Annotated in this window: 95 protein-coding genes, 2 tRNA genes and 10 pseudogenes (1 of these 107 running past the window's edge); 35 read left to right on the plus strand and 72 right to left on the minus strand. The window is 33.2% G+C overall.

What is annotated here, in order from left to right; genetic code table 11:
• The coding region (locus HGO49_RS00005; RefSeq protein WP_202132370.1) for a hypothetical protein at positions 1-523 on the minus strand (523 nt) is incomplete at its 3' end.
• A 671-nt stretch (positions 524-1,194) separates the two neighbouring features.
• Here HGO49_RS00005 and HGO49_RS00010 point away from each other — a divergent pair.
• Positions 1,195-3,243 (plus strand): hypothetical protein, encoded by a 2,049-nt coding sequence (locus tag HGO49_RS00010; RefSeq protein WP_172758501.1) that lies wholly within the window; start codon positions 1,195-1,197, stop codon positions 3,241-3,243.
• A 59-nt stretch (positions 3,244-3,302) separates the two neighbouring features.
• On the opposite strand, the pseudogene HGO49_RS00015 reads toward HGO49_RS00010, so the two are convergent.
• Positions 3,303-3,524, minus strand: a pseudogene (locus HGO49_RS00015) (DDE-type integrase/transposase/recombinase); the annotation flags it as partial.
• 105 nt (positions 3,525-3,629) lie between these two features.
• On the opposite strand from HGO49_RS00015, the gene HGO49_RS00020 reads away from it, so the two are divergent.
• Positions 3,630-4,337 carry an IS6 family transposase gene (locus HGO49_RS00020; RefSeq protein WP_172758351.1) on the plus strand — a complete coding sequence of 236 codons (708 nt, stop codon included), beginning with the start codon at positions 3,630-3,632 and terminating at the stop codon, positions 4,335-4,337.
• A 144-nt stretch (positions 4,338-4,481) separates the two neighbouring features.
• On the opposite strand, the gene miaA is transcribed toward HGO49_RS00020, so the two are convergent.
• Positions 4,482-5,366, minus strand: coding sequence for a tRNA (adenosine(37)-N6)-dimethylallyltransferase MiaA (miaA, locus tag HGO49_RS00025; protein ID WP_017531681.1), 885 nt, complete (start codon positions 5,364-5,366; stop codon positions 4,482-4,484).
• Positions 5,367-5,441: 75 nt separating this feature from the next.
• Between miaA and HGO49_RS00030 the strand changes: the two genes are divergently transcribed.
• From HGO49_RS00030 to HGO49_RS00050, 5 genes are all read left to right on the plus strand, one after another.
• Entirely contained in the window at positions 5,442-5,912 is a 471-nt protein-coding gene (locus HGO49_RS00030; RefSeq protein ID WP_017531680.1) for a hypothetical protein, read from the plus strand.
• A 139-nt stretch (positions 5,913-6,051) separates the two neighbouring features.
• Positions 6,052-6,639: an L-threonylcarbamoyladenylate synthase gene (locus HGO49_RS00035; protein ID WP_006013379.1), complete on the plus strand. Its 588-nt coding sequence runs from the start codon at positions 6,052-6,054 to the stop codon at positions 6,637-6,639.
• A gap of 17 nt (positions 6,640-6,656) precedes the next feature.
• Entirely contained in the window at positions 6,657-7,508 is an 852-nt protein-coding gene (locus HGO49_RS00040; RefSeq protein WP_017531679.1) for a DNA polymerase III subunit delta', read from the plus strand.
• 36 nt (positions 7,509-7,544) lie between these two features.
• Positions 7,545-8,339 (plus strand): hypothetical protein, encoded by a 795-nt coding sequence (locus HGO49_RS00045; RefSeq protein ID WP_017531678.1) that lies wholly within the window; start codon positions 7,545-7,547, stop codon positions 8,337-8,339.
• Positions 8,340-8,368: 29 nt separating this feature from the next.
• Complete coding sequence (locus HGO49_RS00050) at positions 8,369-9,019, plus strand: VirB8 family type IV secretion system protein (RefSeq protein ID WP_017531677.1); 651 nt, start codon at positions 8,369-8,371, stop codon at positions 9,017-9,019.
• Between the two features lie 9 nt (positions 9,020-9,028).
• On the opposite strand, the gene HGO49_RS00055 is transcribed toward HGO49_RS00050, so the two are convergent.
• Complete coding sequence (locus tag HGO49_RS00055) at positions 9,029-10,522, minus strand: proton-conducting transporter transmembrane domain-containing protein (protein WP_026092584.1); 1,494 nt, start codon at positions 10,520-10,522, stop codon at positions 9,029-9,031.
• A gap of 339 nt (positions 10,523-10,861) precedes the next feature.
• On the opposite strand from HGO49_RS00055, the gene HGO49_RS00060 reads away from it, so the two are divergent.
• Positions 10,862-11,950, plus strand: coding sequence for an IS481 family transposase (locus HGO49_RS00060; RefSeq protein WP_096616077.1), 1,089 nt, complete (start codon positions 10,862-10,864; stop codon positions 11,948-11,950).
• A 40-nt stretch (positions 11,951-11,990) separates the two neighbouring features.
• Here the strand turns inward: HGO49_RS00060 and HGO49_RS00065 are convergent.
• Together HGO49_RS00065 and HGO49_RS00070 are read right to left on the minus strand one after the other, a co-directional pair.
• Positions 11,991-12,914: pseudogene (locus HGO49_RS00065) on the minus strand (IS256 family transposase); the annotation flags it as partial.
• A gap of 3 nt (positions 12,915-12,917) precedes the next feature.
• Entirely contained in the window at positions 12,918-13,304 is a 387-nt protein-coding gene (locus HGO49_RS00070) for a hypothetical protein (protein ID WP_172758500.1), read from the minus strand.
• A gap of 187 nt (positions 13,305-13,491) precedes the next feature.
• Between HGO49_RS00070 and HGO49_RS00075 the strand changes: the two genes are divergently transcribed.
• On the plus strand, positions 13,492-14,457 hold the full coding sequence (locus HGO49_RS00075; RefSeq protein ID WP_172758499.1) for a hypothetical protein: 966 nt from the start codon (positions 13,492-13,494) through the stop codon (positions 14,455-14,457).
• Between the two features lie 237 nt (positions 14,458-14,694).
• On the opposite strand, the gene HGO49_RS00080 is transcribed toward HGO49_RS00075, so the two are convergent.
• From HGO49_RS00080 to HGO49_RS00090, 3 genes are all read right to left on the minus strand, one after another.
• Positions 14,695-15,402, minus strand: coding sequence for an IS6 family transposase (locus tag HGO49_RS00080; RefSeq protein WP_172758351.1), 708 nt, complete (start codon positions 15,400-15,402; stop codon positions 14,695-14,697).
• A 155-nt stretch (positions 15,403-15,557) separates the two neighbouring features.
• The gene (locus HGO49_RS00085) at positions 15,558-16,646 is read right to left on the minus strand and encodes an IS481 family transposase (RefSeq protein WP_096616077.1); all 1,089 of its coding nucleotides are present in this window, start codon (positions 16,644-16,646) and stop codon (positions 15,558-15,560) included.
• Positions 16,647-17,022: 376 nt separating this feature from the next.
• Positions 17,023-17,973: a hypothetical protein gene (locus tag HGO49_RS00090; protein ID WP_017531767.1), complete on the minus strand. Its 951-nt coding sequence runs from the start codon at positions 17,971-17,973 to the stop codon at positions 17,023-17,025.
• Between the two features lie 144 nt (positions 17,974-18,117).
• Between HGO49_RS00090 and HGO49_RS00095 the strand changes: the two genes are divergently transcribed.
• Both HGO49_RS00095 and HGO49_RS00100 read left to right on the plus strand, forming a co-directional pair.
• Entirely contained in the window at positions 18,118-20,157 is a 2,040-nt protein-coding gene (locus HGO49_RS00095; protein WP_017531766.1) for an ATP-dependent DNA helicase RecG, read from the plus strand.
• A 333-nt stretch (positions 20,158-20,490) separates the two neighbouring features.
• A complete protein-coding gene (locus tag HGO49_RS00100; protein WP_017531765.1) occupies positions 20,491-20,685 on the plus strand; it encodes a hypothetical protein in 195 nt (64 codons plus the stop codon).
• A 94-nt stretch (positions 20,686-20,779) separates the two neighbouring features.
• Here HGO49_RS00100 and lepA read toward each other — a convergent pair whose 3' ends face one another.
• Positions 20,780-22,576, minus strand: a complete 1,797-nt coding sequence (lepA, locus tag HGO49_RS00105; protein ID WP_017531764.1) for a translation elongation factor 4 — start codon at positions 22,574-22,576, stop codon at positions 20,780-20,782.
• Positions 22,577-22,651: 75 nt separating this feature from the next.
• Positions 22,652-24,028: a malonyl-CoA decarboxylase gene (locus HGO49_RS00110; RefSeq protein ID WP_017531763.1), complete on the minus strand. Its 1,377-nt coding sequence runs from the start codon at positions 24,026-24,028 to the stop codon at positions 22,652-22,654.
• A gap of 281 nt (positions 24,029-24,309) precedes the next feature.
• Here HGO49_RS00110 and HGO49_RS00115 point away from each other — a divergent pair, with 281 nt between their 5' ends.
• Positions 24,310-25,002: a TerC family protein gene (locus tag HGO49_RS00115; RefSeq protein WP_026092596.1), complete on the plus strand. Its 693-nt coding sequence runs from the start codon at positions 24,310-24,312 to the stop codon at positions 25,000-25,002.
• 220 nt (positions 25,003-25,222) lie between these two features.
• On the opposite strand, the gene guaA is transcribed toward HGO49_RS00115, so the two are convergent.
• From guaA to ccmC, 4 genes are all read right to left on the minus strand, one after another.
• Positions 25,223-26,785 carry a glutamine-hydrolyzing GMP synthase gene (gene guaA / locus HGO49_RS00120; protein ID WP_017531761.1) on the minus strand — a complete coding sequence of 521 codons (1,563 nt, stop codon included), beginning with the start codon at positions 26,783-26,785 and terminating at the stop codon, positions 25,223-25,225.
• Between the two features lie 227 nt (positions 26,786-27,012).
• Positions 27,013-28,473 (minus strand): type II secretion system protein GspD, encoded by a 1,461-nt coding sequence (locus HGO49_RS00125; protein ID WP_017531760.1) that lies wholly within the window; start codon positions 28,471-28,473, stop codon positions 27,013-27,015.
• Positions 28,474-29,052: 579 nt separating this feature from the next.
• Positions 29,053-30,096 carry a hypothetical protein gene (locus tag HGO49_RS00130; RefSeq protein ID WP_017531759.1) on the minus strand — a complete coding sequence of 348 codons (1,044 nt, stop codon included), beginning with the start codon at positions 30,094-30,096 and terminating at the stop codon, positions 29,053-29,055.
• Between the two features lie 387 nt (positions 30,097-30,483).
• Positions 30,484-31,194 carry a heme ABC transporter permease CcmC gene (ccmC, locus tag HGO49_RS00135; protein ID WP_026092595.1) on the minus strand — a complete coding sequence of 237 codons (711 nt, stop codon included), beginning with the start codon at positions 31,192-31,194 and terminating at the stop codon, positions 30,484-30,486.
• A 142-nt stretch (positions 31,195-31,336) separates the two neighbouring features.
• On the opposite strand from ccmC, the gene HGO49_RS00140 reads away from it, so the two are divergent.
• Both HGO49_RS00140 and ykgO read left to right on the plus strand, forming a co-directional pair.
• Positions 31,337-32,152, plus strand: coding sequence for a pyruvate, water dikinase regulatory protein (locus HGO49_RS00140; protein ID WP_017531757.1), 816 nt, complete (start codon positions 31,337-31,339; stop codon positions 32,150-32,152).
• A 69-nt stretch (positions 32,153-32,221) separates the two neighbouring features.
• On the plus strand, positions 32,222-32,350 hold the full coding sequence (ykgO, locus tag HGO49_RS00145; protein ID WP_006015378.1) for a type B 50S ribosomal protein L36: 129 nt from the start codon (positions 32,222-32,224) through the stop codon (positions 32,348-32,350).
• Between the two features lie 306 nt (positions 32,351-32,656).
• On the opposite strand, the gene HGO49_RS00150 is transcribed toward ykgO, so the two are convergent.
• Positions 32,657-32,899, minus strand: a complete 243-nt coding sequence (locus HGO49_RS00150; RefSeq protein ID WP_157072266.1) for a hypothetical protein — start codon at positions 32,897-32,899, stop codon at positions 32,657-32,659.
• 198 nt (positions 32,900-33,097) lie between these two features.
• Between HGO49_RS00150 and HGO49_RS00155 the strand changes: the two genes are divergently transcribed.
• Positions 33,098-34,465, plus strand: coding sequence for a hypothetical protein (locus HGO49_RS00155; protein WP_017531797.1), 1,368 nt, complete (start codon positions 33,098-33,100; stop codon positions 34,463-34,465).
• Positions 34,466-34,472: 7 nt separating this feature from the next.
• On the opposite strand, the gene trpS is transcribed toward HGO49_RS00155, so the two are convergent.
• From trpS to HGO49_RS00180, 5 genes are all read right to left on the minus strand, one after another.
• Complete coding sequence (trpS, locus tag HGO49_RS00160; RefSeq protein ID WP_017531798.1) at positions 34,473-35,471, minus strand: tryptophan--tRNA ligase; 999 nt, start codon at positions 35,469-35,471, stop codon at positions 34,473-34,475.
• A gap of 15 nt (positions 35,472-35,486) precedes the next feature.
• Positions 35,487-36,047, minus strand: a complete 561-nt coding sequence (locus HGO49_RS00165; protein WP_017531799.1) for a nucleotide exchange factor GrpE — start codon at positions 36,045-36,047, stop codon at positions 35,487-35,489.
• 62 nt (positions 36,048-36,109) lie between these two features.
• A complete protein-coding gene (locus tag HGO49_RS00170; protein ID WP_017531800.1) occupies positions 36,110-37,096 on the minus strand; it encodes a polyprenyl synthetase family protein in 987 nt (328 codons plus the stop codon).
• A 10-nt stretch (positions 37,097-37,106) separates the two neighbouring features.
• Complete coding sequence (rpsP, locus tag HGO49_RS00175) at positions 37,107-37,421, minus strand: 30S ribosomal protein S16 (protein ID WP_017531801.1); 315 nt, start codon at positions 37,419-37,421, stop codon at positions 37,107-37,109.
• 134 nt (positions 37,422-37,555) lie between these two features.
• Positions 37,556-39,355: a peptidylprolyl isomerase gene (locus HGO49_RS00180; RefSeq protein WP_026092602.1), complete on the minus strand. Its 1,800-nt coding sequence runs from the start codon at positions 39,353-39,355 to the stop codon at positions 37,556-37,558.
• 233 nt (positions 39,356-39,588) lie between these two features.
• Between HGO49_RS00180 and HGO49_RS00185 the strand changes: the two genes are divergently transcribed.
• Positions 39,589-40,191 carry a cell cycle transcriptional regulator TrcR gene (locus HGO49_RS00185; protein WP_017531803.1) on the plus strand — a complete coding sequence of 201 codons (603 nt, stop codon included), beginning with the start codon at positions 39,589-39,591 and terminating at the stop codon, positions 40,189-40,191.
• A 194-nt stretch (positions 40,192-40,385) separates the two neighbouring features.
• Positions 40,386-41,804 carry a transcription termination factor Rho gene (gene rho, locus HGO49_RS00190; RefSeq protein WP_017531804.1) on the plus strand — a complete coding sequence of 473 codons (1,419 nt, stop codon included), beginning with the start codon at positions 40,386-40,388 and terminating at the stop codon, positions 41,802-41,804.
• A 265-nt stretch (positions 41,805-42,069) separates the two neighbouring features.
• On the opposite strand, the gene guaB is transcribed toward rho, so the two are convergent.
• Entirely contained in the window at positions 42,070-43,557 is a 1,488-nt protein-coding gene (gene guaB, locus HGO49_RS00195) for an IMP dehydrogenase (RefSeq protein ID WP_017531805.1), read from the minus strand.
• Between the two features lie 123 nt (positions 43,558-43,680).
• Positions 43,681-44,475, minus strand: coding sequence for a 16S rRNA (adenine(1518)-N(6)/adenine(1519)-N(6))-dimethyltransferase RsmA (gene rsmA, locus HGO49_RS00200; RefSeq protein ID WP_017531806.1), 795 nt, complete (start codon positions 44,473-44,475; stop codon positions 43,681-43,683).
• 77 nt (positions 44,476-44,552) lie between these two features.
• Here rsmA and HGO49_RS00205 point away from each other — a divergent pair.
• Both HGO49_RS00205 and HGO49_RS00210 read left to right on the plus strand, forming a co-directional pair.
• Positions 44,553-44,625 (plus strand) — tRNA-Thr (locus HGO49_RS00205).
• 24 nt (positions 44,626-44,649) lie between these two features.
• A complete protein-coding gene (locus HGO49_RS00210; RefSeq protein WP_017531807.1) occupies positions 44,650-45,378 on the plus strand; it encodes a triosephosphate isomerase in 729 nt (242 codons plus the stop codon).
• Between the two features lie 207 nt (positions 45,379-45,585).
• Here the strand turns inward: HGO49_RS00210 and HGO49_RS00215 are convergent, their stop codons facing one another.
• Together HGO49_RS00215 and dprA are read right to left on the minus strand one after the other, a co-directional pair.
• A complete protein-coding gene (locus tag HGO49_RS00215; protein WP_063630598.1) occupies positions 45,586-46,338 on the minus strand; it encodes a hypothetical protein in 753 nt (250 codons plus the stop codon).
• A gap of 116 nt (positions 46,339-46,454) precedes the next feature.
• Positions 46,455-47,531, minus strand: coding sequence for a DNA-processing protein DprA (gene dprA, locus HGO49_RS00220; RefSeq protein WP_017531809.1), 1,077 nt, complete (start codon positions 47,529-47,531; stop codon positions 46,455-46,457).
• 61 nt (positions 47,532-47,592) lie between these two features.
• On the opposite strand from dprA, the gene HGO49_RS00225 reads away from it, so the two are divergent.
• Positions 47,593-47,964, plus strand: a complete 372-nt coding sequence (locus tag HGO49_RS00225) for a ferredoxin family protein (protein ID WP_026092603.1) — start codon at positions 47,593-47,595, stop codon at positions 47,962-47,964.
• 51 nt (positions 47,965-48,015) lie between these two features.
• On the opposite strand, the gene HGO49_RS00230 is transcribed toward HGO49_RS00225, so the two are convergent.
• Positions 48,016-48,426: a hypothetical protein gene (locus HGO49_RS00230; protein ID WP_017531811.1), complete on the minus strand. Its 411-nt coding sequence runs from the start codon at positions 48,424-48,426 to the stop codon at positions 48,016-48,018.
• Positions 48,427-48,994: 568 nt separating this feature from the next.
• Here HGO49_RS00230 and HGO49_RS00240 point away from each other — a divergent pair.
• Both HGO49_RS00240 and HGO49_RS00245 read left to right on the plus strand, forming a co-directional pair.
• Positions 48,995-49,948, plus strand: a complete 954-nt coding sequence (locus HGO49_RS00240; RefSeq protein WP_040754567.1) for a D-alanine--D-alanine ligase — start codon at positions 48,995-48,997, stop codon at positions 49,946-49,948.
• Positions 49,929-50,687, plus strand: coding sequence for a cell division protein FtsQ/DivIB (locus tag HGO49_RS00245; protein ID WP_017531815.1), 759 nt, complete (start codon positions 49,929-49,931; stop codon positions 50,685-50,687). The genes HGO49_RS00240 and HGO49_RS00245 overlap by 20 nt, the downstream gene beginning before the upstream one ends.
• A gap of 457 nt (positions 50,688-51,144) precedes the next feature.
• Here HGO49_RS00245 and HGO49_RS00250 read toward each other — a convergent pair whose 3' ends face one another.
• The 6 genes and pseudogenes from HGO49_RS00250 to HGO49_RS00275 all read right to left on the minus strand — a co-directional run bounded on the left by HGO49_RS00250 (position 51,145) and on the right by HGO49_RS00275 (position 60,527).
• Complete coding sequence (locus tag HGO49_RS00250) at positions 51,145-51,504, minus strand: hypothetical protein (RefSeq protein ID WP_017531816.1); 360 nt, start codon at positions 51,502-51,504, stop codon at positions 51,145-51,147.
• 154 nt (positions 51,505-51,658) lie between these two features.
• Complete coding sequence (locus HGO49_RS00255; protein ID WP_172758498.1) at positions 51,659-52,045, minus strand: hypothetical protein; 387 nt, start codon at positions 52,043-52,045, stop codon at positions 51,659-51,661.
• 116 nt (positions 52,046-52,161) lie between these two features.
• A pseudogene (locus HGO49_RS00260) lies at positions 52,162-53,176 on the minus strand (integrase core domain-containing protein).
• Positions 53,177-53,229: 53 nt separating this feature from the next.
• The gene (locus HGO49_RS00265; RefSeq protein ID WP_180807987.1) at positions 53,230-53,991 is read right to left on the minus strand and encodes a reverse transcriptase domain-containing protein; all 762 of its coding nucleotides are present in this window, start codon (positions 53,989-53,991) and stop codon (positions 53,230-53,232) included.
• Positions 53,992-54,065: 74 nt separating this feature from the next.
• Positions 54,066-54,464, minus strand: coding sequence for a reverse transcriptase N-terminal domain-containing protein (locus HGO49_RS00270; RefSeq protein ID WP_180807986.1), 399 nt, complete (start codon positions 54,462-54,464; stop codon positions 54,066-54,068).
• Between the two features lie 681 nt (positions 54,465-55,145).
• The gene (locus HGO49_RS00275) at positions 55,146-60,527 is read right to left on the minus strand and encodes an ankyrin repeat domain-containing protein (RefSeq protein WP_172758497.1); all 5,382 of its coding nucleotides are present in this window, start codon (positions 60,525-60,527) and stop codon (positions 55,146-55,148) included.
• Between the two features lie 504 nt (positions 60,528-61,031).
• Here HGO49_RS00275 and HGO49_RS00280 point away from each other — a divergent pair.
• Positions 61,032-61,996 (plus strand): annotated as a pseudogene (locus tag HGO49_RS00280) (IS110 family RNA-guided transposase).
• A gap of 432 nt (positions 61,997-62,428) precedes the next feature.
• Here HGO49_RS00280 and argB read toward each other — a convergent pair.
• Both argB and yihA read right to left on the minus strand, forming a co-directional pair.
• Positions 62,429-63,367, minus strand: coding sequence for an acetylglutamate kinase (argB, locus tag HGO49_RS00285; protein WP_017531630.1), 939 nt, complete (start codon positions 63,365-63,367; stop codon positions 62,429-62,431).
• Complete coding sequence (gene yihA / locus HGO49_RS00290; RefSeq protein ID WP_410543218.1) at positions 63,342-63,938, minus strand: ribosome biogenesis GTP-binding protein YihA/YsxC; 597 nt, start codon at positions 63,936-63,938, stop codon at positions 63,342-63,344. Before yihA ends, argB begins: the two co-directional genes overlap by 26 nt.
• 110 nt (positions 63,939-64,048) lie before the next feature.
• Here yihA and prfA point away from each other — a divergent pair, with 110 nt between their 5' ends.
• Together prfA and HGO49_RS00300 are read left to right on the plus strand one after the other, a co-directional pair.
• Positions 64,049-65,140 carry a peptide chain release factor 1 gene (prfA, locus tag HGO49_RS00295; protein WP_017531632.1) on the plus strand — a complete coding sequence of 364 codons (1,092 nt, stop codon included), beginning with the start codon at positions 64,049-64,051 and terminating at the stop codon, positions 65,138-65,140.
• A gap of 232 nt (positions 65,141-65,372) precedes the next feature.
• Positions 65,373-65,804 (plus strand): leucine-rich repeat domain-containing protein, encoded by a 432-nt coding sequence (locus HGO49_RS00300; RefSeq protein ID WP_017531633.1) that lies wholly within the window; start codon positions 65,373-65,375, stop codon positions 65,802-65,804.
• Positions 65,805-66,065: 261 nt separating this feature from the next.
• Here HGO49_RS00300 and HGO49_RS00305 read toward each other — a convergent pair whose 3' ends face one another.
• Together HGO49_RS00305 and HGO49_RS00310 are read right to left on the minus strand one after the other, a co-directional pair.
• Entirely contained in the window at positions 66,066-66,995 is a 930-nt protein-coding gene (locus HGO49_RS00305; RefSeq protein WP_017531634.1) for an AEC family transporter, read from the minus strand.
• Between the two features lie 290 nt (positions 66,996-67,285).
• Entirely contained in the window at positions 67,286-67,804 is a 519-nt protein-coding gene (locus tag HGO49_RS00310; RefSeq protein WP_017531635.1) for a GNAT family N-acetyltransferase, read from the minus strand.
• Between the two features lie 16 nt (positions 67,805-67,820).
• On the opposite strand from HGO49_RS00310, the gene HGO49_RS00315 reads away from it, so the two are divergent.
• Positions 67,821-69,002: a multidrug effflux MFS transporter gene (locus HGO49_RS00315; protein WP_017531636.1), complete on the plus strand. Its 1,182-nt coding sequence runs from the start codon at positions 67,821-67,823 to the stop codon at positions 69,000-69,002.
• 651 nt (positions 69,003-69,653) lie between these two features.
• On the opposite strand, the pseudogene HGO49_RS00320 reads toward HGO49_RS00315, so the two are convergent.
• Positions 69,654-70,469: pseudogene (locus tag HGO49_RS00320) on the minus strand (Mur ligase domain-containing protein); the annotation flags it as partial.
• Positions 70,470-70,495: 26 nt separating this feature from the next.
• Between HGO49_RS00320 and HGO49_RS00325 the strand changes: the two are divergent.
• Positions 70,496-71,164 (plus strand): septal ring lytic transglycosylase RlpA family protein, encoded by a 669-nt coding sequence (locus HGO49_RS00325; protein WP_026092577.1) that lies wholly within the window; start codon positions 70,496-70,498, stop codon positions 71,162-71,164.
• A gap of 224 nt (positions 71,165-71,388) precedes the next feature.
• On the opposite strand, the gene HGO49_RS07425 is transcribed toward HGO49_RS00325, so the two are convergent.
• Both HGO49_RS07425 and HGO49_RS07145 read right to left on the minus strand, forming a co-directional pair.
• Entirely contained in the window at positions 71,389-71,520 is a 132-nt protein-coding gene (locus HGO49_RS07425) for a hypothetical protein (protein WP_017531639.1), read from the minus strand.
• Positions 71,521-71,526: 6 nt separating this feature from the next.
• The gene (locus tag HGO49_RS07145; protein WP_017531640.1) at positions 71,527-71,745 is read right to left on the minus strand and encodes a hypothetical protein; all 219 of its coding nucleotides are present in this window, start codon (positions 71,743-71,745) and stop codon (positions 71,527-71,529) included.
• A 421-nt stretch (positions 71,746-72,166) separates the two neighbouring features.
• On the opposite strand from HGO49_RS07145, the gene ubiH reads away from it, so the two are divergent.
• The gene (ubiH, locus tag HGO49_RS00335) at positions 72,167-73,324 is read left to right on the plus strand and encodes a 2-octaprenyl-6-methoxyphenyl hydroxylase (protein ID WP_017531641.1); all 1,158 of its coding nucleotides are present in this window, start codon (positions 72,167-72,169) and stop codon (positions 73,322-73,324) included.
• Between the two features lie 312 nt (positions 73,325-73,636).
• Here the strand turns inward: ubiH and HGO49_RS00340 are convergent, their stop codons facing one another.
• Entirely contained in the window at positions 73,637-74,566 is a 930-nt protein-coding gene (locus tag HGO49_RS00340; protein ID WP_017531642.1) for a gamma-glutamyl-gamma-aminobutyrate hydrolase family protein, read from the minus strand.
• A gap of 60 nt (positions 74,567-74,626) precedes the next feature.
• A tRNA-Phe gene (locus tag HGO49_RS00345) sits at positions 74,627-74,699 on the minus strand.
• Positions 74,700-74,773: 74 nt separating this feature from the next.
• Between HGO49_RS00345 and coaD the strand changes: the two genes are divergently transcribed.
• A complete protein-coding gene (gene coaD, locus HGO49_RS00350) occupies positions 74,774-75,280 on the plus strand; it encodes a pantetheine-phosphate adenylyltransferase (protein WP_017531643.1) in 507 nt (168 codons plus the stop codon).
• Positions 75,281-75,573: 293 nt separating this feature from the next.
• Here coaD and HGO49_RS00360 read toward each other — a convergent pair whose 3' ends face one another.
• The 3 genes from HGO49_RS00360 to HGO49_RS00370 form a co-directional block, all read right to left on the minus strand.
• Complete coding sequence (locus HGO49_RS00360; protein WP_017531644.1) at positions 75,574-76,200, minus strand: phosphatidate cytidylyltransferase; 627 nt, start codon at positions 76,198-76,200, stop codon at positions 75,574-75,576.
• The gene (gene uppS, locus HGO49_RS00365) at positions 76,190-76,888 is read right to left on the minus strand and encodes a polyprenyl diphosphate synthase (protein WP_017531645.1); all 699 of its coding nucleotides are present in this window, start codon (positions 76,886-76,888) and stop codon (positions 76,190-76,192) included. Before uppS ends, HGO49_RS00360 begins: the two co-directional genes overlap by 11 nt.
• Before the next feature lie 305 nt (positions 76,889-77,193).
• Entirely contained in the window at positions 77,194-78,303 is a 1,110-nt protein-coding gene (locus HGO49_RS00370) for a hypothetical protein (RefSeq protein ID WP_017531646.1), read from the minus strand.
• Positions 78,304-78,454: 151 nt separating this feature from the next.
• Here HGO49_RS00370 and odhB point away from each other — a divergent pair, with 151 nt between their 5' ends.
• The gene (gene odhB / locus HGO49_RS00375) at positions 78,455-79,615 is read left to right on the plus strand and encodes a 2-oxoglutarate dehydrogenase complex dihydrolipoyllysine-residue succinyltransferase (protein WP_017531647.1); all 1,161 of its coding nucleotides are present in this window, start codon (positions 78,455-78,457) and stop codon (positions 79,613-79,615) included.
• A gap of 273 nt (positions 79,616-79,888) precedes the next feature.
• Positions 79,889-80,748 (plus strand): annotated as a pseudogene (locus tag HGO49_RS00380) (IS982 family transposase).
• On the opposite strand, the gene HGO49_RS00385 reads toward HGO49_RS00380, so the two are convergent.
• The 3 genes from HGO49_RS00385 to HGO49_RS00390 all read right to left on the minus strand — a co-directional run bounded on the left by HGO49_RS00385 (position 80,745) and on the right by HGO49_RS00390 (position 87,458).
• A complete protein-coding gene (locus HGO49_RS00385) occupies positions 80,745-81,245 on the minus strand; it encodes an ankyrin repeat domain-containing protein (protein ID WP_172758496.1) in 501 nt (166 codons plus the stop codon). The pseudogene HGO49_RS00380 and the gene HGO49_RS00385 sit on opposite strands and share 4 nt — an antisense overlap.
• Positions 81,246-81,588: 343 nt before the next feature.
• Entirely contained in the window at positions 81,589-83,574 is a 1,986-nt protein-coding gene (locus HGO49_RS07155) for an ankyrin repeat domain-containing protein (RefSeq protein WP_237398565.1), read from the minus strand.
• Positions 83,550-87,458: an ankyrin repeat domain-containing protein gene (locus HGO49_RS00390; protein WP_237398566.1), complete on the minus strand. Its 3,909-nt coding sequence runs from the start codon at positions 87,456-87,458 to the stop codon at positions 83,550-83,552. Before HGO49_RS00390 ends, HGO49_RS07155 begins: the two co-directional genes overlap by 25 nt.
• An 885-nt stretch (positions 87,459-88,343) precedes the next feature.
• On the opposite strand from HGO49_RS00390, the gene HGO49_RS00395 reads away from it, so the two are divergent.
• Positions 88,344-89,861: an ankyrin repeat domain-containing protein gene (locus HGO49_RS00395; protein WP_172758495.1), complete on the plus strand. Its 1,518-nt coding sequence runs from the start codon at positions 88,344-88,346 to the stop codon at positions 89,859-89,861.
• Positions 89,862-90,755: 894 nt separating this feature from the next.
• Here HGO49_RS00395 and HGO49_RS00400 read toward each other — a convergent pair.
• The 7 genes and pseudogenes from HGO49_RS00400 to HGO49_RS00430 form a co-directional block, all read right to left on the minus strand.
• Positions 90,756-92,018, minus strand: a pseudogene (locus HGO49_RS00400) (recombinase family protein); the annotation flags it as partial.
• A gap of 104 nt (positions 92,019-92,122) precedes the next feature.
• Complete coding sequence (locus HGO49_RS00405; protein WP_237398622.1) at positions 92,123-92,371, minus strand: outer membrane protein assembly factor BamE; 249 nt, start codon at positions 92,369-92,371, stop codon at positions 92,123-92,125.
• 132 nt (positions 92,372-92,503) lie between these two features.
• Positions 92,504-93,601, minus strand: coding sequence for an ATP-binding protein (locus HGO49_RS00410; RefSeq protein WP_172758494.1), 1,098 nt, complete (start codon positions 93,599-93,601; stop codon positions 92,504-92,506).
• Between the two features lie 709 nt (positions 93,602-94,310).
• Positions 94,311-94,745: pseudogene (locus HGO49_RS00415) on the minus strand (recombinase family protein); the annotation flags it as partial.
• Between the two features lie 33 nt (positions 94,746-94,778).
• Positions 94,779-95,851: pseudogene (locus HGO49_RS00420) on the minus strand (IS481 family transposase).
• 224 nt (positions 95,852-96,075) lie between these two features.
• On the minus strand, positions 96,076-96,396 hold the full coding sequence (locus tag HGO49_RS07430; protein ID WP_172758443.1) for a transposase: 321 nt from the start codon (positions 96,394-96,396) through the stop codon (positions 96,076-96,078).
• A 194-nt stretch (positions 96,397-96,590) separates the two neighbouring features.
• Entirely contained in the window at positions 96,591-97,253 is a 663-nt protein-coding gene (locus tag HGO49_RS00430; protein WP_172758493.1) for an exopolysaccharide biosynthesis protein, read from the minus strand.
• Positions 97,254-97,569: 316 nt separating this feature from the next.
• On the opposite strand from HGO49_RS00430, the gene HGO49_RS00435 reads away from it, so the two are divergent.
• The 3 genes from HGO49_RS00435 to HGO49_RS00445 all read left to right on the plus strand — a co-directional run bounded on the left by HGO49_RS00435 (position 97,570) and on the right by HGO49_RS00445 (position 100,835).
• Entirely contained in the window at positions 97,570-97,791 is a 222-nt protein-coding gene (locus tag HGO49_RS00435) for a hypothetical protein (RefSeq protein ID WP_172758492.1), read from the plus strand.
• A 184-nt stretch (positions 97,792-97,975) separates the two neighbouring features.
• Positions 97,976-99,073 (plus strand): hypothetical protein, encoded by a 1,098-nt coding sequence (locus HGO49_RS00440; RefSeq protein ID WP_172758491.1) that lies wholly within the window; start codon positions 97,976-97,978, stop codon positions 99,071-99,073.
• A gap of 415 nt (positions 99,074-99,488) precedes the next feature.
• Positions 99,489-100,835 carry a leucine-rich repeat domain-containing protein gene (locus tag HGO49_RS00445; RefSeq protein WP_172758490.1) on the plus strand — a complete coding sequence of 449 codons (1,347 nt, stop codon included), beginning with the start codon at positions 99,489-99,491 and terminating at the stop codon, positions 100,833-100,835.
• A 308-nt stretch (positions 100,836-101,143) separates the two neighbouring features.
• Here HGO49_RS00445 and HGO49_RS00450 read toward each other — a convergent pair whose 3' ends face one another.
• The 18 genes and pseudogenes from HGO49_RS00450 to HGO49_RS00535 all read right to left on the minus strand — a co-directional run.
• Positions 101,144-102,664 (minus strand): ankyrin repeat domain-containing protein, encoded by a 1,521-nt coding sequence (locus tag HGO49_RS00450; RefSeq protein ID WP_172758489.1) that lies wholly within the window; start codon positions 102,662-102,664, stop codon positions 101,144-101,146.
• A gap of 156 nt (positions 102,665-102,820) precedes the next feature.
• A complete protein-coding gene (locus HGO49_RS00455) occupies positions 102,821-104,329 on the minus strand; it encodes a recombinase family protein (RefSeq protein WP_172758488.1) in 1,509 nt (502 codons plus the stop codon).
• A gap of 2 nt (positions 104,330-104,331) precedes the next feature.
• On the minus strand, positions 104,332-104,763 hold the full coding sequence (locus HGO49_RS00460; RefSeq protein ID WP_172758487.1) for a DUF2924 domain-containing protein: 432 nt from the start codon (positions 104,761-104,763) through the stop codon (positions 104,332-104,334).
• Between the two features lie 4 nt (positions 104,764-104,767).
• On the minus strand, positions 104,768-105,265 hold the full coding sequence (locus tag HGO49_RS00465) for an ankyrin repeat domain-containing protein (protein WP_172758486.1): 498 nt from the start codon (positions 105,263-105,265) through the stop codon (positions 104,768-104,770).
• Between the two features lie 38 nt (positions 105,266-105,303).
• Entirely contained in the window at positions 105,304-106,017 is a 714-nt protein-coding gene (locus HGO49_RS00470) for an ankyrin repeat domain-containing protein (protein ID WP_172758485.1), read from the minus strand.
• Between the two features lie 167 nt (positions 106,018-106,184).
• The gene (locus HGO49_RS00475; protein WP_172758484.1) at positions 106,185-107,333 is read right to left on the minus strand and encodes a phage tail protein; all 1,149 of its coding nucleotides are present in this window, start codon (positions 107,331-107,333) and stop codon (positions 106,185-106,187) included.
• Between the two features lie 30 nt (positions 107,334-107,363).
• Positions 107,364-108,707, minus strand: a complete 1,344-nt coding sequence (locus tag HGO49_RS00480) for an ankyrin repeat domain-containing protein (protein WP_237398568.1) — start codon at positions 108,705-108,707, stop codon at positions 107,364-107,366.
• A gap of 105 nt (positions 108,708-108,812) precedes the next feature.
• Positions 108,813-109,619, minus strand: a complete 807-nt coding sequence (locus tag HGO49_RS00485) for a baseplate assembly protein (RefSeq protein ID WP_172758483.1) — start codon at positions 109,617-109,619, stop codon at positions 108,813-108,815.
• A 2-nt stretch (positions 109,620-109,621) separates the two neighbouring features.
• A complete protein-coding gene (locus HGO49_RS00490) occupies positions 109,622-109,957 on the minus strand; it encodes a GPW/gp25 family protein (protein ID WP_019078516.1) in 336 nt (111 codons plus the stop codon).
• Positions 109,954-110,214, minus strand: coding sequence for a PAAR domain-containing protein (locus HGO49_RS00495; protein ID WP_172758482.1), 261 nt, complete (start codon positions 110,212-110,214; stop codon positions 109,954-109,956). Before HGO49_RS00495 ends, HGO49_RS00490 begins: the two co-directional genes overlap by 4 nt.
• Positions 110,211-110,675 (minus strand): phage baseplate assembly protein V, encoded by a 465-nt coding sequence (locus tag HGO49_RS00500; RefSeq protein WP_172758481.1) that lies wholly within the window; start codon positions 110,673-110,675, stop codon positions 110,211-110,213. The genes HGO49_RS00495 and HGO49_RS00500 overlap by 4 nt, the downstream gene beginning before the upstream one ends.
• Complete coding sequence (locus HGO49_RS00505; RefSeq protein ID WP_172758480.1) at positions 110,662-111,138, minus strand: hypothetical protein; 477 nt, start codon at positions 111,136-111,138, stop codon at positions 110,662-110,664. The genes HGO49_RS00500 and HGO49_RS00505 overlap by 14 nt, the downstream gene beginning before the upstream one ends.
• Positions 111,135-111,635 (minus strand): phage tail protein, encoded by a 501-nt coding sequence (locus HGO49_RS00510; protein WP_172758479.1) that lies wholly within the window; start codon positions 111,633-111,635, stop codon positions 111,135-111,137. Before HGO49_RS00510 ends, HGO49_RS00505 begins: the two co-directional genes overlap by 4 nt.
• Before the next feature lies 1 nt (position 111,636).
• Entirely contained in the window at positions 111,637-111,942 is a 306-nt protein-coding gene (locus tag HGO49_RS00515; protein WP_172758478.1) for a head-tail joining protein, read from the minus strand.
• A 95-nt stretch (positions 111,943-112,037) separates the two neighbouring features.
• The gene (locus HGO49_RS00520; RefSeq protein ID WP_172758477.1) at positions 112,038-113,042 is read right to left on the minus strand and encodes a major capsid protein; all 1,005 of its coding nucleotides are present in this window, start codon (positions 113,040-113,042) and stop codon (positions 112,038-112,040) included.
• A 36-nt stretch (positions 113,043-113,078) separates the two neighbouring features.
• Positions 113,079-113,450 (minus strand): head decoration protein, encoded by a 372-nt coding sequence (locus HGO49_RS00525; protein ID WP_010405448.1) that lies wholly within the window; start codon positions 113,448-113,450, stop codon positions 113,079-113,081.
• 75 nt (positions 113,451-113,525) lie between these two features.
• A pseudogene (locus HGO49_RS00530) lies at positions 113,526-114,557 on the minus strand (S49 family peptidase).
• A 13-nt stretch (positions 114,558-114,570) separates the two neighbouring features.
• Positions 114,571-115,343, minus strand: the 3' portion of a protein-coding gene (locus HGO49_RS00535) for a phage portal protein (RefSeq protein WP_172758476.1). The gene runs 640 nt beyond the window's last position; only the last 773 of its 1,413 coding nucleotides appear in the window; its start codon lies off the right edge, out of view; the stop codon is at positions 114,571-114,573.

Here is a 115,343-nt window from a genome sequence, read left to right on the forward strand (position 1 = left end):
GCTTTTCTAGCATCGCACATTTAAAAGCGTAAACATATGGATGCTCATTATTTAATTCCAACTGATGTTCTTGGTTATTCATAGCATGTGACCAATAGATCATTAAAGCCCCTTTATCACATCCCTTAACTAAACTCTCTACTGGTTTACTACCTAATGTTAATTTAAATTCTTCAAAAATGGCTCTTATCTCGTCTTCAAAACAACACCAGCAGGCAATTCTGTAGCGATCAAAGGGTCTAATAAGACTTCTTTGCCCATCTAAAGTTTTCAAGGCTAACAATTTTTCCCCGAAAGTATACCTATTGAGTCTAATTTGTCCTGAAGCATCTTCTATCTTCCAACAAGTTTCATCTTCTAAAACTTTCTTAAAAAGGGGTGGTATTATTGTGCTATCCCATTTATTCAGCAATGTCTGATATGCAATACACCATCTTTTAATCTCTAACTCTTTAAGCCCTTTATGAGGATCATCCTCTTTAATGGAAGTTAGTAATACCTTTTGTACATTTTCGTAACCCATACTTACCCCTTAACAAGATTTAATATATTTTAGACATGTTGCTCTACCTTTAAAACTTTGTCAATTACCATTATGTATAGAAAAATTTTCTAACCCAAAGTAGTTTTAGGCAAAAGACCCTTAATAGACTCAATACATGACATTTTATTTATTTTGAATTTTGTTTCGTCATGAGCTTGTCTTCATTATTCTTCCGCAAGTAAATCAATATTAATTTAGCAAAATATATTATTAAGACTCTCAAGTAAAATATCATTTCCAGCGCTCAAAATCAAGGACCGTGAGAACGAGTTTGTCTTGGGATGTGCTGGTCTACCATGTGTACCATACGAACTTTTTAATATAGTGATTTCATTATACGCTAAAACTAGCCATATTAGCCCATTTCATCCATATCTACATAGGAACTGTTTTGCCTAAGCTTATGAAAATAATTTAAATCTTCTATTTTTGTAATCATGTTTTTATACAACGCGTTCTCGCAAATATACGATGTTTTTATGTTTTTGAAAAAGTAAACATTCAAGATTTTTATGGTGCTAATTTATAGTATATTTCTGAAGCTGAAGGAAATTAAATTAATTGTTAGTAACTTTCTGTAAAATATAAAAAATAAATAAATCTTGACTTTATCTATTAAAAATTAAAATTAAGTAAATTGAAATAAGATTATGGATTTTGATAAGGCAGGCAATGCAGAAGACTTATATAACGAAAAACTTCAACTGATACGTAAGACTTACGACAGAGAATTACTATCAAATCAAAGAGTTGTTGATGGCATTAATTCAATGGATTACAGTAAGCTTAAAATCTTATGCAAGTATCATAATAAGTTTAGTCACAAAGGTATTGAAGAATTACTATCAGATAAAGAAATTGTTGATAACATCAACGATTTCGATGATGAAATGTTTAGTTCCATGCTAAATGATGCACCTCCGGAACACAATATTCTAGAAATACTAAAAGGTGGGGAGGTTTGCAATATCAACAATGAATTTGAAAGTAGTGATAGTGAGGAGAATGAAGGAGATTATGGATATTATGATAATTCTGATTACGAGGAAGATGAAAAAAATGATCTGAATAACTTTGCTAAAGAAGCACTAGGAAATAAAGGAACTGTTGACGATGGTCAGTTTTATATTAATGAAGAAATACTTAAATGCATATTTGAAAGTGGTAAGCTTAGTGATGAAGATGTTACAAAGTTATTAAAAAATAAGGAAATTCTTGAATGCATCAATTCGGCTGATCCTGAAAAATTTCAACTCATACTTGGTAGTCGTAAGTTTGATGATATCAATATTATTGTAGAATTACTAAAAAATCAAAATACTGCTAGGAACATCAATCTTATTGATAAAGAAAAGTTGGAATATATAATTAAGAGTGATAAATTTAGTAATAAAGGTATTATAAAATTACTAGAAAATCAGGAAGTTGTTGAATGCATCAATTTGATTGCTCCTGAAAGATTTCAACTCATACTTGGTAGTCGTAAGTTTGATGATATCAATATTATTGTAGAATTACTAAAAAATCAAAATACTGCTAGGAACATCGATCTTATTGATGAAGAAGCACTTAAATACATAGTTGAGAATAATTATTTTAGTAATAAAGGTATTATAAAATTACTAGAAAATAAGAAAATTCTTGAACGTATCAATTCGATTGATCCTAAAAAATTTAAAATCATACTTAATACTGATAAGTTTAATGATACCAGTATTATTGTAGAATTACTAAAAAATCCAAACACTATTGAGAATATCAACCTTATTAGTGAAGAACTACTTAAATACATATTTGAGAATGATAAGTTTACTAGTGAACATATTATAAGAATACTAGAAGATCGAGAATTTATTAAGCTTACCAATTTGATTGATCCTGGAAAATCTAAATTCGTATTGAGGCAATTTTATCATACCAGTACTATTATAGAATTACTAGAAAATCAGGAAGTTGTTGAACGTATCAATTCGATGAATTGTAAAATATTTGACTTGATATTTAAGTATTCTGATCAAGGATATATTATGAATTTACTAAAAGATCAGAGTTTGTTTGATCAAATCAATTCTCTTGATGATAGTAAAGTTAGTATCATGAAAAGTGATTATTTTTTTACAGATAAAGAGATTGCAGAAATACTAAAGACTTCATTACCTCAACTCCATTCTATTGATGGTAATAGATTAAAAATTATATGCAAAAGCATTAAGTTTGATTCTACAGATGTTAGAGAAATACTAGAAGATCAGAGTCTATTCGTTCGAGTCAATTCTATCGATCTTGAAAAACTTGAACTTATATCTAGTAGTAGTAAGTTTGATCGCTCCATGGTTATGGATTTACTAAAAAGTCGGAATTTTATCGATTCTATTAATACTGAAAAATTTCGACTTCTACTTGATAGTGCAAGCTTAAATGACAAAAGGATTATAACACTACTAAAAGATCAAAATGCTGTTAAGAAGATCAATTCTGTTACCACTAAAGAGCTAAAAGCAATAACAGATAATGTTACTGGTAAGGTATTTGTCAGTATATTTAAAAATTTTAAACCTAGCGTAAAGTCGACTTTGAGGCTTGCTATACTCCTTCGTAAAGCTGGTAAAATTACAGATATTAATATCGATTACTTGAACAACAAGGAACGTATTTACGAAGATATAATTAAATATGTTCCCCAAGAGCTGAGCATATAGGTTCTGTCGCATCTATAAATTGTAGTACAAGAAGATTGTAAAAACTGGAATTATGAGAGTTATAGAGCCATTAACATAGCAAAATTTTCAAAAGTAGAACCATTATCATTAGCTTTAATAATTTGTCTTTTTTGAATCATACGAATATTTTCTATGCCTGTGATGGTAATCTTTGCAGAATGGAAGCTTTTAAACCCAAGCATTGGTTTTATTAATTTTTTGATAAATCTATGATCTTGTTCAACAATATTATTTAGATATCTTACTTGAAAAACCGTGATTCTATAAGGTTCAGGAATTGGTTCTGTCGCATCTATAGAGCGAAGTCAGTTTCATTTGTAGGAAAATAGAAAAGAAGTAATATAATCATCTTTAAAAAAGCAAAGATGTTGCGTATTAGTCCAAAATTATTGCCCTATTTCAAAGGATTTAGCTTTTCAGCAGAGATAATAATGTTATCAGTATACATGAAGTGTCGATTTTCTTTGAGCTATCGAGATTTGGAAGAAATGATGAGTATAAGAGGAGCGAAAATTGATCATGCTACGCTACAAAGGTGGATTATCAGATTTGTGCCACTGATAGATGAAGAGGTGAGGAAAAGGAAGAAGCAGGTTGGCAGTAGCTGGAGAATGGACGAGACCTACATAAAATTAAACGGTAAATGGGTTTATCTATACAGAGCACTAGATAGTCTCGGCAATACTGTAGACTTTCTGATGTGTACTCGTAGAGACAAGTCTGCAGCACTTGCATTCTTTCGTAAAGCCTTTAGAAGGAATAATCTTCCTGAGAAAGTAGTAATTGATAAAAGCGGCAGTAATATTGCTGCTCTTGATGACTTGAATACGGAAATTCCTGAACCTTATAGAATCACGGTTTTTCAAGTAAGATATCTAAATAATATTGTTGAACAAGATCATAGATTTATCAAAAAATTAATAAAACCAATGCTTGGGTTTAAAAGCTTCCATTCTGCAAAGATTACCATCACAGGCATAGAAAATATTCGTATGATTCAAAAAAGACAAATTATTAAAGCTAATGATAATGGTTCTACTTTTGAAAATTTTGCTATGTTAATGGCTCTATAACTCTCATAATTCCAGTTTTTACAATCTTCTTGTACTACAATTTATAGATGCGACAGAACCGTTTTAACTACCTCAATTCTTCTGTCAGTTAATTCATCCCTGTCAGATTAAGTTGTGTCTAGTACACATTAATAATCAAAATATCTAAAATTCTGTCAATTTATTTGCAAAGTCAATCACTTGAGAATTCGGAAATTGATTTTTAAACCAAGTGTACTGGCGTTTTGCATAATGCCTTGTGTTTGTTTGAGCAATCTGTATTGCTTCGTCTAAAGTAATCTCCCCTTTTAAGTATCTTATAATTTCTGGCACTCCATGTGCTTTCATAGCTGGCAAATGTGGAGATGGGTTCATGCTAAGTAGGTTTTTTACTTCATCAATTGCTCCATTTTCAACCATTTCAATAAAACGAGAATTTATTTTTCGGTATATATCCTCACGTTTAGGTAGAATTGTATATACCTTAAAATTATTGAACAAAGGAGGCTGTCTATTTTCTTGCCATACAAAGATTGTCTTGCCAGTTTCAGTGATAACTTCAAGTGCTCTTGAGAGGCGATGCGAGTCATTAATAAATATTTTACCTTGAATCCTTGGATCTTTGCTTAGCACTAATTTGTAGAATTCCTCTTTACTTAAATTTTTTCTAAGTTCATTTACGTTTTCTCTCACTTCCTGGCTTATTTGTGGAATCGATGATAATCCCTTGATTAAGCTGCTAATGTAAAGCCCACTTCCTCCAGTGATGATGGGTATTCGTGAATTTTTCAGCGCGTTGTTAACTTCCCTCTTTAAATCCTCTAGCCATAAACCTACGGAATAATTTTCTCTTGCTGAAACATAACCGTATAGCCTATAAAATTCTTTCTGCTTTGGTGGTTGAGCAGTAATTACGGGAATCTCTTTGTATACCTGCTTTGAGTCACAGTTTATTATGCTAATGTTTTTATGCTTTTTTATCAAGTTATCGCATAATTCTGATTTACCTGAGGCTGTAATTCCTGTAATAATTACTATATTATCGTCCATTTATATTAATTTAACTAACCTATGATAGGGTGTAGTAAAAATTTGGATTCTACAATCTAAAATTTGGAGACTTTTATGGCAGGAAATGATAACGATAACTCATTTACTAAGCGTTTTACAAATAGGACTTCTAATGAGACAAGAGGAGGTTTTTCCAGTAAGTATTCATCTCAAAACACCAAAGAACATGCACTAGGAGCAAAAGGAAAAATTTCTGAATTGGCAAACAAAAAAGCTGAAGCCAAGGAAGCTTTTTCTGAAAGTGGCGGCATAAAGAGTAAAAGCAGGACTATCAATGAAAGATCCTTTGCTGATGCAACAAGAAGAAGTAGATCAGATCTCATATACTTAGTCCGTGGTAAAGATCGAGGAAGATCAGCTTGGCACTATGTATTAGTTGATAAAGATAAAAGAGAAATGTTTCTGGCAAAAAGTAGAACTGGCTCTATAGATGTTGCAGATTATGGAGAGATTTTATATTCAGGATGGGGAGATGATCCACCACAGACGATAGTCGATAAAATCAATGAGGAGTTCGGATTGTAGCGGATTTGTTGTAAAAACGAGCAGTTGCTGATAAAATTGACTGTAAGTATACAACAGTAGCCATTTCGGTATCTTAATTGCTACCATATAGGGAGATAACGGTAAACCCAGAGCTATTGTAGACATAAGTTTTAGCTATATGGTATTTGAAGTAATAAATGCAATAAAAAATAATTTGTTAGCATGCTTTCCAACAGAGACAGTATATGCTCTTTCTTGTAATGCGCTAGGTAACGAATCTATAGAAAAAATATATCGAATAAAAAAGCGTTCTCAAAACAAGCCGCTCTCTGTATTTGTTAGTAATATTGATAGTTTGATAAATATAGCAAAGGTAAAGGAAGAGTATATCGATTTAATAAACTATTTTTCTCCTGGACCAATGACCTATATTTTACCACTTCAAGATAACAGTATATTACCAAATGAGTTCTTTAAAGATAGTATAGGCATAAGAATTCCTGATCATCCTATTGCGATTTCAATATTAAATGAACTGAAAACTCCAGTAGTTGCAACTAGTATTAACATTTCAGGAGAAAAAAGTATATGCAAAGCAAGAGATATACCTCAGTCTATTAAGCAACACTTATCTGCAGTAATTGAAGATGATGAATTAGTTTCTGGTATAGAATCTACTATTATTGACTTAACTGGAGACAAGATTAAGGTTTTAAGAAAAGGTAAAATTTCATTACAAACAATAAATAACGAATTTTCAAACTAAGATCTATAGGAGAGAGAATGAAAAAGGTGATAGGCCACAACCAAGCAAAAAAAAAGATAATGAACAACTTGTCTGTTCAATCTTGGCTGATCTGTGGTAAAAAAGGTATAGGAAAAGCAACATTCGCAAAATCCTTTTCTAATTGGTTTCTTATAAAAAATTACGATGAAGTAGCATTAGACTTACACATTGTTGAAGGTGATACAATAGGAGTGGAAAAGGTGAGAGAAATGAAAAACTTTTTGCACTTAAGCCCCATTCAATCAGAATATAAAATAGCTATAATAGATAGCTTAGAGTCAATGACTAATAATGCTAAAAATGCAATATTAAAAATATTAGAGGAGCCGCCACAAAATTCTAAAATATTTGTAATTAGCCATAAGCCATATGATGTACAAACCACCATCCGGTGTAGGTGTTTTCAGCTGAATTTACTTCCATTGACTTACGATAAAACAAAGCAGGTTGTTTCATCTCAGTGTAAATTCGACGATAAAATATTTAGTGAGATCATTACTTTGTTTCCTGGAACTCCGGGAGTAATAATAAATGCAATAAACAGTGGTGCTTATGAGTCACATAAGCATTTTTATACATTTTTCCGTAATCTAAATAATTCTGATATAGTTAATAAAATAATTAATAGTGAAATTGAGCTAGAACTAGCATCACATATCATTCAAACCTCCATTTTAGAAAGTATAAAGAAAGAAGTAAATAATGTTGAAATTTTGCTAAGTCAATGGAAAGAAATAGATGAACTTTTCGTTGCTGCAAAGCAATTTCGCTTAGATAAAAAGCATGTTTTAGCTAATGTAGTTAACATCATGACACAAAAATATAATACTTTTAACATAAATTCATGATAAAATCCTGATAGTTTAATACTTAAAGTATATAGTTTGACTGATAATAAATTAACTTTATGGCAATCAATAGAAATTTTAACAAAAACCATATTGAACATGCAGAAAGAATTGAGTTTACTCAAGAATACAGCTTTAGACCAAGACGTCACTTTAGAAAAAGGGAAGGAGCTATCAAGTGGTATCTATGAAGCAAATTTTAAGCTCAATAAGGCAATCAATATAGCTACTTTGCCAAAAATTGGCTATTATATGCTCAGTAGTGAGCTTGTTGTACGTAATCATATTACGAAAGAGGAAGTAAAGATTCCTAGAGATTTTCATTATCTTAAAGTTATTAAATCCAATCATGATGACTATAAACTAACGTTTTGTAATTTCTTGGGTAATGAGTTTTTTGAATATAAAAAGTATGATCCACAATATTCTGATCTTTCAGATGAATATAAATTCGTGGATTTTGGTAGTGTAAAAAAGACTAATAATCTAAAATTTAAGGAGTATGTTGGTCATGCACCTAAATTTTTTGCTGTAGAAGGTCTTATTGAGCCTGGATCTGAAAACCATGTAATTGATCTATTTGAGCTAGTCAGAGACGGTAAAGGCAGAAAAGTGGGAACCCTTGCTGATGAATTTGGTTATTTTGATGATCAAAATAAATTACACTACTATAATTATCACAAAAGTGCAGAAAGTAATACTTATGATCCTGAAAGCTTCAGTATAAAAATGATAAATTTAGATGTGAAGAAAATTGATAAATTTCACCTTATTGCAGAACAAGGTGATATAATCATTCATCCTATTTTGGAAAATTTAGACATATTTTAAAGTTTTTATAGAGTTATTATAATTAGGTTATGGAAGTTGAATCAGTAAAAAACAAAAGTTATTTCAGGAAAGCAGTAGAATGGTATTGCCACAGATACCTGTTCTGCGTTGTAGAAAGATCTTGGATGGCGTTAATAGCGTTACTTCTCTTAGTATGTTTATTTTTATTACTACTAAACATATACCTATTACTTCCTATTAAAAAAGATTTAAATTTTGTGAAGTACACGAACCACACAGAAGATGAGTTCTCTGCAATACATAAACTTAGCTTTAGTGAAAAAAAAGATGAATACACTTCCATAGCAAGGTACTTGGTAAGTCAATACATTGAAGCATATGAGTCCTTTCAGACTGTTGAGCCAAAGTATCAAGAAAATTTTATAAAAAACAATTCTGTATACAAAATTTACCAAAACTTTCAGGAAAAAGTGAACAACACATCTATTTCATCTACAAGAAAAATTACCAACATAAACATAACAACACTATCTATTGACCGATCGGCCAAGAACTTAGTTACATTTGCTGGAAACGCTACTGTAGTTTTTACAGCAGAGCAAAATAAGAAGATGAAAGACTCCACTGTGGAAGTTAATTTCACTTTGTCAAACATAAAAGCAACTTTGGATGATATAGTGCCATTTAAGTTTATTGTTAATAGTTATAAGTACGGATGATTATGTTTATCACATTATTTGGTAGCTAAAAAAAATAACTAAAGTGCATGCAGCAGTAACAACTGGAGGTAAAATTAGAAGAATTGGTGTCTTTTTAATAAAATAGTTTCTAGAAGGTTTTAAGAAAAAGGAGTTGTAAATTATCGGTAAGAAGTATAGGGCGTTGAGTATAGTACTAAAAATTAACACCAGAGCTACAAATACAGAAAGTGTTACATTACTAGAGTTATAAACAGCTTGAAAGATGAGAAATTTGCTCCAAAAGGTCGGAGCAGGAGGTACTCCTATCATGGATAATGCACCTATGGTAAATGCTGTTATGCTAATTGGCATACTACGTCCTATACCGTGAATTCTATCTATATATTTTTCACCTGTTTTTGTTATTATGATACCTGCAACAAAAAATAAAGTAATTTTTGCAAATGCATGGCAAACTAATTGAAAAATTGCAATCTTCATGCTGAATTCACTAAAAATTGAAGCGAACAATATAATATACGACAATTGGGAGATGGTAGAGTAAGCAAGCAATTTCTTTAATTCCTTTTGCTTTAATGCAATCAACGATGCAGTAATGATAGTAAATCCAGCAGCGTATGGAAGCCAACCTCCAGCAAACCAATTTTGCTGCACAAAACGTTGCATGGTATCGACGCCGAAGGTGTATAATATGACTTTTATGATGATGAAAACTCCGGATTTCACAACAGCAACGGCATGTAATAGTGCGCTTACAGGAGTTGGTGCAACCATTGCTTTTGGTAACCAAAAATGTATTGGCATTAATGCAGCTTTTCCTATTCCATAAATCAGCATAGCAAAACACACTGCAATGAAAGTGATGAGTGAAGTATCAAATTTGAATATTCCACCACTTACAAAATCTAAAGTATGAAATTCATTATATAAGAGGCCTATTGCGGGAAAAAATAATACCAAAGAAGAGAAAAATAGCACGCCAAAGTAATAGCGTCCTGCAACTACTGACTTATTTGTTGAGTTGTAAGTAACCAGAGGGTATGTACTAATAGTTAGAAGCTCATAAAAGACAAATGTAGTGAGCAAATCTCCAGAAAAAGCAATAAACATTGCACAGCTAATTGATATTGAAAAAAAGCATAGAAAACTTGAGTGATTGCTATCAGCATAGTTATTCTGCATATAACATATTGTATATATACTGGTCAGCACCCATAAAAATGATATTAATAAACTGAATATTAATCCGGTAGACTCTAGCTTTAAACTGATGTGCAAATTATTACCAAAATCCATGAGAATAAATTGAGAATGATCACCATATACCCAATATAAAGTGCACAGACACGTATATGTAAACAGAAGTACAGAAGAAATGACAGTAATACTATTGTTCACTCCTGGCCATTTACCAGTAAAAAAGATAACAAAAGCACTTAAAAGCGGAATCAACGCAGTAATTAATAAGTAATTCTCAGTAATTGAGAATGGTAAGGAAAGATACATTAAGATATAGTCCATTAAATTTTCTGTTTAGGTAAAGCTAGAATTATATTCAAGTTATAGAGAATTTGCTATTTTTTAGTTGTATATCGGAAGTGTTAAATAAACCATACGCATCAAGTTAAGAAGAAGTGGCGTAAGGAAGAAAGGAAATAAGAAAAAACTATTTTATATATTAATTAATAAAGGAGAATGTTCAAAAAAGTGTGTCAAAGCGAATTTTTAGTTCAACTCAATTTTCAATCTGTGGGGAAAGAAAATGTCAAGCTGAGATATAGTTATTATGTATTAAACAAGACTTGATCTGACACTTTAAAAAAGTAAGTTATAAAATAATAAAAGAAAGGAGTGTTAGAAATGAGTACGATACAAACAAAAATACTAAAGCCGAAACTAGGATTGCTAGAGCTAGCAAAACAGCTTGGAAATGTGTCTCAAGCATGCAAGGTTATGGGATATTCAAGGGATACATTTTATAGATTCAAAGAACTATATGAAAATGGAGGAGAAGAAGCGCTGCATGAGATAAGCAAGAAAAAACCACTTATGGCAAACAGAGTCTCTGAAGACATGGAAAGAGCTGTAGTTAATATTGCAACAGAATTTCCTGCATATGGACAACAAAGAGCTGCAAATGAACTGAGAAAAAGGGGCATAATAATCTCTGAAGGTGGAGTGAGATCTGTATGGCTGAGAAATGACCTTGAGACCTTCAAAAAAAGACTGAGGGCTCTTGAGGCAAAAGTTATGCAAGATGGAATAATTCTAACAGAGGAGCAACTTGCGGCTTTAGAAAAAGTTAAAGAACAAAGGGAAGCACATGGTGAAATTGAAACAGAGCATCCAGGTTATTTAGGTTCTCAAGATACTTATTATGTAGGCAACATCAAGGGTATAGGAAGAATCTATCAGCAAACTTTTATTGATACTTATTCGAGAGTGGCTTTTGCTAAGCTTTATACAGATAAAACTGCTATTACCGCTGCTGACTTGCTGAATGATAGAGTAATACCATTTTTTGATGTACAAAGCGTGCCATTATTGCGCATTTTGACCGATAGAGGTACAGAATATTGTGGCAAACCAGAGAATCACGCTTATCAGTTATACTTAGGAATCGAAAATATTGATCACTCAAGAACTAAAGCCAATTCTCCGCAAACTAATGGCATATGCGAGAGATTCCATAAGACTATGCAAGATGAGTGTTACAATATTATTTTTCGCAAGAAAATCTACAATTCTTTGGAAGATCTGCAGATAGATGTTGATCATTGGTTGCGTTCTTATAATGAGACAAGGCCTCATTCAGGCAAATATTGCTATGGCAAAACGCCTACTCAGACTTTTCTTAATAGCAAACACATTGCTTTTCAGAAAAATATTAGTAGCATGAAACAAGAGACTGATATTAGTTTTAACTACCTCAATTCTTCTGTCAGTTAATTCATCCCTGTCAGATTAAGTTGTGTCTAGTACAGTTAATATGTACAGGCATTGTCCACTTTTCCTCCACCTTCCTTATAGCACAATATACCAACTTGTACAAGGCATTTATGCTAGTGAATGCTCCCTTGGTCTTGGTAAATTTCCTGATTTGCCTATGCAATCCCTCAATTGGATTGGTGGTATAAATTAGCTTTCTAACAGGACCAGAATACTTAAAATAAATTTTCCCAATTGTTTTGCCACGATTTTATGACCAAAGGATATTTTTCGCTCCATCAGCTCAAGTAAATAATTTTCAGCAATTTCTCTGCTTGAAGCCTGATATACTTTCTTCAGATCACTCATGAAAGTTTTTGCTGGATACATATTTCAGTAAATTTTTTATCTGATACACTATACATTTCTGCTTTAGCTATTTATAGCTGCAGGAAAACTTTTTAATACATCCATCCTCTACTCCTCTTTCTTTTAGGTCGTTTAACACTCCTAACCAGAACCTCACTTTCGGCTAAATAAAAGCCTAGTACTTCTTTTCTGCCATTTTGCTAACATATTATACATGCATTTACTTACGCAATCTCCTTGACTTTGAAAAACCATGAATACTATTGAGATTGTAATGGACGACTGCGTCATTCATTGATTAACGGCAGGGTAATATGGGATATTTCTGCTGCAGATATTTTGTATCTCCTCTACATGCGATGCTATGTCCCTATACCCCATGCCACTAGCTTATGTGCTTAAAACCTTTGCTTCAAGTTCTGTTATTTGCCTTTTTTTCACTATCTGTGGTTCAAAACTTCCATCCCTATCCCTTGGCGTTAATAACTCAAATTACCTTCCACTTGTCCGCAAAGTTTCTTCCGTTTCTGCGATTCTTTTCTTCTCTTTCAGTGGATACTATTTTACCTTCCAGACTCGCTTCCAGTAGCCTTTTTACAAACGGTACCCTCTCTCCCCATCAATGGTCTTGTGGAGTATCTATTTCATCTGCATTATAAGAAATTTCCTTATCGCTTTGATTTACTATGTGTATGTTTTTTATTTTTTCTTTGTTTGTTAAAAATTTAGATTTTTGGTAATCATGATTTAGAATTACTTCTAAAATAACAAAAGCATCTTTGTCATTATGCTTTATACTCGTAAATAGTAAACTGTCGCTGTCACTTAATTTAGCTCGAAAATATTTAACATCTCCATCGCCTTTTATTAATTTTATACCTCCCAGGTTTGTATATTTATTTTCCTCTAAATCTTTAATGATTTCATTGAACTTTTTTCCTAAAGGATTTTCATCATCACCTAAATCATGGTCATTAAACTCTTTGTAATAAAATACACCACTCATACTTCTAGCCTCACTTTAATCTTAATAGTTAAATTTCATTCTGAGTTTATTATAACGTCTGTGATATGTCAATTCTATCAATAATTTAACTGTTTCTGTTACCATTTCATATGTGAATTTTATAGCATTAATGTATTGTTAGCATTGTAATGCCAATATAGATGTAGGTTATACTTTTGGTAACAATATGCCTACTTTTAAAGAATGCTTAAAAGGTATAGTAAGTGATGAAAAACTGGAAAATGCTATTACTTTTTTTCAAGGACCCTTGATTGACTTTGTTAATAAGCATAAGAGTCATTATTTTAAACTTCACGTTCTAGAAGGAAAACCTAGGGAATTTTATAATTTTGACCCGTTATGGTGGATTATACCTAATTGGATAAAAAGTAATTATTCATTAAGTAGCCCGTATTTACGTATGTTTGTGGAAGTGTTATCAGACTTTAGTATGTCGAAAGAAAAGGGATATATAAGAGGACTATGTGAGATATTGTGTGACTGGGTGATAAAAAATGATTATTTGCGGAATAGCGTGGCTTTTAGCAAAGTTTTTGCTAATCAACAAAAAAAACTTACAAATGATGAGAAAAAAAAGTTATTAGATATGATTTCTTCTGATGCATCATTTTTTCGACGAGGGAGATGGTATAGAGAAAGGTTATTTTATGAGCGTCATGGTTGCTACCCTAATGATTATGTTTCATGTGAAGACCATAAATGTATTATGGTTCAAGATAGAACGACAGGAAAATATAAAATAAACAGCGCAATACTTAGCAAAAATCTAGATAAAGTAAAACCTGGATACTATGCAACTCTATATTTTACTCGTCTAAATGGTAGTGGACATGCAATGTTAGTAAGGCGAAATAGTGACATTAAAGAAAGCTTTTCACTTTTTGACCCTAATTGTATAGCACTTTTTGATATTACAAAGGAAGAAGTATCTAACTCTGCTGCAGAAATTTTAGAACTACTTTATTTTGATGTTAACTTTGAAGATTTAGGCATTATCGAAAGGAGAAAAGGTATTTCTGAAAGTTTAGCTACGAAAAACAAATCAGTTGCAAAATTTACTGAGAAAGAAGTTCAGGAATTATTGGAAGATTCAAATATTTCTATGCTTACATATAGGAAACTAGAAGGTTAATTTAGAATCCCTCGTTTCATGTAAAGAAAATTCAAAATCAATATAATAATAAATTAAAAAGTTGTATTGTTAAAATTGATTGACTGATAAAAAGAAATAGGATCTTTGCTACTGCCAAAAGTTTTACTTTTAATAACATCCAAAATAAACAAAATCATACTCAAATTGTCTACAATCGGTTCTGTCGCATCTATAAATTGTAGTACAAGAAGATTGTAAAAACTGGAATTATGAGAGTTATAGAGCCATTAACATAGCAAAATTTTCAAAAGTAGAACCATTATCATTAGCTTTAATAATTTGTCTTTTTTGAATCATACGAATATTTTCTATGCCTGTGATGGTAATCTTTGCAGAATGGAAGCTTTTAAACCCAAGCATTGGTTTTATTAATTTTTTGATAAATCTATGATCTTGTTCAACAATATTATTTAGATATCTTACTTGAAAAACCGTGATTCTATAAGGTTCAGGAATTTCCGTATTCAAGTCATCAAGAGCAGCAATATTACTGCCGCTTTTATCAATTACTACTTTCTCAGGAAGATTATTCCTTCTAAAGGCTTTACGAAAGAATGCAAGTGCTGCAGACTTGTCTCTACGAGTACACATCAGAAAGTCTACAGTATTGCCGAGACTATCTAGTGCTCTGTATAGATAAACCCATTTACCGTTTAATTTTATGTAGGTCTCGTCCATTCTCCAGCTACTGCCAACCTGCTTCTTCCTTTTCCTCACCTCTTCATCTATCAGTGGCACAAATCTGATAATCCACCTTTGTAGCGTAGCATGATCAATTTTCGCTCCTCTTATACTCATCATTTCTTCCAAATCTCGATAGCTCAAAGAAAATCGACACTTCATGTATACTGATAACATTATTATCTCTGCTGAAAAGCTAAATCCTTTGAAATAGGGCAATAATTTTGGACTAATACGCAACATCTTTGCTTTTTTAAAGATGATTATATTACTTCTTTTCTATTTTCCTACAAATGAAACTGACTTCGCTCTATAGATGCGACAGAACCCTTGATGTGTATGCTTTGTTTAACACTCCCTTTAGTGTACTAGACACAACTTAATCTGACAGGGATGAATTAACTGACAGAAGAATTGAGGTAGTTAAAACTAATATCAGTCTCTTGTTTCATGCTACTAATATTTTTCTGAAAAGCAATGTGTTTGCTATTAAGAAAAGTCTGAGTAGGCGTTTTGCCATAGCAATATTTGCCTGAATGAGGCCTTGTCTCATTATAAGAACGCAACCAATGATCAACATCTATCTGCAGATCTTCCAAAGAATTGTAGATTTTCTTGCGAAAAATAATATTGTAACACTCATCTTGCATAGTCTTATGGAATCTCTCGCATATGCCATTAGTTTGCGGAGAATTGGCTTTAGTTCTTGAGTGATCAATATTTTCGATTCCTAAGTATAACTGATAAGCGTGATTCTCTGGTTTGCCACAATATTCTGTACCTCTATCGGTCAAAATGCGCAATAATGGCACGCTTTGTACATCAAAAAATGGTATTACTCTATCATTCAGCAAGTCAGCAGCGGTAATAGCAGTTTTATCTGTATAAAGCTTAGCAAAAGCCACTCTCGAATAAGTATCAATAAAAGTTTGCTGATAGATTCTTCCTATACCCTTGATGTTGCCTACATAATAAGTATCTTGAGAACCTAAATAACCTGGATGCTCTGTTTCAATTTCACCATGTGCTTCCCTTTGTTCTTTAACTTTTTCTAAAGCCGCAAGTTGCTCCTCTGTTAGAATTATTCCATCTTGCATAACTTTTGCCTCAAGAGCCCTCAGTCTTTTTTTGAAGGTCTCAAGGTCATTTCTCAGCCATACAGATCTCACTCCACCTTCAGAGATTATTATGCCCCTTTTTCTCAGTTCATTTGCAGCTCTTTGTTGTCCATATGCAGGAAATTCTGTTGCAATATTAACTACAGCTCTTTCCATGTCTTCAGAGACTCTGTTTGCCATAAGTGGTTTTTTCTTGCTTATCTCATGCAGCGCTTCTTCTCCTCCATTTTCATATAGTTCTTTGAATCTATAAAATGTATCCCTTGAATATCCCATAACCTTGCATGCTTGAGACACATTTCCAAGCTGTTTTGCTAGCTCTAGCAATCCTAGTTTCGGCTTTAGTATTTTTGTTTGTATCGTACTCATTTCTAACACTCCTTTCTTTTATTATTTTATAACTTACTTTTTTAAAGTGTCAGATCAAGTCTTGTTTAATACAAATACTGCCGCTAATCTTTTTAATATATCTTTCTTTGATGGTGCTATTATCGCACATTTTGACTGATATGGGCTATGATAAACCAGAAAATCACAGCTATATTTAGGAATTGAGACAAGGCCTCATTTAGGTAAATATTGCTATGCAGACTTTTCTTGATAGCAAGCATATTGCTTTTTAGAAAAATATTAGTAGCATCAAACATAGAGATTGACATTAGTTTTTCTGTCAGATTAAGTTGCGTCTAGTACAACTGACTATGCAAATAAGCTAACAGAACTTGAAATATTTTAATTGTTAGTTTTAGGGTGTATTTTCGTGTTCATTGCTATGAATGGGCAGATCTACCTCGAAGAGGTAGCTCATCGGATCACCTAAATCATGCTCTATTTCTACTTCAAACTTGAATCCTAACTTCTCGCAGAATTTGTAGAAATATTCTTTAATGGTATCAAATAGATTTCTGCCATCAATTTTGTAATCTCTCAATTTTCTAGGCACAGTAAGTGACAATTTGCCATCTTTATATATCACATCATCTTTCCCATCTTGAGATTCAAGTGTAAATTCTAGTGAGCTGGATAGATCGCATACCTTGTCACCTAATTGAACATCACTCTCTTGGGAGAGTATTGGTAATGTCATATCAGATCTAACACTCACATTATTTTGGTCAACATAATAGATATTTATAACTTTTTTAGGTGAGAGTATTTGCAATGAATGTTGGCTAAGTGCAAATTGAGATTCTATAAATACACCAGCTTCATACCCTGCCTGATTACAATTGGTAACCAATTCCTCTAAGATAGAGTCACTTGGAACCTGAGCGTTGGCATATTCAAATATTTCCTTAAAAACTTCTTTTGCAAATGCACGATAACTCTTGTTTTTATCTCCTTCTTTCGGTAATAGATGCGTGTGTTCTTTGCCTAAATCGTAAAATCTTTTAATCTCTTCTTTATATTGATCAGTTTTTTTATCACTAGGGATTTCCGGATCTTCACAATATTCTTCCCAAATCTTATCAAATCCTTCCTTATTTCTGTTTACCAGCGCTTTAATTAAGATTTTGTCTATATTTCTGTCTTTAATAACAAAGTCCATTCTGTCAAAATCTTTATATATAGCTTCACCAGAATTTGCTGCTTTATTATCTCTTGAAGCTCTTAATTTACTAAAATCGAACTTTTCTGACTGAGCTTTGAGTGTAGCTACTGGATTTCCCTTTTTTTCCTGTATAGAGTTGTTCATTGTTAATACTTTGGTATGAATTGCTGATAGTATAATAATACATAAAAATAGTTAATATGTCAATAATATACTTAACATAGACAGTCATAATAGGGTGACAGGATTTTAGTAAGGCTCTATTATGAATAAACGGTTTTACACAGTATGAATGTTGATGAGCAGTCAAGTGTGCTGACTTTTCTAAATAGTAAAATTGAGAATATACCAAGGTTTCATTCCGCAATATTGCCTAAACTTTGCGGTGGAGACAGAGTAATGGACTTGCTGTTTTATAGGCCGCTCAGTTATGTGGATAGAAGTAAATCACTACCTGATGCTCAAGTGGGAGAATTTACAACTTTTGTGGCAAAAGTGTATGAGCACCAGCGCCCCACTGTTAGAGGTAGGCCATATAAAATAATCGTTGAAAGTGAAAGTCAGTATTTATTTATAGTTTTTTTTAATTACTCAATTAAATATTTGTATAAATTATTTCCAGTTGGAACAGATATAGTAATCAGTGGTAAACTTGAAAAGTTTGCCGAACATTGGCAAATTACTCACCCAGATTATATGTTATCTGATATCAATCAACTTAAAGAAATAGCCTGCATAGAGCCAATTTACCAATTATGTCGTGGTATTACTAACAAGAGCATTAGAAAAATAATAAGTTCTAATCTAAAAGATTTGCCTGATTTGCCAGAGTGGATAGATGAAACATTAATCAAGCAAAAGAAATGGCTGAATTGGAAAGAAAGCATCATAAGATTACACAGACCGAGCTCACTCGTAGAAGCAGAAGTTTGCAGAGAAAGACTTGCTTATGATGAGCTATTTGCGTACCAGTTGGCACTAAAGCTTGCAAGGGAAAATCATGTAAAAAAAGGAGGAAGGGAATTTGTAATATTGAATAAATACAAAGAGCAGGTCTTAAATGAATTACTGTTCCAATTAACAAATGATCAAATTCGAGCGATAGTTGAAATTTCAGAGAGACAAAAATCCAAATACCGTATGGTAAGTCTGCTGCAAGGTGACGTTGGGAGTGGCAAAACTGTAGTTGCACTCTTTACGATGCTGAATGTGGTAGAAAATAACATGCAAGCAGCTTTAATGGCACCAACCACTATCTTAGCGGAGCAACATTATAATTGGATCGAAGAAGCTCTATCTTGTACTGATATAAAAGTTGCTTTGCTTACCGGTAAAACTGCGCGCAAGGAAAGAAAGATTATTATGAACGAACTTGCAAGTGGTATTTTAAATATAGTAATTGGTACTCATGCATTATTTCAAGCTAACGTTACATTTAAAAATTTAGGACTCGCAGTCATAGACGAACAACAGCGATTTGGAGTGATACAGAGGAATCGGTTGGTAGGAAAAGGAGAAAATACCGATATACTTTTTGTTACTGCAACTCCCATTCCAAGAACCTTGCAGCAAGCTATGTATGGTGATGTTGAATGTTCTATTTTAAGGGAAAAACCAAAATCTAGATTGCCAATAAAAACCGTTATTATGAACGTTAAAAAAGTATCAGACATTATTCAAAAACTGAAAGATGCTATAAATAGAGGCGAAAAAGCATATTGGATTTGTCCATATATAGAAGAGAACGAAGAACTCAATGTTGCCGCAGCAGAAATACGCTTTCAGGAGTTACAAAAGACATTTTGTGATAGAGTTGGGATAATACATGGAAAACTAACTCAAGATCAGAAAGATCAAGTCATGTTTTCCTTCAAGAGAAATGAATTCTCTCTCCTAGTTGCAACTACTGTGATAGAAGTTGGTATAGATGTACCAGATGCAACTATTATGATTATAGAGAATGCAGAACAGTTTGGGTTATCGCAATTACATCAATTGAGAGGTAGAGTAGGACGAGGCAATAAGCCTTCTTTTTGTGTGCTCTTATACGACAATCTAAGTAAAAGTTCGTCTGCAAAATTAAAGACTATGTGTGAGTCACAAGATGGATTTTATATTGCTGAAAAGGATATGGTGCTAAGAGGTAGTGGAGATATTTTAGGCACAAAACAGTCAGGATGTATGGAGTTTAAATTTACTGATTTATATAAAGATAAAGAGCTGCTCAATCTTGCTTATAATAATGCACAGGGTACAACAGATAATTTCGAATTACTGCTTGATATATTTGAATACAGAAGTAGATTACATTTTTCAAAATTTCAGTAATCTTCTAAGCCATAACCTTCATCAATGGAAATTCCTTGACAGACGGGAGTACTTAATAAACCATACTCGTCAAGTTAAGGAAAAATAAGAGTGAAGAAGAAGTTTTTACCATAAGAATAAATTGTGCAGAGTTAATAGCAGGCTCTGTAAACAAAATGTTAGCAGGTCAAATTAATCAAGGGCAGGAAGTATAAAAATGGAAAAAAAGCGGTAACTTAGCCTAATGACAATAAATATATATATATATAGAAGATACCGTTTTAAAGAGCACAAAAGGAATACACAGTAAAAGCGAGGAGAAGTTGATAATATGTATGGAAGCAGTGTGGAGAAGTGGCTGCCAATGATCAAAAATTTACCACAATTACAGAAGTATACATAAGAGGTTTAAAAGGTGGTGCAAAAAGGGAATTTTGGCAAAATGACTTAAGTATGCACAACAAGATCCAGATTTGCATAATTGATGATCAGATGTCATTCATGTTCAGCCTATATATAGAAAAAATTCTCAAGCTCAAGAGGTCTTAGGGGAGGAATGTTCAAATTTATCCATATCAATGTCAGTAAATTTATTGAGAAAATATCACTTAGTTCTTTAAACTTATGTTTTTGGATATATATATTAATCATTTATTTTCAAAGCCTCAATAAAAGCATTCTGTGGGATGTTTATGTTTCCCACAGAATGCAATCTTTTCTTACCTTTCTTCTGCTTTTCAAGCAGCTTCATCCTTCGTGTGACGTCTCCACCATAGAGCTTGGCTGTTACATCTTTTCTATACGGGTTAATCGTTTCTCTAGCAATAATTTTTCCGCCTACTGCCGCTTGAATCGCGATTTTATATTGCTGGCGTGGTATCAAGTCTTTCAAACGTGCACATATTTCACGGCCTCTTTTTTCTGCCCTGCTTTTATGAACAATGCAGGCTAACGCATCCACAGGTTCTCCATTAACTAAAAAACTTAATTTATCTATCTGACTTTCCTGGTAATCGGATATTTCCCAATCTAAACTTGCATATCCCTTGGAAATTGATTTTAGTCTATCGTAAAAATCAAAAACAACCTCAGACAGCGGTAATTTATACTTCAGTAGTGCTGTTGTCGTATTACCAACATAAGATAAATCCTGCTGTTCTCCTCTCCTCTCTTCACACAGAGATAGAATCTCTCCTAAATATTGATCAGGTACCATTATAGTTGCAGTGATCCACGGTTCTTCCACTATTTCAATTTTTGTAGGGTCTGGCATATCGCTTGGGTTATGGATATTTAAAACTTTACCATTTTGTATTGCAACTTTATATATAACACTCGGTGCAGTTGCTGTTAGATCTAAATCAAATTCTCTCTCGAGTCTTTCTTGAATGACTTCAAGATGTAGCATTCCTAAGAAACCGCAACGAAATCCATAACCTAGGGCATTTGACGTTTCAGCATCAAATGTAAAACTAGCATCATTTAAATGTAATTTTTCTAGTGCTTCCCTTAAATATTTAAAATCATCTGTGTTATTGGGAAAAATACTGCAAAATACTACAGGATGTACTTCTTTAAAGCCAGGTAATGCCTTACTGCACGGCCTTTTCTCTTCAGTAATAGTGTCTCCTACTTTGCAGTCTGCTACTTCTTTCATTGAAGCAGTTATAAAACCAACTTCACCTGCTGAAAGTTCACCAGTCATAACTTTTTTAGGAGTGAAAATACCGATATTATCGACCTGATATGTAGCATTATTAGACATCATAACGATTCTCATGCCTTTTTTTAGTACTCCATTTTTAACTCGCACTAAAATTACTACTCCTAGGTAAGGATCATACCAACTATCAACTAAAATTGCTTGCAGTGGAGCATTTGTATCACCTTGAGGAGCGGGAAGTTTTGTCACTATAGCTTCAAGTACATCCTTTATCCCAAGCCCAGTTTTTGCCGATATCAAAATTGACTCAGTTGCATCAATTCCGATTACCTCTTCAATCTGAAGCTTTATCCTTTCTGGATCTGCAGCAGGAAGATCGACTTTATTAAGTACAACTATTATTTCATGGTTGTTGTCAATAGCTTTATATACATTTGCAAGGGTTTGTGCTTCAACGCCCTGGCTACTATCTACCACTAAAAGTGAACCTTCACATGCGGCTAAGCTTCGGCTGACTTCATATGAAAAGTCAACATGACCTGGTGTATCCATTAGGTTGAGGCAATATTGATTACCATCATTTGCAGTATAATTGAGCCTTACCGTTTGTGCTTTGATTGTTATTCCACGTTCACGTTCTATATCCATTGAATCAAGTACCTGATTGGTCATTTCCCTTGTCTCAAGACCGTTACATTCCTCTATTAAACGGTCAGCAAGCGTTGACTTACCGTGGTCTATATGCGCTATTATTGCAAAATTTCTTATGTTGTTCATTTATGGCTATTTTATTTAAGTAGAACCATTTTACATTTTAAGTGTTGTGAGAGCAATCCTTTATTAAGAGACTATTTACTCCTTCAACATAGACGACACTTTTTTCGAGCAGGAAATCACTTTATTAATCATGTAATTTTCATGATTGTTATCTATTTTAGGCAATTCGTACAAATAATTCACCATTATTCCGACTGACTGACTAATGCCTTTTTCAGAAGTATCAGCCATCCAGTTGATTTGTTTGATTGATGCACCATTGCTTAAATGAAAGTGTGCTACTGGATCATAAGCACCCCCACCACTGCTTTTAACCTTTAGCAAATAATGTGCACAAAGTTTCAGTAGGGACTGTTTTTCGCATTCAATGTTAGTTTTTATGCTTTCTAAAATTTCTGTACCTGATTGTTTTATATTAAGCTTACCTAATAAAGCTACGTCTTGATTTTTTAGCCATTTTGTAAATCCAGGAACTGGAGAAAGAGTTGCATACACTTTTACGCTTTTAAATTCTTGCGATAGTTTTTCTACGACTCTCTTTATTAAAAAGTTACCGAGGCTAATTCCAGATAAACCAGTTTGAGTGTTTGATATTGAATAGAATATAGCAGTACTTGCACTGCTTGGGTCACTTGAAGGAACTGACTCGTCCAAAACGTGTTGAATACTATCTGCAATCTCATTCATCAGTGCAACCTCTACGAAAATTAAAGGTTCATTTGGTATTTTGTAATGAAAGAAAGCAAAACAGAGATGATCAGAATCTAGTCTGTTTTTTAAGTCACCCCAAGAGGAAATTTTATGTACAGCTTCATATTTTATAAGTTTTTCCAACAATGATGCAGGTGAATCCCAGGTGATTTGATGAAGATCAAGTAGATCAACATCAACCAAAGTACAAAGTATACTTTTTAATTCGTTTTCTAGTGGACTTAGACTTTTATATTGATTCTTCAGCTTGAGTACATCAGAACGCATATCAACAATAAACTTAAGGCCCTCCGGTAAGGAGATAAACTGCTTCAATATTTTAGAGCGTGGAGATTCAAGGACTTTTATTAAGTCTTGTTCAAACTTATAGCTTGACTCAGAATCTTGATTTTTCTTATATACTTTTATTTCTTCATCTATTTTCGTTTTATCCGGATTGAACTTTTCTGCGAGGGTTTGTAAAAATTTTATTTGACCTGCCTCTGATAAACTCAAGTACAAATTACCAAGAGATACGGTGTTCTTACGTGCTGAGACTTCACCCCCCTTTGGGTTTAAGCATTCGTTCATCTTCAAGACTAAACTATCGACATCGCGACTACTACTTAAATCAGGGCCAATATTGCCAACCCATGACCTTACAGCATCTGCTACTTCACCTAATATTTTAAAAAAGCCCTTTGTTGTTTTCTTATCTTCAACTTTTATTATATCAGTTTTTGCTAATGATTCTTTTATCATATTTCCTTTTATCGTGTATCTATCTTAATTTAAAGAAAAATCTTAGTCTACAAAGAAGGCATATACTTTCATGGTACAACTATTTTATAATCTATTTAAAATTTTCGTAAAGAGAGTTAGATTTTTAATTTCATTATTTCTCTTACAAAAGTACTTTTATTATAAAAATGCCCTTTTGCCTCTTTCTTTTCCGGGTAAGGCTGATTTTTTAATTACCTAGTCGAAGTTACTTAATTTTTACACATCTATTGTAAAGTACAAAATCTGACTTTGGAATGAAAATGCTAGCTGATGCTTGGACTTTATTGATACTTACGCTACTTGAAACTATACTTGGTATAGACAATTTAATCTTTATTTCTCTAGCAATAGATAAGGTGCCAAATCTGCTGAGAGAAAGAGCCCGCCTTATAGGTTTTGGCTTGGCACTATTGATGCGTTTTGTAATACTATTTTTTACATCGCATATATTATCAATGCAAAAGCCTATATTTCACTCTGTATCACTAGATATTTCAGTAAAAGATTTACTTATGATTGCAGGAGGGTTATTCCTTATTGTTAAAAGTTCTATAGAGTTGTGGAGCGAAATTTTTGTACATAAGGAGAACAAAACAAAGGCAAACGTTAAATCACAATGTTTTTTAGTTGTGCTACAAATTATATTAATAGATTTAGTTTTTTCTGTTGATTCAATATTAACTGCTATAGCATTAACTCATAATATGATAATTATTGCTATAGCATTTACATTTTCCATATTAGCAATGCTATTTTCATCAAGTTATACCGCTCAGTTAATAAAATCCAGCCCAAGCTTAAAAGTAATTGCCATTCTATTTATTTTACTCATTGGTATATATCTAATACTTGAAGGACTTCACATAGAACTACCAAAAGCATGTTTGTATTCTTCATTCATGTTTGCATTGCTTGTGGAAGCTATAAGCAAAATAAAGACAATGCGGCCTTGAAATTATTTTGCACAAGGCAAAAGTCTAATTTTTATTTCGGTGTGTGACGAACATCTGTACGAACATTTCAATGTCATCCGAGTAGCTGACACTGGTTCTTTTTTTCTGGATTCCAGCGTCACGCGCTGGAATGACATTAAATAGTTTTCCTTAAAATTTGAGTTATGCAAGCAGCCTCTTTGCTGTGATTCGAGTAGCTGAAACTGGAATGAAATTATTGCTACTCCCACTCAATAGTTGCTGGTGGCTTGGAAGTTAAATCATACACAACTCGATTTACTCCGGAAACTTTGTTAACAACTATACTACTGACGTCTTGCAAAAACCTCCAAAATACTAACGAATGTTGATCTTTATTTTCAAATGGAAATGCATCAGCTGTCATGCCATCAGATGAAGTCACAGCCCTTAAAGCGCAAACATATCCGTATGTACGATTATCTCCCATAACTCCCACAGTTTTTACTGGTAACAGTACAGCAAAAGCCTGCCATATTTTATCATACAGATCATAATTTTTCATTGTGTTGATATATATTTCATCTACTTCTTGCAATATTCGTACCTTTTCTTCATCAACCTCACCTATGATCCTCACTGCAAGTCCAGGTCCAGGAAATGGATGTTGAAATATTATCCCATCTGAAAGCCCAATTTCTTTGCCAAGCAGCCTTACTTCATCTTTAAAGAGATAGCGTAAAGGTTCTACTAGTTTCAGATTCATTTTTTCTGGCAACCCACCAACATTGTGATGAGATTTAATTGTACTAGTGTTTCCTGAAGCGTGACCTGATTCAACTACATCAGAGTAAATGGTGCCTTGCATTAAAAAATCCACATCACCTATTTTTTTTGCCTCTTCTTCAAATACTTCGATAAAAGTATTGCCGATAATTTTTCGCTTTTCTTCCGGATCAGTTATTCCCTTTAACCTACTTAAAAACAAGTTTGATTTATCAACGTAATTTATTGGAATTTCTTTTAACATAGCAGTGGTCTGGCTCTTACGCAATAACCCAGTATCGATAAAAATACAGTTTAATTGTTTTCCTATAGCTTTGTGTGTAAGAACTGCTGCAACACTTGAATCAACCCCCCCACTTACTGCAGCAATTACTTTTTTCTCCCCTACTAAGTTTTGAATTTTTTCCTTCTGTTTTTCAATGAATGACTTCATTGTCCAATCTCTCTCACAATTTGCAATATCTAAGAAATTAGAGAGAAGTTTACTACCATTTGTCGTAGGCTTAACTTCAGGATGGAACTGAGTACAGTAAATCTTCCGCTGTTCGTTGGCAATTATTGCGATTGTTTGATTTATTATACCTGAGGCAATAGCAGTAAATCCTTGCGGTATAGTTTCGACACTGTCTGCATGGTTCATTAGCACATCGACTTCGGAATTAACGTCCCAAGTATCCTTTATAATTGGGGATTCTTTTAGTATCTTGATTTTAGTTTTGCCAAATTCCTGATTGAATTCTTTTCTTACCTTTGCCCCGAAATAATGACAAATGAGTTGCTGTCCATAACATATTCCAAGTATAGGAGTGTTTATTGTTTCGTTAAGTTTTATAATTTTATGTGCTACTTCACTTACTTCAGAGCAATTGTCATTTACAGATTGCGGTCCTCCAGAAAAAATAAATCCATTGAATTTTGATACTGTTTCGAAATCGATATTGCTTGGAAATATTTCACAGTAAACGCCCATTTCCCTGATTTGTCTTGCAATAAGCTGTGTAAACTGTGAACCAAAATCAATAACGGCAATTGCTGACAATGTGCTCCTCCATATTATTTAAAGCAATATTTGATAATAAAGAAAACAATAAAGTAAGTAAACTAAGACCTGTTTAAAAACTTTAATGCATGACTAAAGTAACTTAAATTTACCGCAACAGATTTATGATTAAGCTGTCTTAATTATCATTCTGATACTCTCTTCTTATCATAATAGCAACCCCAACATCTTTCCTTAAGTTGATACCATTGCCTGAACGGATACGTTTAATATATATATAAATTCCTATCTTTTATATCTAATAAACCAAGTGTTGGTACGATTGTTGCTTTCAGGAAGATGACGGTTTCTACTGTCTTAGCCAGTTTTTTTGACTTTTGATGCAATAAGTTTTGGTTATCTTTTCTATGCTCTATAAGCCCACCAATTACCATAACTTCGCCGCTCTTAATTTTTAACGTAGAGTGCATTTCTCTGGTTTCAATAATTGGAATGTCACTATTTAATTTCATTTTATTCTGCTGTGCGACATATTCTATATTTGGGTCTTTAGTGTAATCGTTAATTCTTGATAAGGTTGGGTGTATATCCATGAATATTTCATTAGTATCAATGTTAATGCTTGGGTGGATTATTAACACCACACCTATTGGAGTGCTATTCATCTTGGTAATTAATGCATGATTAGAATTTTTGGTATTTTTCTGTATATCGGAAGTAAAATAGATATGGTTTTTAGTAAATGAAATCATTGCTTGCTGATTATTTATAGCATGTACTCTAGGGCTTGAAATTACGGTTGAAGTGCCAAATTTGCCTAAATTTTTTACTAAATCTCCTAAATCACTCACACTAGAGTTAATTGCTAGGTCAATAATAGAGTTACCTTGATTTGTTATAGATTTGGTTTCATTATGCAAATCATTTAAGTTGATACCAGAAAGGTATTTATCGTCTAATAAAACTTCAACTATTTTGGCCTCGATCATTACTTGAGAAGACACCAATTTCTTAACTTTATTAATATATTCTTCAACAGCTTTGTGAATATCTTTTCTAGCATTTAGAATAATGACACCAGCTTCTCTGTTGGATGAAAGAAACTCACCATCATCTACTCCGTTAACATCCATTATTGCATTTAAGCCTTTTTCTAATGAATTCCATAAATCACTACTATATTGAGATTTCATATAGTTTCTATCACCATCACTGTCGGTAATATTGTTACCAATGATAAAACTCCTTTGCGCAGAGTGTTGAATATTGATGAAGTCTACGTAATAATTTTGTGCATATGGCAAATCTTGTTCAATTCTAATTACACCATTATTCATTGAGTAACGCAATTTGGCGCTGTTGGCTATATTCTGAATTACTTCGTTTATGTTCTTATCTTTTAGCTTTAAAGTAATATTACCTGATATTTTGGGATCTATGTCTAAGTTAACGTCAGAAAGTTTTCCTATCTCAATCAGTAAATCCTTTACTGGTACTTTTTCATCAACATTAATCGAAAGAAACTGATTACTGGTTGTAAGATCGGGAAACTCTACCGGTAAAGGTATCATTTCTGGTATTGCTGGTTCGTTATTCTTCAAAGGAGTATTATATTGTTGCAACGAATAATCGTGCTTATAATTGTCTATATTAACAGAATGTTGCTTGTTAGGTAGATGTGTACAAGAAATAATGAAAAGGAGTATTAAACATTTTAAAATAGCCATGAGGGCAGCATATAAATCTATACTAATAGTTTTCTATAAAAATGTTAAAAATGTATTTAATTGTATCCGTTCAGGGGAGTGGTTTAAGAAATGATAGATAGGGGATTGTGAAAAGGGTTTAGCCGCATGGAAGTGGGATGAAAAGAAGCACTGGTTTCACATGCATCTGAACAGACACCATTTTACAGCATTTTAAATTTGTCCTGTGCAATGTTTGTACAGTTGCGATAAAAATTACTTGACAAATTTTGACAGCTTTGTTATTTTGATAGTGAAGATATTCTAGAGCTCCAAATCTATCTTTGTCTGCAGATTTTTCAACTTCATTAATTTATAATCTCTAGTTAAAGTATATTGTATTTATGTATAGATAACTTCTATCATAGCTATATACATTTTTCTGAGTTTTTTTGTATTACTTAGGAGGATCATCATGTTTAAAATCATGGATTACGCATATCATTGACATAAATGCCTTAAAAGGACAGATGGTACCTACGTCCTCTTTATATAGGTTATGTATTTGTTCAGATACGACTAAATTGTGTCTAGTGTAGAAAAAATTAGACAAATTCAGCCTTATATAGAACCAAATTCAACGGAAGTAGAATTATCCTCATTTCCATAATAGTAACGATTTGCTTCTTGCGTATTATTAACAGCAGTTTTTAATAGTACTTCCTTATCACTATTCCATGCAACTTTCTCCATAATTGGAATATAATCCTTACACTTTTGATTGTCTCCACAATCCTTGATTTTACCATCATCATTTAGATAACGCTTCAATGCATCATAGTATACTTTAGTGTTATTACCTTCTTTATCTATCATTTGTCCTAAGGTATTAACAAGTATCAATGGTGCAACTTGTTTTGCTTTTACAACACTTGTTTCACTGGACTCTTTAAAGAGATTAGGACATGCTCCTCTGGAAAAAAAGCTCTTGTTGAATTCTGGATTACTACGGTAAACGTTCGGGTAGCAGAAACTCTTAATCTCTTCTTCTTGACACGCTGACTCTCTTTGATCATCCACACATTTTTCACATTCTATATTACCAAGCCAGGATATTGAATTAAGATCCTCTGTAAAGGCAAATTTAAAATTTACTGCACCATAATTACCATTTGCTCCCTCTTCTATATATTTTGCAATTTTAGAATTGCTGTACATCTCAGGATATAATTCCTTTAGTAAATCAGATGCACTAAAACCTTGACAACCTATCTTATTATCAACTTTATAAAAATGAGAATACGGCCCACAATTTTCATACTTGGAACAATCTGAGGTTACTTTTCGAGATGTAATTTCTCCATTTTCATTCTCTCCTTCATCGGTAACAGGTTCGCCCGTACCACTTTCTTTTTTACATTCTTCAGCTATTTTTTTATACCACTCAGTCTCTGCTTTTGCTCGCTTAACCTCCTCTGCGCATTTCGTAAGTTCCTTTTCTGCGAGTTCAAAAGCTTCTATTACTATTGGAACTGGATTTGTAAATCGCTTCTCAGTCGTAGTTTCACCCTCAGTCATCTCATCTATATCCTCTTTACCATAAAAATGTTTGTTGTTATATAAATAACTATTATTAATTTGGTCACTATAGGTGTTTTTTGACATAGGAACCTCCTCTACAGTCAAAACTGGAATTACATAAAAGTATAAGTATCTACCTGAATATAAAGAAACCACAGTTCAAGAAATCTCAGGTTAACTCAGAAATTATTATAAGCTAAAGTAATTAAAAATTTAATAACTTGCATTACAAATATAGCATAATAACCAATAATTAGATTTTCTTTCAATTTCTATCTTATCTTCACTAGCTTTACATAGAGCACATCTTTATTCACTAGAGAATCATGATTTTTCTACTTGCATGTGATTAATCACTATAATCTTGAAGTGTGGTTTATACGTAATTAGTTCTGGAACTTGCTAATGGATGATTGCTCTACATTTTAATTTCCGTCGCTGTTCACAACATTACACTCTGGAACTATATACCTAATATCGCATGCTGATTTCTCTCTTTATCTTCTGCAAATTAATTAAATGAAGGGCATTAAGTATCCACACTACTAAAAAAAGTGTGGTACAAAATATAAACATTGCAATGAGTGGCAGCAGTAAAGAACCTTCTATTGCTACTCCACCTTTTCTAAAAATACTTGCTGGCTGATGAAGAGTAGACCATAAATTCACAGAAAATTTTACTATGGGAATATTTATAGCACTAAAAATGGCAAATACTGCTGATGATTTCTCTGCTCTTGCTTGATTATCAAAAGCGCTCCACAATGAAAAATAACCAACATACAGAAAAAACAAAATCAGCATTGAAGTAAGCCTTGCATCCCATACCCACCAAGTACCCCATGTTCCTTTTCCCCAGATGCTACCTGTGATTAAACATATTGCCGAAAAGACTGTCCCTGCAGGAGCAGCGGCATGTGCTAAGACACTAGCAACACTATTGTTCCATACCAACGAAATGAAACTGAGTGATGCAATGAGTCCGTATATTCCAAGAGCAAGCCATGCAGAAGGCACATGAAGATACATAATTCGTACGATTTCTCCTTGTTTATAATCTCCTGGGGAGAAGAATAATGCCAAGAACATTCCAATTAAAAAACATGCGAAACAAATAACCCCAAGCCAAGGTAGAGCTTTTTTAGTAAAAGAAGTGAAATTTGTAGGCTTTAATAAAAACATTTGTTTTGAGAATAATTGTGTTAAGAATTTATCAATTAGTTTGAGTTTTATCAACAAGATAGTTTTTCTATATTTACGTAGTATAATAAATTAGCACAATTTCAGTAGCAGATTGCTTGCTATTATTTTTAGTATAACGTTGATGACCCTTAAAAAGCTTAACCTACACTTAGTGTCAGATTCAAGTGGTGAAACTGTTATATCAGTTGCAAAATCAGCTCTAAAACACTTTCGTTCTGTAGAAACGATCGAATATGTTTGGTCTTTTGTAAAAGGAGAAGAGCAGATCGATAAAATTCTGGAGGAAATTGAGAGAAAAAGTGATGAGCATAACTTTGTTATATGCACTATTACTGATGATGGGCTCAGAAAATATCTAAAAGATAATTGTATCAAGTTAAAAATTCCATATCGAGCAATACTATCACATATTATTAGAGAAATCTCATCCTATCTTGAAATTGAAAAGGATGAAAAACTTGACCTGTATACTGAAATAAATAACGAGTATTTTCAGCGTATTGAGGCAATAAACTATACCATCAATCACGATGATGGACAAGGTATTCAAATCGATAAAGCAGATATAATTTTGGTTGGAGTTTCACGCACATCAAAATCTCCCACTAGTATGTATTTAGCTTATAGAGGCTACAAGGTTGCGAATGTTCCTTTTATTAGTGAGGTACCCTTTTATATCGACTTAGCAAAATTAAAAAATAAACTGACTATAGGAGTAACAATCAACCCAAGTAGACTAGTAGAAATACGCAAAAACAGACTTACTTCAATTAATAACAAAGATAATAATATATATGCTGATTCTGAAAAAGTAGAAAAGGAAATTAAAGAAGCAGAGGAGTTCTTTAAGCAAAATAACTGGCCAATTATTGATGTTACGCAAAGGTCGATCGAAGAAGTATCAGCAACAATTATACAATGTTTTAATAAAATGTGAAAAATTTATCAATTGACTAACTCTCTGTCAGTGATCATAATGTAAGGTAATTCTATTCTTACTATAGATATGAAAGTTAAAGGGTCACTAAAATCTCATCGTAACAGAGATAAAAATTGTAAAGTTGTGAAAAGGGGTGGTAAAGTTTATATTATAAATAAGGTGAAGCCAAGATGTAAAGCGCGTCAAGGTTCTTAGCTTTTTGCTTGCCTTTTTATTTCATATGTTTTTCATATGGGATCATGGTTAGAAAGAAATAAAAATTGTTGTATTTAACCATAGCCCTGCTCATTTCTTCTCTTACATTATATTTTGGTATTAACATGATTACAGGCAGACGTGGCTTGTTAACATTAATTAACTTAAAAAAAGAAATTAATTACGTGCGTCAACAAGTGCATGAATTTTAGTAGCTTTATTCCTTCCTAAGAGCTTTGGAATCCTTTTTGTATCAGGCAGAGCAAGCATGAGCTCGAACTATCGTTCCATCGATTACCGCAACTTCTAAATCTGGATTTTGTTGCATATATTTTGCCAAAACTTCCTTTTCACACCACTTTTTAAACCTCCTATGTATACTCCTCTAATTGCTGTAAATTTCTGGCAAAAGACGCCACTGACAGCCACTCCGCAAACCGCTTCCATAAATATTCTCAACTTCTTCTCATTTTTGCTGTGTATTCCTTTGACTCCCTTTAAGAATTCAAAAGTTTGTTCCCATTTTCTTTTTTCTATGTAATATTCCATTGGGAGTTTCTCTATATTATTCACGGTCTCTTTTTTCTTATTTCTCCTACTTTTTCTTTACTTTATTTTCTCACAGCACATTTTGTTTACAGAACCTAGGAGTGCAAGCGTTTATGAGTCAGAGGATAAGTCATATAATATTTACTCGGTCTTAATACTTTGAATTTATATTTAAGTAAACGATAAACAGTAATTGGTATGAGTGATCTATTTAAAAGTGACAATTATGATAAAAATCTCAATTCTTTGATAAGAGTCATAAAGCTGAAGGATACAAAAAAAATTAATGAACAATATGATGAAACACTGAAAGATTTATCTCAAGCTCTTAAGGCTTTTACAAGCAAGGCAAAAGATATAGCCAAGTTTGTTATATATACTGACTTGAATAATTATGTGGAACCGTTGAATACAAAGCCACTAGGTTTTGTTGGAACATTAAAAGGGATATTAGATAGAGTCTTGGGAAAAGATATTCCAACTAAGGATAATGACATAAAAAATTTTGTTGGTGATGAATTATCAGGTTTCACTATAGAAAAAGCAGCCGAATATACAATCATTTTGAAAGGAATTAATGTATTAGGCTATGAAAAACTTAATACTTTGAAAAAATTTTTAGACTCAAAGCAGAGCAAAAAAAGCCAGGAGGAACATAAACCGCATGAAGTAAACTTGGAAAGCAGAACAACACCAAAGCAAAAGAAAGAAGAGCAGCCAAAAAAAGAATCTGCTAGTAATCGCATAAAGCAAATAAAACGGCCAACAACAGCACCTCCGCCACCTCCTACTGCCTCAAAAAAGGTACACTTTAAACCAGAAATAGAGAATGTATCTCCTGAAGATTCAGGCTATGAAAGTTCATTAAGTGAAGAGTCTGGACATGAGGAACTATCAAATTATCAAGAGAAAAGTAGTAAATCTTCAACAAAAGATTCGGAAGACTCAAAGTTAGCTAAAAAGGAGTCAACTCACAAAACGAAACCTAAGAAAAATGCAGGAACAAGAAGAGGATATAAAAAGAGACAAGCTCCAGAGCCACCAGCGCTAAACGCTACCAATCAAGAAATTAGGCAAGAAACTAAAGAAGATAAATCTGAAATACTGTCAAATTCTAAAAGGCTAGATATTGTTGATCAACAAGTGAGCACGAAACCAATAATAGTAGAAGTGACTTCGCAAAAATCAGCTGAAAATAAACCAATCCTGAAAAAATCTGCTGATAAAGCAGCATCAGAAGTAAAAGCGGTTATTATAAAAGAAAAAGTAAATAGCAAGAAGGACGGTAGAGTAAAGTCAATAGTAGGAAAATTTGAGCAAAATCAAGTTGCTAAGAGCAAAGCCACCCCTGCAACACAAGCAGATATCGGTATGAAGAAAGATCCTGCACCATCGCAAGAAACTGCCTCCCAATCTCACTCATTTCCGGTAGGAAATAAAAGATCTAAAATGAACCCCATAACAGCAAAGTCCGATTCTAAACTTCCGGTTAGTAAAAAACCTCTTCTCACTCATGTTAGTGTAAAGAAAATAGCTGCACGATTTGAAAGCCATGGGAAGAAATAGTTGTAACCTATTGAACAAACCCTATAATATCCTTGATCTTTTTTATATTGTTATTTGCAATCTCTGCTGCTTTTTCTGTACCTTCTTTTAATATTTTATGTAAATGGAGCTGATCCTTCAAAAGACCGTTCAACTTCTCACGTATGGGTGATATAACACTGATGATTAAGCCAGCTAACTCTTTTTTAAAGTGTTTCATATCATGTTTATTCACTTCTTCACACACTTTTTCCACATTTAAATCACTAAGCACTGAATAAATGTTTACCAAATTGTTTACTTCTGGACGGCACTTTAAAGTAGCAAAATCAAAGCCTAGAATTGAATCTGTTTTTGCTTTTTCTATTTTCTTGACAATCAAGTCATCTGTATCGTCAAGGTTAATGCATGAGTATTCTGAAGAATCAGATTTGCTCATCTTGCTTGCTCCATCTCTTAAGCTCATTATTCTTGATGTACAATCCAAAGTTAAGATTTCCGGTATGATGAAATGACTACATTTATAATGATTGTTAAAAGCTGATGCAATATCACGTGCAAGTTCTAAATGCTGTTTTTGATCATCGCCAACAGGAACATATTTAGTTTGATACAGCAATATATCCGCAGCCATAAGTACCGGGTAGCTATATAACCCAAGAGAAGCTTTTTGTTTATCGCTGCCAGCCTTATCTTTAAATTGAGTCATACGATTAAGCCAACCAATTGGTGTATAGCACCCCAGCAGCCAGCCCAATTCTGCATGACCACTAACTGCGGATTGATTGAAAATAATGGACTTTTCTGGATCTACTCCACATGCAATATAAGTTGCTGCTGCTTTGAAAATATTATTTTTTAATTCATTTGCGGGAAGCTTATTTGCTGTGATTGCATGCAGATCAACAACACAAAAAAGAGATTTATATTTATCTTGCAAGCCTATCCACTGCTTAATTGCACCAAGATAATTGCCCAAATGTAATACTCCACTTGGCTGAATACCTGAGAAGACAACTTCTGCCATACCTTGAGTGTTTTATTAGTTACTTTCGCAATCAGCAGATTTTTTAGAAAGAATAACCATTGCAGGACGAAGCAACCTATTTTTAATGGTATAACCAGTTTGTAGTACTTCTACAATAGTGCCAGGCTCTTTTTCATTATCTTCTCTTTCCACAACAGCTTGATGTAAATTGCTGTCAAAAGAGTTACCAATTGGATCTATTTCTTCTATTCCATGTTTTTTTAGATCACTCACAATCTTTTGGTGCGCCACTTTTATTCCTTCATGAATAGGATCATCATCTTTCAAGTTTTCCATTGCTTTTTTTAAATTATCACAAGAGTCGATCATATCACGTGCAAATTTTGTGACTGCATAATCACTTGCATCGCTAATTTGCTTTTGCATTATACGTTTAACGTTTTCATTATCCGCAACAGCGCGACGTAAATGATCTTCAAGCTGAACTGCACGTTCTTTTAATATATTAAGCTCTTCACTTAAATCACCTATTTGCTGATCTTCTTGGTCATCCCCTTTTCGTTTACTGACCATATCTGCAAATTTCTTTTTTTTCTCTTTATTACTATCTGACATATCATTCACCCTTACAAACTTAATAAATATATAACAATCAATCTAAAAATATCAAGCGTTAGCTATCCTTGTCTTTCTATGCTTGCATTTAAAAAGTCAATCAAAGCAGTTTTATAAAGAGAATCAGAAAAAGTATCAATATTACTTTGCGCCATATTAATATAGTGTTTAGCTTCTTCCATAGAAACATGAATGGCATTATGATGATTAATATGTTGTAATGCTTGGTCAAAATTGTGTCTAGCTGAAGAAAAAGATTTCTCCCAGAATTTTTGTTCTGATGGGCTGCCTTTTTCATATGCTATAATAGAAGGTAAAGTAACTTTACCTTCAAAGAAATCTTTTCCAAGTTGCTTTCCTAAAGTGCCTTGATTAGCAGTATAATCTAGCACGTCATCAATTATTTGGAATGCCATACCAAAATTAAACCCGAAATTCCTTAGCCTCTCTGTTTCGTCACTTGTGGCTCCAGATACTACTGATGCAGCCTCGCAGCATGCAGAAAATAAAGATGCTGTCTTTTCTCCAATGATATTAAAATAATTTTTCCTAATTGTGTTAGGGTCAAAACGCGTTGTCATCTGCTTTATCTCACCCTTGACAAGCAAATTAGATGCCTTAGATAAAATAGAGAGAACACTTAAATTCCCACATTCTATAAGCCATTTAAATGCTAAGGTCAATAATAGATCACCAACTAAAATGCTTGATTTATTTCCCCAAATTTTATTTGCTGTTGCAACTCCATGGCGTGCCTTACTTTCATCAAGCACATCATCATGAAGTAAAGTAGCGTTGTGTATAAATTCTACCGATGCAGCAATGTTGACTCTACTCTCTCCAGAGTAATTCAGCATTTTACACATAATAAAAATGAGCTTAGGCCTTATCTTTTTTCCTCCTGAATTAATAAGATGAGATGTAATATCGGTAGCAAGCTTAGTACCTTCATCATTGACATTTTTGAAGATAAAGTCATTCATAGCCAATAAATCAGAGGATACAATATCATCTAATTTACTACTTTTTGTTAAATCAATGTTTAGCATTTAAGAGGACTTATGCTTCTTGCCCTTGTACTTTCTCAACTTTTTTCTTTTCTATTTTTTTCGATTCTGTTTCTAAATCTACTATGCTTTTTTTAATGAACCACATTACCCTTTCAGTTGCTTGCGCTCCTACACTTAGCCAATGTTTTAATCTATCAGCTTTTACCACAACACGATTTTTATTGTCTTTTGGCAACATTGGATCATATTGTCCTATTCTCTCAATAAAGCGCCCATCTCTTGGTGCTCGTGAGTCGGCTACAACTATCCTATAAAAAGGACGCTTCTTTGCCCCAAACCTTGCTAACCTTATTTTAACTGCCATGTCAACCTTTATTCATATATTAATTACAATTTAAATACAATAAACAGCTCAAGTCAAACTAATTGTACCTCTTTTACCTAAAAATACAATATAGCCCCCTCCAATCACTCATAAAAGGAAGATAATAAACTTTTTTATATATCATCAATCATAGCATGATTAACTTCTACTCTATACTTTGATTTTAGATAGCTAATTAACTGTTCCTTTAGCGATATCATCACACGTTTTCCGGTGTCAAGCATGTTTAATTTACCATTTGATGAATGCATTTGTTTTAGAACGCCTATTATAATTTCATTATTGTATTGAATAGGATCTGTTACCGAATTAGTTGTTTTCATATTGAAAATCTCTTCTATGAAAGAAAAAGGGTAGTTTTGTTCATTGCGTTGTATTTGCTGGCCTTTAACCAATTTTATACCTTGCATTTCTTCCAAATCTGTCTTTTCTCTTAGTTGAACTGCTACTTCTTGTCCCATTTTAAACATTCTTTCTTTTATAAATTTACTACGCCAAAGCTTTATGGCTGATTCCCTACTTTCTTCAAAACTTTGTAATTTAGGAGGAACGATATCACTGATTTTTACACCAACAACAGTATCTCCAACACCCTTAAAATAATTCTTCTGATCTTTCTCGCGTGAAAAAATGAAAGAAATGAAATCGCTGGAATTTCCTACTTCATTACCACTTTGGTCTTTTCCACTAGCATCTACTGGACCAATGGTTTGTATAGGTAAATTGTAATTATTGGAGATTTCTTCAATCGTTGCACCATTGTATATCTTATAATTCACTTGATTTATGAAATCATTGACTTTTTCAAAAGACTTTTGATTGGTTAAAACTGACCTTATGTCTTTTTTTAAATCAACCAAGTCTTCATCAGAGATTTGATGTATGCTTTCTACCTTTATTACGTGCCATCCAAAATTGCTTGTTAAAACTTCACTTACTTCACCTGTTTTGAGAGCAAATACCTTTTCTCTCATATTTTCAGGTAAGAAATCCTTAGTTATATTATTTACTCTGGTTTCATCGAGTTTCACTTTATTAAACTCTTCTATTATTTGTTCAAATCTTGCTTTACTTTCTTCAAGTTCTCTTCTTGCTATTTCAGCTTTTTCTTTGGTAGGAAATATCACATTGAATATGTCTCTTTGATTTTTAAGTTCCTGATGTTCTATTATACTATCAACCTCTTCATCTGAAATTCTGATTTGATCTTCAAAATATTTTTGATCCAGAGAAATGTATTGCGCAGTTCGATACTCAGGGTAATAAAAATTGGACTTATTTCTTTCATACAAATCAAGTAAGGCTTGATCATCTGGTTCAGGAACGTCTGTAATTGCATCCTCAGTTATTTTAACAATATCAATTACTCTAGTTTGGTAGCGATTTTTGTATATCTGCTCATCAACACTCTCACCAAAAGTTACCGGATAATTATCTTTAAATAACGAAGTCATGAACATCATTGCAGGCAGGATTTCCTCTAGCTTTTCTATATATTCCTTTTCTGTTATATGCAGGCTATTTAGAGTTTGATTGAATTTATTATGGTCAAATTCTCCTTTATCGTCCTGAAAGTACTTGGTATTTTTTATATGGCTTTTGATAGATTCTTCTCCAACTTTTAATCCAAGTTCGCTAATTAGGTTAAACAATAGTTTTTGCTCTATAAGTGCGTTAAGTAAATCATATTTCAGCTTTTTTACTTGTTCTTTACTTACATCAGATCCAGAAATTTGCTTTTCATAATTTTGATATAGTAATTTATATTCATCTGATGTTATAACTTCCTTTCCTACTTTAGCTAATTCTTTCCTTTCATCATCATTTGATAAAAGATTGCCAATCCCCATAAAGATTAATAAGCAAACTAAAAGAAGAACGATTGCCTTGGTAAAAAAATTTCTAATACTCATTGTAAACTCAGTTAACTAACACTTAAATTTAGAATAGCAATAATTTAATCTTTGTAAATCTATTAACAAATTAGCTAATGTATGTAATATTGTAGTGTATTAAATTGAATGGAAGCTTATATTAACCTAAGAGATAAGAAATATAAACCAAAAAGCCATTGGATGACAAAGTTAATGCTTTTTTAGTTTTAATGGTTTATATTTTATCTCTATAGCAGTAAAGGAATATTAAAATGGGAGATACTTTTTTGATGTCAATGGAATCTTCTAAAGACAATAAGGATAAAAATCAACAATTTCTCATGCAAGTAGCTGCTTGGTTGGTTGATAACACTAGCTTAACTTTTAATCAAATAGCACAATGTTGCAAGTTATCCCTTGAAAAAGTACAAGACATAGCTGATGGGGAAATAGAAGTTGAAAAGTATGACCCTATTATTTCTGAAATAATTACTGAAAAAGAAATCGATAATTGCAAAAAAAATCCAAATCTTGTACCAAATTTGATTATAAAAAATATAAAAAGAGCAAAGAAGGTTAGCATTCTTGGCTTTGCTTCTACAGCAAGGCGTAGAGATAAACCTAATGCGATTTATTATTTGGTAAAAAAATTTCCTATCTTGAACAATAATGTTATAGCTAAGCTAGTTAGTACAACAAATTACACAGTTGAGCAGGTAAGAGATAGATCTCATCATAACATGCTCAATATCAAACCTCAAGATCCTGTACTACTTGGTTTATGTAGCCAGGAAAATTTAGAAGCGGAAGTAGAAAGAGCGAAAGTAGAAGAAGAGAAGAAACAAAGATTAAAAAATATAAATAATAGCTATTGATGATTCTCAAATCCTTGTACTTTGTTAACATTAAATTGACTTGACTTGTTAGTTTTTATCAGTATACTTTAAGTAAAGTATCTAGTTTAATAATAATTAAGCTTAAATACGCACTAAAAACTAGCTCAGCCTGATTTATTGTTTTATAGTCACATTTTAGGTTAGTAAGCATCAATTAAAATTTTTGGAGGATTATGACAACAATCAATGAAGATATCTTAGCAAAAGAAAAGGTTGTAGATCAACCTGAAAAAAGTGAACAAATTCATAATGCTAACGCAGTAAAACAAATGACCAGTGAAAGTGCTGAAAAACACAAGAAAACATTAGACCTGAGCGAATTGAAAGAAAAAACAGCAGAAGAATTGTTAGAGCTAGCTGAAGAAAGAAAAATTTCAACTAGTGGTAAAGGCAATGGCAGGATGCTAAAACAGGAAATAATATTCAGTTTAATGAAGAAAATGAGTGAAGAAGGAGGCATAACCACAGGAAGTGGAGTAGTCGAAATATTGCCTGATGGTTTTGGTTTCTTACGTTCAGCAAGTGCAAATTATGCTCCAAGTACTGATGATGTTTATATTTCTAATGGCCAAATAAAGAAGTTTAATTTACGTACAGGAGATATAGCATGTGGAGAAATAAGGCCACCTGGTGATAAGGAAAGATATTTTACTTTAACTAAGGTTCACAGTATAAACTCTACTGAAATCAGTGAATTAAGAAAGTACGTACATTTTGATAATTTGCTTCCACTTTATCCTGAAAAAAGCCTCATCCTTGAAAACAACAGTAGCGGAGATAATAAAGGAGATAATAAAAAAGATATAAACATGCGTGCTGTAGATATAGTTACACCTCTTGGAAAAGGACAAAGAGCATTGATAGTTGCTCCACCTCGTACAGGAAAAACGATATTGCTTCAGCAAATGGCTGACTCTATAGCTAAAAATCATCCTGAAATAAAACTAATAGTATTACTTATAGATGAAAGACCCGAAGAAGTAACAGATATGATACGCTCTGTAAAGGGTGAAGTGGTAAGCTCTACATTTGATGAACCTGCCTACCGTCATGTTCAGCTTGCTGAAATAGTAATAGAAAAAGCTAAAAGAATGGTCGAGCACAAAAAAGATGTAGTGATTTTGCTTGATTCTATAACTCGTCTTGCACGTGCTTATAATGCAGTCATTCCTTCGTCTGGAAAGGTTCTAACCGGCGGTGTAGATTCAAATGCGCTGCAAAGACCAAAACGCTTTTTTGGAGCAGCTCGTAATATTGAAAATGGTGGTTCTTTGACAATCATCGCTACAGCCCTTATAGAAACTGGTTCAAAAATGGATGATGTTATTTTTGAAGAGTTTAAAGGCACAGGTAATGCTGAAATTATACTAGATAGAAAACTTGCTGATAAACGTATATTCCCTGCTATTGATATTACAAAATCCGGAACAAGGAAGGAAGAGCTATTAGTTGATAAGGCCATACTAAATAAAATATGGGTATTGCGTAGGATACTTAATCCTATGGGATCTGTTGAAGCAATGGAGTTTTTACGTGACAAACTACTTTTAACAAAGAGCAATGCTGACTTTTTTAACTCCATGAATCACTAAAAGTAAGCCTATTATGATGGAGCAAAAAAGCAAAGCTCTCTTATAGCTAAAATAATTTGGATTTATCAAAATATATTAAGTTGGCAATCTACCTTAAGTTGCTATTCCAACTTATAGCACTGATTTTGATCAAAAATTTTATGTAGTCAGTTTATTTATAATCGATTTTCCAATGTCAGCCAATTAGATGACATCTTTTTGACTCTTAATATTAATATCAATTGTGTACCAGTGTTGAAATGACACACTCAAAAGGGGGTTGTATTTACTCTGAATCAGATGATAAATTAGATGCTTGGTAAGCGTAATTTGGAGCTTCCTGTGTAATGATTATATCATGAGCATGACTTTCTCTTAACCCTGATGAAGTAATAGTGACAAATTTGCAGTTTTTTTTCATCTCTTCTATATTACGGTTGCCAGTGTAACCCATTGCAGCTTGCAACCCACCAATTAACTGACAGATCACTCCTGAAGCTGGACCTTTAAAAGGAACTCTTGCTTCTACTCCTTGTGGGACTAAATCAAGTTTTGAATCTTGAAAATAACGGCTAGCTGAACCTCGTTTCATTGCACTAATAGATCCCATTCCTCGATATTCTTTATATGCTCTACCCTTATACATGATAATCTCACCTGGGCTTTCCTCAGTACCAGCAAAGATTGAACCTATCATCACAGTATCAGCACCAGCTGCAATAGCTTTTGCAACATCTCCCGAATATTTTATTCCACCATCAGCAATTAGTCTGACGTTTTTTGTTTTACAAACCTCTGCAATATTCTTGATCGCAGAGAATTGTGGCATACCAACGCCTGTAACTATTCTGGTAGTACAAATTGATCCTGGCCCTATTCCAACTTTCACTGTATCAACACCAGCATCAATCAACGCTTCAGCAGCCTCTTTTGTTGTGATATTTCCACCGATTAATTGAGTATTCGGATACATCTTTTTTATTTCCTTAATAGTGCTGATAACGTTCTGGGAATGACCGTGAGCGGTATCTACAATAACCACATCAACTTCTTCTTCGATCAAAGCTTCACATCTTTCTATACCGTCTTTTTTACCAGTACTAATTGCAGCGGCAACTCTGAGTCGACCTTTACTGTCTTTACATGAATTTGGATATCTATTGTATTTTTCGATGTCTTTAACTGTGATTAGACCTATGCAACAAGAATTTTCATCAACAACCAAAAGCTTCTCTATTCTATTTGCATGCAACAATTTCATTGCTGAGGCGCTGTTTACTGCCTGCTCTCGAACTGTTACTAACTTATCTTTTGTCATTACCTCGGAAACCTTTATATTCATGTTCTGGTCTTCAATAAACCTCACATCTCGATTAGTTAAAATTCCCACTAACTTGCGTTGATCAACTACAGGAATGCCGGAATAATTATACTCTCTCATTAATGAAACTGCTTCTGCAACTGTTTTATCTGGGGAAATTGTAATTGGGTTATACACGATCCAGCTTTCATATTTTTTCACCCTTCTTACTTCTAACACTTGTTCATCTATTGATAAATTCTTATGTATGCAACCTATTCCACCATGTTGGGCAATAGCTATTGCAAAACCTGATTCAGTGACAGTGTCCATTGCAGAGGATATGAGAGGGATATTTAGTTCTATATTATTTGTTAGATAAGTTCTTGTGTCTGCATCACGAGGCAATACATCAGAATAGGCCGGTAAGAGAAGTACATCGTCAAACGAATAACAAGCTTCCATTTTTTTCATATGCTTTATTTAAAGCTTATACGCCAATTAATGAAATTGCAATAGAACTTTTGCAAAATTAGCCTGGCTCCAGCTATTTTTAGATCAAAATAGGATAGAAGAGGGATGTAGCTCCTAATATATTTATCGCATAATTACATTATTTGCTAGCAAACAGAACTGCTCAATAGTTAAGCTTTCTGGACGTTCGTCTCCACTCAGTTTAGCATTCTCAAGAATAGTTGAGACATCACTAGTTATACTTTGCAAGCTATTTCTCAGCATCTTTCTTCTTTGAGCGAACACAGCACGTGTTATCTTTGTTAAGGTTTCCAAATTTACTGCAAATCTTGGAGTGGGTAAAGGTTTTACTGTAATTACTGAAGAATATACTTTTGGTCTTGGAAAAAACTCCTTAGGTTCAATATCAAATTCCTTTTTTATGTCGCATAGTAACTGGCTTAGCACTGATAGGGAACCATAATCTTTAGAATTAGGTTCTGCTGTAATACGCTCTGCTACCTCCTTTTGGAACATTAACGTCAAATTCGTAAAAAATTTTATATTATTTAACCACTTTAAAAATAACGCTACTGAGATATTGTAAGGCAAGTTAGCAATGACTTTGACTGGACATTCTACCAGCTCTTTTTCTACAACATTAAGTGCATCTGCTTCTATAATTCTATATTTTCCCTGATGCTCATTTAGCAATTGTTCGTGATGTTTCACTAAACTACTATCTTTTTCTATAGAAAGTAGAAACTTTGGATTATATGCCAATATTTCTCTTGTTAACGCACCATACCCAGGACCAATTTCAATAACATTAAAATCTTTCAGGCTACCAGCTAAGGCAACTATTCTTTTTATTATCTCATTTGATAAAATAAAATTTTGCCCTAGACTCTTTTTTGGCTTCAGTAAAAATTTTTTCATATGATCTTAGTATGCAGTATTTTAAAAATTAGTTGACGAAAATTCATCAATAATTGTATATTGTCAGTGTATTTAATGCCGGCTTAGCTCAATTGGTAGAGCAACTGACTTGTAATCAGTAGGTTGTCAGTTCAAGTCCGACAGCCGGCACTCTTATCCATACAAGTAAAGTTGATGTCCTTTTTAATAGTAGCAAATTGGAAAATGAATGGAACACGTTCTTCATTTGTTAACTTTATAGGCAAACTTAACAACAAGAGCAACGAGATTACCTCTAAATTAGTAATTTGCCCTCCTTTTACATCATTTCCAAGCAATATAGAGTTGAACGATAATATTAAAATAGGAGGACAGAATTGCCATCATAAAGAGTTCGGTTCTTACACAGGTGAAATTAGTGCAGGAATGTTGAAGGAACTAGGATGTAGTTACGTAATAATTGGACATTCTGAAAGGGCTCATGAAAAAGATAGTGAAATAAAACTCAAATCGAAAACAGCAATAGAATCAGTATTACACCCAATCATCTGTGTAGGTGAAAACTCAGAAGATTATAAAAATAAAAAAACAAAAGAAGTAATAGAATATCAATGCAAAAACCGTTTGCCAACACAAGGTGAATATACTGTAGCATATGAGCCAATATGGGCAATAGGCACAGGGTATGTGCCTAGCAACGATGCAATTTCTGAGGTGATAGAGGTAATAAAATTGTGCACTGGTAAAAAACACATTATATATGGTGGTTCAGTCAGTTCAGAAAATATAGAAAATTTGCTCAGTATTCCAAATTTATCAGGAGTTTTAATTGGCAGTGCAAGCTTAGATTTTGACCACTTTTATAAAATTACACAACAAGTTGAAAAAAAGTTTTCTCTTATTAATTCTAAAATCAGCAACTAAGAATCCTATAACAAATGACATCATTTCAGTGTCAAGTGTACAAACATCTAGTAAAATGACATAAAATACTCTTGCAAAGGCACCTATAGCTAACACGTCACACCGCGCGCAGCATAGATCCCGCTAACGCGTAGCGGAATGAAAAATTTATCGTTTTTCAAATCGTCAGTAAACCTAAGCTAATTTAGCTATAAAAAGAATAATAGACTAACAAAAAAAATTTGAATTGCGGGTTGCACATTCTTTATTTGTATGCGTAACGTTTACACATTCGAGCTTATTACTACACAATAGACGTACACTAAGCATACCTGCTATAGCTGCAACAACGCCAACAACTGCACTTTTTTTTACAATAGCAACAATGATTCCTGTAACAACACAAATAGAGGCCAATGCACCAGCAGTATACTTCAGTGCATTGAGTCTCTCTTCAGAATTTATTTGATTTAGGTAATTTTCAAATGTTTCCTTAGTTTCTTTATCTTGCATTTTGTTAATGTTGCCACAAAGCTCTTTAAATCTCCCCAGGTCTTTGTGTTTCAACCATAATACATCTTCCCTGATTACTTGATCATCCAATAAGTAATCAGACATTTTTACATCACTTCTCTTATCATTTGGTCTTTTAAGACATGGTACACTAAGTATTTCCCTTGTAAGATACGTACGAATAACTCCATGATTAATTAACATTGCATACAGCACAATATTTGATTTATTCTGTAGATTATTATTTACATCTTTATTTTTCAAACACAATATCAGACTAGTAATGCTAACATACTTCGAATCATCTTTTATGGAAGAGCGTAAAATGACTTCAACTGCTTTTAAGAAATGTCCATCATCATAAAAACTAGACCAAGAATGCGCACTATTACTAATTGCATTGTCTATAAGGAGGTAATAATATTTATAACTAGCTTCACACAAATTACTTTTATTTATAAGATTCACAAATCTTACTATATTTTCTGCCTTAGTCATGGTAATCAATTGTTGATATTAAATAATTTTAGAGTTGTTTCTAATTTCTTTAGAGTTGTTTAAAATTTCACTATAATAAAAGAAACTTAAAAAACTATTGACACCTTATTCCCCGGTGAACGCTCTATTTTGTTTTCCAACTCTAGTTCTAAAAGAGCCATTAGAGCTATGTCGGCAGAAAGTCCGCTTGCTAATATAAGTTCATCTATATCAACAGGTACAGAGTTAATATGATCAACTATAACAGATTTTGCCTGTTGTAATTTTTCTTGTTTTTGGTCAGCAACGTTATCAAATAGACTTTTTTGCTGAAGAGGTAAACTAAATCTCACGCTCTCTACTATATCATCAGCGGATTCAACAAGTTTAGCACCGTTCTTAATTAAATAATTACTACCACTACAGCGTAAATCTAAAGGGAATCCAGAAACTGCAAACACCTCTCTTCCTTGATTTAAAGCAAAATCTGCTGTTATTAGAGAGCCAGAACGTTTCGATGCTTCAATTACCACAACACCAAGTGACAGGCCAGATATAATTCGATTCCTTTGAGGAAAATACTGAGGCTTTGGTTTAGTAGCAAATGAAAGCTCAGTAATTACTAAACCACCGTTCCCAGTGATTTTTTTGTATAGATCAAAATTATCTTTTGGATACACCACATCAATTCCGCTTGCTGTAACAGCAATAGTGGGATGATTTTTGTATATTACACTGTTTGCTGCAGTGTCGATTCCCTTTGCAAGTCCAGAAACGATAATAAAACCAGCCTCGCTTAAATCAAGTGCCAACTTATTGGCAAAATTCCTTCCATTCATTGAAGAACTACGTCCACCGATTATTGCAATTATCTCACGACTTAATAATGATACATCACCAAGTGTAGTTATTACAGGAGGACAACCAGAGATATTCCTTAAAATGTCAGGGTAATCTGGATCACATGCTGGTACTATTTTGGCTCCAATTTTTTCTGCATTCTTAATTTCTTCTCGTGCATTTTGAATTCCATAATCCTTGCTAGTCAACTTATTAAGATATTTAAGCACTTCATCTAGCGACCCACATGCTCTCAGTATACTAAAGAACTTTACTGGTCCCACAGTTCTAGCCAAGCTCAGCCATATTTCTAATTCTTCGTTATTCAATTTATTTATCTTCATAAAATGCTTGAATTTCTTATTAATTTAGTGTACCCAAGATAATACAAATATACAGTGTTTTATGACGCATTTTGTTACAGATAAATGCATAAAATGTAAATATACGGACTGTGTGGAAGTATGTCCCGTTGACTGCTTTTATGAAGGTAAAAACATGCTCGTGATTAACCCAGATGAATGTATTGATTGCGGAGTGTGCATACCTGAGTGTCCGGTGGATGCAATTGTAACTGATGATTCCATAAAAGATATTTTAGAACTAGATGAAAAGTTATTGAACAGCGAACAAAAAACCTTCAAATCATTTTACAACATAAACGTAGAATATTCGCAAAAATGGCCAAATATCACAGCTAAAAAGCAACCCCTAGATACAGCAGAAGAGTATAAAGAAAAAAAGGATAAAACAGCTTATTTTGATGAAAATTTATAGTAATAGAGTACAAAGGAAGCCTCACATTTTTTTGATATTAAACTTTTTTCATTACAGAACAGACACTGAATCTGCGAAATCATAGGAGTTATTTTCAATATCTTTTAATATATCACTTATGACAAGAGGTGTTGATTCTTGTGAATGATGTTCAGGAGCTCCATATGTACTATTACATCCAGCTTTGCACACAGATCTCTCTATTAGTACGAGAGGATTATTGCTACTGTATGTTGCTTCACACCATCTGTGGCAATCATGATGTTCACTAACTTTAATACAACCTGAGTTATCATAAGCTTTAATACATTCGTTGAAACAGTCAAGAAGTTTTTCTCTTGGCCAATCATTTCTTGATGAATATTGACTACATTTGCGATCGCATTCGAAACCCCTTGCTCGCGCGCGAGAAAAACATTCTTCCAATGACTCTTTATAACCCTTCATATAACCTACTGACATAATATACTTCTTAATTAAAAAACCAATATAATATTAACATATAAGTATTAATGTTATGCTAATTGCGGCATTAATACTTTTCAGATACGTTTATTACTTTATTGAAAGTTTCAGAAAAATGTTGTACAATTACTCATGAACTTTGGTAAAACTTAGGGCAAACGCTAATGTATCTTTCGGTAAAGAAACTTTACAACATTTTGCTAAGCTAGTTGAGCTTACTAGGTATCCTACTCAAGAATTAGCAGAAAGGTTATTTAATAGATCATGAAATGGAACTATCTGTGGTTGCTGATCAATATGACATTGAAGGTGTAGAAACAGTTGATTACAAAGATGTAAAGTGGAAATCAAGTGGATTATAAAATTAAATTTTTAAAGAATATTACTGAAAAAGATCTTCCAGTTTTACTTGCAATCCGGTGTCTGATCACAAAGGAACCAGTTTACATAAAACTACTTGCCACCTGCAAATTGCAATATCTGTACAGCTGTGGAATTTTTCAAAGCGTTTTTTCTATTGAAGATAAAAGTATCTTTTATATATGATATATAGCAAAATATTAGGGTGCTTATGGTTCCAACTATAGCAATTTTAAGTGGTGGATTTTCTTGCGAAAGAGAAATATCGCTTATGAGCGGAAAAGCAGTAAAGAAGGCGCTTGATAGCCTTTCATATAATGCAATAGAAATAGATGTTGATAGCAACATTGCTCAAAAGCTTAAAAAAACTAATCCCGCTCTTGCTTTTATTGCTCTACATGGACCTTATGGTGAAGATGGCTGTATTCAAGGTTTACTGGAGATTTTAGGTATAAAATATACACACTCAGAAGTTATGGCTTCGGCTGTTGCTATGAATAAAGTGATGTCAAAGCATATATTCCGATCCCTTAGTATCGACACTCCAAAAGGTTATGTAATTAGTCGAGAAGATCTGCTAAAAAATAATATTAAAATTGATTATCCGTACGTCTTAAAACCGATTAACGAAGGCTCAAGCATTGGAGTACACATGACTTTCTCACATGAGGATTACTTAGAGCTCAAAGATAACAGTTCTACTATAATGGAAAAGATGATAATAGAAGAATACATACCGGGTATAGAGTTACATACTGCTGTGTTGCTGAATGAAGCAATTGGCACTATGGAAATACGACCAAAAAATAAATTCTATGATTATGAAGCAAAGTATACAGATGGATTTGCAGAACATATATTTCCTGCTAAAATTCCTGACAACATATATAGAATGACCTTGGAACATGCACTAAAAGTTCATCAATTTTTAGGATGCAAAACTGTTTCCCGCTCAGACTTCCGTTATAATCCCCAAAATAACACTTTAAAAATGCTTGAGATTAATACACATCCTGGCTTTACTGAATTATCGTTAGTACCAGAAATTGCAAAATTGACAAAAGGAATTGATTTTAATGAATTAGTCAAAATTATTGTCGAAGACAGTTTACACCACCGGAATATTAGAGATCAAGCTGATGTTGAACAATGTTACTAGAAGCCAAAGGAGTTTTTTGCGTAAGTGTGCCTTGATTATTATCACTGCACTTTTCCTTACACTAGTACTTTATAGTTCACTTGATAAAATAACAAATCGATTCAATTACTACTTTACTTGGTGTAACGATCGCTTATCGAGCTTATTAATTAGCAATGGATTTTTAATCGACAAAGTAACCGTTACTGGAAACAAATTTACAAATGAACAGGACATTCTAAGTTTAGTAGACAGAACGCAACCTATTATGTACATATCCCTCTCAAAACTAACAGATAATATACAATCTGTAAGCAAATGGATAAAATACGTAAGAATTTACAGGATTTTGCCCAATACCTTACAAATTGATATAGATGAACATACACCTTTTGCTCTCTGGAAAGATGATAAAAGAACTTCAGTAATTGACTCTGAAGGTAAGGTGATCGTAAATGACTACCCGATAGATAACCTCGTTGTAATCAAAGGACAAAATTCGTTATCAAACCTAAAATTCATTAAAGATATACTAGAGAGAGAAACTCAATTAAGTGATCATATTTCTTCTTGTATTTATGTAGGAAATAGAAGATGGAATATCGTACTCGATGACAGTTCCATAGTAAAATTGCCTGAGGATAATCCTTATAGCGCATGGGATTATTTAAGCCACTTGCAAAATACAACCGACTTTACTTTTAGCAATTGGAGCATAATTGATATGCGTGTTGCTGATAAGATCTTTGTGAAGAAGTGATCTGCTCGGTGCTCCTTTTCATTTCATGCAAGTAGCCCTTACTTGCTCTTATCAGAGAAAACCCGTTTGATGTTCTGAAGGATTACGACAAACTGTGCAAAGGGGTTGGACCACCTGGATAGAAACTAAAAATGGTAGCGTTTTCCTCCAAAAGTGACCCCCATCATGCTTAATTGAAAAAACCAACGAAAAGTGCGACGATTATATTAGTTTTAGTATTAGAAAATTACTCTTACTTAAAAAATAGTAGAATAAAATCCTTTTATTTTTCTTTCTTTTAAGAAAAGTTATTCACAATTTTGTTAGAAACAATATATAAAAGGATATATTATAGTTTTTATAGTATATTCTTGATTTAACATTTTTAATTTTTTAATAGAAAATATTAATCTTAATATAGGTATAGGTACCAATACTCTAGGTATTGGTACCTGAAATATCTTCTTTTTTATTGTGATTAAATAACCATTGGCTCTAAAGAATCTGCCATAGACGATAATTGTTCGCTCTCAACAAGAAGATTGTTTGCAATATTTGTTAATTTTTCACTAAATGTTGGTTGTGGTAAATGATGTTGAAAGGTATCTGAATTAGTTAAACCACATCCAATTTTGCAAATTGACACTGACGCAAAATCTTTATCTTTTCCCCCTCTTAGACATATTTTCATACAATCATCGTATGTATGCTGTATTGTCGGCTCAGGCTGTATTGACTGATCATCTGACTTCTCTGGAGCTCTTCTTCCTTTCATCCATTCAACTATATTTCCAGAAACAAAACCTCTTTGTAATTGATTATCTGAATGATACGCCATAATATTCTCCTTAAAAATTTAATATAACTTTAACATATCAGTATTAATACTGATATGTTAAACCAAATTCCTCCCTATACCCTAACCAAGCCCACCCAGCATCTGATTGATAGCTAACCAGCGATCATTTATTGACCTGCCGTAGGAAGTGACCTTACCCATCGACAAACAAATTGTCAGATATTATAGCGCTAGTTGGATCAGCTCTCTGCTTCTCCTGAAAATAAGGTAAGTCAGTAAAAACAAGCTCAGGAGCAGCAGCATTGCCGTAACAGCACTTTAGCTCTGCAATGTAACGATCTTTGGGGTCGTCTACGTCAACAAAGTAGTAGATTTTATGGGGCAATGCACCGTTTTCATCAAGTTGCAGAGGATTTGGTGCTAGTACGACGTTTCCTTCTTTATTTTTGTAATAGGCATGACGAAGAGTTGTAGGACTCTTTTTGTCATAGAAATACATCCAGTAGCCAGCTGCTGGCATACCATCCCTATTCCTAATAATGTCCTGCAATACTATACTTAGTATTAACTTCTGTGTCATTTCTCCCGAGCACCAGCAAAAGCCAACGACTCTGTATACTCAACCTACCATAATTTGTCAACACAATTCTTTATTGAAAATTTGTACTAGACACAACTTAATCTGACAGGCATGAATTAACTGACAGAAGAATCGACGAAGTCAAAACCGATATCAGAATCTATTTTAATGTTATCAATATTTTTTTGGTAAGCAATATGCATACTATCAAAAAAGGTCTGCATAGGCATAGCAGTACTTACCGGAATGAGGTCTAGTTCTGTTGTAAGAATGCAGCCAATCTAACTGAAGCTCCTCCAAAGTACTATAAATCTTTTTCCTGAAGATAATATTGTAACATTCATCTTGCATAGTTCTATGAAACCTTTCACATATACCATTAGTCTGTGGAGAATAAGCTTTGGTTCTAGAATGATCAATATTTTCTACTCCCAAATATAACTGGTACGCATGATTCCCTGGCTTGCCACAATACTCTGTACCACGATCAGTTAAAATGCGTAACAATGGAATTTTCTGTTCGTCAAAAATGGTATATTGAGAAGATCTGCAGCTGTGATAGCAGTTTTCTCCGTATAAAGCTTAGCGAAAGCCACTCTAGAGTAGGTGTCAATAAAAGTTTGTTGATACAATACCTTTCTACATAATAGGTATCTTGACTACCTAAGTATCCAGGGTGTTGTGTCTCAATTTCGCCATTGGCCTCTTTATTGTTCCTTAGTTTTTTCTAAAGCAGCAACTTGCTCCTCTGTCAAAATTATACCGTCTTGGACCACCTTCGCTTCCAGCGCCTTCAACCTCTTTTTAAAATTTTCGAGTTTGCCATATTGACCTTATCCCACTAGCAGATATTAGAATTCCTTTTTTCTTTAATTCATTAGCTGCTCTTTCTTGTCCATATGCTGGAAACTCTACTAACTACTGCTTCTTCTGTATCCTTTGGTACTCTATTGGCAAGTAATGGTTTGCTTTTGTTTATCTCGTATAATCCCTCCTGTTTCATACAGCTCTTTGAAGCGGTAAAATGTATCCCTTCATTACTCTACACGCCTGTGATACATTTCCTAATTGCTTTGCAAGTTCTAGCAACCCCAACTTTGGTTTTAGTATTTTTTCTTGTGTTTTACTCATATCTGACACTCCTTTAAAATTTATTTATATTTTTATCTTACTTTGTTAATCTGTCAGATCAAGTCTAAACTATTACAACCCCTTAATAAGTTAAAGACCTTGCTTGAGACTACAGAGGTATAATATTGGCTCCAACCCCTAATTATTGGATTAAGCTCTTTTATTACAGCTTCTTGTGGTGCTGCTTGCAACTCTTTAAGCTTATGTTTAATAGATAACAAGTGTTGACTTATAGATTTACGACTTGGTTTAATCAATAACTTGTAACCTCTCTTATTTTGACGTGTTTGATAATGCCTTATTGAAAATCCAAGAAAATCAAATCCTGGCTTTTCCCCATTTAGGGATTTTAGTGTATGTGCAATTCTTGTCTTTGATGACTTTAATTCTAATCCGACAGGTTTTAGCCATTTTTCGATTAGAACCTTTGCCTTCAAGACAAGTTCTTCGCTCTCGTGTAAAACCACAAAATCACCGGCATACGTAATTACACTAACTGAATTTAGTGCCTGTTTGCGAGATACTCTACCATATTTCTTTTTCGCATATTGGAAAAGTTCTTCCTTAAGTTCTTCTTTGATATTCTGTTCTAGTCTATATAGTGCTACACATGCAAGTAATGGAGAAATTGTTCCACCTTGAATTGTGCCACGTTTAGTAGGACTGAACTTTCTATCTTCCATAATGCCTGCTTTCAACCATCCTTTTATAATTCCCTTTAAAGTTGGTGTGGTATTAAGTTTTTCAAGCAGGGCAGAATGTTTAATATTATCAAAGCATCCGAGTATCCAGTATAAATGCTGTTTTCTGACCAAGTGCGATAAATATAGCTGCTATTGCATCATCTACCAGATCTAAAACCATAAGTGTTAGGCTCAAACTTTGCTTCTCATTCCGGTTCTAGTGCCATTTTAACAAGTGTTTGCTTTGCTCTATCTGCTATTGTAGGAATACCGAGCGGGCGATACTCCGATGGCCTATCAGATTTGGGGATCCATACCCGTCTTGATGGCTTTGCCTTCTCTCTTATATTTAAAGAATTTGCTAATAGCAATCCTTCCTTTTTATTAAGATTAGACTTTCCATCAATGCCTGAAGTCTTTTTCCCTTTGTTATCCTGAGTTACCCTTCTAACAGCGAGCATTCTTGCACTTGTTGACTTTAGTAATAACCTCTGAAGATTATGCATCTTTTTGATATCATTACATTGTGAAGCTCGGTAAATTCTTTTTTGTAGCTTAAATGAAGATTTCTCAAGCTTGCGCCAAATTCCATTCATACCTAACATTTTGTTGGCTCATAACCTATTCACTACTGTTCACAACTTTACCTTCCAAATTACAGTGTTTACGTCTGCATATCCCAAATATTACTTTAGGCGTTAGCTTCTTAAACAATCCCTCCACGTAGAAGCATTCAGTGGGCCACCTTCTTAGTTATCCTTTTTTAAACAAGGGATAATAAGAGCTTCCATGTGGTTACTCCGTTCCATGAAATCGTTTCACGTTAGACTTAGATTCTTACTATTTGCCAGGAGGTTGAAAACATCTTAATTAGACCTTCTCATTCTAATTATTCACCTCTCCATACCCTTTGGTTTATGCGTGTCAACTTTATTTCGCATATCACAAATAACGACAATTCAGACATAAGTTCCTTTCGTAACCATATCTAACTTTCTTAGGGGAATTTATTATAAAGTTTAATATTACCCCTTTTTAATCCATGCTTGCACCCTAGAAAATTGCCTCTTTCCTAAAGTGTGGATTATGCTTTCAACCCGATGTTAAGGCGGATGGAATCTAACCATCACGATTTCATGACTTTCGGGTCGCACGAGAATAATTTGTTTTGGAATGGGTTAGTCTACCAAACCAGTAGTACTATTAGCTTAACCCATATGTCAAACCTCCATTTTTATATTAATTTATTATTTTTCTTCTCTGCTTGACACAGTTTATTTAATATCTCATCTATATAAACTGACCATATCATTTTGTTGATAGCCAGAATCAATGTCAATACCATCTAGAAAACTGCTTGCTGGCTGCTGATTATCCATTTTTCTCCTTTTAGTTTTTGTACTCTCTGTGTCCAGAAACCTTTTGTTTCCTAGCAGTAACTCTTCACTTGATACTGAAGAAGAACTTTCGCTATTTTTTTCTACATAAAGCTCTTTTAAAATTGAGACACCCTTAGCATTCAAATCAGATTTTTCAAATTGTAAGAGCGATTCTCTTTTTTCTATCTCATTTCTTAAATATGTTAACTTGTCTTCACCTTCAGTAAATAATTCTTGTATAGCATTTACAGTTTCTAAAGTACTAGGATGATTTACTCCTATCACTTTCTCCTGTAATTCTTGCAATTGTTGGAGTTCTTGTAATGCTTTTTCCTTATCCCCTAAGCAGCTATGTAAAACAGCTATATAAAACTTCACAGATAGTACGTTAGGATGATTATCTAAAAATCCATAATTTTTTTGTAGCTTCAGTACTTCCTCAAAATATCGCAATGTTTTTTCTCTTAATTCCCTCTGAATGACTTTTTCTACTTCTATTTCAACAAAATAAGGAGCAGGTTGTAAGTACTGACTACCTTCTTGATTTATTAGAACATCTTGTAGATTCCTAAATAAAGCTTGTATACTCAATTCACGAGGTAAATCCTCTTGATGTGATAACTCTCCTTCATTTATAGTTACTTTTTTTCTTTCTTGAACCATAAAGAAATATGCTAGGGCATAGATATATTTTGTATCTAAATTATAAAGTTCATACATCTCGGAAGGATAAAGATAAGGATCATTATCAGAATTAAAATCACTTATTTTAAGGAAAATTTCATCTCTCAGTCGTCTTACATAGTACAAAGTTGTAAATGCATCAGTATATCTTTTTTGCATCACAAATACTTCAGCTATAATAACTGATATATCTAGATGTTCTTCTATAAGTTCCATAATGTCTTCGCCATGTAAACTATTGACTATAAAGTTATTGTATTTAACGTATGACAATGCTTCTTTATAATTTTTTTGTTTGAGATAAGTAGAAAGTATTTTTTTATCCAAAGTAAGAGGAGGAAATGTATCATTTACCTTCTCGAGTTTTTTTAAATCTAGAAAGATTTTTAACGCTCTATCATATAGTCCCAAATCAGCTTGCGCACAGGCAAACTCATATTTAATTAATCTTGAATATCCATCATCTACAGCAAGTAATTGATATAATTGTGATGTGAGATTGATAACTTTTTTATACTCATGTAACTCATTTAAGCTACTCAAGACTAAACAAGGAAAGTTCTTATTTTCTTCTATTAGATAGTCATATTTTTGACTATGATCAAACAAGGATAAGAGATGAACTACATCTAAAAATCCTCCTTCAGCTTCAGATATCAGTTCTATGACAGAGCTTAATATGTATCTTTCCTCATCTATGCTAAGCTGTAAACGTATTGCTTTTTTTATTAATTCATGCATAATGTAAACCTTGTATTTATCTGATCCTTCTACATAAATTATGGAATACTGCTCTAGCAATCCGAAAATGGAGTATAGTCCATCCTCATATCTAATCCAGGTAAGAAATAAACTGGGATCAATTGCACTATGATCAAAATAAGCCATAATACTTAAAATTTTTAGAATTTTCTCTCCAGAACTCATCTTTTCTATTGTTTCCATCGAGATTAGTAATGTTATTTGCAATATTCTATCGTATTCATTTTGTCCAGTGTTTCGTGGAAATTTCTGATTAAACCTTTCGTATTCTATTAAATATTCAAAAATTCCAAATGCTTCGCTCAAAGAGCTTGATCCTTTGTTTTTAATACATGCTGCTGCTAGATTTATAGCCAATGGAAAACATTTTAGTTTTCTTATGAGCGCTTTTATTTGTTCATCTTGCGATCTATCTGCCATCTCTAAAATTATTTTGACAAGTTGTACAGCTTCTTTTTCTTCAAGACTATCTAAAGATACTTCTGCTATATCTTGATAATCTTGATCAGAAGAAGTAAACAGGCAATCAAAACCACCTCTTTGACCTCTGATCTTTAAAATCCTCTCTAGATCTTCTTTTTTAACTCCCTGAAAAAGGAATAGGCATTTTTTCTTTTCTTTATTTCCTACTCCTCCTTCCATAAACATGGCTAACCTATCTCGGACAAAGGAAGCAAAAGAACTTTCTATGGATAATATATCTTGAGTACTCACCTCATAGGCATGAAGATAAGCTCCTTTGTTTTCTTCAACAAACTTTCTAGCTAATTGAGTTTTACCAATACCAGATGGACCTACTATTATTACTGCTCCTTTCTGTAATTTTCTATATATCTCCTCTATTTGTTCTTGCCTTCCAGTGAATTCTTCTACTGGATCACATACATCCTGAAAATTCATTTTACCAAATAGAAATCCTAATTTTTTTACATTTGATAATCTTTTTATACTAGACCGAAAACTCCTCGATCTTGCTGCATTATCATGCTCTGATTCAAGTAGGTTGCTATAGTCTTGAGCGACTGTTTCAGCATGCTTTACAAATGCTTCTTTTACTTTTAGATAATAAGATAAATTTGGAATTGTTTTTAAATTGTTTTCCATCAAACATATAACATCACTATTTTTTCCAGCCCTTTCTATTATCTTTTTGCCTTTCCTTATTCCTTCTCCTTCAACTAAGTATCTCATATTCATATCTAAACTTTGTTTGAATCCTTGACAGAAAAGTAAGATATACTCGCTTAAAACGCTTACCTCTTGTTCAATATGAGATTTAATTTTTACTATAAGATCCTCAATTACTTTTTTGCTTGGCATTTGGATTTCTTTATTGACAATATAAAATACCTCCTCCACTTTAGCCTTAAACTCTTGTATATTTAAGGCATCTAAAGTATACACATAATTTTCAAGTTCTACGTTTGTAGTTTCTACTCTAATATATCTTGTATCATACGTTCTCTTCGACTTTTCACCCATAAGGGAACGGCGATAACCATACTTACTAGATTTATCTTCACTTCTTCTATAATAGATAAAAGAGCCTTCACTTCCTTCTACAATTCCGATATTTTCATATAAGTCTTTAAGGTTATAACTTATTTCTCCATACTGCGCAGACACCTCTTGCAAATATGTATTGAGAACAAGGGTTTCAGCTATCCCTAGCTTGCTCAAATCTTTCTTATATTCTTTCTGAATGTAATATTCAATTATCTTATCTACAATGTCATCTGCTATCTTTGAAATATGATCAAAGCCTATTTTCTCAAACTGCATTTCAAAGCTTTGAAAAATATTGCATCCAGCATCTACGAATATTTTTCTAAAGCCCAGTTTATATTCATTAAATGTCTCTATTAAGTCTGATAGATTAATAAAACTTTTTGTCGCTTTTATTACATCACCTGTTCTCAAAGATGCCCTCATACCCAATATTGCCAAGTCATCTATATGTATTGAACATCCAAAAATACTCCGCACAGATCTATTAGTGTTCATTCCATCAAAAAATATTCTGTTCCCTTCTCTCAGTGTACTCGGAAGTACATCATATATAATAATCCTCATTTCAAATGATTGAATGAAACTCAGAACAAACTTCATCAAATTTGAATACTTTACTTGATAAAATTGATAATGATTACCTCCTTTGTAGGATAAGCATATTTTATTAAAATATTTTTCCTCTTCATTGTATATATGATCTTTTGAATCTTTCTCAGACACTATTATCGTTGTCTTTAGTAGATCAGACATTGCATTTATTTCATACTTTCCACCCCAAGCTTCAGGCATTTCCATGCACTTTAAGTATGTGTCAAATATAAATTTCTGAACTTCATTTCGGTTTTTTATCTTGTTAAGTTCAGTACAAATTTCTTTTACTGTATTTTCATCAAAAAAATTGGGTTGGAGTTTACTAATATCAATATTACACTGCTTAATTTTTTCAGCACCGAATTCACGTTCAAACTCTCTTTTAAAGGTACCTCCTGTAAAATAACTTCCACTGTGACTCTCAAAAAGATCCATAATCTCAACCTTATTTTCAAATCTTCTTTGGCTGAAACATACTTCATCAGCAACCTCAGAACGAAATGTCTTCGTTACCAACCGCCTCATTACACTATCTTCATAAATATTTGCATTACTTTGCATTAGCCTTTGAATTGAATGTACATCATGGTCGCTCGCAAATAATTCTTTAAATCTTTCATGGAAGGCATAATCATCAAATTTTACGGGAGCTAAGTAAGCTAAAGCAACAGACCAAAATAAGCAACTGCCATCTCCCGGTACATCAACTTCTTCATATGAAACAAGTGGTTGCAGTATCTTAGCAATATCTTTTCTGTTATTATCTCTAGCAATATCTATAGGAGTCTTTCCCTCTCCATTTAAAACATCAACTTGTGCTCCTATCTTTAGCAAAAATCTGACAATTTTTAACTCCCCCAGGCAAACAGCAATATGCAGCGGTGTATCACTGCATTGATTCACTCGAAAATTAACGTTTAGACTCGAATATACCTTAAAAAAACTTTTCAGCTTTTCAAGCTTTCTATCTTCTATAAGATCAGAGTCTTCTATGATACTAATAAATTCTCTCTGTACTTCACTCATTAATGGTGTCTCTCTCAAGATTGGCTCAAAATAGCAACCTCCTTTATTCATTATATGTATAGTATCTTTTTCATTATAATTTGTACTTACAGATCTAGATCCTAGCTCATCAATAAGATAACTTGACCACTCTGAATAGAGTAGATTTTCAATAACATGCAGCTTAACATTATATTCATTACAAATCATTCTTCCCTCAATTTCAGGTCTGCCAAATATAGGAACCTGCAACGTACTTCCATACCTTAAATCAGTTAATGCTGAAAACACATCTTTATTGTCCTTCTGCATTTTTTCTATATCTTCAATACTGTATTCTATACCAATCAAATAAGTCTTCCATAATTCTTCATCATCAATATCAGGGTCTGGAAGTACTACTTTAGAATCTCCACGGTTTCTAGCATCTGCTATAATCTTTTTTTTCATTTCTTGACTACTTAAAGCTTGCTTCCTACAAACTTCTCTAAAAGATTTCACAGTAAAGTTTGTTTCAGGCTTTAATTGCTTAAGTCCTTGTGCAACTGCATCAAAGAAACAACCCCCTCTTCTAATTGCTTTTCCTACTGTAAAACCTTCTGGCAGCTTTAATGTTTGCTGGCTGTTAGATGATGATATATCTTCACTTATCAATCTAGTTTGATAAGGTGTTTGCTGCTTTAAAAGTCTTAGGCTTTTCTCTGCATGATTTACAGAACATGATGCATTTAACATAATGCTTCCAATATTAACTAGACTAAATATAACTATATTATGGATAAAAAGAAATAGCATAGGAAGAACTTTTTTAGCATTTTATTTTAGTTTTTATTTTTAAAACTAAAGCCATTGCTTGCAAAAACACTTCTGTTTTTTTACTGCAATGTACTAATTTCTCTTTCTATTTTTAAGTACTAATTCAACTTTACATATTACTCAAAACTGAAACAATACAGCCATTTCCGGTAACTAAAATCAGCAAGCGTGAGAACTGTTCGTTTTGGGATGCGTTGGTCTTGTATCTTGTAAAAAGCATTTAATGTTTTAAGCTCAAGCATTAGATGGAGAAGGGAAGAACTCTGTCAGCGGTCTTAGATATAAAATCTGTAAGGTAGATAAGAGTTCCCTTCTCAAGAGTACAGGCTGGACGGTATCGTAGCAAAATCTAAATGGTTCTAATTCTGTATCCACAAAACTAGCCTTACTTTTCATTTTTAATGGTAACGTATGGGGTTATACATGATCAACAACTTTTTGGGCATAGACATATCAAAAGATCGCTTTGATGTTTTTCTCTCATTTATAAGTAAAAAAGGGAAATGTGAAACTAGGAGAAGAAGCTTTAAGAACGATGATTCTGGGTTTCAAGGTCTGCTGAGCTTTCTACAAAAACATAATGTAAAAGAAGCAAAAGCTTGCATGGAATCCACTGAGCGAAGCTTTGTCTGAATTTCTTCACAATGCTGGACATTTTGTTAGTGTTGTAAATCCTTATTGTATTAAATCTTATGCAAGCTTATACGACAAAAGAATGATCAGACCGATGCAGAAATTATTGCTGATTATTGTCAAAGACAGGAAACTACTCGTTGGACATCACCATCTCCTGAATTGAAAAAACTAAAACATCTTTATCGTTGCTCAACCGCGCTAAAAGATGAATTAACATTAATAAACAATCATCTAAAAAAAAGAGAGACTACCTAAAGAAGTTGCAAATGCTTGTTGCAATGAATGTAGAGCAAAAAATAGAAACAATAAAAAGCTCCATACGTGAACTATTAAAGCAACACAAAGAGTTATTAGAGAATTTTCAACTTTTATTAACTATTCCAGGAATAGGAGAGAATAGCTATTTTAGCTCTAACATAAAAGCTTTTATAAATGCCAGATAATTGGCATCATACGCTGGAACTATACCACGAAATATAACATCAGGTTCATCTGTATATGCCAAGACCAGATTAAGTAAATTAGGTTCACGAACACTACGCAAGGCAATGTATTTTCCTGCCATAGTAGCTAAGAATCACAATCCTATCATTATGAGCTTTTGCCAAAGATTAAAGGAAAAGGGTAAGCATAATATGGCCATCGTTGGTGCTGCAATGCGTAAGTTACTCCATATTGTTTTTGGTGTTTTAAGTTCAAAAAAAGCTTTTCATATCAAGAACTATAGAGTTAGAAGGTTTACTGAAGTTTAAAATCAAAAAATGCTCCAATCATATCTTATGTGAAATAGTATCTTACACAAATTTATTAAATGTTGTTGGTTAGTGGATATGTTTATAAGCAAATTAGTTCTATGTAGGCAAGAAATTTACTTATAAACATATCCACTAACTATAATCTGTATACCCGCTACACAGGATGTGGATTGGAAGTATTTTTTGATTTTATTATGCAGCTTGAGCAATTTTTATAATTTTTTTGTTGACTAACAAGACGGTCTCTTCCTTCCCTTATAGATTATAGGTTTCTAATTCTTTATAGTTTACCAATCCAGTAGTTCCATTTACTTGACTCATGTCAAACCTCCATTTTTATCTCAATTATATTTTACTTCTCAGTTTGACACACTTTTTTGAACATTCCCAAAATTTTCAATGTTCATATGGTTATAAGCAGTACAGCTATTAATCATCCATTATTGATATACCTGAATTATTCTCAGTAAATAAATCAAGTATAATGTTAGGTACTCTACCATCAACTATGTGAACAACCCCTGCACATTCTTCTACCATTTTAGTATATGACATAAGCCTTTCAACAAATTTTTCTCCTTTAATTTTTCCACAATCAATCGATTCTTTTAAATTTTTAATCAAGACTCTTCCATTGCCAACTTTGTTTATTTCTTCATCTGTATCACTCAAGATTATCATTTTAGATGCGTAAACTGCAAGTGCAATTGCACTTGCAGTGCTATCAGTATCAATATGATATGTTTCTCCATTTTTTCCATAACCGATAGGTGCAATAACTGGTATAGAATCTGATTCTTCAATAAAGAATAATATATCAGGATTGATTTCAGTTGGTCTACCGATAAATCCCATGTCTAGTATTTTTTCAATATTATTTAATCTATTTTCCCTAAGCGTAGTGCTTATCTTTTCAGCTTTTATGAGGTTGCCATCTTTTCCACATAGTCCAATAGCTGAACCACCAGCAGAATTTATATGCTGAACAATTTTTTTATTAATTGAACCACACAGTGCCATTTCAATAATTTTCATAGTGCTTTTGTCTGTAAGTCTGACACCATTTATAAACTTATCATTCATACCTAGCATTTTTAACACTAAGTTAATTTCATATTCTCCGTCATGAACTACCACCGGATTTATACCAAGCTGTTTCAACAGAACAACATTATGCGCAAAAGCACTAAGCAGCGTTTCATCTGAAATTATTACACTGCTGCATTTGATGATAAAAGTTTCGCCTACAAATTTAGGTATGTTAGACAGAACTTCAAATAATATTTCTGTTTTTTCCTTCAATGGCATCTTACCATTTAAAGATTCATCACTTTTCATTTTTTTATCTTGTAAATTTGAAAAACTCATCTCTTACCTTGGTGATTTTATGCTTAACACGAATGCTTATTTGATGAATTGATACATGTTCATTATTAACCCACTTTTGAGTATTTTCTAGAATAGTATCTAGACTTTCCTGATTCACTTTATCTATTTTTGTTAGCACAATATTAAAGTCAATATTATTACATATTAACCAATAAACAAAGTCTTTGTCTATTTCTTTTAATCCTACCTTGCTATCTATAAGCACAAACACTCTTTTTAGATTTCTCCTGTGAATTAGATAGTACTCAATTAGGTTTAAGTATTGTACTGCTTCTTCCTTGCTTGCACAAGAATAGCCATAACCCGGTAGGTCGACAATCCTAAACTTATCATTGTACATAGAGTAAAAATTTATTTGTCTAGTGCATCCAGGTTTAGAAGAAACTCTTGCAGCTTTTTTGCTGTTTATCAGCAAGTTGATTAAACTTGATTTTCCTACGTTTGATCTACCAGCAAATGCAATCTCTGGAGCTGACTCATCTGGTAATGATTTTTTGTCTGAAGCTCCAAATATGAAGCTGCAGATTGATGTTATCTGTTTTGCCATTATACTTAGGTAGAAATATTCGAGACAATTATAGTGTTATTGCTTGATATAAGAAATTTTTTATTTCAGTATATATTACTTACTTAAACAGCTGAAAACTAGACCTGTACTATATGGATATAGAGAATAATTTACAAGACTTAAAAAAAAAGTTTTCTGATGTAGAGAGAAATCTGGAAAACCCTACCAATTTGAGTCAAAAAGAATTCGTTAGTTTTTCAAAGGAATACTCTGAACTCAGACCAATTATCGAGATAATCGATGAATATAATATATTAAAAGAGGAAATTTCAGATTTAGAAGAAATCATGAAAGATGAGAACAGCGATGGTGATATAAAAGAGTTAGCAAAAGAAGAACTTCTTGAGAAGCAAAAGATACTATTACCGAAAGTAAAAGCAAAACTAAAGTTGGCATTATTACCCAAAGATGAAGATGACTCAAGAAATGCAATATTAGAAATTAGGGCAGGCACAGGCGGAGAAGAAGCAGCATTATTTGCAGCGATGTTATTTCGTATGTATCAAAAATATGCAGAAAGAAGAAATTGGAAGTTTGAGCCAATAAGTATTTCTAATACAGGTATAGGTGGCTATAAGGAAGCTTCTGCACTCATTAATGGAACAGAAGTTTTTGCAAGACTGAAATTTGAGTCAGGGGTGCACAGAGTACAAAGAGTGCCAGAAACTGAATCCTCAGGAAGGTTGCATACCTCAGCAGCCACTGTTGCAATATTACCTGAAGTTGAGGAGGTTGACTTTAAAATAGAAGAAAAAGACTTGCGAATAGATGTTTACAGGTCTAGTGGCCCTGGCGGGCAATCAGTGAACACAACCGATAGTGCAGTAAGGGTTACTCACTTGCCAACAGGGATAGTTGTTATACAACAGGATGAAAAATCGCAGCACAAAAATAAAGCTAAAGCACTTAAGGTATTGAGAGCTAGGTTATATGAAATTGAAAGACAAAAAAAAGAAATGGAAAGATCAACAATGAGAAGAAGTCAAATTGGTTCTGGAGATCGCTCTGAGCGTATAAGAACTTATAACTTTCCACAATCAAGAATTACAGACCATAGAATTAATCTGACTTCACATCGATTAGAACAGATTATAAAAGAAGGTGAACTAGATGAATTTATTGAGGCATTGATTTCACGAAATGAAGCAGAAAGGTTGGCTGGAGGGGGTAATGTTACTTTTTGATGGAAATTTGAAACAAAGCATAGGTATCAGGTTAAAAAGAAGTAAAGTTAGTTGTTCATAAGGTTGACAATTATTTAAATTTATGCTATAATTAGCAGCTCTATAACTTATAGAAACCATGGAAGTTGACTTTAATCAATATGTTAATAGTAACACCTTAGAGTTAAATAATCTATATGTATATATGGAAAAGCTAGTAAACTTTTTACAGAAAAAGTAAAATATTACAAGCTTGACTTTATCTAATTGTTATATTGATGCTCAGTGCGGAGAAGTTTTAAATGAAGCATTAGAGAATATTAATCTTCCAAATATTACTGAGTGTAAATTAACTTCTAGCATTATTGGCGCAGAAGGCTCAATAGCAATCACTAAATTGTTAAAGAATGGTAACTTTCCAAATCTTGTTAAACTTGATTTAATTTCTAATGATATTGATGTTGAAAGTGGAATAATATTAATGAGTGCGCTAAGGAATGGTAGTTTTTCAAATATTAAAGAATTTAATTTACTTTATGACAACGTCTGCAACGAAGGCATAGCAGCATTACGTGAATCATGGAACAACAATATGCTTCCAAATCTTATTAAGTTTAGTTTTCCCTTTAGTATTACTAATGATAACAAAGATATGGAAATGTCAAATGGATACCTATTCGGTTAATAGCATCATATAGAAAAAGGCAAGTTACATTTATTTGTTGCTGCTCATAGAACATCCAAATTCAACTATAGACCTGCTAAAAGGTGTAGGAAATCTTAGTGCTATTGACATTATTGCGAAAATTCCATCAATTGATAACTTCCTATTCTGTGTGAAAAAATAAGAAAAGAGAGGAAAAAAGGATTAGTTTCTTTTATGATTATCCAAGAAGTCTAGTATAAATTCAAGTTTTGTGAATAGGCCTGGCGCTTAAATTTTTGATCAAAAAGGGACAAGTTTAGTAAAAAATAATGATATTATAAGTGGAACATAAAATATTCCAACTGCAGTACTAATTAGGAGCAATAAAGTAGCTTTATCTGGTTGATAATTTAAAATATTAGCAAGTATTATACTAGATCCAGAAATCGGAATAATAGCCAGTAACATCAGTGCTTTATAGATGCTTTCATCATATATACCTGTAACATGCTTGTCTAGTAAGACAATTCCCAAAACAAATAACGGCCAGAATATGTACTTTGCTACAATAGTGGTCAAAGCAAGCTTCCAATCTACTTTAAAATTTGTAATTTGTGCAATACTTACTCCAAGCAGCACCATTCCTAATGTGATAAATGTACTTCTGATATTTATCATAACATCTGTCAAAAAAGTTGGTATTTGTATATCATATATACTTAAAAAGAAGCCTAGAATCATCGCATATAATGAAGGAAGTTTGAGTAACTTTAATACGCATTCTTTTGCAGTATAGATACCATTTGCAGCTATATAAAATCCCAAGCTATTTTCAAATAGTGCCATTCCTATGTAACATACAACATACACAGACACTGAATCTTCATCAAATAAAGCCATGGCAATCGGTAGACCAAAATAACCCATGCTTGTGCTGCCCGAGCTAAACGCTAATATGTTTCTCGTGTTGTCCTTAAATAAAAAAGAAGAAAGATAATACACTGATAAGGACATAGTACTACCTATAAACCATATCAAAATCGGCAGAGAAATTACTTTTAAATTAACTTCTGTATGAGATACTCCGTATAAAATCACTATTGGATTAGCTATATAAAAGAGTATTTGAGATATAGTATTTCTATCAATTTTAAGATATCTTCCTGCTAAGTAACCAATAAGTATTGTAATGTAAATAGGTAATATTTTGAGGAAAAGAGTGAAGAACATACTAGCCTATTGTGATATCTTTGCTGATAAAGTGATATTAGATTTTAAGGTATTATAAAAGTAAGTAAAATTTATTTTCCAATTAATCAAGTTCATAGTTAGTTAAAAAAGATTCCTGAGTGCCAAAATTTGTTCTTATATAGGACTTAATAATGATATTTTTATGATTAAATTATGTTAAGTTTGTATAAAGCTCCTTGTATATTGTTATAAACCACTTGTAGTAATTTAGGTAGATTGTTGAAAAAACACTCATCTTGAATGGTTCTCAGGAATTCTTGCCTTAATCATTAAAATCGCACTATCACTTTCCATAATTTTTTAAAGCCAACTTTTTCGTAAACACGGATTGCACAAACATTTGCTATACCTGGGTCAACAAAGGCATTCTCATAAACTTTAAAGACAAATTTGTTTAAAAATATATTCAAAGCTTGTGACCCAACTCCTTTACCTACATAATTCAGCTCTCCGATATACCAGTCTATAGCAGCACAACTTTCTGGAAGTTCTAAAGTGTTATAGACCTGCTCAGGTGGAAAATCATGTTTGTTGTAATATTGAATATAACCAATATCAACTCCATCACAATTAATAATGAATGCGTGCATTGGTTTTTCAATAATTTGTGTCTTAGATTTCAAATGTTTGAATCCTTTAACGTAGTTGCTATATTTTTTCTCAATTAACTCTGGTGTCCAATTTATATCCGCATCCCACCACTTCTTTATATGGTGTGTTTCTACCCACTTTAATAATAGTGAAAAATGTTCTTCTTTCAACGCTTTAAATGTGATATTTTTATTCATTAATTAAAGATTTTAAGTGTTACTACCGTTTTTATTAATTCTATCTCTAATTGCTAAGTTCATTGAAATTGATATTTCTGTACCTAGTTTTCCTGATATAGTACGCTATTTTAACGTACCGGAAGGCACAATTCAATTAACTATTGCTTATAATTTTTTAGGCTTTTGCATAGGAGGGTTGTTTTTTGGTCCATTATCCGAATGTTATGGTAGAAGGAGAATGATGATCATAGGTAATACTTTTCTATTAATTGGTGCTGTTGGTTGTGTTGTTGCACCTTCAGTTTTTTATCTTCTAATTTCCCGATTTATTCAAGGCATTGGTGCAAGCACATCTGTGGTTGTGTTTGCAATTATTGCAGACAGCTATAAAGGTGAAGAAGCGGTGAAGTTTATCGGGATCATGAATTCTGTTCTAACAATTATCATGGCAATTGCACCAGTGTTAGGCAGTTTCATCAACGAAATTGTTGGGTGGCGTGGTAATTACACAAGTGTTGCAATACTTTGTTTTATTTCTTGGGTTTTGCTGATTTTTCTGTTACCAGAAACAAAAAAGGACCGCGATGTTTTTAGTCTAAAAAAAATGATGAAAGACTACAAAAAATTATTATCGAGTTCAAAATTTATGGTGCTGTCTTTGCAGCAGAGCCTCTTCTCTGCTGCTTATATGTCATTCATTACTTGCGGACCTTTTTTGTATATGGAAACTTTTGGCTTATCCAGTACTATTTATGCACTACATCAAGGTGCAATAGTTGGCTCCTTCTCACTAATTAGCCTATTTTCCATTAAGATCCTCAAAAAATTTGGAGCAGTATGGTGTGTAATTTCTGGTACGAGCGTGGGTGCTATCGGATCTCTATTGTTTGTAATACTCAGTGTAATCATGCCCCATTCTTTCTACTTAGTAACACTATCTATGATTATTTTTTCTATTGGTTGTGCAATATGCCAGCCAGTGGTTTTTAACGCATCAATAAACGTTTTTCCTGAAATTAAAGGTACGGCTTCTTCTGCACTCTCGTTCATTAGAGCTTTTGTTATGGCTATTTTTATCGGCTTAACAAGCTACGTTTACAATGGTCAAGTAATCAGTGCAGCTATTCTTGTTTTTTCTGCAGTAATTCTAATTTACTGTCTACTTATTGTTTGCAAGATCTGGAGAGATTACTATATAGATCCTTCTTATTTCTAGTTATTGTGGTCTTAAACTTTACTGTTTGCTCTATATGTACTTCCTCCAAATCACTTAGAGCGTGGTCCCTGTTATTAAAGCTATATTTCTTAACCATCTAATCTAATGTAACAGAGCTTAAAAAGAAAATTGAGAACCTTGATTCTTTGCAAGTAAATCATGAAATGCATTAACAGCTTGATCTTTTGCCATTACCATCAGTATGCAGTTTACTATTACCTTTTGCTGCAACTATGTCATATTAATTCTCTCGATGGTCGGGACTAAGGTTATCAAATTCCTCTCTAAGTTTCCTTATTTGGCAAAAAGTATGAGTTTGCCCATACGTCTAAAATTTGAGAGCCACCTTTTACTAATCCAATCAAATTCCAACTTTCATTCAAATAACTATTTCTTACTGTTTTTGTACCCTAAAAAATTTAGCTTACTTTTGGACTAGACCGTTCAGTAGCATTAGTACGATTTACTTTTTTTTGAATGTAGAGACTTTCTAGGGATTGTTTTTTTGAATTCTATAGTATTTTGTTCAACATTAAAATGAGAGCCTAGTTTCAAGCATTGAAATGATGAATTAAGAGCTGCTTTTGCCCCATTATTCTTAATTATTTGAGTAGTTGATAATGGAATACGATTACTTTCGTTTATACTAATCAACACGTCAAATTCTATGCTATTATTGTGTTGTTTTATGTTGCTAGCTCTAATTTTACCATTTCCAAACCCAAACGTTATAGAATTACTCGCATCATGATTGATGTCTGCAGAATCAGGCAAAATAGCAAAATTCGCGTTGTTTACAAATCGAGAAAACGCATTTTTGATTTCGTTAAATGTACCGTAATGGTCTATATGGTCGTCATTAATACTTGTTACAACAGCAATATCTGCAGGAATTTTTAACATAGTTCCATCAGATTCATCAGCCTCAATTAAGAAAATGTCACTTTTGCCAAGTTTTGAATTACTCTGATAGGAATTTAATATTCCTCCAACAATTACAGTGGCGTCAGCACCAGAATGATCAAAAATGGAAGCAATCATAGCTGTCGTCGTCGTCTTGCCACTTGAACCTGAAATCGCTATCACATATTTACCTTTCATAATTTTAGCCAGCATGTCTGACCTATGAAAAACGGTTTTATTGTTATTTCTTGCTGCAACTAGCTCCACATTATCAGGTTTTATTGCGGAAGAATGTACAACTATTCGAGCTTGTCTAATACTACTTGCATCGTGACCAATATAGACCTCTATACCTAATTTTTGTAACCTATCTATATTGTCGTTTGATCGCGTATCACTGCCTTGAACTTTATAACTGGAACTGTGAAGAATTTCAGCAATTGCGCTCATTCCAATTCCACCTATACCGATTATATGTATTACTTCTTTTTTAGTGCTGTGCATATTTGGCAGTAGACATTTACTTATTACTAAATTTATTATAGTATAATTTAAAATCCTCATGGTATCGAACCATTTCACTAAGTACAATGATAAAAAACCTAGCCTTTCTATGCCTAATGTTCGTTTTGATGAGTAGTTGTAGTTTTCGCAGTATGTATAATGATACAGCAGGTCATTATAAAATTGGCAATAGCTATACAATAAATGCTATCACCTACCACCCAAAATACTGTAGCTGTTACGAAGAAGTAGGAATAGCATCGTGGTATGGAATAGAAGATCATGGCACAATTACAGCCAACGGTGAAGTGTTCAATCGTCACTTGATTTCTGCAGCACATAAGACCTTGCCCCTACCCTGCTTTGTTCGTGTTACTAATTTAGAAAATGGAAGAAAGCTTGTTATAAGAGTTAATGATAGAGGACCGTTTGTTGAAGGTAGAATAATAGACTTGTCAGAAAAAGCAGCACAAGTTTTAGGACTTCATAAGTCTGGGCTTGCGAAGGTAAAAGTCGAGTACTTAAGACAGAGGTCAGAACAATTGATACAAAATACTCCTCATTACAAAAGGCAATATGAAAAAGAAATGCAGAAACGTCACCCAAAACAAAACAGTACAGAAAGCAAGGGATACATAGCATTTTTTGTAAACGCTCAGGCAGCTAAATCAGCTGCATCAAAGCTTCGTAATCAAGGAATAAAAAATGTTAGATTGCTTTTCAAGAATGATCAATACTGCGTAAAAGTAAGTTAAAACCTGCAGTACAGATTGTGTAGTATGCCAGAAACTATTTGACAAACGAGAATGTTCAAAAAAGCATGTGCGTCAAGTTAAGAAACTATCGTGAAATATATCAATATTTAAGATTGGTATTTTATTTGTTACATTTCAGTAGTGATAGCTACCTCACCTATAGCTGTAAAAAACAATCTACCACTTAAGAAATTTCATTTAAAAAATAGCATAATCTTATTTCTCTAAAAAATACTATCTTCAACTTGAATATGTTGAAAAATATTTTGCGTATTATCCAAAAAGTCATCCTTTATAGCAGCTAGCTCGGATTTTTTTTGAGATAGATTATCTTCTATTGAAACAATCAAGATCATTGCACTTTAGTTGAGAGCACATGTCTCCATTTTCATATAAACCTCGTATAACGTCACAATATGCTCGATTTTATCAGTTTTTGGTTGTTGCTTTTCTTTGAATATTGCCTTTAATTTCGAATCTATGTCTAATTCTTTTTTTATAGCTTCAGTAGCATTTTCATGATACTGTTTATAGTCCTCAAGACTCTTTGATATTTTATTTTTTACTTCGTTTTGTAACATCCCTAGAAAATCTTTAGCGTTAAATTTTTCAATTTTTTGCTTCCATTCATCATACGTATATTTACCACGTTGTGTATCTTGACACTTGCCTCCTACATTAAATAGTTCTTCATTACAGATTGTATCACCCTGATAAAAGTAATCGCTTATATTAATTTTATCGCTAGTTAAAGTTTATCTAATTGCTGCTTTATTTTCTGCAAGTTCTTCTCTGTACTTGTTAATGCAATTTAGTAATTCTTTTTTGCAATCTGTAGTCATAAGCTGTTTCCTTTAATAAAATAAAACCTATTTTGCATGAAATAATTAATACTTTATTACTAATCTGAGGTATACTAAGGTAGTGATAAGAAGTCCAGCATCTACAAAGTTTGTTTAAACTATTTTCAAAACGAATAAAATGTAATTTTAGGTAAATAAAATGAATTACGATGTAATCATTTCAGGTAGTGGGCTAATTGGTCTTATTACTGCTATTGGCCTGAGTAATGACTCTGTATCTGTAGCAGTAATTGAGAAAAATAGTTTACCACGTGCAGTTGATGATAATCGAGCATTTGCTATTTCTCAAGGGTCAAAAAAAATACTAGAAAAATTAGGAATTTGGCAGTTCTTAGAAGATGAAGCTGAACCAATACTTGATATATGCATATTAGATGGAGATAGCCCATTTACTGTTCATTATGACCATAAAATGGTTGGTGAAGAGCCAATGGGTTATGTAATCAAGAGCGCTATTATATGGAATGCAATTAATAATAATTTTTTGCATAAACTCAATATATATTCTCCACGTTTCTATAAAACAATCGCTTGTGACGAAGGATACGTGGAAGTTACTCTTGATAATGATCAAAAATTGATATCATCGCTATTTATCTGCGCTGAAGGTAAAAACTCTAAGCTGCCAGAGTTGTTTTCTATAACAATAATAAAATTTGATTATAAACAAAATAGCATGGTATTTAATGTAAAACATGAACTACATCACCAAAACTTAGCTGTAGAGCGGTTTTTTCCTGGTGGTCCATTTGCAATTTTGCCAATGAAAGGTGGCTATACTTCTTCAATAGTTTGGACAGAAAAATGCGAAATTTCAAAAATGCTGATGAGCTTATCTGAAGAGGAGTTTATCATAGAACTCAAAAAAAGATTTGGTTCTTATTTGGGAGAAATTGAATTAGAGGGTGAAAGAAAATCTTACCCTTTAAGTTTTACTTTTGCGAGAAAGCTTCATAAAAGCAGAATTTTGCTTATTGGCGATGCAGCACATTCAATCCATCCAGTTGCAGGTCAAGGACTTAATCTTGGAATGAGAGATGTAGAGAGTGTTATTAGACAAATAACTGCTGCAAAATCTTCTGGCATTGATGTTGGCAGTAATTATCTATTGAAGAAAATTTCACGTGATAGATACTTTGATAATTTTACTATGGCACTTGCAACTGATGGACTAAATAGAATATTTTCCAACAGAATACTTTGCGTTAAAGTTCTGAGCAATCTTGGTTTAATGGTAGTTGAAAATTCAGATTTTCTTAAAAAAAGCTTCGTTCGACATGCTATGGGGTTTATATAAACCACTGTTGTATAACAATGTTCGTACAGTTATGTGTGTTCCACCAAAAGTGTCATACCAGTACTTCCTCTCTTGTTATTCAAGTAGACTTTTCTTATCATCCCAGTGTCTAGATACTGGGATCCAGAAGACTTAACTTTAAATAAATCTGGATTCCAGCGTCATGCGCTGGAATGACACCCATTTCTTTCCAGTAGTTCTTCTCTTGTTATTCAATTAGCTGACACTGGTTCCTTTATGATGGTGTCAGCTACTTGGATGACAAGAAAAAAGGCACTAGCATGACATTAAATGATTTTACTTATTTTAGCATTAAATGCGATGAAGAAAATCATTTATAATCGCTATAGTAACTAGTGTTGAAACCTGACGTACCTTTTGGCTTGACAAACGAGAGTTTTTATCTGATTTGACAACAAGGGCTTCTAGATGACTTTGAAAGTAAATATTACCATGCTTATCTTCGATAGCTTCTATTACCCCGTCATTGGCAAATGCTGCAATTTTATATCCAAGTAGCTCTAGCCTTCTTCTATTTTCTGTAGTATTACTTACTGTACCTGAATGAGCATTTGGAAAATAAGTTAAAAACCAGCCATTTTGATTAGGTAGTAAAAATCTAGCTACCACTTTTTCCAAACGACTACCTGGAACAATTTTTATCTGCTGAAGAGGTATGTTCTCTTTTTGTGCTGATTTTAAATGATTCTTCTCATCATTAACAACATTTGTTACTTCAATTTCTTTTGCATACATAATGTCTTGTAAACCACCGCATATGGCAAGCAAATGAATTGTAGGATTGTCATCTACTATTTTTACAATTGCTTCATTCACAACCTGGCAGTAAGGGTTAAGAGCTGAATGAAAGTTATCTGAAATAAATATTCTGTTTATCTTTTGCTCTTTGATAAATTTTGCAACTTCAACTTTTATTCGATCTAGTATCAGCTTTTTTGCCAATATTTCATCTTGTTTTGCGAACTCTTCTTGGATTTCTTTTAGATTAATTATTTTGTCGTAGTCAATGGATATAGTTTTAACCCCAAAATTATTGAATATCTCATAGATATTTTGAGACTCATCTGTTTGCAATAAACCAACAATTATATTATAATTTACTGCATTTTCCGCTGTCAAAGCAGATAATTCTTTGTTTACTTTTTCACTATAAGCGATATTACTGAATAGTAGAAATGTAATTAATAGTATATTAAATATTCTATTGTAACATTTATACATTATTTCCTAAGTAATTATATTAACATTATAATATATTATAGAATATTAAGAAAAAGAATGTGGCCTGAGCAGGAATCGAACCAGCGACACAAGGATTTTCAGTCCTTTGCTCTACCAACTGAGCTATCAGGCCAACTACGTACTTTCATTTTTAGACAAAAAACGTTATCATGTCCATCAAAAGTTTTTGAAGTATAGAAACAAAGAATGAACATTAATAACAAAATAGGAATTTATCCTGGTACATTTGATCCTATAACTTTGGGACACCTTGACATAATAAAAAGAGCATGTAAGCTAGTCGATAAGTTAGTAATTGGTGTTGCAGAAAATGTTAACAAGCATACTATTTTTAACATAAATCTACGCACAAGCATGGCTGAAAATGAAGTGAAAGGACTGGGAATTAACGCAGATGTCATATCTTTCAATGGATTATTAATCAATTTTGCCAAAGAGCAAAATGCCTCTGTTATTATCAGGGGGCTCAGAGCAGTATCAGACTTTGATTATGAATTTCAAATGAGTTGGGTAAATTATAAACTCCTTCCTGAAATCGAGACTATATTTCTTCCTGCATCTGAAGATACTCAATTTATCTCATCAAGTTTTGTGAAAGAAATAGCGAGATTAGGAGGAGATGTTAGCAGCTTTGTATCAGAAAGTGTACGAAAAGAATTTACTAATCTAAATCAGGTAAAAAATGGAGAATAAATATCCGTTGTCTTTTTTATTTTCAAATGAGTATGTTCAATATATAAAATATTATAAACTAAAGGAGCAACATGTCAGAAGTGAGGGATAATAATCTAATAGTTTGCTGCCGTGGTGATGAGAATGATGATGGTTCTGGTCATCCAGTAGTATATTTACATAAAGAAGGAGAAATGTATTGTCCTTATTGCAGTAAGCCCATGAGTGAAATAGTAAACTCCGAAGAATTTCAATCTGTTGAGGTAAAAACAGTGAATAAAAAAAAGGACCAAAGGTTAATAACACTTCATTCTTTAGCTTATGTAAATAGCAATAAAGGGGGCAGTAAAAATGAAACTATCCATACGATCAAGTACTCCTCCATGACCGGGTATTATACCTCCACTATCTTTAACATTGTAAACTCTTTTGATGAGTGACTCAGTAAAGTCTCCAAGTTGGGCTAGAATAGCAATTGTAAAGCCAATTATTGGGGAATAGAAAATTGGAAATAAACTCAAAAATATTGAGCCAAAAATTGTACAAAATACTCCAGCTAAAACCGCACCTAAAAGCCCTGACCAAGTCTTTCCAGGACTAATAATTGGGCAAATTTTAGCACCACCAAAGTTTTTACCAAATAGGTAAGCGGTAATATCGATGCTCCAAATGGTTAAAATAAGCCATATTAATTCATATTTTCCCTGTGGTAGATTATATAAGTATATCAGCGATGCATTTGGTAGTGCAATGAGTAGTAATGCAAAAATATATAAGATTCTATTGCCTTTAGTTAGATTATACCATTCAAAAGAAGATAGAACTGCAATTGAAAAAATTAGTAGATAAAATGATAAATCACTGAGATATGTGGCAAAAGAAAATATGAGTAATATGAATATTGAGGACAGTGTTCTCACCATAAAATTATTATCTACCATATTTTTTCTCTCTTTTTGTATAATCCTCTAGTGCTTTGATCAAATCTTGACAAGAAAAATCAGGCCACAAAGTATCACAAAAATACAATTCAGCATAAGCTGCTTGCCATAATAAAAAATTGCTTAACCTTTTTTCACCGCCAGTGCGAATTAATAAATCCAATTTTGGTAAATCCTTAGTATACAGAAATTTTTCAAATTCGTCTTCTTTCAACACGCAATCGATATTTCTTTTGATGATGTTGTTGATAGCATGTATAATTTCCTGATTTGCTCCATAACTAACTGCAATAGTGAGTAATAGGCCATCGTTCTTATGTGTTACTTCCTCTACTTTTTTAATTTGATCGAATATTTTACTGGGCAATAGACTTAAATTGCCAATAAAATTCAACTTAATGTTAGAATTATCAATAAAATTGATTTTATCTTCATTAGTTAAAACAGAGTAAAATAAATCAAATAGACAATCTGTTTCGTTTTCAGGTCTGAGCCAATTTTCCATGGAAAATGCATACAAAGTTAAGTAAGATATCGCTAAGGTTGTGCAATGTTTAGCAATATCAAATGCAACCTCACTGCCTTTTCTATAACCATCAATTTTTACTCTTCCTTGATTTTTTGCCCACCTACTATTACCATCCATAATAATTGCTAAGTGTTTTGGTAGAGATTCTAGATTTAACATTTTAATTTAACCTGTTATTCCGGTTTTATCAATATTACCCATATTAGGTTAGCTTAATTTCTATGTAAAACGTTCACTATATTCACCTGAACTACATTATTACTGAAAAATCATTGATAGTCTATACTCTACTCTATGAATAAAGTTTTCTGAACCTCGGTGTCAGCTACCAGTGATTTTACTAAGAAATATGGCAAAAATGGTCTAAATTGAGCGTGTTTCCTTAATTTGATGCGTATGGTTTATTTAACACCCTCTTAAATTTATAAAGCAAAACCTTGGATATAAACACTTTTTAAGCTATGTCATGATATGTAACTGACTTGCATTTTTTCTTCCCGTGTCCCACTTAAGACATTACTAGGCCCATTTTTATCTTCTAGTAGTTTTATAATATCGCTAAGACTAGAATGACTACATTTTTTAATGTTAAAAGAAATGATATTCTCAACAACCTCCTGATTTTTTAGTAGTTTTACAATATCGCTAAAGAGAAACTTATCATTACAAAGTATGAATTTAAGTTTTTCATAATCAATAAAATTGATGTTCTCAACAACTTGTTGATTTTCTAGCAACCTTATAATCTTGTAACTGCTACTAGTATAATTGCTACTATTAAACTTATCGCTATTATGAATGAGTTCAAATTTTTCATAATCAATAAAACAGAGGTATTCAACAACTCTTTGATTTCCTAATAACTCTATAATATTTTCACCACTAAACTTATCACTCTTGAGTATAAGTTGAAGCTTTTTATCACCAATAGAGTTAATTCGATCAATAGAACTCGAATCTTTTAGTAATTCTGTAACATTTTGCTCACTAAGCTTACCATCACACTCAACTATCATCCATTGAATAAAACGGATATTCCTAATAGCATTTTGATTTTCTAGTGGTATTCCCACATCTGCATCGTTGCAAGACTGAACATCATCAACATGTTTTTCATTAATTCCTTTATTTCCTAGTGCTTCTTTAGCGAAGCTATTCGGATCATTTTTTTCATCTTCCTCGTAATCAAAATTATCATAATACCCATAATCTTCTCCATTCTCCTCACTATCACTACTTTCGAATTCATTATTGGTATTGCAAAACTCCTCACCTTTTAGTATTTCTAGAATCTTTTCCCTCGAAGGTTCATCATTTAGCATGGACCTAAACATTTCATCATCGCAACCGTTGATGTTATTAACAATTTCTTTATTTAATAGTAATTCTTTAATATCTTCGCAACTAAACTTCTTGTTAAACTTGCATAAGATTTTAATTTTACTTTTATCCATTGAATTGATGCCATCAACAACTCTTTGATCTGATAGTAATTCTATGCCATAAGCCTTACATATCAGTTGAAGTTTTTCATTACCTAAGTCTTCTGCATTGCCTGCTTTATCAAAATCCATAATCTTATTCTAAATTACCTAATATTTTAAGTTTAAATATATTGAAAGAAATAATCAAGCGTTATGACAAAAGGCCTAATGAATTTATTAGTTTATTACATGTCTCTTTTCATGTATAAATTTATAGAAAGTTTTATGTAGAAGTTATTTTATGAGCAAAATTATAGAAATCAGAGCACCAAAAACTCTTGGTGGTGAATCGGTTACGGAAGGTATAATAAAAATAAAGAAAAATATTGGCGAAGCAGTAAAAGTAGATGACTTGATCTTTGAAATTGAGACTGACAAAACGGCACTAGAACTAACCGCAGAAGCTTCAGGACAAATAACCGAATTTCTTGTGAAAGAAGATGATGTAATCAGCCCTGATCAATTATTGGCAAAACTTGCTGTAGGAGGAATGAAAGAAGAAAATAAGGGCGAAAGCGCTGCTAAAAAAGATGCCCCTTCAGCTCGTAAAATTATGGAAGAAAATGCAATCAGTGCAGAAAGTGTAAAAGGAACTGGCATGGGAGGCAGAGTAACCAAAGCAGATGTGATAGACCATATGAGTAAGGCTGAACAACCTGCGGTAAAACAATATGAATCGCCAAAAAGCGTAGCAAATGGAGAGAGAAGAGAAGAACGAGTGAAAATGAGCAAAATAAGGCAAGTCATTGCTGCTCGTTTAAAAGCATCGCAAAATACTGCTGCAATACTGACCACGTTCAATGAAATTGACATGAAAAACGTCATGGATCTGAGGGCAAAGTATAAAGAAACTTTTGAAAAGAAATATGGAATAAAACTGGGTTTCATGTCGTTTTTTATAAAGGCAGCAGTGCAAGCACTAAAAGAAATTCGTGAGATTAACGCTGAAATTTCAGGTGATGAAATCATATATAAAAATTACTATGACATAGGTGTTGCTGTTGGCACTGATAAAGGTCTTGTTGTACCGGTTATTCGCAATGCTGATCAAATGTCATTTGCTGAAATTGAACTAACTTTAGTTGCCCTTGGCAAAAAAGCACGAGAAGGTAAGCTGCAAGTATCGGAAATGGAAGGTGCAACATTTACTATCTCAAACGGTGGTGTATACGGTTCACTTCTTTCTACTCCAATAATCAACCCTCCCCAATCTGGAATACTTGGCATGCACTCAATACAAAATAGACCAGTTGCTGTAGGTAGCTCAATTGAAATCAGACCAATGATGTACATTGCTCTCTCTTACGACCACAGAATAGTTGACGGTAAAGGGGCAGTTACTTTCCTTGTGAAAATCAAAAATTACATAGAAGATCCAAATAGATTGATTTTAGAAATTTAAGCAGGTTAAAAGCGACAAGAAGTTTTCAAGATGGGTGTTACAGCTGTACAAACATTTGCAAAGGTAACTTATACAAAAAATGGTCAGTGCTTACTGTACGGACATTGTGATCTATGCCTAAAAAATTCGACTAGCCCCTTTGGTGTTATCTAAAGTAGCTGACACTGGAATTCCAGCTTCTATAACCCCAGTTGAGGATTAGAAGTCAGTGAAAAAGCCGGGAAAATAGGGTAAACTCCGGAAACATATTATCAAAAAATAGAGAGGTTACCCATGAATAAAAATGTAACAGAATTATTTTGCTTTGTAGACGATTTTTGCAAGGCTATAAACAAAAATTTCGCAGAAAAACTCCTGCCAAACAGTAAAAAACCTACCAGAACGCCAGGGATTACGCATTCTGAAATTCTTACTATAATTTTACTTTATCAACAATCTAGATGTGAGGACTTTAAATCTTTCTATACATATTATTTGAAAGCACTACATGGATCTGAGTTTCAAAATTTGCCAACATATAGTAGATTTATTAGGCTAAAAGGTATTTAGTGCTCTTGTTAAAGTGGCTTTGTGAGCAGTCAAAAATGACCGGAATTTCGTACATAGATGCAACTTCTATCGCTGTTTGCCATCCAAAAAGAATCTCAAGAAACAAAGTTTTCAAAGGATTGGCAAAGCTTGGAAAGACTACATATGGCTGGTTTTTGGGTTTTAAATTGCATATGGTAATTAATGAAAAAGGTGAAATTCAAGGAGTTACAATGACTAAAGGTAACGTTGACGACAGAAAACCAGTACCAAAATTAACTGAAAAACTGACTGGTCTTTTGTTTGGTGATAAGGGCTATATAAAGAAAGAGCTCTTTGCAAAACTCTTCGATAGAGGAATAAAACTCGTTACCAAAGTAAAAAAAGGTATGAAAAATACATTAATGCTTCTTGAAGAAAAGATTTTTTTAAGAAAAAGGTCGATTATTGAAACAGTTTTTGGTTACCTCAAAAACAGACTTGATCTTGAGCATTCAAGACACAGGTCTCCAATAAATTTCTTGGTGCACATCTTTTCCACATTAGTTTCATATTCTATGAAGCCTAAAAAGCCCTCTATTTCTACATTTTACTGTATTGATTAATCCGCAACTGGGGTTTCATAAAGTAATTTCTCAACACTTGAATGATTTCTCTCTCTGGCAAGGTCGATTGGCTTTTTACCATCCTTATCTTCAGCATACACATCAGCCCCCTTATCAATTAGAAGTTTTGCAACTCTCGATTCATTTTCTTTTGCAGCCCAATGTAATGCTGTCATACCATAATTATTTTTTACTTCAGTACTTGCACCATGATCTAATAATACCTCTGCTGCATTTACCCTCCCACTTTCAGCAGCCCACATCAATGGCGTATCACCTTCTGTATCCTTAGCGTCAATATACTGGCTCTGCGTTTCTTTGATTTTATTTAAAACTAATTTTATTATTTCTTCTTTATTACTACTAACTGCTGCATGTAATAATGTATGATGATTATTTCTTGCCAGTACATCAGCTCCTTCATTAAGACATCTTTGCACTCTATCAAGATTGCCTTGCTCTACAGCATCGAATAATTTTCTATCAATTCCTCTCATAAACCCTCCAAAGTTGCTACTAAATTATGTAAAATACATTATCTATAGCATAGATATTTTTGGCATATAACAAGTTTTTTCTCATAAAAAACTAACCGTTACAGCTATATGCAATTATTTTAGAAAGAAGTTTCTTTTTGGTTTCAAAGATTTTGTCTGTTCAGGACTCTTAAGATAAATTGCTACTAATTTAGCAGCATACAATGTTAAAAACTTAAGTAATATGTCCATTTCTAGCCTTCAAAACCAAGAGATGTGAGAAGAGTTTGTCTTGGGATGCGTTGGTCTACCGCCATTCTGTTAAATGAAGGTACAGATACCTTATTACTTATTCTTCTTCATTTTATTGCATACACCAGTACCTATTGTCAACTAACTTCTGTGAATCACTATTTTCCAATTGATTATTAACTTTTTCCTCTAACTTATTACAAATGTCACCTTGCATTCTATGATCAAGATCTTCAAATTGCATTGATATGTCTGATATGTTACCTTGAAGCAGTTGTATATTAGGCGTATTTTCCTGAGATGTTGCACTTGTATTTTCTAATCTCCTTTTCTTAGACTTATCTAAATGTATAGTTGTCTTCTGTCGTTTTCTATGTGATTGCACTTTTAAGTCCGAAGAACAAGGGCCTGAGGACATAATTGATTGCGCTTTTTGGCCATGAGTAGCAATACAATAAAGCAAAAGATCTTTGCATTCTAGATTCATAGTAGCCCCTTGCTCTAAAAGGTATTCAATAATATCTAAGCGACCAGCGATAACAGCGTATTCTAGAGGACTAACACCATTTCTATCCTGTAGATTTACATTAGCTCCTTTTTCTACAAAGTATTTAACAATATTTAGGTGACCAGCAATAACAGCATAGTGCAGAACCCCCCTACCACGCTTATCTTGTAGATTTATGCAAGCTCCTCGCTCTAAAAGGCTAGGAATAATATTTAAGAGACTACTGAATTTTAGATTCATATTAGCCCATTTATCTGTAAGGTATTCAATAATATCTGAGCTAGCAGTGACAACATAGTGTAAAAAGCTTATACTGTTTCTACAATATAGATTTACACTATCTTCATATAAAGTATTACCAACAGCAAAATCAATTACTTTGGATTGTGGAAGAAATGATTTTTTCTCTATTTCCTTTTCTAAACATTTTTTTCTTTCACTTTCAGTAGACATTTTTTGTGTAGTACCAAGATGATTTAACCCTATTCTTCTCTCCTGTAACTCTTGCATGTTTTTAAGTTCTTGTGATGCCCCTTTTTTTCCAAGATAGGCATACCCAACAGATAATTGTATAAGATTTTTATAAAAACCTATATGATTGCTTTCATACAACTCACCTGAGCTAATCAAGTTGTTGAACTCCGTTAACACTTCATCTAATAGATTTCTTTTATCTTTCATACTTATCATTTTTTCAATAAAAGGACTTCTAAGTATGAAAGGACTTTGCTTTTGGTATTTTAGAATATCAAATAAACATTCTTGTAAAATCGATGAATTCAATTTATGTAAGTTGATATGTGGCGATGTTGTTGTAAGATAGAAGTATTTTTCATCTTGAATGCTATAAAGTTTTCCTAAGGTCCGGGTGTATTTGAGGTATGAAAAATACAATAAGTCATGGTTTTTAAAAAAATCTTGATAGAAATTATCTTTTCCCGTAGAATTAAATTCTACTTTAAAATGTTCAACGTAGTACAATACTGTAAATGCACATAGATACTCTTCCTTCATTACAAATACTCTAGCCAAATCAATTGATAGAGTTGCCAATCTACTTGATAAGTTATCACTGACAGAAAGTAGAGAAGCACAACTTCGTAAATAATCTAATGCACAATCATACTTCTCCTCTATGGTGTAAGTAATAACTATAAAATGATCTAGAAGCATTTGCTCAAAATAACCCCTGTAGCTGCTTTTTCTGAGTTCAAAAAGCTCTTTTAACCCTGAACAATCTTCTAATGCAACTAACGCAAGGGCACGTAAATATCTAATTTTTAAAGAATTTTCCGTTGAAGATTCAATAATCGGCAATATTCTTGTTGAAAGCCTGACAACTTCCTTATACTCGCCCTCTAAATGTAAACGTGTGATAGATCTAATCACAAAAGGCTCTTCTTCTTTAAAAGTGTTATAGTTTCCAAGGTAATCGACTAAGGCTATAAGATGCAAAGTATCAGTTTTTTCCAACAAATTGCTAAATTCATCTTCAAATATTTCCACAGCAGTTAGCAGTATATCCTCCTTTTGATCTTCAGCGATTTGCGAACGTATGGCTTCTTTTATCGATTCATGTATAACATACATTTTTTTCTGCCTATCATTTCTATATCAAGCAGAGAATAATTTTCCATCAATTTGAAAGTAGACTCTAGTTCAACCAAAACTAAAAACATATCAGGGTCAATGTAGCTATTACCCAAATGAGCCATAACTTTCAAACACCTAAAAGGTACTCCACCATTTTTCTTTTCCATTACCTCCATGGAAATGCCTGTTGTTACTAATAAAACCCTATCATATTTGTCCTGCTTATTATTTTTTGGAATTACCTGATCAAGATCTTCATATTTTATTAAATATTCATGAATTCCAAATGCTTCTTTTGAATTACTTAACTTACTATTTCTAATATAAGCTGCTGCTAGCTTTATAGCTAATGGAAAACCTTCAAGCCTTTTTACAAATACTTTTATTTGTTCGTCTTGTGATTTATCTACTATTCCTAAAATTCTTTTAGTAAGTTGTACAGCTTGATCTTCTTCAAAAGCATCCAAAGCGACTTCTACTACGCCTTTACAAGGCTGATCAGGAAAAGTGAATAAAAAATCAAAACCTACTCGATCCTCTACCTCTAGAACCTCTTCTATGTCTTCTCTTTTAGCATTATGACAAATAATTAGACATTTTTTACTTCCTATTAGTGATTTTTTTTCTTCCATATATATACCTAATTTCCTTTTGGTTAAAGAAGAAAAACGCCTCTCTATAGGTAACATGTTACTGTCTTCTATCTCATAGATATGGCTATAACTTTCTCTACTTTCCTCAGCACACTTTCTAGCCAGTTGAGTTTTGCCCATGCCATATTTACCAGTTATTACTACCACTGCTCCTTTTTCCTTTTGCAGTTCTTGACATATCCTTTTTACTTGCTCTTGCCTTCCTGTAAAGTCATCTACTGCGGGACACACATCTTTAAGCTTCTGTTTCTTCAATTTAGATTTAAATCTTTTTATAGAAAAGAAAGATTGATTAATTCCCTTTATACTAAGCTGAAATCCATCAGTTTTTTTTGTGTCATTATAATGTAATTCAAAGGATTTCTTATACTCTTGAAAAATTTCCTCAGTATGGCTTTTAAATATTTTTTCTAGCTTAGAATAATAAGCTAAATCTTGTAACTTTACTAGACTGTCTTTTACTAAAGACATATATTCAAGATTTTTTTCAGATTTTTTTAGCCGCTTTATGCTTGCTGCCGTATCTCGAGCACTAATGGGCTTTCTTTTTTCTGCTGTGATTAAAGATTCTTGACGACAGAGTAGGCTTGTTTTTCTTTTTCTATGAAGAAACTTAATTTCCTTAAATAAAGACTCTGCTTCTTTCTCAATGTGTGATCTAACCTGTTCGACAAGATTATTCCATTTTCCTCTACTTGGTATTTGAATCTCTTCATTAACAATAGAGAACACCTCTTCCACAGTGTTTACAAAGCTTTGTTGATCTAAAGTATATACGTAATCCTCAAATTCCGTACTTGTAGTTTTTACTTCATCATACACTTTTCTCAACTTCTCACATATAAAAAGACGACGATAACCATACTGACTAGATTTATCTCTTTTTTCATAATAGATAAGAGAGTCTTCTTTCCCCGTTACAATTCCAATATTTTCATACAGATCTATGATATTATAACTCCTCTTTCCATACTGTGCCACTTTACCATGTATTTTCTGTGAATATTTATCTAGAACAAGAGCTTCAACTATGCTTGCACCATCTACACTCCTATCATATTCTTTTTGAATATAATATTGAATTATCTTATCCACAATATCCTCTACTACACTTGAAACTTGATCAAAACCAATTTTCTCAAGTTGTGCTTCAAAGCTTTGAAAAATATCACACCCAGCATCTACTAACACTTTCCTAAAAATGAGCTTACAACTGTCAAACATTTCTATTAAATCTGATAGACAAGAAAAACTTCTGCTCCTATATGCTCTCTCACCACCTATTGTCCTTACACCTCTACATACTGAAAATCCAAAGATGCTTCGTACGAAATCTTTGTTAATTACTTCTTGTGGAAGCACTTCTTTTTTCCTTCTTATCATCTCTCCAAATGTAGAATATATAATAAGCTTCATTTCAAATGATTGTACAAAGCTCTGAACAAACTTTACTAAATCTGAATATTCTGTTTGGTAAAATTGACAGTGATTCCTATTTTTATAAAACAAGCGTATTTCATTATTATGACATTCTCTTTGTTTACCATAAGTTTCGGATGAATTTTCCTTATATACTGTTATTGCAGTTTCTAATAGCTGGGACATTGCTTTTATCTCATATGTACCACCCCAAGCTTTAGGACTCCTCATACATTCTAAATATGCTTCAAATTGAAATTTACGAACCTTTTTAGGGTTATGTATCTTCTCAAGCTCAATACAAATGTCATCTACTGCATTACTATTGAAGTGGCTAGGCTGGAGTTTACTAGACTCGATTCCATACTGCTGCTTAACTTCAATTTCAGAGCCAAAATCAGAAAGAAATTTTTCTTTAAAGCTACCATTTGTTATATAACCTTCATTTTTACTCTCAAAAAAGTCTATCATACTAATCTCGTCTTTCAATTCCTCTTGAAACGAACGCATTTTTTCAACAACTCTTTCACGAAATATTTTCTCTACTAACCACCTTAGCATATCATTTTGGCAAATATGTACATCACCTTGGATTAGCCTTTGGATTGTTTGTACATCATGGCCGTCTCCAAATAATTGGTAAAATCTCTTGCAGAATTTATTATTGTCAAATTTTACAGGAGTTAAATAAGCTAAAGCAACAGACCAAAATAGGCAACTACCATCTCCTGGGACATCAATTCTTTTATACGAAACAAGTGGTTGCAGTATCTTAGCAATACCCTTCCTGTTATTACTTCTAGCGATGTCTATGGAAGTCTTACCCTCCATGTTTAAAATATTAGCGTTAGCTCTTTTTCTCAATAGAGACCTGATAATTTCTAACTCGTCATTACGAACAGCAATATGTAACAGTGTATCACCACGTTGATTAACCCGAAAATTAACATCCAAGGTTGGATGTGCTCTAAAAAAAACTTTTAGCTTTTTAAGCTTTTCCATTTCTAAAAGACTACAGTCCTCTATAGTATTAATAAATTCTTCATATATTTGCTCCAAGGACAGTTCTTTCAACATACTCTGAACTTGAGTTAGGTCAGAATAAGGTAATGTTTTCTGAACTTCCTTTCTGAGTATTGGCTCAAAATGAGAATATCCTCCATTTATTATATGTATAGTATCTTTTTCATTATAATCTGTACTTACAAATTTGGATCCTAATCCATCAATAAGAGACCCTGACCATCCATATATGGGAAGATCTTCAATAACATGCAGCTTAACATTATATTCATTACAAATCATTCTTCCCTCAATTTCAGGCCTACCCCATATAGGAATCTGCAACGTATTTCCATACTTTAAACCAGTTAATGATGAAAACACGTCCTTATTATCCCTCTGCATTTTTTCTATATCTTCAATACTGTATTCTATATAAATCAAATAAGTTTTCCATAATTCATCATTATCAATACCAGGCTCTGGAAGTATTACTTTAGAATCTCCACGGTTTCTAGCATCTGCTATAATCTTTTTTTTCATTTCTTGACTACTTAAAGCTTGCTTCCTACAAACTTCCCTCAAAGACTTCACAGTAAAGTTCATTTCAGGTTTTAATTGCTTAAGTCCTTGTGCAACTGCGTGAAAGAAACAATCCCCTCCTCCAATTGCTTCCCCTATTGTAAAACCTTCTGGCAGCTTTAATATTTGCTGACTACTAGATGGCAGTGTGTCTTCTTTTTGCATTCTTATTAACCTAGATTGATTATCTGTTACTTGTTCCTTTGTATTTTCTTTACTTAACATAAAGCCCCCTATATTTTAATATTCATATTTGAATTGTTTGGTCGTAAACCTCTTTTCTGAAGATCGGTTTTGACATCTAATTCATTTGATTCTTATGCAGCTGTACCAAACCAATTTGCTGTAGAAGTCTTACGGTAACCCTAAGTAACTTTGATTGCTGAGTAACAGTGTGCCTTTCTTTTGATTTCTTACTAGACTAGGTATATTCTTAAAAAAGCCAGGATTGCTTTCTGAATGATGTACATAATACAATTCATCTAACGCCCCATGTATTCATTATATTGAATTACCTTATAGCTAAAAAGATCTAGCAGAGCAAGAACTTTTTAGCATTTTATTTTAGTTTGTATTTTTAAAACTAAAGCCAGTGCTTGCAGATACACTTCTTTTTTTTACTGCAATGCACTAACTGCTCTTTTCTATTTTTAAATAAATTAATATCCACTTAATCTCACACTTCATTAAAAACTTAAATGATACAGCCATTTCCTGTACCCAAAACCAGCAAGCGTGAGAGCTTTTTATTTTGGAATCGTATGATCTACCACGTGTACCGTGCGAACTTTTATTTATAATAATTTTATTATACGCTAAAACCAGCTATATTAGCCTGATTGAGCCACACTTACATATGAACTGGTTTGCCTAACTTCGTTGCAAAGGTTGCAAGCTTCTATTTTTACAATCCTATTTTTACGCAACTTGTTCTCAAAAATATACGACCTTTTTTGAAAAAGTAAACATTCAAGATTTTTATGACGCTAATTTTTAGTATGTTTCTGCGGATATTAATAATTTTATATAAAATATAAAAAAAATACATAACTCTTGATTTTCTCATAAAAATGATTAATAATTAAATTATACCATTTGAATAAAAAAGTTATGACTTTAACATTAGAACAGTGGAAAGAAATACTAGATGCAGTAATCCCAAACAGCGGTAATATATTTGAACAAATAAAAAGAAAAGTAGAGGAACGAGATAAAGATATATATCAAAGGTGGCAAAAAACAAACTTTGATCTAAATCATCTGTTTGATGTATTACCGAATATATCTTCTTACAAATTGACGTTATTACATATAGCAGTTCTTAATGGCCGCTTAGATATAGTTAAAGCTCTGTTAGAAAATGGAGCTGATGTTAAGGTAAAAAACAGTAATGGCGATACTCCATTACACAGTGCTGCTAATGGTGGTTATTTAGAGATAGTTAATGTTCTATTAGAAATAGGAGCTGATGTTAATGCAAAAAACAATCCTGGCAATACTCCCTTACATAAAGCTGTTTTTAGTGGTCATTTAGAGATAATTAAATACCTTATAGAAAATGGAGCTGATGTTAATGCAAAAAACAATCCTGGCAATACTCCCTTACATAAAGCTGTTTTTAGTGGTCATTTAGAGGTAGTTAAATACCTTATAGAAAATAGAGCTGATGTTAATTTAGGAAGAGGTTATTATGGCGAAACTACTTTACACGAGGCTGCTATCAATGGTAATTTAAAGATAGTTAACGCTCTATTGGAAAAAGGAGCTAATCCTAATGCAAAAGACTATAGTGGCAACAATACCTTGTACTCCGCCGTTCTCAATAATCATTTAAAGATAGTTGAAGTCCTATTAGAAAATACAGCTAGTCCTAATGCAAAAAATGATCGGGGCTATACTGCCTTACATCGTGCTGCGTTCAGTAGTGAATTAAGGATAGTTGAAGCTCTATTAAAAAATGGAGCTGATGTTAACAAAAAAAATGATGATGGCCGTACTCCCTTATACTGGGCTATTATCAGGGGTCGTTTAAATATAGTTAAAGCTCTATTAAAAAATGGAGCTGATGTTAACGAAAAAAACTATGATGGCCATACTCCTTTATATTTGGCTCTTAATACTCAACAATATGATGACAAGTTAGTAGATTTTTTAATAGCGCAGGAGGTTAAGATAAAAGGTTATAATGCAGAAAAGCCAGAATATCTACCCAGAGAAAAACATTGTTATTGGGATAAATGTTGTTCAGAAATTGGTAGAATAAAAGCAAAAATTATTGATGGTACTACCACACTTTATGTTATTTTAACATGCAAGGATAATGAATTAACATGTTATGCACGAAAGGGAGTTTTGCAAAGAGCATTAGAAAATAGTAACTATAGAAATGAATTTCCTATATATTATAATTACTTAAAAGATCAATGTGATAAAGGAATAGAAAGACTAGTTTTATCTAATGAAATTAAGGACGTCTTTCAGGGGCGTCAAAAACTTTTTTTAAGGAAGGATGAAGAAAAGCCTGATATTATAACAAAACTACCGACAGAACTACCTGAGGCAGTAGACACACATCTAGAAAATGCGAGTATGAATAATTTAAAAAAAGCATTAGAGATAAATATATAACATCGTCGATAAGTTCCTAGTCTAGCTAGTAAATAATAGACTAAGTGTCAAGTTAAAGCGAGTAGGAAGGAGAAATTCTTCCTTTCTTTGCTGTGTGATTCATGTATATTATGACAACTGATTTCTCACATCAAGTCTTGTTTAATACACTTTACATTTTAATAATAGTGATATGAAAATAGACAGCAGTTCACAATTCCGTTAACCTAGCATACTTTACTAAATAGCTACTTGTAAAGGTGTAGTAGAAAACTCAAAAATGTATTGTAAGCTATATTCTCAACGCAGAGAAATGGCAGGAGGGTTGAGAAATATTGAGTTAATAATTTATAGATTCTTCTGAAGAAATTATTTTTCTTTCTCGGTGTTTATTATCTTTTGAGTATAGTTTTCTGTGCTAGATCCAGAAAAGGTTGTCTGCTTCACACTTTCTACTTTTTCGAGTTTTGTGTTTGATTGAATTGACTTTTATAATGTCACAGAATTTCCTTTATCAGACCAACTACATGATTTAGCAGAAGAAGGGCTATCAGGAACATTAGGTTTTTATGCAATAATTTTGAAGCTCTGAGGTTGGTTCACATGTAAGTTAAAATTATCACTATCTTCGTTATATAATTAAGCTTTTAACACTGATTTCCCTCAATTTTTGAAACGCTAACTATAGATTAGATTTTGGTAAGTTATTGAAAATCTTGACTTTTTGAATTATGCTTAATCAAACTTAAAGCAGTTCATTGCATATCTATACGGTTAAGCTATTGAAATTCTTGAATTTCACTAAATTGATTGAGCATTTTAAGATGCCTACTGCCTAAATTTAGGTGCCCATTAGCTTTTTTATTGCAGGTGTTTGAATTTATAAACCATTGATATTCTTGCTCTTTTTTATCTCTAATCCATAGTTAGCATTTGAAGTATTGGTTTTTTGGCCACATACTCTTTCTGTTGCCTTTGTAAATTAAGACCATAAAATTTCTCTAATTGCTCACTCCACAGCATCGGTATTTCTCTCAAATCAACTAATTTCAAACCCCTTGGCTGCCTCCCATTTATTATATCTTCTTTAATCTTTGGAGCTAAATAATTTAACCTTAAAATTTGCTGTATACGTCTTGTACCTATATTAATTTTGGCACTTAGCTCTTTCACACTTTCGTATTTTCCCTCTTCTAGTTGCCGTTTCCAAGAATGGACTCTTACCACTGCTTTCAGTAGCGCATTGTTTGTTTTACCTTCTGGTTCTACTACCGTGCATTTATTTCCTTTCTTCTTTATTGGTATAAATTTTTCCTCTGATTCAGAACTCACTTCTATTCCATCCTCTCTCACCATTACTTTCTTTATTAACTTTTTCACTACTTCTTTCTGCTTTCCAAAACTTAAATTTTTCCATTTTTCTTCGGTCTTTTCTTTCCCATTTTCATATAGCTGCTCTGTCTTCATTATCACTTCTTTTTCTACTTCTCCTGCTACTATTGTTCGATTTATTGATTCACAATTTTTTCCTCTTAAGTGGTTATTACATATGTAGTATCGATACCTTTTGTTCTCTTTTTTTGAGTACGTTAGCGTCATGTTTACATCACAGCTTTTGCACTTAATTATTCCCTTTAGTAGCGCCTCTTCATATCTTGCTTTTCTATATGGTTGATTCTTTATCAATTCCTGTGCTTTTTGCCATTTTTCCTCTTTTATTATTGCTTCATGCTTTCCTTCATACTCTTTCTCATAATGCCGTATTTTTCCCATATATATTGGATTTGTTATTATTCTCCTCACCGTGGCCTTTTTAAAGATATCAGATCTTATTCGGTACCCTTCTCTGTTTAACTCCCTTGCCAATTCTGCCATTGACTTCAGCTCTACATACCTTTCAAATATATGTTTCACCGTCTTTGCTTCTTTCTCATTTATTATTAATTCTGTATCTTTTACATCATATCCAAGCGGCAAAGTTCCCCCCATCCACAATCCCTGCTCCTTTGATGTTGCTATTTTGTTTTTTACTCTCTCCACTATCATTTCTCTTTCTAGTTGTGCTGCTCCTGATAACACCGTTTGTACGAACTTTCCCATTGGCGTATTATTATCAAATATCTGCGTTACTGCTACAAAATTTACTCGATGTCTTCTAAAAAAAGCCAGCCTTTTTATTATTCTTGGGTATATGATGCTATGAGAAAGAAGTACAAATACATGTTACTAAAATTTTGGCCGTATTAGGTACCTTATCCAACGTTTTGGAAAGTAGATTTCTCTTATATCTGTAATTTCACATTCTGATTAAACGAAATTTGCAGAGATTTACTTCCATAGTAGTACCAAACATTTTCATCAAACTTTGATACTAGTGTTGGTGATCCTAAAGTATGAACTACTTTTTCTCTATCATCACCTACTTTTACCTTATTCCACAGCTCAACATTAATTCCAGAAACTCTGTGATTATAGATAATGTACATGCAGCTCACTAAAAACAATAAAGCAAAAAATATTAATATTCGCATTTTTATTAACCAAAAGCTGTAATTTGCACCATATAAACAGTTATTTCAAGCAAAAGTTATGCTATTAAGAGCTATGCAACAAACATTTATATTTGTGGGCAATAGTAAGTCTATAAACCACACATTTAATTTTTATGTTAATAAAGATGATTTTTCCGTCTGTGAATGAACTGAAACTGACGTCATTTTACCTCTTCCTTGTCTCAGATTTAGCTTGTGAAACGCATAATTGAAATCTTCCTTATTAACTACCATACATTGCCTTCGTAAAACAGCACACTTTTTTGCTTCATTTACTAACTGCTCTAACTTAGCTCCAGAATAGCCTCCTGTTTCTTCTGCAATATCTTTAAGATTTAGCCTTTCATCAGTTTTTATATTTTTAGTATAAAGCTCCAATATCTTTTGTCTCATTTCCGTGCTTGGATTAGGTATATTAACCACTTGACCTAAACGTCCAGGTCTAATAAGTGCTGGATCTATCTCATCGATTAGATTAGTTGCACCAATTACTATTATATCTTTTCTGCTCTTAAATCCATCTATTTCAGTTAGTAACTGTGTTAAGCTCTCTCGACAGTGGTAAGCTGAGTTATTAGCGGTACTTCTTTTTTGCGCAACTGCATCTATTTCATCTATGAATACTATACAAGGAGAATGTTTTCTCGCTACTTTAAAAAGCTCGCGTACAGCATGTGCACCATGACCAATATATACTCCAATAAGTTCTGGACCTGAGATACTTATAAAATTCATATTTGATTCACCTGCAATTGCGCGGGCGATAAGTGTTTTACCATTTCCAGGAGGGCCACATAATATATAATCTTTTTGTAAGTTAATACGTTGACTTCTCAACATTTTACGCACTTCTTCTGTCATTTGATTACAGCAAGTAAACTGCAACTCTTGCTTTAAGGAAGCATCAATTATAACATCAGCAAATGTTGTTTTATTATCTGAATTAGCTAATTCTATTTCTATAGGCAGCTCTACTTCCTTCATTTTACTAAATACTTGATCATATATAAACCAAGTGATAAAAAAGAAAACAGTAAGCAACACAGCAGGCATAGCTTCGCTAATATAATGTGCAGCCAGCTCATATCCTTTACTAAGCAACATTGTATGCATATAGGCAAACAAAAGAGCAATAGAGACCATAATTGCTATGCATAACAAACAGATAGCAATTCTTTTTAGCAATTCTGAAGTTTCAATTTTTTTCATCTTGGTACTATAATAATTTTAAACTAAGAATAAATTCATCTAGTCTACTTATTTTGACCTGATCTTAAGAATTAAGTACTTCATTAAGCTCTAGAAAAAATACACTCTCACACTACTCTGAATTTTATCACATTCATAAAAAAAAACAAGATTTTTTTGTTAAGTCTGTTTATAGTTAGCACCTTGTATATGATCAAGATAGGTCTGGAATAGTATATAGTATCGTAAGGTAAAACTTGGTGTTTACATCCGTTACCATATATTTTTATGGAACTTAAATAAACTATGCTATTCGAGTTATAGCCCTTTTTACAATAACTCGAACAGATTAAAAAAATGTTTTTATCCTCGTTCAGACTATTATAAGAAAGTCATATATGTTAACTTTTTTGATACCTACAGAAATTTTTCTCCAGATCTACCATTAAAATATGCAGCTAAAATTGGATACATTTTTTGTCACTATTGCATCCAACATGCTAAAATTTTCAATACTTATATTGATATCTTCACATAATTGAGTGTCAGCTTTTGTAACATTGATTTACTTTTCTATATCAATCTCAACATCTTTTGGTGTGATCCTTGATTCCTCTATATCAACTGCAGTAGCGGCAATTTGGCTATTTTTCCTATTTCTCAGCAATACCTTTCAATAGTTTTGGTGTTTTCAGTTTCTCTCCTTTTGTTCTTTTTATAAATGGTGTAATTACGCCCCTAATCCATAAAATTTCTCTAATTGCTCACTCCATAGCATTGGTATTTCTCTTAAATCAACTAATTTTAAACCTCTCGGTTGCCTCCCATTTACTATGTCTTCTTTAATCTTTGGTGCTAAATAGTTCAACCTTAAAATTTGTTGTATGCGTCTTGTACCTATATTAATTTTGGCACTCAGTTCCCCTATGCTTGCATATTTTCCCTCTTCTAGTTGCCGTTTCCACAGATGAGCCCTTACCACTGCTTTCAGTAATGCATTGTTTGTTTTACCTTCTGGTTCTACTACCGTGCATTTATTTCCTTTCTTCTTTATTGGTATAAATTTTTCCTCTGATTCAGAACTCACCTCTATTCCATCCTCTCTCACCATTACTCCTTTTATTAATTTTTTCACTATTTCTTTCTGCTTTCCAAAACTTAAATTGTAATAGTTTAGACTTGATCTGACAGGCATGAATTAACTGACAGAAGAATTGAGGTAGTTAAAACTAATATCAGTCTCTTGTTTAACGTTACTAATATTTTTCTGAAAAGCAATGTATTTGCTATCAAGAAAAGTCTGCATAGGCATAGCAATATTTACCTGAGTGAGGCCTGGTCTCATTGTAAGAGCGTAACCAATGATCAACATCTATCTGCAAATCTTCTAAAGAACTGTAGATTTTCTTTCTAAAGATAATATTGTAACACTCATCTTGCATAGTTTTATGAAACCTCTCACATATGCCATTAGTTTGTGGTAAATTGGCTTTAGTTCTTGAATGATCAATATTTTCAATTCCCAAATAAAGCTGATAAGCATGATTTTCTGGTTTGCCACAATATTCTGTACCTCTATCGGTCAAAATGCGCAATAATGGCACGCTTTGTACATCAAAAAATGGTATTACTCTATCATTCAGCAAGTCAGCAGCGGTAATAGCAGTTTTATCTGTATAAAGCTTAGCAAAAGCCACTCTCGAATAAGTATCAATAAAAGTTTGCTGATAGATTCTTCCTATACCCTTGATGTTGCCTACATAATAAGTATCTTGAGATCCTAAATAACCTGAGTGTTCTGTTTCAATTTCACCATCTTTGCTCTTTAACTTTTTCCAATGCTGCAAGTTGCTCTTCAGTTAAAATTATGCCGTCTTGTGCAACCTTTGCTTCAAGGGCTTTAAGTCTTTTTTTGAACGTTTCAATGTCATTTCTTAGCCATACAGATCTTACGCCACCTTCGGAAATTATTACACCCCTTTTTCTCAGCTCATTTGCAGCTCTTTGTTGTCCATATGCTGGAAATTCTGTAGCTATGCCAATTATTGCCCTTTCTATATCTTCGGAAACTCTGTTTGCTAATAGGGGTTTTTTCTTACTTATTTCATGCAATGCTCCTTCTCCCCCACTTTCATATAACTCCTTAAATCGATAAAATGTATCACGCGAATAACCCATCACCTTACACGCTTGTGATACGTTACCTAATTGCTTTGCTAGTTCTAATAACCCTAACTTTGGTTTTAGTATTTTTCTTTGTATCGTACTCATATCTAACACTCCTTTCTTTTATTATTTTATAACTTACTTTTTTAAAGTGTCAGATCAAGTTCTATCTAATACAACAGATGTATTACACTATAGTGTGAAGGTATATGGAATATTTTAGAAACATTCTTCATTTTGTTTTAGTTTCTATGAACAAGGTTAATTTTCATTATATATGGCAGATATTATTATGGTAATATTAATAATCCTTATGATATAATTATCTTTTAAGGCTTTACTTTAGCTCGAATAAAAAGATCTAGAGCAACATGACGATCTTGAACGCTTGCACTGTGAACATCTGCCATAATAACTAGGCCTACTGTGTCTACAACAATATGACGTTCTCTACCCTTTATTTTCTTGCCAGCTCCTTTTTGAGTAGTCTTCACTGATTGACTATCAATTATTCCTACTGATGGTGTTTCATTTTTGCCAACCATTTTTCTTACCTCTTTTACTAGCATATCATGTATTTTTTCCAATTTGCCACTACCTGAGAAAATAGTCGTACACTGTCTCCAATGGTGAAAAATCTTTTGCTCCACTGGCAACCACCTCCCATTATATATCTTATTGCATTAATAATTATTCTGATATTATGCCTTCTTAGCCGACCTATCGCTCCTTGTGCAACACTTGGCTCTCATTCTTTGTCACTTATATCGCTTGTTACTCTCCTATTTTTTGCTTACCTCATCTTATTCTCTTCTTTATTCCCTTTCAAAATAGGTTCTCACAGTTAAAGATTAACCATGCACAAAACTTTTAGAAAAGAAAACGCACTCATTATAAGCTGTGGACCTTTAACTATTACAATAAGAGCAAATAATATTCCACACAAGGATACCAACACTCCAAATATCGAGACAAGACCATCCTTACTCATAATACCAAGTGAAATAAGAGTTGTACCGATTGCTGGAATAAAGTGAGTTAACGGAAACGGATTGGCTATCACCAACGCACAAACTAACATTATAAATGCCAAAATCTTTTCACCTGGCTCTAGGAAGATAAAGGACATTCTTGGTTTCATGAACTTTTCTATTTTTTTTAATGCAGGTAAAGTTTTTTTGACCACAAGGGCTAGTGTTGAACGTTTAAAGGATTTTCTTTCTAACCAATTTGGCATCCAGGGAGAATGAAACCCAAGCAGAAGCTGCAGTGAAAATAAGATTAACGGTATGGAAAGTATAGTTGTATAGCCAGGTGGAACTGGTATAGGCACAGATAGTGGCAAGGAGAAAATAATTATTAAAATACCAAAACCACGTTCTTGTAGAGATGTTTTAATTTCAAACAACGTCACTTTGTCACTATTAGCATTACCAGCATCTGCAACCTCTTGTAGAATATCAGATGCTAATTTTTTATCTTCAGTCAAATTCTCACTTTTTTGCACAATTACTTTTTAACAAAATCATTCCTAATAAATAGCATAATTACTCGTATATTCCAATCTTGATTTAACACTATTATCAGGATAATCCTCTGATATTCTATATACAGCCTTATCAGTTTGAATCTAATTATTTTAGCTGAACAAAGTTTCTTGAGTTATTTACCTTACCACACCCTAGAATTGTGTATCTGAGTCTCTATAAAATTATGTCCAGCTAAATTATTTTAAGCTGTACCAATATTAGCAATCAAGTTAACACTAACTTAATGATGACATATATAAAATGTAATATATTGAATTAATAGTGAGGTTAAAAATGTTACCTAATGAAACAAATTCAGATCATCTTCTCACTCAACAAGAAAATGATCTTGATTTAAAGAAATTTACTGAAGATCCATCAAATATAGAGAGTGTTAATAATCACAAAAAGCTCAAGGAAAGAATCACTGACCTGTTAAAAGGAGATACAGAATTCTCTCGCATGAAACAAGGAGATCAGGCTCTTGTAGTCGGTACAACAAGTGGGTTATTTTAAACTATTACAGCGAGCGAAAGCTTGACGCTAGCTTACAAATGGTTATTCTGGCTTTTGATATTTTACTCCTGAAGGGAGTATAAACAGTTTTTAAAATCCTATATAATGGGTTTTTTGTATTTGTAGTTGATATAAAATGTTAATCATGCTACTAAAAATATTGAATCAATATATGAGGTTAAAAATGGTAACTTTTAAGGTCCCATCTACGTTGAGATATTCAATCGCCACTTTTTCACTATGTACATCTGCATTTGTCACTGGAGTATTTATTTATCCTTTAAGTGTAGCAATCCTCAATTCCATTCCTATACCAATTTTCTTTGTAGCAATTGCTTCTGTTTCTGCAATAATTACATTAAGTTTAGCAATATATCTTGTTAAATCACTTGTCCCCGCAATAAACAACAATAACGTCTGTGATCTTCCTGAAGAGAAACAAAATAGTAACGATATTCTCACAGAAATGCCATTAGGAACTATACCATTACCTCCTCCTTTACCGAACCAAAATTCAGGAATATCAGGTGATTTTCTCACGCAAGTAAAGAGTATAGATTTAAAAAAAGTTAAAAGTCAAGGCAGGCTTAAGAATCAAAGTGATGTTAATCATGAAAGTATATGCGAACAAATAAGAGAAGGCGTTAAATTGAAGAAGGTTGAAGTTCAAGAAAGAAGTAACCTATTTAAAAATGAAGAAAAGAGCCTACTTAGTTCACTGAGGAAGAAAGTTGCATACTCAAGTTGTAGTGAAAGTGAGTCTTCTGGAAATGAATCTTATTGGAACGACAGTGATAAAGAAACTACAAGTAACACTAGTAAAAGATTTCTCGATAGTACTACAACAAAAAATTCCTCTTTTGCTAAATCCAACAACCAAAATGCAGACTTTCAGAATGAGTTAAAAGAACGTCTAGAGAAAATTAGTGAGGAAAGTGAATATCAGCAAGATCTGTCGAATATAAAAATAAAAGATAGCAAGGATAATGCTAAAAATAAAATGCAACAAAAATATGTTGAAAAAATAGAGAACCAGAAAGAAGAGAAAAATAAGGTAGGTGATCAGAATAATCGTAGTTTTATGCATAGTATAGCTTCAAAGTGTGTTCCTTCATCTAACAAACCTAATAAAGTAAAAAATGGGGAAAATGGTAGTCATTCTTCCGGTTATAGTTCCGACTTAGAGAATCAGTCTATACAATCAAAAAAACCACATTTCTGGAAAAAATTTTTAAAGAAAACCAAAAAAGTAGTAGAGGATGATGAGGTAATAAGTTTATGAATGAATTTAACAGAAGGCTGATGTAGAACTAAATCAGGTTCCGATTAAAGATTAATTTAACACTCCCTTATCCCAAGTCAAATGACCTTGAATAGAAGCATTATTTAAATAACTCCTAGGTCCTGAATTAATTTGCTCATCACTAGCTCCTATCCGGTACTATAAAAGGGCAGTGCTAATACCAATATTCATTATTGGGAACACAAATTGGGCAAGTTATAAATTTGCTTAACTTCGTAATTATAGTCAAAACAGCTCTTTTCATGCGTTTCATTACTAACGGGACTTGGTAAAGTATCTGGATTTTTTGTAACGCTATAGAGTCTGCAATTTCTAAAGTGATTTATTGACAAAGTTGAAAGTTACTGTAATACTAGAGAAGGTGTTTGTATGTCAATTAAAATGAGAGGGTAGAATGCACTTTAACAATTATGTCAATGGCAATCGTATTTCCTTGCAAGGCTTTTACGGGTCATGTACAAATCTGCAAGTAAGCGAACTAATAAGTTTTTTGCAAAGTAACAGGTTTATCACCTCGGTTCATCTAGATGACATTTCTATTGGTTGTGAAGGTGCAAAGGCCTTAGCTGATAGTGATCTTAAAAATCTTACTGAACTTTATTTGGTTTATAGCCGTATTGGCGATGAAGGTGCAAAGGCCTTAGCTAATGGTACACTTACTAATCTGACTAAACTTAGTTTACTTGACAGTAATATTAGTGAAGAAGGCGTAGAAGCTTTAGCTAAGAGTGAGAATCTCAAAAATCTTACTGTGCTTAATTTAGGTAATCGGGGGGTGTATGGACCTGCTTGTATTAATCCAACTAAAAATAATATTGGGCCTAAAGGTGCAAAAGCCTTAGCTGATGGTAGCTTGACTAACCTTGTTAAACTTAATTTATCTCGAAATAATATTAGTGATGAAGGTATAGAGGCTCTAGCTAAGAGTGGGAACGTTAAAAATCTTACTAATCTTGATTTGAGTGATAATAATATTGGACCTGAAGGTGCAAAAGCCTTAGCTGATGGTAGCTTGACTAACCTTGTTGAACTTGATTTATCTGAAAATAATATTAGTGATGAAGGTATAGAGGCTCTAGCTAAGAGTGGGAACGTTAAAAATCTTACTAATCTTGATTTGAGTGATAATAATATTGGACCTGAAGGTGCAAAAGCCTTAGCTGATGGTAGCTTGACTAACCTTGTTGAACTTGATTTATCTGAAAATAATATTAGTGATGAAGGTATAGAGGCTCTAGCTAAGGGTGAGAGTCTTAAAAATCTTACTAGCCTCCATTTGAATTGTAACAGTATTGGTAATAAAGGTGCAAAGGCTTTAGCCAAGAGTGAGAAACTTAAAAATCTTACTGACCTAAATTTGGATACCAATGGTATTGGCAGTGAAGGTGCAAAGGCCTTAGCTAGTGGTAGCCTTACTAGTCTGACTAAACTTTGTTTATTCCGTAATAACATTGGTTATCGTAGCTCGCTCAATCATGCTCTTGTTGGTGGAGTAGTCTTAAGTTTGAGTATAGTATACCTTGCAAGTGGCGCTGTTTTAAACCCTGTTGATGCTATTATAACGTTCATTCCAGTTGCTATCATCAGTACGGTATTATGTCTTTTGATTGGACAATTTTGTCAAGAAGTCAGTTACAAGAAGCAAGAAAATTATACTGTGAGTACATACTCTGCTGTTAAAAGCGTGCTATTTGGTGTATCTGCTACTCAACACCCTGAACCCCAATTGAGGGAGTTATAGAGGTTATTCTCAGGAAGTTATTTTAACCTTTCGTACTTTTCTAGTCATGCTCTTTTACCTTGAACTCAAGGGTTATTCTACCTTTTTAAGTTTTATATTCGATTGTAACATGTTATACAATGCAAGGTTTCTATAAACTAATCTACTATTGCTGTGGTGTACATTTTAGGGTTACATTGAGTTGTTGCTCGCTAATAATAATAAAATCTATCTGAGCTTTGCCATACATTTTTATTGTAATAACCTCTATGAATTACACACAGAAAATGAGATTATGCAATGTTATGTTGGTTATACTATCTGACTTATCATAATAAATCAAGGCTTTGTTCTAATTGAACAGGTATGTTATCATTCTCTGTATCATTTCCGTATATGAATAGCTTGTGACTAAAATTAACATATAAGTTCTCACGATAACAGCAGTCTTTATTTGTTTCTAGATTATGGTAATTTTTGTAGTGAAGATTATTATTACGATCATAATAGATAAACTCATCAATAAGATGACCTACTTTTCTATTTGTTATAACTTTATAAACACTTACACTCTGCCCCTCAGAATCGTTCTTTAACTGAAATAATGGTCTCCAATCATAGGATAGATTTAAATTTCTACCTTTCTGTAAACATATATGAGAATTTTCAACAAAATCTGGCAATTCTCTGTACTCTGGATCATATTTTTTGTATGCGGACAGTAAGTTTCCTAAGCTGTTGCATAATGCCAACTTTAGTTCTCCATCATCATCACTCACCACTCTTAAAAAGCTGAATTCCTGAGGTATTCTGATATTTGTGTCAGTGAAATAATTGCGTATATATAACTCATTATCCTGAAAAAAGTATCCTATATTCGAAAAGTTACCAACATCGTTATTTTTCTCATTTGATATCTTTGTACTACTGATATCACCATAATTTTCTTCCTTAACGATCTTAAATGACATACTTGCTTGTGTGTTATTGTGATCTAAAAATTTATAGTTTTCATTATTAGCAACATCTAGTACTGCTTTTCCTAATTCTTTTGACTTAGTAGTCATAAGTTGCTCTGCAACCTTCTCTGGTTTTGCATCTTCACCTTTAAGTCCTGGATCGCCTTTTTCTCCTTTAGGACCTTCTGGCCCTGGGCTACCCGCTGGCCCCCTAGCAGAATTTTGAAACGCAGTATCATCCTTTACACTATTTGCTACTGCACCTTGAAAATCCGAATTACTAGCAATCTCTGTTACCAACTTATTCTTATTAGATGGATCAGTAACCAACTTTTCAGCAACTTCCACAGGGTCTACGTCTCTTCCACCAAGACCTGCTGATCCTGCATCGCCTTTAGCTCCCTTTTCACCTTTTACGCTTGCTTTGAATTCCTCATCTTTCTTAAGTGTTTCTGATATTCGTCTTGTTAAACTTAATAACAACTCCTCGCCCATAAGCTTGTTTGCTACTTCTATGTGACCCTGGACTTCAGCTTCATGCAGTGGAGTTTGACCACGATTATCCTTAGAATTAACCTTAGCTCCCTTCTCTATAAGCTTTTCTACTACAATTAAATGACCATAGTATGCAGCTTTGTGCAGTGGAGTTTCACCAGTATCGTCTTTAGAATTAACATCAGCTTTACTTTCTATAAGCTTTTCTACTACAGCTGAGTGACCTTGCCCTGCAGCTTTATGCAGTGGAGTTTTACCATGATCATCCTTATAATTAACATCACCTCCCTCTGATATCTTATTTGCAACTCTTGTAATATCTCCTTTGCTTGCAGCCCAAATCAAGTCTTTATTCAATTTTTCCTGTTGTTCAGGAGTTATTTCATTGTTAGACATGTATACCTTCTTTTTTTGTTACAGAGATTATTGATTCATAAACACTTTTAAAATCTGATATATTAAGTTATATTATCAGAATGTGTATGTAATACAGCGTAAGTAATTACAATTTGTTAATTTCCTGTGATTAGTATAGATTATCGCGACTGGTTTTTAGGAACAAGATAATGCTAATTTGTAAAATTTCTTCATCTGCTCACTCCACAACATCGGTATTTCCGTTAAGTCAGCTAACTTCAAACCCCTTGGCTGCCTCCCATTTACTATGTCTTCTTTAATTTTTGGAGCTAAATAGTTCAACCTTAAAATTTGCTGTATTCGTCTTGTACCTATATTAATTTTTGCACTCAGCTCTTTTATATTTGCGTATTCTCCCTCTTCTAGTTGCCGTTTCCAGGAATGGGCTCTTACCACTGCTTTGAGTAACGCATTGTTTGTTTTACCTTCTGGCTCTACTACTGTGTATTTGTTTCCTTTCTTTTTTATTGGTATAAATTCCACCTTACCCTCTGAACTCAAGTCTATTCCATCCTCTCTCACCAATACTGTTCTTATTAACTTTTTCACTACTTCTTTCTGCTTTCCAAAACTTAAATTTTTCCATAACTTTTCAATTTTTTCTTCGGTCTTTTCTTGCCAATTTTCGTATAGGTGCTCTGCTCTCTTCATTACTTCTTTTTCTACTTCTCCTGCTACTATATTCCGACTCTTTGACGCACAGCTTTTTCCAACTAAATGATTGTTGCATACGTAATATCGATATCTCTTATTCTCTTTTTTTGAGTATGTCAGTGTCATATTTACATCACAGCTCTTACATTTAATTATTCCCTTTAGTAGCGCTTCCTCATATTTTACTCCTCGATACGGTTGATTACTTATCAATTCTTGTGCTTTTTTCCACTTTTCCTCTTCTATTATTGCTTCATGCTTTCCTTCATACTCTTTTTCATAATGTTTGATTTTTCCCATATATATTGGATTTGTTATTATTCTTCTCACCGTTGCCTTTTTAAAGGTATCTGATTTTGTTCTGTAACCTTCTCTATTTAGCTCCCTTGCCAGTCCTGCCATTGACTTCAGCTCCAAATATCTTGCAAATATATGCTTTACTGTCTTTGCTTCTTTCTCATTTATTATTAATTCTTTATCCTTTACATCATATCCAAGCGGTAAAGTTCCACCCATCCATATTCCTTGCTCTTTTGATGTTGCTATTTTGTTTTTTACTCTCTCTACTATCATCTCTCTTTCTAGCTGTGCTGCTCCTGATAATACCGTTTGTACGAATTTTCCCATTGGCGTATTATTGTCAAATATTTGCGTTACTGCTACAAAATTTACTCGGTGCCTTCTAAAAAATGACGTTACTTCTATGCTGTCTTTTGTTTCTCTTGATAGCCTATCTAGCGTATACACTACCACACAGTCTACTTCTCCTCCCTTAACATCTTCAAATAATTCCTTTATTGCTGGCCTTTCTAAATTTTTCCCTGAATAGCCTCCATCATCGTACCTTTTTGCCAATGCTACCCAGCCTTCTTTGCTCTTTATGTACTTTTCACATGCTACTCGCTGGGCATCAAGGCTATTAAACTTTTGTTCTAGCCCATCCTCATTTGATTTTCTTGTATATATCGCACACCTTACTTCTTTTAACATTTTCAACTTCCATTTTTATCACGCATTCCAAATAATAAAGGTCCGTTGTAGCTCATTCCCATTATTTTTCCAGCTACTGCTGACAATGATGTATAAAACTCTTCTCTGTAGACTAAACCCTTATCTGTTACCATTACTGCATGCGTCTCTTCTCCTCTCTCTAGTATTAATTCTGTCCCTTCTACTGGTAATTTATCGCTACTTATTCTTTTTCCCTTCTCTAGCCGATCTGCCAGATACTCTAGTCTTTTTGCTCCTTTTCTTGACATTTCTCCATACGCTTTTTCCTGCATTCTATAAGCTAATCTCGGTATCAGATATTTCTTTGAGTATCTAGGCGCTTCTTCCCCAAATACCTTCTTCCATATTCTTCTCAACTCTACCAACGCTTTTTTCTCTAAATTCATTACCTTCTTTTCTATTTCTTTCTCCATGCTTTTAGCCTCTCATAGAAGATTTCCCACTTTGCTGTTCAAATAACTTTTCAATTCTGTCTGTTTCTTTCTTTAATACCTTGGTTATCTCTTTACTATTTTTCGCATAATCCATTGCTGTCATTCCAAACGTATCCTCTTGTTCTATTTCTCCTCCAGCTTTTACCAGCTCCTCCACTATTTCTTTTTCACCTACCATGCACGCAAGGTGTAGAGGTGTGCATTTACTTCCATATTCCTCAGCATTTACATTCCCTCCTGATTTTATCAGTTCTCTCACGGTTTCTAGACGTTTCTCCGTTACCGCTAGATGCAGTGCTGTATATCCTCTTGCATCTGCTGCATTCACATTCGCTCCTTTTTCGACTAATAACTTCACTGTTTTTGCGTTTATTGCATAATGCAGAGCTGTTCTTCCATTCTCGTCTCTTGCATAAATATTTTTATATGAGTTCTCTAATAATTCTTTTGCTGACTTATTAAATTTGCCAAGCTTTAACATAATCCACCCCACCTTTTCTTTAAATTTAAATCCCTCTTTTAAGTATTCCTTTTCGCTACCTCATCTATCATTTCACTTACTTGGCTCATTATTTTGCTTGCTAAATTTTCACATTCTTCCTTGATTAGTGATTTGTCTCTCTTCCTTATTTCTCCTATCTCTATTATTTTTAACTCCGGCATATAGCTTCCATTCAACATATCTGCTATTTCTCCCACTAGCCTCTCTATTCCATAGCACGTCAGTTCTCTACTTTTTGTTACTCCACCTTTTTCTCTCAAAAATTTACTTGCCTTTTCACTTTCTTTACTATCACATAGACAATACTTTTCACTTTCCCAGATGTAATACATTGGTGTTGCGCCGTACTTATTCAGTTGATTAACTTCAGCTCCCGCTTTTACTAGCTCTTTTATTATTTCAACTCCTCCTATTTTGCACGCAGAGTGGAGTGGCGTACATCCAGTGACATATTGAGTAACATTTACTTCCGCTCCTTCCCTTAGCAGCACTTTTACATTTTCTAAGCTTTTCGCAAATACTGCACAGTGTAGTGGTGTATAACCATTTTTATCTCTTGCATTTACCTCTGCCCCTTTTTTTATTAATAATCTCACTGTTTTGTAATCAGAGATTTCCACTGCTTGGTGTAATATTGTCTCTCCTTCTTCATTTCTTTTATTAATGTTTTTAAACCCGTTACTTGATACTTCTTTAAAAAACTTACTAAAAGATTCTTTGCTAAACTTCATACTTACCTCACAAAATTAGCTTTTCTAGCGCCAGACAAATTTCTTATATTTACCTGCTGCTATTCAAGTCATGTCCTTTTTAGCATGAGAAAGCAAGTCTTTTTCTTTTTATTTCATATACTTTTACCTATTATTAATATAATATATGAGGATCTAAATATAAGTACTTAACTTATTACACATATTACTTGACTATTTTTCCAACTTCTGTGCAAATGTCGATGTTCGTGCCATTTCAGTACTCCCGGGTAAAACACTAAAATGTGCTTTTCTAATTCGTGTATTGAGTCTTTTTGCTCTGAATCATTTTTATAGTAAACATTGTGTTCTGCTATAACGTATCCTACTATTTTCTGGTCAATGAAATTCTTTGTTTGATAAAAATGAGTGACGCTAAACCTTTCTAAAATTGGCTTGTGTTTTAAATTCCAACGTTGCCCTGAAAGTTTATCGTTTCCCAATACAAATTTATTTCCTTCTTCTTCTATTCTACCAACCGGAAAACAGCTATTTATTTCTCCTAATTTCCAGCTATCTGACAGTACAATCTGCGCTTTTGCAAATTTAATCGATGGTAATAAACTTTGTGGTAATGGATATAGTGCTTTTAAATTGTACCACTGATGACTTCTTTCATAGATACCTTTGTAATCCTTTGTGTGAGGCTCTGTTTCTCCAAGTACTGCCACATCTAACCGATATATGTCATTACTAAATGCCTGCTCATAATGAACACGAAAAGTACTAAACTTAAAACTTGAATTCAAGACTTTTAGCTCAAATGTGTTCTTTCTACCAAATGACAGTACTGGTCCATCTTTTTCAACCTTTATACCTGAGTAATCCGATAACAAATTTCCAAAAAAACTTTCATCTAAAATAAACCTATCAACGTTGTAGTAATCATTAAACATCCTCATTAGTCTTGATCTTGCTGGTAATGATAGTTTTGCAAGCTCTACAACCGCATCTACAAAAAAGTTATTTGGAACATCCCTTATCCCTATCTGCAGTTCAAAAAAATGTTTACCAGGTGGTTCTTCGATAATTGTAATATCTTCTATATTCGCCCACTTTAGTGCTATTTTGAGTGATGCTGGGGTTCCTCTCAGTCTTTGAAATTTCACTCCTTCTACTACAGCTTTTCTTTTGTCTTTTACCCAGCGTAGTATTTCTTCTAAGCCATATTCTTCTATTATCCACAACAATGTTTCTTCTTCCAATCTAAATTTAAACCCTCTTTGGATATCTACTTTATAATCTATTGCATTAACCAGCGCTTTTTCTTGCTTTGTTGCGTTTTGGGGTAGTAACATTAGCTTTTATTTATCGATTTGACTCGTGATTTAAAGTATTGAACTCCTTTCTTTAAAGCTCTCAGGACCAGATTTAAAATCATTAAGTAATCCTCTTGGCAATTTATTATCAGCTTTACTGTTATCGCTATGGTACAGAACAGCTGCTGCAACAATAATACAACCTACTACTATTCCTGCTGCTACAAAACTTCCTTGAACAATAAGATATATAGATAATGGAAACATTACTGTAATAGCTACCAATGTTGAAATAGTTATTGCTTTTTTTGCATTGTTATACTTAGGTATTTGATCATCAACAGTAGAAGTATTTGAGCGGCTTTTGGCAGCATGTAATATTTCTCTTATTACTTTAATATTATCCTCCCTTTCCTTTCGAGTTGGTAATGTTGCAACTACAGATTTATTTTCATCATACTTTTCCTCAGATTCAAATTTATATCCCCCAGTTATGCTCTCTATGATTTTCTGAGTGTCCTCATAACTATAGCCAATCATATCAATAGGTTTCTCGCCCTTGTAATTGACAGCATCAGGATTTGCTCCTTTGTCTAATAATCTTTGAATTAATTCTGGAGAATCACCTCTAAGGCATGCTATGTGTAACGGTGTCATACCATTAGAAAGATGAATACAATTTATATCAAGGTCTTCTCTTTCTAGTAATTTACTTATAATATCCCTTTGTTTCAAAAGCCCTGAACATTTTTTTAATATTTTTTTATCTGCATCTATACCATTTCTTATACATAGCTTTCGTTCCAAATTTTCCTCGTATTTAGGTAATATCAATTCACCTTGATTGATGTGTTCCTGAAGATTATCACAAATCCTACTATAGTCATCTTCGTTAATATGATTCCACCCTTTAGATATAGCAAGAAGAATCGGATTATTACCATAGAGTAAACTATACTTGTTAATGTTTTTATCTTTCTCAATATCACCTTTTGCAACAGATGAATTTGATATATCAAACATTAGCTCAGTATTTTCACCCACTAAGATATTAGTGCTCTCTAAGTGAAAACAAGGTATGCTTGATTGAAACTTTCCTGGAGGTATGAGCCGTCCAACACTTTCTCTCCATTCCACTGGTTCAGAATCTTCATCAAACCCGTTATTGCGCTCATCTATAATATAAGAGTAGAATCCTTTTTCGATTAACAGTTTGGACATGTTCAAACAGTCTCTGTGACCTTCTCTAACAATATTGTCGATTTTTCTTTTTATTTGCACGTCAAGTTCATCGTCTTGTATATTGTGCTTTTCATAAATTATTTTTTTAAGCTCTTCTTTACTCAATTGTGATAACCAACTTGCAAAATTTTCCAAATCACATTGAATATTCTGTTCTATCTCTCCTGTCATAACTATTTTTAATTTATATATTACTTAATAATTATATATAATATTTTTACTATTGTCAACTTATCGCTTTCTCAACGTTGTTGCAATGCAAGCTTCATACAATTCTTAACCTTCTACTAATTCAAGTTCTAAATGACCTAAATGAGCACATTCATTACCTAGCACCATAACATCCTCTTTTGGCTCTATTAATTCTACGTTTTCTACACCCTCTACAAATAGATTTGCTATTATCCAAGATCTTGTAACATTCCATCCCAGCCTTCTATTTGCTTCAAACTTCTCAATAAACTGCTTCGTGATTTCTTCCTCTGATATTACAGGACTTATGCTCATTCTGCTGTGAATATCTATTTCCGTAATATTGCAACCAATTACTGTTACTGTATCTGTTAAAACCCTTATATCATCTCTGGTAACTTGCTTTCTTACAATTTCAAGTAGCTCTTCTAACACTATGCCAGTTGTGGATAATTGTGTTGATAAGATTGAAATTTGTACTTTTCCTGGTATAGTTGATTCCACTAGTGCATCTTTTACTCTACTATCTGCTGACAGTGCATGATATTTATAATATTCCTTACTTCCTCCTGTTGACCAACCTGCTATTTTTGCTTTTACCCTCTTTCTAAATCTTTCATCCTCTTCTTCTTTTTGTCTTTCCACTCCATAAAACTCAGCCAAATTATCAAGATCTTCTCCTGTCGCAAATTTAAGTAAGTTACTCTTTACTGCTTCATTTATTCTTTCTCTAAGCAAAAGTTCTCGCCATGCTGCTACTTCTAATACCTTCATTGCTGGATCACTTTCTACCAATCCTGTAAAACTTGCATCTCGCTTTACTAACTCTTCCTTCATTCTCGAAAAGATTTCCTCAAAGTTCAGTGGCTCGATAATATTTGGCTGCTCCATCTTTATACCACAACTCCATCAAAGCGAATATTTTTTCCACTTGGTAAGTACAATCCTTCTAGGTCAAGCGTTACTTTTCCTTCTTTCACTTCTGTTATTTTTACTTTTTCTAACTTAAATCTTTTTTCCCATTTTTCCAAAGCTTCTGCAGTTGCTGCGTAAATTTCCAAAGTTAAATCCCTATTTATTGGCTTATCTACTAACTCAAATAATCTTGATCCATAATCTCTTCTCATTATTCTACTCTTAATAGGAGTGGTCAGTATATCAATTATCGATTGCTTTAAGTGTTCTAAACCCTCTAGTTCTTTACCTGTTTCTTTGCTCATTCCCTTCATACTGGCTCTGTAAAAACATCAGAACTCCCTCTAATTACTTTAAACCCACATGAAACTATATCTCCTACTCTTCCTATACCAAACCCATTGGCAAATACTGTTTTAGATCCTTCTATTAATATTTTTCCTTCACTAAAACTATCTCCTTGCCTGCAAATTTGCTTACCATTTACAAAAACATTGTTACTGCCGCTAATGCAGAAATGTGGTATAGCTTCTCCACAGTAGTCTCCTAACCTCACTATTCCTTTGTTCAATTTAAGTCGATCCTTTCTGCTTTCAGTTTTATTCCACTTTTTGTCATTTCTATACTTGATCCCCCAGCCTTAAGTGTTATTTTGTCTACTACTTCAATCTCTAAATGATGCTTACCTTTATCATATGTAAACTTCGTCCCATCTTGAAATTTTATACTATTTATTTCTTTTTTATTCTCTGGTGCAGGGTATTTTTCCTGATATATTCCTGCTAACACCACTCCTAATGATACTTCACCAAGAGGAGAAAATACCATAACCTGTCCATCAATATCTGGCGGAGACCAATCTCTATCTTTTCCTGCTTTACTCGTTATCCACGGCAACCAATCTGTTAAAAATTCTCCTATTTTAACTCTTACTTTTGCTTTTTCATAATCTATTTCTTTTACCACTCCTATACGAATAACGTTTGCTAGCTTCCTATTCAGCTCTGAAATCGCAAAACTATGATCCAACATATACGTTACCTATCTCTATAATATGCGGCTTAATTCCAGTTTCTGACCACACTGATTTACCAATATGTATCTCATGAACCCATTCAACCATCCACACTAAATATGCATCGAGCTCTGGTCTAAAGTCATCTCCTCCTCCTGATATAAATTCTCCCGGTGAAACATTTTTCATATTCCAAGTATTTTTATTTACTACTCTCGCAACCTCAGCAGCTAATGTTCTGACAAGAATAGGTGCATTTTCTACCGTGCTATCAATTACTATTCGTGCTTCAAATCTTGCTTTCAGCGCTAATTCTTCTGTTCCAGGATCATCTCCTTTTTCAAGACTGCTAAGTTCTACAAACACCGCTGGCGCTACTAATTCTTTTCTTATTGATGGATAAATTTTGCACGTCTGTATTGCTGATATTTCTTCTTTTAACTTAGTGCAAATTGCTTGATGTAAATCTTTAAAATTCATACATTTTCTGTAATATCACGCTCAAAGAACTTTTCAAACACTTTCTCAACCTCATAATTAACAAGATCTCTTATTACTTTTGATGCTTCTGGTTCCAATGGCAATTTAACTTCCTTTATTGGCAATGCTGCTCTTCCTTCACGTTTAAAAGCTCCTTTATAACCTCTTGGCATTGTTGCAGTAAATGCTCCTATAAACTCATGATTTCCTGTTTTCGTACCTCTTTTTGTTTCTCTCATACTGCCAATAGATGAAGCCCTTACATCATACAAGTTTGCTCTTATTAAAACCTCTAACCTACCTGCTTTCGCTTTAAAGATTAGCAACCTTTTTCTCATTACCGTTAATTTTATCTTCTTTTCCTCACTGATTTCCTTAGCTGCTTGCGCTTTTAACCATAGTGCCGTTTTGTTTAATGCCTTTACCGTTGCTAATTCTACTTTTCTTCTTTTAGCATTTACACTTTCTATTACCTCAACTTCTATATGAATAGACATTTTACACCCCAGACGCTTTTATTTTCCACGTTATTCCAGACTTGTCTCTAAGTGGCGGTGAGTGTACTTTATATCTTCGATCACCTATAACAAAAACATCTCCTACTATTGGCTTTAACACATCAAACGCACTTACTTCTAACGCTAAAGTTTCTTCCACAAATTGTCCTTCACCAATCTCGTATAATTTATCTGGCTCTTGCTTTAATACCTGTACCATATATGACTTATCCTTTGATTTATATAAAGCCACTTCTCCTAAATGGGCAAAACAATCTTTAAATAGTCTCTTAATATTCTCTTGCATATTTCTTTTAATATACTAACCTTTATATGCTAAGAAAGCGCATACCGGTAGAGTCGTTCTGTGCCTCACCAACTTGTAATTACTCTACCAGTATGTTACGCTATAGCGACTTTTACTAACACTCCAGGTCTGTGGCACATTGGAAGAGGATTTGACTGCGTATGTAAATCTGTTCCTCTATCAAACCTCCTTGGTTCTTGTTTTGCATAGAGTGGCTGTCCAAGAGTATTTACTGTCTCATTAAAATCTGCTGGTGCAAAATATGTTGTAAATGTGCTTGCTGTTCCTAGTGGAAAACAGTGCCCCGTATCTTTCTCAATAAATCTTCTCACGGTTCCTTCAGGATCTGTTGCTTGCCCTCTATATTCCTCAAATGTTATTCCACAGAACGTAAATCCTGATCTCATATCATTCCTTAGCGCTGCTCCTTCTTGCCATCTTTCATATGCTTCTTTTACTTTAACGTGAGAAGTTAATGCATCGAAAAACTCAGGGCTTACCAAGGCATGAATTCCTGTCATATATTCACCACTTAGATTATCTTCTATGTGCCGGAGTACTTCCAGACACTTACGTTTTACATCAGTTGTCGCTGTTCCCAGTGCAAAATTTACTACTTTTGGTGTGATTTCAAATTCGTTGTACAGATTTAATAATTCTGACCCGTCAGCATCTAAAATTATTCCTTTCAGCGCTCCCATACGCAAATGCTCTAATGTTATTGCGTGTTTGTTTCTCATTAGCTGTAAATGGTCAGTTATTACGTCTGCCAGCGCTTTCAGTTCACTTTCTGATCCAAATGCCCTTATTCCCTGTACTTCCTCTGGTAACACTACATCATCATGCGGAATGTGCGGAATCGTAAATGTTCTTACCTTTCTTTTTCCTCTTTTTCCTACTGCTCCTGGTGCTCCGGGTAACTGCGTTGGTAGTAAACTTAAAACTCCGTTATGTTCTTCTATTGTAATATGTCTAAATCTTACTGACCTATTTGGAAATAAATTTAAATTTGCAACCCGTCCATAATTTATCGGCAATATATTCATCGCATTTGTTAGTGCCGTCATGCTAAATGCTGTATTTGTAAATGGATTTTGCATTTTTTATTTTCCCCCTTTTGTGTTTTTAATAGCTTTTTAAGCTCCCTTGCGGATAATGATCCCTCGTGCTTCAAGTTGCTTTATTGCTGCAGCTTTCTGCTCTTCAGTGATATTTGCTGGCCATACAACTGCATGATCAGCTAGCATTGCACCACGAGCAATAATTACTCCTTTACTATTTTCCTTTGCGTTTACATCGCTTGCTATTACACCTATCGCTGTTTGTGTACCATCTGTGGCAGTTGGATTTAAAGCTTTAATTAAATTATCTTTAGTATCATAACCAACTACTGTTCCTAGCTTCAGATTTTGTCCCTTTGCTACCGTTATTTGGTCTCTTGAATATAAACTTGATGCCTCATACTTTAATAGGTCACCTAGATTATTTTGTTCGGTTATACATGTCATATTTTCTTTTCTCCTTTTTTCCTTTAGTTTTACCGCCATGTTTGTAGTTATTGTATGCGGCGGTTATAAAAAAACTTAAATACTTGATTGTGCTCTAGCTTTAGCTACCTGCATCATCAACTCTTCTCCTGAATTCTGTGGTATTGCACTCAGTATCTCTGTCTTTTTCGTTCGCTCTGCAAGTAACTCCATTAAAACTTCCCGTGCTTTCTCAATACTTACTCCTTGCTCTATAAATTCTCCTATCTTTTCTGGCATCTTTGATACATTACATAATCTTATTATCTCTAAAATTTCTCTACGATAGTTCTCCTCAATAGTTGTCATACTAACACTCCTACTTTTATGATTGTTGATAAATTCAAAAAATGTTGTAACTCCATCTGCAAGACCTATTTCTACTGCTTTCTCGCCAAAATATAGCCCTGCTTCCGTTGATTTGATTGCTTGTATAGAAAGATTGCGATTATACGTGCTATTAGCTGGACGAACATTTCATATAGTCGGTCTACTTCTTTTTGTAAGCTTTCCAGACTTTCAGACGTCATTTGCTCATGTGGGTTTAAATCATTCTTTCGACTACCAGCAAAGATTGTGGTGTACTTAATACCTTGTTTTTCATCAAACCTACTTTGATCTATATGACTTGCTATTACTCCAATACTGCCCAACACCAGAAGTTCTGCTCACAAATACCTTCTCAGCGCTAGAAGCTATTGCATATGCAGCAGAGTATGCATCATCATTTGCTATTGCTATTATCCTCTTTTTTCCTCTTGCACTATAGATAAAATCAGCTAAGTCAAATACTCCATTTACTTCTCCTCCCGGACTGTCTATATCAAGTAGAATCGTCTCTATGCTTTTATCTTCTAAAGCACTCTCTATCTCTTCATGAATATTTTCATACGAAGTCATGTCTAAAATATGATCAAAAGCTTCTGTTTTTTTTTTTTTAGTCAAAACTCCATAAATACGTATTATTGCTATTCCTTTTGGGTTTATATGAAAATACTTTGAGTTCTTAAAGATAGGTTGTTTGCTGTTATATAATGATAGTAGTTCAAAGCTTCTTCTCTCTACCATTATTGGCTTATTTATCCACATCACCTTCCTTTCCTTATTCTACTTTATGGTTAACGTCAGAATCGAAACAAAGTCCAAAAGAATTAGCACGCTTTTGATCTTCTGCTATTTCTTGGTCAATTTCTTCTACATCGTAACCCATTTCTGATACTACTTCCGATCGACTCTTAAATCCATTTCTTACTGCCATTTGTTGTGCTTGCTGGTCTTTCAGTGGATCCACCCAATCAAATCCCTGTGGTATCCATTTTACTTCTTCTTTCGCTGCTTTTACTACTTTTTCATCTATACGGAGTTCTCCACAAAGTACTGCTAATTCTAGCCATCTATTCCAAATAGGTCTACAAAACTGGAACACTATCACGTTATGCTGTAACATTGCGCACCTTCTGCGAAACTCTATCAGCCCTGCTCGAATGGATGAATAATTAACACCGGTTAAATCTCCTGTTAGCTGCTCATATGTTATTCCTGTACCAATCGCTATTGCCCTCAGTTGCTGTCTCATAAATGCTTCATAACTTCCCCCAACATCAGACGGCTCTGAAAATTTTATGTCTTCTCCTGGGTCTAAAAGCTGCATTGTTCCAGGTTCCAGTCCAGATAGTGCTACTCCTTGCTCATTACTTTCACTTTCTCCCATGATATTTGCTTCTGGATCAAGTCTTGTAATAAACCCTGCAAACATCGCTGCTGTCTTTTTTCTCACTAATTCTGCATCATCGTATTGATCAAGCTCATAAAGTTTCAGCAGTATATTAGAAAGCCAAGGCTCCCCTCTGATTTGCCCAGGTCTTAAAGGTTTAT

The sequence above is a fragment of the Wolbachia endosymbiont of Diaphorina citri genome, assembly GCF_013096535.2.
Classification (GTDB): Bacteria; Pseudomonadota; Alphaproteobacteria; order Rickettsiales; family Anaplasmataceae; genus Wolbachia.

Bases quoted from the DNA above. Each gene is read 5' to 3' on its own strand.
- ubiH (WP_017531641.1), top strand. From the start codon at position 72,167: ATGAATTACGATGTAATCATTTCAGGTAGTGGGCTAATTGGTCTTATT.
- HGO49_RS00035 (WP_006013379.1), top strand. From the start codon at position 6,052: ATGGTATTTGAAGTAATAAATGCAATAAAAAATAATTTGTTAGCATGC.
- HGO49_RS00085 (WP_096616077.1), bottom strand. From the start codon at position 16,646: ATGAGTACGATACAAACAAAAATACTAAAGCCGAAACTAGGATTGCTA.
- HGO49_RS00170 (WP_017531800.1), bottom strand. From the start codon at position 37,096: ATGCTAAACATTGATTTAACAAAAAGTAGTAAATTAGATGATATTGTA.
- HGO49_RS07425 (WP_017531639.1), bottom strand. From the start codon at position 71,520: ATGATCTTGATTGTTTCAATAGAAGATAATCTATCTCAAAAAAAATCC.
- HGO49_RS00450 (WP_172758489.1), bottom strand. From the start codon at position 102,664: ATGTCTAACAATGAAATAACTCCTGAACAACAGGAAAAATTGAATAAA.
- HGO49_RS00245 (WP_017531815.1), top strand. From the start codon at position 49,929: ATGTTGAACAATGTTACTAGAAGCCAAAGGAGTTTTTTGCGTAAGTGT.
- HGO49_RS00445 (WP_172758490.1), top strand. From the start codon at position 99,489: ATGCACTTTAACAATTATGTCAATGGCAATCGTATTTCCTTGCAAGGC.
- rsmA (WP_017531806.1), bottom strand. From the start codon at position 44,475: ATGAAAAAATTTTTACTGAAGCCAAAAAAGAGTCTAGGGCAAAATTTT.
- HGO49_RS00460 (WP_172758487.1), bottom strand. From the start codon at position 104,763: ATGGAGAAAGAAATAGAAAAGAAGGTAATGAATTTAGAGAAAAAAGCG.
- lepA (WP_017531764.1), bottom strand. From the start codon at position 22,576: ATGAACAACATAAGAAATTTTGCAATAATAGCGCATATAGACCACGGT.
- prfA (WP_017531632.1), top strand. From the start codon at position 64,049: ATGGATATAGAGAATAATTTACAAGACTTAAAAAAAAAGTTTTCTGAT.
- HGO49_RS00435 (WP_172758492.1), top strand. From the start codon at position 97,570: ATGTTACCTAATGAAACAAATTCAGATCATCTTCTCACTCAACAAGAA.
- HGO49_RS07145 (WP_017531640.1), bottom strand. From the start codon at position 71,745: ATGTTACAAAACGAAGTAAAAAATAAAATATCAAAGAGTCTTGAGGAC.
- trpS (WP_017531798.1), bottom strand. From the start codon at position 35,471: ATGGCAGAAGTTGTCTTCTCAGGTATTCAGCCAAGTGGAGTATTACAT.
- HGO49_RS00155 (WP_017531797.1), top strand. From the start codon at position 33,098: ATGAGTGATCTATTTAAAAGTGACAATTATGATAAAAATCTCAATTCT.
- HGO49_RS00255 (WP_172758498.1), bottom strand. From the start codon at position 52,045: ATGACACAGAAGTTAATACTAAGTATAGTATTGCAGGACATTATTAGG.
- miaA (WP_017531681.1), bottom strand. From the start codon at position 5,366: ATGGACGATAATATAGTAATTATTACAGGAATTACAGCCTCAGGTAAA.
- HGO49_RS00110 (WP_017531763.1), bottom strand. From the start codon at position 24,028: ATGATAAAAGAATCATTAGCAAAAACTGATATAATAAAAGTTGAAGAT.
- HGO49_RS00510 (WP_172758479.1), bottom strand. From the start codon at position 111,635: ATGTCTATTCATATAGAAGTTGAGGTAATAGAAAGTGTAAATGCTAAA.
- HGO49_RS00305 (WP_017531634.1), bottom strand. From the start codon at position 66,995: ATGTTCTTCACTCTTTTCCTCAAAATATTACCTATTTACATTACAATA.
- HGO49_RS00455 (WP_172758488.1), bottom strand. From the start codon at position 104,329: ATGTTAAAAGAAGTAAGGTGTGCGATATATACAAGAAAATCAAATGAG.
- HGO49_RS00020 (WP_172758351.1), top strand. From the start codon at position 3,630: ATGTTGCGTATTAGTCCAAAATTATTGCCCTATTTCAAAGGATTTAGC.
- HGO49_RS00360 (WP_017531644.1), bottom strand. From the start codon at position 76,200: ATGGTAGATAATAATTTTATGGTGAGAACACTGTCCTCAATATTCATA.
- HGO49_RS00270 (WP_180807986.1), bottom strand. From the start codon at position 54,464: ATGTTAGGTATGAATGGAATTTGGCGCAAGCTTGAGAAATCTTCATTT.
- HGO49_RS00060 (WP_096616077.1), top strand. From the start codon at position 10,862: ATGAGTACGATACAAACAAAAATACTAAAGCCGAAACTAGGATTGCTA.
- HGO49_RS00465 (WP_172758486.1), bottom strand. From the start codon at position 105,265: ATGTTAAAGCTTGGCAAATTTAATAAGTCAGCAAAAGAATTATTAGAG.
- coaD (WP_017531643.1), top strand. From the start codon at position 74,774: ATGAACATTAATAACAAAATAGGAATTTATCCTGGTACATTTGATCCT.
- rpsP (WP_017531801.1), bottom strand. From the start codon at position 37,421: ATGGCAGTTAAAATAAGGTTAGCAAGGTTTGGGGCAAAGAAGCGTCCT.
- HGO49_RS00325 (WP_026092577.1), top strand. From the start codon at position 70,496: ATGATAAAAAACCTAGCCTTTCTATGCCTAATGTTCGTTTTGATGAGT.
- HGO49_RS00125 (WP_017531760.1), bottom strand. From the start codon at position 28,473: ATGGCTATTTTAAAATGTTTAATACTCCTTTTCATTATTTCTTGTACA.
- HGO49_RS00210 (WP_017531807.1), top strand. From the start codon at position 44,650: ATGTCCTTTTTAATAGTAGCAAATTGGAAAATGAATGGAACACGTTCT.
- HGO49_RS00410 (WP_172758494.1), bottom strand. From the start codon at position 93,601: ATGAAAAAAATTGAAACTTCAGAATTGCTAAAAAGAATTGCTATCTGT.
- HGO49_RS00385 (WP_172758496.1), bottom strand. From the start codon at position 81,245: ATGAGAGGAATTGATAGAAAATTATTCGATGCTGTAGAGCAAGGCAAT.
- HGO49_RS00050 (WP_017531677.1), top strand. From the start codon at position 8,369: ATGGAAGTTGAATCAGTAAAAAACAAAAGTTATTTCAGGAAAGCAGTA.
- HGO49_RS00115 (WP_026092596.1), top strand. From the start codon at position 24,310: ATGCTAGCTGATGCTTGGACTTTATTGATACTTACGCTACTTGAAACT.
- HGO49_RS00185 (WP_017531803.1), top strand. From the start codon at position 39,589: ATGGGAGATACTTTTTTGATGTCAATGGAATCTTCTAAAGACAATAAG.
- HGO49_RS00370 (WP_017531646.1), bottom strand. From the start codon at position 78,303: ATGGATTTTGATAAAGCAGGCAATGCAGAAGACTTAGGTAATGAAAAA.
- HGO49_RS07155 (WP_237398565.1), bottom strand. From the start codon at position 83,574: ATGTATGTTATACATGAATCGATAAAAGAAGCCATACGTTCGCAAATC.
- HGO49_RS00070 (WP_172758500.1), bottom strand. From the start codon at position 13,304: ATGAGTGGTGTATTTTATTACAAAGAGTTTAATGACCATGATTTAGGT.
- uppS (WP_017531645.1), bottom strand. From the start codon at position 76,888: ATGTTAAATCTAGAATCTCTACCAAAACACTTAGCAATTATTATGGAT.
- guaB (WP_017531805.1), bottom strand. From the start codon at position 43,557: ATGAAAAAAATGGAAGCTTGTTATTCGTTTGACGATGTACTTCTCTTA.
- HGO49_RS00405 (WP_237398622.1), bottom strand. From the start codon at position 92,371: ATGCGAATATTAATATTTTTTGCTTTATTGTTTTTAGTGAGCTGCATG.
- HGO49_RS00150 (WP_157072266.1), bottom strand. From the start codon at position 32,899: ATGGAATATTACATAGAAAAAAGAAAATGGGAACAAACTTTTGAATTC.
- HGO49_RS00095 (WP_017531766.1), top strand. From the start codon at position 18,118: ATGAATGTTGATGAGCAGTCAAGTGTGCTGACTTTTCTAAATAGTAAA.
- HGO49_RS00090 (WP_017531767.1), bottom strand. From the start codon at position 17,973: ATGAACAACTCTATACAGGAAAAAAAGGGAAATCCAGTAGCTACACTC.
- HGO49_RS00250 (WP_017531816.1), bottom strand. From the start codon at position 51,504: ATGGCGTATCATTCAGATAATCAATTACAAAGAGGTTTTGTTTCTGGA.
- HGO49_RS00080 (WP_172758351.1), bottom strand. From the start codon at position 15,402: ATGTTGCGTATTAGTCCAAAATTATTGCCCTATTTCAAAGGATTTAGC.
- HGO49_RS00470 (WP_172758485.1), bottom strand. From the start codon at position 106,017: ATGAAGTTTAGCAAAGAATCTTTTAGTAAGTTTTTTAAAGAAGTATCA.
- HGO49_RS00310 (WP_017531635.1), bottom strand. From the start codon at position 67,804: ATGAATAAAAATATCACATTTAAAGCGTTGAAAGAAGAACATTTTTCA.
- HGO49_RS00225 (WP_026092603.1), top strand. From the start codon at position 47,593: ATGACGCATTTTGTTACAGATAAATGCATAAAATGTAAATATACGGAC.
- HGO49_RS00485 (WP_172758483.1), bottom strand. From the start codon at position 109,619: ATGGAGCAGCCAAATATTATCGAGCCACTGAACTTTGAGGAAATCTTT.
- dprA (WP_017531809.1), bottom strand. From the start codon at position 47,531: ATGAAGATAAATAAATTGAATAACGAAGAATTAGAAATATGGCTGAGC.
- ccmC (WP_026092595.1), bottom strand. From the start codon at position 31,194: ATGTTTTTATTAAAGCCTACAAATTTCACTTCTTTTACTAAAAAAGCT.
- ykgO (WP_006015378.1), top strand. From the start codon at position 32,222: ATGAAAGTTAAAGGGTCACTAAAATCTCATCGTAACAGAGATAAAAAT.
- HGO49_RS00180 (WP_026092602.1), bottom strand. From the start codon at position 39,355: ATGAGTATTAGAAATTTTTTTACCAAGGCAATCGTTCTTCTTTTAGTT.
- HGO49_RS00230 (WP_017531811.1), bottom strand. From the start codon at position 48,426: ATGTCAGTAGGTTATATGAAGGGTTATAAAGAGTCATTGGAAGAATGT.
- HGO49_RS00515 (WP_172758478.1), bottom strand. From the start codon at position 111,942: ATGCAAGAGAATATTAAGAGACTATTTAAAGATTGTTTTGCCCATTTA.
- HGO49_RS00395 (WP_172758495.1), top strand. From the start codon at position 88,344: ATGACTTTAACATTAGAACAGTGGAAAGAAATACTAGATGCAGTAATC.
- HGO49_RS00140 (WP_017531757.1), top strand. From the start codon at position 31,337: ATGACCCTTAAAAAGCTTAACCTACACTTAGTGTCAGATTCAAGTGGT.
- HGO49_RS00475 (WP_172758484.1), bottom strand. From the start codon at position 107,333: ATGTTACTACCCCAAAACGCAACAAAGCAAGAAAAAGCGCTGGTTAAT.
- HGO49_RS00340 (WP_017531642.1), bottom strand. From the start codon at position 74,566: ATGTATAAATGTTACAATAGAATATTTAATATACTATTAATTACATTT.
- HGO49_RS00055 (WP_026092584.1), bottom strand. From the start codon at position 10,522: ATGGACTATATCTTAATGTATCTTTCCTTACCATTCTCAATTACTGAG.
- HGO49_RS00030 (WP_017531680.1), top strand. From the start codon at position 5,442: ATGGCAGGAAATGATAACGATAACTCATTTACTAAGCGTTTTACAAAT.
- HGO49_RS00275 (WP_172758497.1), bottom strand. From the start codon at position 60,527: ATGTTAAATGCATCATGTTCTGTAAATCATGCAGAGAAAAGCCTAAGA.
- HGO49_RS00480 (WP_237398568.1), bottom strand. From the start codon at position 108,707: ATGACAGGAGAGATAGAACAGAATATTCAATGTGATTTGGAAAATTTT.
- rho (WP_017531804.1), top strand. From the start codon at position 40,386: ATGACAACAATCAATGAAGATATCTTAGCAAAAGAAAAGGTTGTAGAT.
- HGO49_RS00165 (WP_017531799.1), bottom strand. From the start codon at position 36,047: ATGTCAGATAGTAATAAAGAGAAAAAAAAGAAATTTGCAGATATGGTC.
- HGO49_RS00010 (WP_172758501.1), top strand. From the start codon at position 1,195: ATGGATTTTGATAAGGCAGGCAATGCAGAAGACTTATATAACGAAAAA.
- HGO49_RS00040 (WP_017531679.1), top strand. From the start codon at position 6,657: ATGAAAAAGGTGATAGGCCACAACCAAGCAAAAAAAAAGATAATGAAC.
- HGO49_RS00505 (WP_172758480.1), bottom strand. From the start codon at position 111,138: ATGAATTTTAAAGATTTACATCAAGCAATTTGCACTAAGTTAAAAGAA.
- odhB (WP_017531647.1), top strand. From the start codon at position 78,455: ATGAGCAAAATTATAGAAATCAGAGCACCAAAAACTCTTGGTGGTGAA.
- HGO49_RS00520 (WP_172758477.1), bottom strand. From the start codon at position 113,042: ATGCAAAATCCATTTACAAATACAGCATTTAGCATGACGGCACTAACA.
- HGO49_RS00075 (WP_172758499.1), top strand. From the start codon at position 13,492: ATGCCTACTTTTAAAGAATGCTTAAAAGGTATAGTAAGTGATGAAAAA.
- HGO49_RS00440 (WP_172758491.1), top strand. From the start codon at position 97,976: ATGGTAACTTTTAAGGTCCCATCTACGTTGAGATATTCAATCGCCACT.
- HGO49_RS00130 (WP_017531759.1), bottom strand. From the start codon at position 30,096: ATGTCAAAAAACACCTATAGTGACCAAATTAATAATAGTTATTTATAT.
- HGO49_RS00390 (WP_237398566.1), bottom strand. From the start codon at position 87,458: ATGTTAAGTAAAGAAAATACAAAGGAACAAGTAACAGATAATCAATCT.
- HGO49_RS00490 (WP_019078516.1), bottom strand. From the start codon at position 109,957: ATGAAGGGAATGAGCAAAGAAACAGGTAAAGAACTAGAGGGTTTAGAA.
- HGO49_RS00525 (WP_010405448.1), bottom strand. From the start codon at position 113,450: ATGACATGTATAACCGAACAAAATAATCTAGGTGACCTATTAAAGTAT.
- argB (WP_017531630.1), bottom strand. From the start codon at position 63,367: ATGAGTTTTTCAAATTTACAAGATAAAAAAATGAAAAGTGATGAATCT.
- HGO49_RS00500 (WP_172758481.1), bottom strand. From the start codon at position 110,675: ATGTTGGATCATAGTTTTGCGATTTCAGAGCTGAATAGGAAGCTAGCA.